110 protein-coding genes, 8 pseudogenes and 4 other annotated features (2 of these 122 only partly in view) are annotated in these 115,343 nt (G+C 34.2%); of the genes and pseudogenes, 31 read left to right on the top strand and 87 right to left on the bottom strand.

Annotated features, from left to right (window positions below; genetic code table 11):
- Positions 1-431: pseudogene (locus LMD38_RS15380) on the top strand (DUF2711 family protein) (it extends 333 nt beyond the left edge of the window).
- Positions 432-502: 71 nt separating this feature from the next.
- Here LMD38_RS15380 and gnd read toward each other — a convergent pair.
- The 4 genes from gnd to LMD38_RS15400 all read right to left on the bottom strand — a co-directional run bounded on the left by gnd (position 503) and on the right by LMD38_RS15400 (position 5,163).
- On the bottom strand, positions 503-1,399 hold the full coding sequence (gene gnd, locus LMD38_RS15385; RefSeq protein WP_000765989.1) for a phosphogluconate dehydrogenase (NAD(+)-dependent, decarboxylating): 897 nt from the start codon (positions 1,397-1,399) through the stop codon (positions 503-505).
- 18 nt (positions 1,400-1,417) lie between these two features.
- Positions 1,418-2,767 (bottom strand): GntP family permease, encoded by a 1,350-nt coding sequence (locus LMD38_RS15390; RefSeq protein ID WP_000260196.1) that lies wholly within the window; start codon positions 2,765-2,767, stop codon positions 1,418-1,420.
- A gap of 14 nt (positions 2,768-2,781) precedes the next feature.
- Positions 2,782-4,320 (bottom strand): gluconokinase, encoded by a 1,539-nt coding sequence (gene gntK / locus LMD38_RS15395; RefSeq protein WP_062821117.1) that lies wholly within the window; start codon positions 4,318-4,320, stop codon positions 2,782-2,784.
- Between the two features lie 405 nt (positions 4,321-4,725).
- On the bottom strand, positions 4,726-5,163 hold the full coding sequence (locus tag LMD38_RS15400; protein ID WP_049112869.1) for an Lrp/AsnC family transcriptional regulator: 438 nt from the start codon (positions 5,161-5,163) through the stop codon (positions 4,726-4,728).
- A gap of 142 nt (positions 5,164-5,305) precedes the next feature.
- Here LMD38_RS15400 and LMD38_RS15405 point away from each other — a divergent pair, with 142 nt between their 5' ends.
- The 4 genes and pseudogenes from LMD38_RS15405 (at position 5,306) to LMD38_RS15420 (ending at position 8,505) form a co-directional block, all read left to right on the top strand.
- Complete coding sequence (locus LMD38_RS15405; RefSeq protein ID WP_000722332.1) at positions 5,306-5,887, top strand: DJ-1/PfpI family protein; 582 nt, start codon at positions 5,306-5,308, stop codon at positions 5,885-5,887.
- Between the two features lie 122 nt (positions 5,888-6,009).
- Positions 6,010-6,251: pseudogene (locus tag LMD38_RS15410) on the top strand (LysE family translocator); the annotation flags it as partial.
- Between the two features lie 335 nt (positions 6,252-6,586).
- The gene (locus LMD38_RS15415; protein WP_062821116.1) at positions 6,587-7,489 is read left to right on the top strand and encodes an ABC transporter permease subunit; all 903 of its coding nucleotides are present in this window, start codon (positions 6,587-6,589) and stop codon (positions 7,487-7,489) included.
- Complete coding sequence (locus LMD38_RS15420; RefSeq protein ID WP_062821115.1) at positions 7,486-8,505, top strand: ABC transporter permease; 1,020 nt, start codon at positions 7,486-7,488, stop codon at positions 8,503-8,505. The genes LMD38_RS15415 and LMD38_RS15420 overlap by 4 nt, the downstream gene beginning before the upstream one ends.
- A gap of 130 nt (positions 8,506-8,635) precedes the next feature.
- On the opposite strand, the gene adhP is transcribed toward LMD38_RS15420, so the two are convergent.
- The 7 genes from adhP to LMD38_RS15455 all read right to left on the bottom strand — a co-directional run bounded on the left by adhP (position 8,636) and on the right by LMD38_RS15455 (position 15,951).
- Positions 8,636-9,679 carry an alcohol dehydrogenase AdhP gene (gene adhP / locus LMD38_RS15425; RefSeq protein WP_000649103.1) on the bottom strand — a complete coding sequence of 348 codons (1,044 nt, stop codon included), beginning with the start codon at positions 9,677-9,679 and terminating at the stop codon, positions 8,636-8,638.
- Between the two features lie 413 nt (positions 9,680-10,092).
- The gene (locus tag LMD38_RS15430; protein ID WP_001119639.1) at positions 10,093-10,947 is read right to left on the bottom strand and encodes a MurR/RpiR family transcriptional regulator; all 855 of its coding nucleotides are present in this window, start codon (positions 10,945-10,947) and stop codon (positions 10,093-10,095) included.
- A 136-nt stretch (positions 10,948-11,083) separates the two neighbouring features.
- Positions 11,084-12,388 carry a serine hydrolase domain-containing protein gene (locus LMD38_RS15435; protein WP_014893780.1) on the bottom strand — a complete coding sequence of 435 codons (1,305 nt, stop codon included), beginning with the start codon at positions 12,386-12,388 and terminating at the stop codon, positions 11,084-11,086.
- 9 nt (positions 12,389-12,397) lie between these two features.
- Complete coding sequence (locus tag LMD38_RS15440) at positions 12,398-13,033, bottom strand: response regulator (RefSeq protein WP_000694641.1); 636 nt, start codon at positions 13,031-13,033, stop codon at positions 12,398-12,400.
- Between the two features lie 14 nt (positions 13,034-13,047).
- On the bottom strand, positions 13,048-14,166 hold the full coding sequence (locus LMD38_RS15445) for a GAF domain-containing sensor histidine kinase (RefSeq protein WP_062821114.1): 1,119 nt from the start codon (positions 14,164-14,166) through the stop codon (positions 13,048-13,050).
- 157 nt (positions 14,167-14,323) lie between these two features.
- Positions 14,324-15,217, bottom strand: coding sequence for a mechanosensitive ion channel family protein (locus LMD38_RS15450; protein ID WP_062821113.1), 894 nt, complete (start codon positions 15,215-15,217; stop codon positions 14,324-14,326).
- A gap of 296 nt (positions 15,218-15,513) precedes the next feature.
- Entirely contained in the window at positions 15,514-15,951 is a 438-nt protein-coding gene (locus LMD38_RS15455) for an Hsp20/alpha crystallin family protein (protein ID WP_001245060.1), read from the bottom strand.
- 226 nt (positions 15,952-16,177) lie between these two features.
- Between LMD38_RS15455 and LMD38_RS15460 the strand changes: the two genes are divergently transcribed.
- A complete protein-coding gene (locus LMD38_RS15460) occupies positions 16,178-16,627 on the top strand; it encodes an NUDIX hydrolase (RefSeq protein WP_000540519.1) in 450 nt (149 codons plus the stop codon).
- Between the two features lie 38 nt (positions 16,628-16,665).
- Here LMD38_RS15460 and LMD38_RS15465 read toward each other — a convergent pair whose 3' ends face one another.
- The 9 genes and pseudogenes from LMD38_RS15465 to asnB all read right to left on the bottom strand — a co-directional run bounded on the left by LMD38_RS15465 (position 16,666) and on the right by asnB (position 24,085).
- Positions 16,666-17,214, bottom strand: coding sequence for a cysteine hydrolase family protein (locus LMD38_RS15465; protein ID WP_061183507.1), 549 nt, complete (start codon positions 17,212-17,214; stop codon positions 16,666-16,668).
- A gap of 420 nt (positions 17,215-17,634) precedes the next feature.
- Positions 17,635-18,123: a putative periplasmic lipoprotein gene (locus tag LMD38_RS15470; protein ID WP_000713485.1), complete on the bottom strand. Its 489-nt coding sequence runs from the start codon at positions 18,121-18,123 to the stop codon at positions 17,635-17,637.
- Positions 18,124-18,392: 269 nt separating this feature from the next.
- Positions 18,393-19,040: a nitroreductase family protein gene (locus LMD38_RS15475; protein WP_061183506.1), complete on the bottom strand. Its 648-nt coding sequence runs from the start codon at positions 19,038-19,040 to the stop codon at positions 18,393-18,395.
- 98 nt (positions 19,041-19,138) lie between these two features.
- The gene (gene dat / locus LMD38_RS15480; protein ID WP_228919798.1) at positions 19,139-20,014 is read right to left on the bottom strand and encodes a D-amino-acid transaminase; all 876 of its coding nucleotides are present in this window, start codon (positions 20,012-20,014) and stop codon (positions 19,139-19,141) included.
- Positions 20,015-20,145: 131 nt separating this feature from the next.
- On the bottom strand, positions 20,146-21,111 hold the full coding sequence (locus tag LMD38_RS15485; protein ID WP_000198716.1) for an ABC transporter substrate-binding protein: 966 nt from the start codon (positions 21,109-21,111) through the stop codon (positions 20,146-20,148).
- A 137-nt stretch (positions 21,112-21,248) separates the two neighbouring features.
- Positions 21,249-21,344 (bottom strand): annotated as a pseudogene (locus LMD38_RS28845) (phosphatase PAP2 family protein); the annotation flags it as partial.
- A gap of 8 nt (positions 21,345-21,352) precedes the next feature.
- Positions 21,353-21,682: a hypothetical protein gene (locus LMD38_RS15490; protein ID WP_000200470.1), complete on the bottom strand. Its 330-nt coding sequence runs from the start codon at positions 21,680-21,682 to the stop codon at positions 21,353-21,355.
- A 48-nt stretch (positions 21,683-21,730) separates the two neighbouring features.
- Complete coding sequence (locus LMD38_RS15495) at positions 21,731-22,090, bottom strand: GNAT family N-acetyltransferase (protein ID WP_000627505.1); 360 nt, start codon at positions 22,088-22,090, stop codon at positions 21,731-21,733.
- 93 nt (positions 22,091-22,183) lie between these two features.
- A complete protein-coding gene (asnB, locus tag LMD38_RS15500) occupies positions 22,184-24,085 on the bottom strand; it encodes an asparagine synthase (glutamine-hydrolyzing) (RefSeq protein ID WP_000333816.1) in 1,902 nt (633 codons plus the stop codon).
- A 217-nt stretch (positions 24,086-24,302) separates the two neighbouring features.
- Between asnB and LMD38_RS15505 the strand changes: the two genes are divergently transcribed.
- Positions 24,303-24,764 (top strand): Hsp20/alpha crystallin family protein, encoded by a 462-nt coding sequence (locus tag LMD38_RS15505; RefSeq protein ID WP_001288082.1) that lies wholly within the window; start codon positions 24,303-24,305, stop codon positions 24,762-24,764.
- 38 nt (positions 24,765-24,802) lie between these two features.
- On the opposite strand, the gene LMD38_RS15510 is transcribed toward LMD38_RS15505, so the two are convergent.
- A complete protein-coding gene (locus LMD38_RS15510; RefSeq protein WP_000833339.1) occupies positions 24,803-25,390 on the bottom strand; it encodes an SCO family protein in 588 nt (195 codons plus the stop codon).
- A 335-nt stretch (positions 25,391-25,725) separates the two neighbouring features.
- On the opposite strand from LMD38_RS15510, the gene LMD38_RS15515 reads away from it, so the two are divergent.
- Positions 25,726-26,700 (top strand): MBL fold metallo-hydrolase, encoded by a 975-nt coding sequence (locus LMD38_RS15515; RefSeq protein ID WP_228919800.1) that lies wholly within the window; start codon positions 25,726-25,728, stop codon positions 26,698-26,700.
- 198 nt (positions 26,701-26,898) lie between these two features.
- Here LMD38_RS15515 and LMD38_RS15520 read toward each other — a convergent pair whose 3' ends face one another.
- The 4 genes from LMD38_RS15520 to LMD38_RS15535 form a co-directional block, all read right to left on the bottom strand.
- Positions 26,899-27,741: a DegV family protein gene (locus LMD38_RS15520; RefSeq protein ID WP_011040282.1), complete on the bottom strand. Its 843-nt coding sequence runs from the start codon at positions 27,739-27,741 to the stop codon at positions 26,899-26,901.
- 152 nt (positions 27,742-27,893) lie between these two features.
- Positions 27,894-28,145 carry a DUF2535 family protein gene (locus LMD38_RS15525; protein ID WP_000629015.1) on the bottom strand — a complete coding sequence of 84 codons (252 nt, stop codon included), beginning with the start codon at positions 28,143-28,145 and terminating at the stop codon, positions 27,894-27,896.
- Between the two features lie 515 nt (positions 28,146-28,660).
- A complete protein-coding gene (gene tatC / locus LMD38_RS15530; RefSeq protein ID WP_062821111.1) occupies positions 28,661-29,383 on the bottom strand; it encodes a twin-arginine translocase subunit TatC in 723 nt (240 codons plus the stop codon).
- Between the two features lie 42 nt (positions 29,384-29,425).
- On the bottom strand, positions 29,426-29,611 hold the full coding sequence (locus tag LMD38_RS15535; protein ID WP_000492443.1) for a twin-arginine translocase TatA/TatE family subunit: 186 nt from the start codon (positions 29,609-29,611) through the stop codon (positions 29,426-29,428).
- A gap of 213 nt (positions 29,612-29,824) precedes the next feature.
- On the opposite strand from LMD38_RS15535, the gene trhA reads away from it, so the two are divergent.
- Positions 29,825-30,484, top strand: coding sequence for a PAQR family membrane homeostasis protein TrhA (gene trhA / locus LMD38_RS15540; RefSeq protein WP_000136895.1), 660 nt, complete (start codon positions 29,825-29,827; stop codon positions 30,482-30,484).
- Between the two features lie 38 nt (positions 30,485-30,522).
- On the opposite strand, the gene LMD38_RS15545 is transcribed toward trhA, so the two are convergent.
- The 6 genes from LMD38_RS15545 to LMD38_RS15570 form a co-directional block, all read right to left on the bottom strand.
- Positions 30,523-31,242 carry a lysophospholipid acyltransferase family protein gene (locus LMD38_RS15545; protein WP_062821110.1) on the bottom strand — a complete coding sequence of 240 codons (720 nt, stop codon included), beginning with the start codon at positions 31,240-31,242 and terminating at the stop codon, positions 30,523-30,525.
- 110 nt (positions 31,243-31,352) lie between these two features.
- Entirely contained in the window at positions 31,353-31,988 is a 636-nt protein-coding gene (locus tag LMD38_RS15550) for an FMN-dependent NADH-azoreductase (protein ID WP_000170016.1), read from the bottom strand.
- Between the two features lie 242 nt (positions 31,989-32,230).
- Positions 32,231-34,216 carry a penicillin-binding protein 3 gene (gene pbpC / locus LMD38_RS15555; protein ID WP_062821109.1) on the bottom strand — a complete coding sequence of 662 codons (1,986 nt, stop codon included), beginning with the start codon at positions 34,214-34,216 and terminating at the stop codon, positions 32,231-32,233.
- A gap of 155 nt (positions 34,217-34,371) precedes the next feature.
- On the bottom strand, positions 34,372-34,860 hold the full coding sequence (locus LMD38_RS15560; RefSeq protein ID WP_014893782.1) for a dihydrofolate reductase: 489 nt from the start codon (positions 34,858-34,860) through the stop codon (positions 34,372-34,374).
- A gap of 19 nt (positions 34,861-34,879) precedes the next feature.
- The gene (locus tag LMD38_RS15565; RefSeq protein ID WP_000679600.1) at positions 34,880-35,836 is read right to left on the bottom strand and encodes a thymidylate synthase; all 957 of its coding nucleotides are present in this window, start codon (positions 35,834-35,836) and stop codon (positions 34,880-34,882) included.
- A gap of 115 nt (positions 35,837-35,951) precedes the next feature.
- The gene (locus LMD38_RS15570; RefSeq protein WP_046646909.1) at positions 35,952-38,534 is read right to left on the bottom strand and encodes an alpha-L-rhamnosidase; all 2,583 of its coding nucleotides are present in this window, start codon (positions 38,532-38,534) and stop codon (positions 35,952-35,954) included.
- 184 nt (positions 38,535-38,718) lie between these two features.
- Here LMD38_RS15570 and LMD38_RS15575 point away from each other — a divergent pair, with 184 nt between their 5' ends.
- Positions 38,719-40,176 carry a serine hydrolase gene (locus tag LMD38_RS15575; protein ID WP_062821108.1) on the top strand — a complete coding sequence of 486 codons (1,458 nt, stop codon included), beginning with the start codon at positions 38,719-38,721 and terminating at the stop codon, positions 40,174-40,176.
- 124 nt (positions 40,177-40,300) lie between these two features.
- Here LMD38_RS15575 and LMD38_RS15580 read toward each other — a convergent pair whose 3' ends face one another.
- From LMD38_RS15580 to LMD38_RS15600, 5 genes are all read right to left on the bottom strand, one after another.
- Entirely contained in the window at positions 40,301-41,236 is a 936-nt protein-coding gene (locus tag LMD38_RS15580) for an aminoglycoside phosphotransferase family protein (protein WP_062821107.1), read from the bottom strand.
- Between the two features lie 85 nt (positions 41,237-41,321).
- Entirely contained in the window at positions 41,322-41,957 is a 636-nt protein-coding gene (locus LMD38_RS15585; RefSeq protein ID WP_029141114.1) for an HAD family hydrolase, read from the bottom strand.
- A gap of 107 nt (positions 41,958-42,064) precedes the next feature.
- Positions 42,065-42,652: a YpjP family protein gene (locus LMD38_RS15590; protein ID WP_001134412.1), complete on the bottom strand. Its 588-nt coding sequence runs from the start codon at positions 42,650-42,652 to the stop codon at positions 42,065-42,067.
- Between the two features lie 284 nt (positions 42,653-42,936).
- Positions 42,937-44,136 (bottom strand): ABC transporter permease, encoded by a 1,200-nt coding sequence (locus LMD38_RS15595; RefSeq protein WP_062821106.1) that lies wholly within the window; start codon positions 44,134-44,136, stop codon positions 42,937-42,939.
- Positions 44,129-44,839: an ABC transporter ATP-binding protein gene (locus LMD38_RS15600; protein WP_062821105.1), complete on the bottom strand. Its 711-nt coding sequence runs from the start codon at positions 44,837-44,839 to the stop codon at positions 44,129-44,131. The genes LMD38_RS15595 and LMD38_RS15600 overlap by 8 nt, the downstream gene beginning before the upstream one ends.
- A 153-nt stretch (positions 44,840-44,992) precedes the next feature.
- Here LMD38_RS15600 and LMD38_RS15605 point away from each other — a divergent pair, with 153 nt between their 5' ends.
- Positions 44,993-45,424, top strand: a complete 432-nt coding sequence (locus LMD38_RS15605; protein WP_062821104.1) for a GNAT family N-acetyltransferase — start codon at positions 44,993-44,995, stop codon at positions 45,422-45,424.
- A gap of 29 nt (positions 45,425-45,453) precedes the next feature.
- On the top strand, positions 45,454-45,981 hold the full coding sequence (locus LMD38_RS15610) for an HAD-IIIA family hydrolase (protein WP_062821103.1): 528 nt from the start codon (positions 45,454-45,456) through the stop codon (positions 45,979-45,981).
- Positions 45,982-46,037: 56 nt separating this feature from the next.
- Here the strand turns inward: LMD38_RS15610 and LMD38_RS15615 are convergent, their stop codons facing one another.
- The 6 genes from LMD38_RS15615 to LMD38_RS15640 all read right to left on the bottom strand — a co-directional run bounded on the left by LMD38_RS15615 (position 46,038) and on the right by LMD38_RS15640 (position 51,450).
- Entirely contained in the window at positions 46,038-46,478 is a 441-nt protein-coding gene (locus tag LMD38_RS15615; RefSeq protein ID WP_016717367.1) for a GNAT family N-acetyltransferase, read from the bottom strand.
- A complete protein-coding gene (locus LMD38_RS15620) occupies positions 46,475-46,948 on the bottom strand; it encodes an SAM-dependent methyltransferase (protein WP_016717366.1) in 474 nt (157 codons plus the stop codon). Before LMD38_RS15620 ends, LMD38_RS15615 begins: the two co-directional genes overlap by 4 nt.
- Positions 46,949-47,035: 87 nt before the next feature.
- Entirely contained in the window at positions 47,036-47,734 is a 699-nt protein-coding gene (locus LMD38_RS15625) for an aspartate/glutamate racemase family protein (RefSeq protein WP_062821102.1), read from the bottom strand.
- Positions 47,735-47,882: 148 nt separating this feature from the next.
- Complete coding sequence (gene eutG, locus LMD38_RS15630; RefSeq protein WP_100634328.1) at positions 47,883-49,085, bottom strand: alcohol dehydrogenase EutG; 1,203 nt, start codon at positions 49,083-49,085, stop codon at positions 47,883-47,885.
- Positions 49,086-49,137: 52 nt separating this feature from the next.
- Positions 49,138-50,577, bottom strand: coding sequence for a GntP family permease (locus tag LMD38_RS15635; protein WP_062821100.1), 1,440 nt, complete (start codon positions 50,575-50,577; stop codon positions 49,138-49,140).
- Positions 50,578-50,784: 207 nt separating this feature from the next.
- Positions 50,785-51,450: an HAD family hydrolase gene (locus LMD38_RS15640; protein WP_061182837.1), complete on the bottom strand. Its 666-nt coding sequence runs from the start codon at positions 51,448-51,450 to the stop codon at positions 50,785-50,787.
- A 195-nt stretch (positions 51,451-51,645) separates the two neighbouring features.
- Between LMD38_RS15640 and LMD38_RS15645 the strand changes: the two genes are divergently transcribed.
- Complete coding sequence (locus tag LMD38_RS15645; RefSeq protein WP_000028910.1) at positions 51,646-52,443, top strand: lipid II flippase Amj family protein; 798 nt, start codon at positions 51,646-51,648, stop codon at positions 52,441-52,443.
- Positions 52,444-52,467: 24 nt separating this feature from the next.
- Entirely contained in the window at positions 52,468-53,043 is a 576-nt protein-coding gene (locus LMD38_RS15650) for a nucleotidyltransferase family protein (RefSeq protein WP_001025801.1), read from the top strand.
- Positions 53,044-53,079: 36 nt separating this feature from the next.
- Here LMD38_RS15650 and LMD38_RS15655 read toward each other — a convergent pair whose 3' ends face one another.
- The 6 genes and pseudogenes from LMD38_RS15655 to LMD38_RS15680 form a co-directional block, all read right to left on the bottom strand.
- Positions 53,080-53,994 carry an alpha/beta fold hydrolase gene (locus LMD38_RS15655; protein WP_080454282.1) on the bottom strand — a complete coding sequence of 305 codons (915 nt, stop codon included), beginning with the start codon at positions 53,992-53,994 and terminating at the stop codon, positions 53,080-53,082.
- A gap of 38 nt (positions 53,995-54,032) precedes the next feature.
- On the bottom strand, positions 54,033-55,373 hold the full coding sequence (locus LMD38_RS15660; RefSeq protein WP_000814526.1) for a sodium-dependent transporter: 1,341 nt from the start codon (positions 55,371-55,373) through the stop codon (positions 54,033-54,035).
- A gap of 116 nt (positions 55,374-55,489) precedes the next feature.
- Positions 55,490-55,738 (bottom strand) — a binding site (T-box leader).
- Positions 55,739-55,852: 114 nt separating this feature from the next.
- Positions 55,853-57,139: an aspartate--tRNA(Asn) ligase gene (gene aspS / locus LMD38_RS15665; RefSeq protein ID WP_062821098.1), complete on the bottom strand. Its 1,287-nt coding sequence runs from the start codon at positions 57,137-57,139 to the stop codon at positions 55,853-55,855.
- A gap of 105 nt (positions 57,140-57,244) precedes the next feature.
- Positions 57,245-57,456 (bottom strand) — a binding site (T-box leader).
- 67 nt (positions 57,457-57,523) lie between these two features.
- A pseudogene (locus tag LMD38_RS15670) lies at positions 57,524-57,805 on the bottom strand (glutamate ligase domain-containing protein); the annotation flags it as partial.
- A 127-nt stretch (positions 57,806-57,932) separates the two neighbouring features.
- Positions 57,933-59,369: an IS4 family transposase gene (locus LMD38_RS15675; RefSeq protein WP_001053964.1), complete on the bottom strand. Its 1,437-nt coding sequence runs from the start codon at positions 59,367-59,369 to the stop codon at positions 57,933-57,935.
- Between the two features lie 46 nt (positions 59,370-59,415).
- Positions 59,416-60,555 (bottom strand): annotated as a pseudogene (locus LMD38_RS15680) (UDP-N-acetylmuramoyl-tripeptide--D-alanyl-D-alanine ligase); the annotation flags it as partial.
- Positions 60,556-60,637: 82 nt separating this feature from the next.
- Between LMD38_RS15680 and LMD38_RS15685 the strand changes: the two are divergent.
- Entirely contained in the window at positions 60,638-61,120 is a 483-nt protein-coding gene (locus LMD38_RS15685) for a hypothetical protein (RefSeq protein WP_062821097.1), read from the top strand.
- A gap of 103 nt (positions 61,121-61,223) precedes the next feature.
- Here LMD38_RS15685 and LMD38_RS15690 read toward each other — a convergent pair whose 3' ends face one another.
- The 11 genes from LMD38_RS15690 to LMD38_RS15740 form a co-directional block, all read right to left on the bottom strand.
- A complete protein-coding gene (locus tag LMD38_RS15690) occupies positions 61,224-62,735 on the bottom strand; it encodes a M36 family metallopeptidase (protein WP_061182833.1) in 1,512 nt (503 codons plus the stop codon).
- Positions 62,736-63,027: 292 nt separating this feature from the next.
- Positions 63,028-66,129, bottom strand: a complete 3,102-nt coding sequence (ileS, locus tag LMD38_RS15695; RefSeq protein WP_016717354.1) for an isoleucine--tRNA ligase — start codon at positions 66,127-66,129, stop codon at positions 63,028-63,030.
- 53 nt (positions 66,130-66,182) lie between these two features.
- Positions 66,183-66,422: a binding site (T-box leader), on the bottom strand.
- 98 nt (positions 66,423-66,520) lie between these two features.
- Positions 66,521-70,723, bottom strand: a complete 4,203-nt coding sequence (locus tag LMD38_RS15700) for a bacteriocin-processing peptidase family protein (RefSeq protein WP_062821096.1) — start codon at positions 70,721-70,723, stop codon at positions 66,521-66,523.
- A gap of 356 nt (positions 70,724-71,079) precedes the next feature.
- Positions 71,080-71,958 (bottom strand): class I SAM-dependent methyltransferase, encoded by an 879-nt coding sequence (locus tag LMD38_RS15705; RefSeq protein WP_062821095.1) that lies wholly within the window; start codon positions 71,956-71,958, stop codon positions 71,080-71,082.
- A 223-nt stretch (positions 71,959-72,181) separates the two neighbouring features.
- Positions 72,182-72,400 (bottom strand): hypothetical protein, encoded by a 219-nt coding sequence (locus tag LMD38_RS15710; protein ID WP_062821094.1) that lies wholly within the window; start codon positions 72,398-72,400, stop codon positions 72,182-72,184.
- A 29-nt stretch (positions 72,401-72,429) separates the two neighbouring features.
- Entirely contained in the window at positions 72,430-72,759 is a 330-nt protein-coding gene (locus tag LMD38_RS15715; protein ID WP_062821093.1) for a DUF2085 domain-containing protein, read from the bottom strand.
- 170 nt (positions 72,760-72,929) lie between these two features.
- Positions 72,930-74,618 (bottom strand): arginine--tRNA ligase, encoded by a 1,689-nt coding sequence (gene argS / locus LMD38_RS15720; RefSeq protein WP_062821092.1) that lies wholly within the window; start codon positions 74,616-74,618, stop codon positions 72,930-72,932.
- 45 nt (positions 74,619-74,663) lie between these two features.
- Positions 74,664-74,878: a binding site (T-box leader), on the bottom strand.
- 40 nt (positions 74,879-74,918) lie between these two features.
- Positions 74,919-75,695: a class I SAM-dependent methyltransferase gene (locus tag LMD38_RS15725; protein WP_227585422.1), complete on the bottom strand. Its 777-nt coding sequence runs from the start codon at positions 75,693-75,695 to the stop codon at positions 74,919-74,921.
- Positions 75,696-75,744: 49 nt separating this feature from the next.
- Positions 75,745-76,179 carry a BrxA/BrxB family bacilliredoxin gene (locus tag LMD38_RS15730; protein ID WP_000063712.1) on the bottom strand — a complete coding sequence of 145 codons (435 nt, stop codon included), beginning with the start codon at positions 76,177-76,179 and terminating at the stop codon, positions 75,745-75,747.
- 83 nt (positions 76,180-76,262) lie between these two features.
- Entirely contained in the window at positions 76,263-76,646 is a 384-nt protein-coding gene (locus tag LMD38_RS15735) for a thiol-disulfide oxidoreductase DCC family protein (RefSeq protein WP_062821418.1), read from the bottom strand.
- Positions 76,647-76,649: 3 nt separating this feature from the next.
- Positions 76,650-77,777 carry a conserved virulence factor C family protein gene (locus LMD38_RS15740; RefSeq protein WP_016717350.1) on the bottom strand — a complete coding sequence of 376 codons (1,128 nt, stop codon included), beginning with the start codon at positions 77,775-77,777 and terminating at the stop codon, positions 76,650-76,652.
- 258 nt (positions 77,778-78,035) lie between these two features.
- Between LMD38_RS15740 and LMD38_RS15745 the strand changes: the two genes are divergently transcribed.
- On the top strand, positions 78,036-79,169 hold the full coding sequence (locus tag LMD38_RS15745) for an FAD-dependent oxidoreductase (protein WP_227585423.1): 1,134 nt from the start codon (positions 78,036-78,038) through the stop codon (positions 79,167-79,169).
- Positions 79,170-79,291: 122 nt separating this feature from the next.
- Positions 79,292-79,882 carry a TetR/AcrR family transcriptional regulator gene (locus tag LMD38_RS15750; RefSeq protein ID WP_062821420.1) on the top strand — a complete coding sequence of 197 codons (591 nt, stop codon included), beginning with the start codon at positions 79,292-79,294 and terminating at the stop codon, positions 79,880-79,882.
- Between the two features lie 28 nt (positions 79,883-79,910).
- On the opposite strand, the gene LMD38_RS15755 is transcribed toward LMD38_RS15750, so the two are convergent.
- The 5 genes from LMD38_RS15755 to LMD38_RS15775 form a co-directional block, all read right to left on the bottom strand.
- Positions 79,911-80,246, bottom strand: a complete 336-nt coding sequence (locus tag LMD38_RS15755; protein WP_000982033.1) for a single-stranded DNA-binding protein — start codon at positions 80,244-80,246, stop codon at positions 79,911-79,913.
- A 159-nt stretch (positions 80,247-80,405) separates the two neighbouring features.
- Positions 80,406-80,660: a DUF4318 domain-containing protein gene (locus tag LMD38_RS15760; protein WP_000975124.1), complete on the bottom strand. Its 255-nt coding sequence runs from the start codon at positions 80,658-80,660 to the stop codon at positions 80,406-80,408.
- A gap of 106 nt (positions 80,661-80,766) precedes the next feature.
- The gene (locus LMD38_RS15765; protein WP_001260642.1) at positions 80,767-81,498 is read right to left on the bottom strand and encodes a Bax inhibitor-1/YccA family protein; all 732 of its coding nucleotides are present in this window, start codon (positions 81,496-81,498) and stop codon (positions 80,767-80,769) included.
- 75 nt (positions 81,499-81,573) lie between these two features.
- Positions 81,574-83,469 carry an ABC-F family ATP-binding cassette domain-containing protein gene (locus LMD38_RS15770; RefSeq protein ID WP_014893791.1) on the bottom strand — a complete coding sequence of 632 codons (1,896 nt, stop codon included), beginning with the start codon at positions 83,467-83,469 and terminating at the stop codon, positions 81,574-81,576.
- A complete protein-coding gene (locus LMD38_RS15775) occupies positions 83,466-84,113 on the bottom strand; it encodes an HD domain-containing protein (RefSeq protein ID WP_000165941.1) in 648 nt (215 codons plus the stop codon). Before LMD38_RS15775 ends, LMD38_RS15770 begins: the two co-directional genes overlap by 4 nt.
- A gap of 109 nt (positions 84,114-84,222) precedes the next feature.
- Here LMD38_RS15775 and LMD38_RS15780 point away from each other — a divergent pair, with 109 nt between their 5' ends.
- Positions 84,223-84,975, top strand: coding sequence for a hypothetical protein (locus LMD38_RS15780; RefSeq protein ID WP_000499662.1), 753 nt, complete (start codon positions 84,223-84,225; stop codon positions 84,973-84,975).
- A 112-nt stretch (positions 84,976-85,087) separates the two neighbouring features.
- Here LMD38_RS15780 and spoVS read toward each other — a convergent pair whose 3' ends face one another.
- Positions 85,088-85,360 carry a stage V sporulation protein SpoVS gene (gene spoVS / locus LMD38_RS15785; RefSeq protein WP_000427805.1) on the bottom strand — a complete coding sequence of 91 codons (273 nt, stop codon included), beginning with the start codon at positions 85,358-85,360 and terminating at the stop codon, positions 85,088-85,090.
- 509 nt (positions 85,361-85,869) lie between these two features.
- Between spoVS and LMD38_RS15790 the strand changes: the two genes are divergently transcribed.
- Positions 85,870-86,391, top strand: a complete 522-nt coding sequence (locus LMD38_RS15790; protein WP_062821422.1) for a hypothetical protein — start codon at positions 85,870-85,872, stop codon at positions 86,389-86,391.
- 169 nt (positions 86,392-86,560) lie between these two features.
- Here LMD38_RS15790 and LMD38_RS15795 read toward each other — a convergent pair whose 3' ends face one another.
- Positions 86,561-88,162: an esterase/lipase family protein gene (locus tag LMD38_RS15795; protein WP_001238713.1), complete on the bottom strand. Its 1,602-nt coding sequence runs from the start codon at positions 88,160-88,162 to the stop codon at positions 86,561-86,563.
- A gap of 548 nt (positions 88,163-88,710) precedes the next feature.
- On the opposite strand from LMD38_RS15795, the gene LMD38_RS15800 reads away from it, so the two are divergent.
- Positions 88,711-89,550: an arylamine N-acetyltransferase family protein gene (locus LMD38_RS15800; protein ID WP_000957152.1), complete on the top strand. Its 840-nt coding sequence runs from the start codon at positions 88,711-88,713 to the stop codon at positions 89,548-89,550.
- Between the two features lie 96 nt (positions 89,551-89,646).
- On the opposite strand, the gene LMD38_RS15805 is transcribed toward LMD38_RS15800, so the two are convergent.
- Both LMD38_RS15805 and exsG read right to left on the bottom strand, forming a co-directional pair.
- The gene (locus LMD38_RS15805) at positions 89,647-89,856 is read right to left on the bottom strand and encodes a hypothetical protein (RefSeq protein ID WP_062821423.1); all 210 of its coding nucleotides are present in this window, start codon (positions 89,854-89,856) and stop codon (positions 89,647-89,649) included.
- A gap of 162 nt (positions 89,857-90,018) precedes the next feature.
- Positions 90,019-90,171: an exosporium protein ExsG gene (exsG, locus tag LMD38_RS15810; RefSeq protein WP_000395674.1), complete on the bottom strand. Its 153-nt coding sequence runs from the start codon at positions 90,169-90,171 to the stop codon at positions 90,019-90,021.
- Between the two features lie 207 nt (positions 90,172-90,378).
- On the opposite strand from exsG, the gene LMD38_RS15815 reads away from it, so the two are divergent.
- A complete protein-coding gene (locus LMD38_RS15815; RefSeq protein ID WP_228919803.1) occupies positions 90,379-91,377 on the top strand; it encodes an excalibur calcium-binding domain-containing protein in 999 nt (332 codons plus the stop codon).
- Between the two features lie 121 nt (positions 91,378-91,498).
- Here the strand turns inward: LMD38_RS15815 and LMD38_RS15820 are convergent, their stop codons facing one another.
- Positions 91,499-92,068, bottom strand: a complete 570-nt coding sequence (locus tag LMD38_RS15820) for a hypothetical protein (RefSeq protein ID WP_062821425.1) — start codon at positions 92,066-92,068, stop codon at positions 91,499-91,501.
- 194 nt (positions 92,069-92,262) lie between these two features.
- Here LMD38_RS15820 and LMD38_RS15825 point away from each other — a divergent pair.
- From LMD38_RS15825 to LMD38_RS15840, 4 genes and pseudogenes are all read left to right on the top strand, one after another.
- Positions 92,263-92,403, top strand: a pseudogene (locus LMD38_RS15825) (DUF542 domain-containing protein); the annotation flags it as partial.
- A 336-nt stretch (positions 92,404-92,739) separates the two neighbouring features.
- Entirely contained in the window at positions 92,740-93,702 is a 963-nt protein-coding gene (locus LMD38_RS15830; protein WP_000553998.1) for an AAA family ATPase, read from the top strand.
- Positions 93,702-94,916 (top strand): DUF58 domain-containing protein, encoded by a 1,215-nt coding sequence (locus LMD38_RS15835; RefSeq protein WP_062821432.1) that lies wholly within the window; start codon positions 93,702-93,704, stop codon positions 94,914-94,916. Before LMD38_RS15830 ends, LMD38_RS15835 begins: the two co-directional genes overlap by 1 nt.
- Positions 94,913-97,141, top strand: a complete 2,229-nt coding sequence (locus tag LMD38_RS15840) for a transglutaminase TgpA family protein (protein WP_062821426.1) — start codon at positions 94,913-94,915, stop codon at positions 97,139-97,141. Before LMD38_RS15835 ends, LMD38_RS15840 begins: the two co-directional genes overlap by 4 nt.
- 83 nt (positions 97,142-97,224) lie before the next feature.
- On the opposite strand, the gene bsaA is transcribed toward LMD38_RS15840, so the two are convergent.
- The gene (gene bsaA, locus LMD38_RS15845) at positions 97,225-97,707 is read right to left on the bottom strand and encodes a glutathione peroxidase (RefSeq protein ID WP_000219435.1); all 483 of its coding nucleotides are present in this window, start codon (positions 97,705-97,707) and stop codon (positions 97,225-97,227) included.
- 225 nt (positions 97,708-97,932) lie between these two features.
- Here bsaA and LMD38_RS15850 point away from each other — a divergent pair, with 225 nt between their 5' ends.
- The 3 genes from LMD38_RS15850 (at position 97,933) to LMD38_RS15860 (ending at position 99,731) form a co-directional block, all read left to right on the top strand.
- On the top strand, positions 97,933-98,142 hold the full coding sequence (locus LMD38_RS15850) for a DUF3925 family protein (protein WP_000844978.1): 210 nt from the start codon (positions 97,933-97,935) through the stop codon (positions 98,140-98,142).
- 97 nt (positions 98,143-98,239) lie between these two features.
- The gene (locus LMD38_RS15855; RefSeq protein ID WP_016717340.1) at positions 98,240-99,211 is read left to right on the top strand and encodes an MBL fold metallo-hydrolase; all 972 of its coding nucleotides are present in this window, start codon (positions 98,240-98,242) and stop codon (positions 99,209-99,211) included.
- A gap of 85 nt (positions 99,212-99,296) precedes the next feature.
- A complete protein-coding gene (locus tag LMD38_RS15860; RefSeq protein ID WP_062821427.1) occupies positions 99,297-99,731 on the top strand; it encodes a hypothetical protein in 435 nt (144 codons plus the stop codon).
- 57 nt (positions 99,732-99,788) lie between these two features.
- Here the strand turns inward: LMD38_RS15860 and LMD38_RS15865 are convergent, their stop codons facing one another.
- On the bottom strand, positions 99,789-100,469 hold the full coding sequence (locus LMD38_RS15865; RefSeq protein ID WP_062821428.1) for a DUF3600 domain-containing protein: 681 nt from the start codon (positions 100,467-100,469) through the stop codon (positions 99,789-99,791).
- Positions 100,466-101,044, bottom strand: a complete 579-nt coding sequence (locus LMD38_RS15870; RefSeq protein ID WP_228919805.1) for a sigma-70 family RNA polymerase sigma factor — start codon at positions 101,042-101,044, stop codon at positions 100,466-100,468. Before LMD38_RS15870 ends, LMD38_RS15865 begins: the two co-directional genes overlap by 4 nt.
- A 205-nt stretch (positions 101,045-101,249) precedes the next feature.
- Here LMD38_RS15870 and LMD38_RS15875 point away from each other — a divergent pair, with 205 nt between their 5' ends.
- Both LMD38_RS15875 and LMD38_RS15880 read left to right on the top strand, forming a co-directional pair.
- Entirely contained in the window at positions 101,250-102,236 is a 987-nt protein-coding gene (locus tag LMD38_RS15875; RefSeq protein WP_062821429.1) for a quinone oxidoreductase family protein, read from the top strand.
- Positions 102,237-102,265: 29 nt separating this feature from the next.
- A complete protein-coding gene (locus LMD38_RS15880; protein WP_016717335.1) occupies positions 102,266-102,904 on the top strand; it encodes a zinc dependent phospholipase C family protein in 639 nt (212 codons plus the stop codon).
- A gap of 44 nt (positions 102,905-102,948) precedes the next feature.
- Here LMD38_RS15880 and LMD38_RS15885 read toward each other — a convergent pair whose 3' ends face one another.
- From LMD38_RS15885 to LMD38_RS15910, 6 genes are all read right to left on the bottom strand, one after another.
- Positions 102,949-103,332, bottom strand: a complete 384-nt coding sequence (locus LMD38_RS15885) for a VOC family protein (RefSeq protein ID WP_016717334.1) — start codon at positions 103,330-103,332, stop codon at positions 102,949-102,951.
- 55 nt (positions 103,333-103,387) lie between these two features.
- Positions 103,388-104,197 (bottom strand): sugar phosphate isomerase/epimerase family protein, encoded by an 810-nt coding sequence (locus LMD38_RS15890; protein WP_016717333.1) that lies wholly within the window; start codon positions 104,195-104,197, stop codon positions 103,388-103,390.
- 212 nt (positions 104,198-104,409) lie between these two features.
- Positions 104,410-105,579, bottom strand: a complete 1,170-nt coding sequence (locus LMD38_RS15895) for a DEAD/DEAH box helicase (protein ID WP_000588613.1) — start codon at positions 105,577-105,579, stop codon at positions 104,410-104,412.
- 19 nt (positions 105,580-105,598) lie between these two features.
- A complete protein-coding gene (locus LMD38_RS15900) occupies positions 105,599-106,126 on the bottom strand; it encodes a hypothetical protein (RefSeq protein WP_000460219.1) in 528 nt (175 codons plus the stop codon).
- A 90-nt stretch (positions 106,127-106,216) separates the two neighbouring features.
- On the bottom strand, positions 106,217-107,905 hold the full coding sequence (locus tag LMD38_RS15905) for a formate--tetrahydrofolate ligase (protein WP_044792612.1): 1,689 nt from the start codon (positions 107,903-107,905) through the stop codon (positions 106,217-106,219).
- A gap of 94 nt (positions 107,906-107,999) precedes the next feature.
- Positions 108,000-108,680 carry a class I SAM-dependent methyltransferase gene (locus LMD38_RS15910; protein ID WP_062821430.1) on the bottom strand — a complete coding sequence of 227 codons (681 nt, stop codon included), beginning with the start codon at positions 108,678-108,680 and terminating at the stop codon, positions 108,000-108,002.
- Positions 108,681-108,885: 205 nt separating this feature from the next.
- Here LMD38_RS15910 and LMD38_RS15915 point away from each other — a divergent pair, with 205 nt between their 5' ends.
- A complete protein-coding gene (locus LMD38_RS15915; protein ID WP_001253199.1) occupies positions 108,886-109,224 on the top strand; it encodes a hypothetical protein in 339 nt (112 codons plus the stop codon).
- Positions 109,225-109,253: 29 nt separating this feature from the next.
- On the opposite strand, the gene LMD38_RS15920 is transcribed toward LMD38_RS15915, so the two are convergent.
- From LMD38_RS15920 to LMD38_RS15960, 9 genes and pseudogenes are all read right to left on the bottom strand, one after another.
- The gene (locus LMD38_RS15920; RefSeq protein ID WP_000798747.1) at positions 109,254-109,466 is read right to left on the bottom strand and encodes a hypothetical protein; all 213 of its coding nucleotides are present in this window, start codon (positions 109,464-109,466) and stop codon (positions 109,254-109,256) included.
- A 69-nt stretch (positions 109,467-109,535) separates the two neighbouring features.
- Complete coding sequence (locus tag LMD38_RS15925; protein ID WP_000761181.1) at positions 109,536-109,856, bottom strand: hypothetical protein; 321 nt, start codon at positions 109,854-109,856, stop codon at positions 109,536-109,538.
- 51 nt (positions 109,857-109,907) lie between these two features.
- Positions 109,908-110,684 (bottom strand): oxalate:formate antiporter, encoded by a 777-nt coding sequence (locus LMD38_RS15930; protein WP_000014090.1) that lies wholly within the window; start codon positions 110,682-110,684, stop codon positions 109,908-109,910.
- Between the two features lie 160 nt (positions 110,685-110,844).
- Complete coding sequence (gene ytfJ, locus LMD38_RS15935) at positions 110,845-111,270, bottom strand: GerW family sporulation protein (RefSeq protein ID WP_000349987.1); 426 nt, start codon at positions 111,268-111,270, stop codon at positions 110,845-110,847.
- Positions 111,271-111,507: 237 nt separating this feature from the next.
- A pseudogene (locus LMD38_RS15940) lies at positions 111,508-111,678 on the bottom strand (hypothetical protein); the annotation flags it as partial.
- 127 nt (positions 111,679-111,805) lie between these two features.
- Positions 111,806-112,918 (bottom strand): RNA-guided endonuclease TnpB family protein, encoded by a 1,113-nt coding sequence (locus tag LMD38_RS15945; protein WP_062821431.1) that lies wholly within the window; start codon positions 112,916-112,918, stop codon positions 111,806-111,808.
- 267 nt (positions 112,919-113,185) lie between these two features.
- A pseudogene (locus LMD38_RS15950) lies at positions 113,186-113,787 on the bottom strand (hypothetical protein).
- 205 nt (positions 113,788-113,992) lie between these two features.
- Complete coding sequence (locus LMD38_RS15955; protein ID WP_064774891.1) at positions 113,993-114,763, bottom strand: hypothetical protein; 771 nt, start codon at positions 114,761-114,763, stop codon at positions 113,993-113,995.
- A 393-nt stretch (positions 114,764-115,156) separates the two neighbouring features.
- On the bottom strand, positions 115,157-115,343 hold the end of the coding sequence (locus LMD38_RS15960; protein ID WP_062821209.1) for a hypothetical protein. The gene runs 602 nt beyond the window's last position; only the last 187 of its 789 coding nucleotides appear in the window; its start codon lies off the right edge, out of view; its stop codon occupies positions 115,157-115,159.

Consider the following 115,343-nt stretch of genomic DNA (forward strand, 5'->3'; position numbering starts at 1 on the left):
TAGCCATGTTAACTTCCAGTAATGTCTTTTCAGAAGAATATAAAAGAGATGACTTAGCTAAAAAGCTACATTCAAACTTTAAACAAGACCTTTATTATCCAACGGAAGATTATACATCTATATTTTTATTACAGAATTTACCAAAACTCCTTGGTTCGAAAGGTGCAAAAAATCTATATTTCTCTGAACCAATCTTTGCTACAAACAAATCATTACAGATACATGATACAACCCCTTTAAATATTTGGAACCTTTTCTGTAGTGAGTTCATTATTACTGATGAAAACATGGATTATGCATTCATGAGTATGTTTGATTCCTTTACAACTTTTTTATTAGCGAAAGACGAAAATATAGAGTACATTGTTCAATCAATACATATTGAAGCCATCATATGTGATAAAAAAACAATGATTGATTGGTATTTATAAATTAGAGATTTCTTACACTATAAAAAAAAGAAACTTGCGCTTATACACAAGTTTCTTTTCAAAATCATTTCCTATTTTTTCACAACTTCATGTCCACCGAACTGATTACGAAGAGCTGAAACTACTTTTCCGTGGAATGTATCATCTTCTTGAGAACGGTAGCGCATAAATAATGACATTGCGATTACTGGTGCTGCAGCTTGCAGTTCAAGTGCAGTTTCAACAGTCCACTTTCCTTCTCCTGAAGAGTTCATTACACCTTTAATGCCATCTAGTTTCGGATCTTCTGCAAATGCTTTTTCAGTTAAGTCCATTAACCAACCACGGATAACTGATCCGTTCGCCCATACTTTTGCAACATCTTCATAATTGAAATCAAAATCACTTTTATCTAACACTTCAAATCCTTCAGCGATTGCTTGCATCATGCCGTACTCAATACCGTTATGAACCATTTTTAAGAAATGACCACTACCAACACGGCCAGCATAAGAATACCCATTCTCTACTGCTAAATCTTTAAATAAAGGTTCTAATTGATCGTAAATTTCTTTTTCTCCACCAACCATTAAGCAAGCACCGTATCTAGCTCCTTCTACACCTCCTGATGTACCGATATCTACGTAATGTAAACCAAAGCTTTTCGCTTCTTCAGCACGGCGTAACGTATCTTTATAGAATGAATTCCCGCCTTCAATAACGATATCGCCTTCCTCTAATAATGGATAAACTTCTTTTAATACTGACTCAACTACTTCCCCTGCAGGTACCATTACCCAAATTGTACGAGGAGCTTCTAGTTCAGCAATCATTTCTTTTAATGAATGGCGAGCAGTGATACCTAATTTATCCGCTTTTTCAACAAGTTCTTTATTTACGTCATATACAACTACTTCATGCTTGTCTTCATATAAATGTTCCGCTAATGGGAACCCCATTTTTCCTAATCCAATTAAACCTAGTTTCATATTAATCAATCTCCCATTCTATACAAATATATTTAATAACGAAATGAGTCCAAGTGCTACTACAGATAGTATAGTCTCCATTGCAGTCCATGTTAATAACGTTTCTTTCACAGTCATTCCGAAATACTCTTTAATCATCCAAAATCCTGAATCATTCACGTGTGATAAAATTAATGATCCTGCACCAGTTGCAAGTGCTAACAATTCAACATTTACACCTGGTGTACTTGCTGCAATCGGTGCAACAATACCAGCTGCTGTCATCATAGAAACAGTTGCCGATCCAGTTGCGATTCGAATTAGTGCCGCAATTCCCCACCCTAATAATATTGGTGAAATATGCGATTCTTTCGCCATATCTGCAATTGTCGTTCCAATTCCAGAATCTAATAATACTTTATTAAATGCGCCGCCTGCACCAATCACTAACAATATGTTTGCAATTGGCCCAAGGCAATCATTTGTAAATTGTAATACTTTATCTTTTGAGAAACCTTTTGCATATCCAAGACTAAAGAAAGAGTAAATGGTTGCAATTAATAAAGCGACAATCGGATCTCCAATAAAGTGTAATACTTGTGCTAGTTGACTCGTTTTATTTAATGCAACTTCCGCTATTGATGCACCAAGCATAAGAAATACTGGAAGTAAAATTGTAAACAATGTATTTCCAAAGCTAGGAAGCTCTTTTTTATTATCTTTTTCAACAAATTGCTCCGCTATATCTAATGGTACTTCCTTATGTATACGAGCACCAATCCATTTTCCATAAAGTGGACCTGAAATAATTGCAGTTGGAAGTCCGACAATTAACGCATATAAAATTGTCTTCCCTACATCTGCTTTAAAAATACCTACCGCTGCCATCGCTGCTGGATGCGGTGGCACTAGTCCGTGTACAACGGATAATCCTGCTACTAGTGGAATACCGATTGTAATAAGTGATACCCCTGTTTCTAATGCAATTGTAAATACCAATGGAATTAGTAGTACAAATCCAACTTGGAAAAATACCGGAATCCCTACTAAAAATGCAACAAACATCATTGCCCAGTGAACACGTTTCTTCCCAAAACGATCAATTAATGTGTTAGCAATTCGTTCAGCACCGCCAGATTCGGCCATCATTTTTCCAAGCATCGTTCCTAATGCTAAAACTATCGCTAAAAACCCTAACGTATTACCAAGCCCTAGTTTAATAGAATCAATAATCCCTGGATCTTTTGGTGAAGTTCCAATCAATGGCATTCCCATTGCTAGCCCTACACCAATTGCTGTTAAAATTAACGCGACAAACGGATGCCATTTTACTACCGTAATAAGTAAAAGTAGTATGACAACTGCCGCTAGTACGATTCCAACTACCATTTCTCCCAATCCCCCTATTGTTTACGTTGGAAAGCAGCTATACAATCAAATTCTTCTTTCAAGCGATTATAAAGTCGTTCATACATATAAAACATTTCTAAATATATAGCCGTATTTTCTTTATTCGGTACATGGTGATGAACAATATCAATCCAATCCTTAACCTCTTCAAGAGAATCAATTTTTCCTACAGCATATAAAGCAACTGCCGCTGCCCCAAGCGCAGATGCTTCATGACTTTCAGGAACAAGCAATTCTTTTCCCATCATATCGGATAACATTTGTCTCCAAAATGCAGATTTCGCAAATCCTCCTGAAACGCGTATTTCAGTAAGTGGCCCTGTACAATCCCTGATTGCGAGTGCAACAGAATATACGCTCATACAAACCCCTTCCATGACTGCACGAATAAAATGTTCTCGTTTATGCTGAAGATTAATTCCGAAGAATGTACCACGAGCATTTGCATTCCAGTAAGGTGCACGTTCTCCAGATAAGAAAGGTAAAAATAGCAATCCACCTGCTCCAGCTGGTACACTTTCCGCATATTTAATTAATAAATCATACGGATCAATGCCAAGTTTTCTTGCAACTTCTTGTTCTGGGCTACCAAATTCATCACGTAACCATCTCAGTAATATGCCACCATTATTCGTTGGTCCGCCAATCACCCAGTGCTCGTCTGTTAATGCATAACAAAACGTTCTTCCTTTTTCATCTGTATTAACATTAGATGAAATTGTTCGAACTGCACCACTTGTTCCAATCGTAATTGCAGCTGATCCAGGCGATATGGCTCCAACGCCTACATTCGCAAGAACACCATCACTTGCACCAATAACAACTGGAGTATCTTCACGAATACCCATCTTTTGTGCTAATTCCGGTTTCATACCCGATAAAATATATGTAGTTGGTACTGGGGTTGATAATTGTTCTGAAGAAATATTTAACATTTCCAGCACATCAACATCCCAATTTAACGTTTCTAAATTGAATAACCCTGTAGCAGAAGCAATGGAATAATCAACTACGTAGCGTGAAAACAATTGGTAAATAACATACTCTTTAATAGAAATAAATTTATAAGCACTTTTATATAATTTTGGTTCCTCTTCTTTCATCCATAGTAATTTAGATAGTGGCGACATTGGATGAATTGGTGTACCTGTACGTCTATAAATTTCATGTCCATTCATATGTTGTAATAATTTTTCCGCTTGTTTCGTACTACGATTATCTGCCCAAATGATAGAGCGCGTTAACGGCACACCCTTTTCATCTACTGCAATTAATGCGTGCATTGCTGTACTAATACCAATTGAAGAAATATCTTCTGGTAACACGTCACCTTTTTCTATGGCAACGCTTACAGTTTTATAAACAGCAGCACATATTACATCGGGATCTTGCTCAGCCCATCCAACGTTCGGTTGAATAATTGGATAATCTACTGCATGTGATGCAACGACTTTTCCTTTTTCTGTGAACACAACCGTTTTTGTACTTGTGGTACCGATATCAATCCCGATTACTCTCCCCCTTGTTTCCATGCGAATCTTCCCTTCGTTTCTAGCAAAATATGATCTAGTAAACCGTTTACATGAATTAGTATATAAAATATTTTTTCTCTAATCAAGTTTTAAAAAGAAAATTTTTTTCATGATAAAATATAATTCCCCTCATGACATTTCACTTACATACTAAATTTAAATTCCCCCCGGCGGTAAAGTTACGTTATATTCGTTACGCAACACACTATTTTTCTTTCATTAACAACACATTCATACATAGTCCTTCCAAACTTTACTTTTTACTCATTTGCATGAAAAAGGTGTTGAAAAACAATATAAGAAAAATGATTAGAGACCCTTATTTTTTATACAAGTCCGAAAAATAAGGGCTATTTTCAAAAAAAACATTAAGAAAGTAATAGTTAATTGATTAGGCATGTATTTTTATTTTTCACTAATAAAGGGAGCGATTACCTTTTTTTCATGAGAAGATAATACAATATTTGTTGATGGCGTACCATATTGCATTGAATCATCAATAAATTGTTCTAAACTTTCTACAGAATCAGTTGCTAATTTGACAATATAGCTAATTTCCCCCGCTACTCTGTAACACTCAATTACATCCGGATGATTATAACAAAAGTTAGATAACGCTTTACAATTCGTTGATTTAAACAGAATAAGTGCCGAAATTGGGCGGTTAATTTTTTTTAGGGAAATATGTGCATGGTAACCTTCAATAATTTGTTGCGCCTCTAGCTTTCTTACTCGCTCAGTTACTGACGGAGAAGATAAGTGAACTACTTCAGCTAAATCCTTCATTGAAATTTTTGCATTTGACTGTAATAACCCTAAGATTTTTTTATCAATTTGATCCATAAAGTACCCAACCTTTTTTTATAAAATATAATAATCTAAATTCTTTACATAATAAAGCCAAACAATTAAATATCCTTATTTAACTTATTCATCAGCTTTTTATATCCATATAAAATAAGGATATTAGGAGGCGATTTACTATATGAAAAAGATTTTATTATTATTAGCTGACGGATTTGAAGCAGTAGAAGCTAGTGTATTTACAGACGTACTAGGTTGGAATAAGTGGGAGGGAGACGGGTCAACCGAGGTCATAACAGTTGGTCTTCGGGATAAATTAACTTGTACTTGGAATTTTACTATCATACCCGAAAAAACGGTTGATAATATTCAATTGGATGAGTTTGATGCACTAGCTATTCCAGGAGGGTTTGAAGAAGCTGGTTTTTATCGGGATGCATACAGTAAAGAATTCTTACATGTTATTCAACATTTTCATGTCAAACAGAAACCTATTGCAAGTATTTGTGTTGCATCATTAGCACTTGGTAAAAGTGGAATTCTTATAGGTAAAAAAGCTACCACATACAGTCATCCAACGAGTAAACGAAAAGAGCAGTTAAAGAATTTCGGTGCAAAAGTACAAAATGATTTAATTGTTCAAGATGGAAATATTATTACATCTTCAAATCCAGGTACAGCTTTTGATGTTGCATTTTTATTACTTGAAAAACTAACATCTAAACAGAACGCTAAACATGTAAAGGATCTTATGGGGTTTTAAGCAATGAACTTCAACAAAGAGATACTTTTGTAACTCGCTAGAAGTAATGTAAAGAATCACCACAATCTTGTTTTTTGTTGAAACAATTGAAAAGAATAGTAATTGAATAAAATAGAAGAACTTTTATGATTGCTCTATCACCGGCTAATATTGTATTTTGGATAGGGGTCTTCGGTCTGGTTCTAGTCTCTTCATTAGATAATGCAAGTACATCTACATTTATCATAATAGCTGTTGGTATCTTTTAGGCTTTGTTCATTTTACTAGAATTTTTCTAAATCCAATCTTAATTAAATGGATATCTAAATCAGCCGCAATAGTACTATTTGGATTTAGTGGTTATTTTGGTTACGAGTTTAGATAAAAGTATAACTCTTATAAACTTAAATATATTGATTACAATGTATATGAAACAATATGCATTTCAAACAAAAACACAACATAATTGTAAATTTGTTATATGACGCAGGTGCCCTCCTAGGTATTCATTGATCCCTAGGAGTTTTTTTAATTCCCCACACATAACCTAAAAGAAGAAACAATCTCACCTAAATTGTTGGGTTTCACCCATAACACAAATTAGATGGAGTTTTCTTGCTGAAAAGGATAAAATCTAATGATATTTTTATTTTTCAGAAAAATAAAACAATATTTCAAACTTTATTGTATAATGTTGTAAAAAGATGTCGGAGGGATTTAATGTTACATAAAATATCTCAATTCACAATTAAGCTTTCATCCATTTTTTTATCACTGTTACTATTATTAAATTTACCTTATTTATTTATCACTCAAAACGGATTTACCTTTCAACCAATTCTTTTTTTTAATCAGATTGTTACTATGTTAAAGGATGTTTTCTCCCCTGAATCATTAGTGGTTATAGGATCAGACCCGAAATTTGGTAGTTTCAAAAAAACACCCTTATTCCCAACCGTTTTAGAACCTTACCTATATTCATTTACTGTATTATTTTTAGCCTTTTTACTTGCGCTCTTTCTATCAGCTAGCATGGCATTTTTTTATTTTTTAGCAAAAGATTATATAAAAAAATGGGTAAATCGAATTGTGTTCATATTAGAAGCTGTCCCTGATATGATGATGATGATTTGTTTGCAAATATTTTTCATATGGTTACTTAAGAAATTCGGGGAATCTCCTGTCACCATTATTTCTTTTAATGAAAATCGAGCTTATTTACTCCCTATTTTATCTTTAGCGGTCTTACCTACATTACAAATGTTTCGGATGATGGTGTTATACATAAAAGAAGAACATGGAAAAGATTATGTAGAAGTTGCCTATGGAAAGGGCCTTTCATCAAGTTATATACTACGCATTCATTTATTCAAAAATATATCTATCCACTTCTTCCACCATTTAAAAACGATTTTTGTTTTCTTACTTTCTAATTTATTCATTTTAGAATTTGTTTTTAATATGGATGGCATTATTCAATTTTTATTTAATAAGGCGTTTATTTCACCTCCCGCTGCATTTATCATACTGGTCATGATTATTTTACCGTTTTATACTATTTTTCAAATAATCTCATTCATGATGAATAGATGGCACAAGCACTTGAAAGGAGTAGCATTATGAAATCTATTTGGAAATCAAAACGCTTTTTAATCGGTTTCACTTATTTATTCATACTTATTTCAGCTAGTTTTATTTATAGTTGGTTCTTTAAAGATAACATCCCAAAACCTCCACAGTTACTTTACAATGACAATAACGAATTACTTGGAAAGGCCCCCTTTCCACCATCGTTAATTCCGCCTTTTGGATCTGATCGTTTTGGTGAGTCTGTTTTCTTACAAATTATAGAAGGAGCAAAATTCACTATTTTATTAGCCATGGCAATTAGCTTCTTTCGAATTTTATGCGGAACATGTATAGGAATCCTCTTAAGTTTATTTGCTCCAAAACTCAAGAGATTTTTCCAGGCATGCTCAGAAGTTTTTTATTATATTCCAACTTTATTTATCGCATTCATACTCATCACACCCGTTAATATTGTAATCACATCAAATGCTGATGGGTTAAATCCAAATATTTCATTTACGTTTTATCAAGTACTCGTACTTATTTTCGTCGCTCTGCCTACACTTTCTTTATATATATCCTCAGAGGTTGATGAATTTATGAAACGAGATTACATTTTAAGTTCACAATTATTGGGTGCTAGCCGTTTTCATATTATGAAAAAACACTTACGAGTCTTATTACTTGACCGCTTATTTGTATTATTTATGGAACATATCGTCCAAACACTCATACTCGTTATCCATTTAGCGTTGCTTAACATTGTAATTGGCGGGATACAAATGCGGGAACTCTATGACGGAGTGCTGAAACCTGTTTCTCTATCTAATGATTGGGCAGGACTTATTGGATTAAATCGTAATGAAATGAATCTTTCATGGTGGATTATTTTTTACACCCTTGCTTCATTCTTTATTACGATTCTATTTATTAAGCTTATGACAATCGGGATTCAAGATGCACTGAAAGCAAGAGATACGCAAGTTGTAGCAATTCAAAGCGTTCCAGATCGTAAAAAATTTGTTAAAAGTAAAGATTCTTTTTCGTTTGTAGATAAAGTGAACCTTTAATCCTTTCCCATTACTCGATATTGATAGTAGTGGAATGCAAAGAAGATGATCCCTGCATTTAACAGGGATCATCTTCTTTTTGTCGCCTAACTTTTTTACATGTCTTTAGCTAGACTCATACTTTTTATATTTAAAGTGAATTGCAATCACAATTATTGTGTTTAAAATCGATTACCATACGTCCTTGAATTCTACCTTGTTCCATTTCTTCGAATACATGTTGTACTTTATCTAGAGAACAAGTTTGAACGACCGGCACTACTTTTCCTTCTGCACCGAACATGAATGCCTCTTCTAAGTCTTTACGAGTACCGACTAAAGAACCAACTACTTCAATTCCATCTAGTACAAGTCGTGGAATGTTTAAATCCATCGTTTCCACTGGTAAACCTACTGCAACGACTTTACCACAAGCACGTACCGCATCTACTGCTGAGTTGAATGCTACTTTAGAAACGGCTGTTACTACAGCTGCATAAGCACCACCAAACTCTTCTTGAACAATCTTATCAGCAGGACCTTGAGAAATTGGATTGATAGTCATATCAGCGCCAACCTCTTTTGCTAAGGCTAATTTATCGTCATTAATATCTACTGCAATTACCTTTGCACCAAATACGTTTTTAGCATATTGAATAGCTAGGTTACCTAATCCACCACAACCATAGATGACGATAGGTTGGCCAGGTTTAATATCCGATACTTTTATAGCTTTATATGTAGTTACACCCGCACATGTAATGGATGATGCTTGAGCAGGATCTAATCCTTCTGGTACTTTCACCGCATAATCTGCTGTAACAATACATTGTTCAGCCATACCACCATCTACTGAATAACCAGCATTCTTCACTTCACGGCAAAATGTTTCTCTACCCGTTACGCAATATTCACAACGCCCACAAGATTGGAACATCCATGCAATACTTACACGGTCCCCCACCTTTAGTGAAGTAACATCATCAGCAATTTTCGTCACAATACCTATACCCTCATGACCAAGAATACGGCCATCTGTGTTTCCAAAATCATGATTTGCAACGTGTAAATCAGTATGACAAACTCCACAATACTCTACATCTACTAGCGCTTCACCTGAGTGTAACGGACGTAATTCCTTTTCAATAATTTCAATGTTTGCTTTACTATTTTTATTAACTACTACTGCTTTCATATGTGATCTCCCCTTTAGTGTTTTAGAATTTTTCATGAGTTCATCTCATAACTTCTGTCTTCACTAGTTTGGCTAATCATTGTGCCAAGTTTAAGTGTTCAATCATCATTACATGTTCATCATAACATGACACTTCAAAAACAAATTGTGAAATTATGAACAATGTTTGAATTGTTGTATAAATCGTTTTTTATTTTTTTAAATGAGAGTCATCACTGGCTATAAGTAAGTCACATATTTCTACAAGAAAATAAATAAACTATTCACTAATAAAAAAGGGGCTGTCTCATAAGTCTCTTTCGAAGTAAGATCACATGAAATTGAAAAGGCAGAAACGTTATAAAATCAACATTTCTGCCTTTCACTTTTTATTCGATTTTGGCTAAAAAGCACCTTTTGGGACAGCCTCTTTTTTATATTCGTTTCATCGAAATTGTTTCACGGATACTTTGTAAATTTTGCAACGTTTCTTCTTGGCGTTGTAACGATAACCCAACGTACAAAGTATCTAATAAACTTAACTGCGCTAATCTTGATGAACTTGCTTCTGTGCGGAATTCCGTTTCACGTGTTGAAGTGTATAATGTAATATCAGCCAGTTGACTTAATGCCGATTTCTGATAGCTCGTAATCGCAATAATTTTAGCTCCTCTTGCTTTCGCTACTTCTAACGCTTCCAGTAACCCTTTATTGCTACCAGAATGAGAAATGCCGATAACAACTGAATTTTTCGAGAGTAAACCTGCTCCCATAATTTGAAAATGCGAATCAGTATGAGCAATACATGAAATACCCGTTCTCATAAATTTATGATATGCATCCATCGCAATAATACCAGAACCACCATTTCCGTAAAACTCGATTCGATTTGCTTCTTGCAAAGCTTTTACAGCTTGCTCTAATGCCGTATCATTTAACAAATGCAATGTATCTTGTAGTCCTGTAATATGTGAATGAAAAACTTTTTTAGCAACAGTTACCATACTGTCTTCTGCTGATACTTCTTCATGAATATTTTGCATCGGTGTATGGACAATTTCACGAGCTAATGTAATCTTTAAATCTTGGAACCCTTGCAAACCAAGGTGTTTACATAAGCGAAATATCGTAGCCTCGGAACTATTCGTAACTTCTGCTAATTCAGTAATAGATTTATGTACAACATCTTGTGGATGTTTTAAAATATGTTCAGCAATACTTCGCAATTTCGGTGATAAACCGTTTAACGAAGCTTGAATCTTTCCAATCCCACTTCTTGTACCAGGCATAGCATATCTTCTCCCTCCATCATAGCTTTATCCCGTAAAAACACAATTGGTATGCGCTAATAATCAGTGGGGAATAGCCCCTCCACTGATTAAAGTTTCACTTTATTGTACCTAATTATTGAAAGAAGAAAAACCTTTATTCAGCTTCACTATATATTTTATTAGCTTTTATGCATTTTTTCGTAACATCTTCAAAAGATAATGATCCTGTTTTTGTATTTATTTTTATTTTTTCATCAACGTATTTCGTTCGAAACATTGCAACTTCCTCTTGAAAAGAACAAAGATACAGCTCAAGTTTATACAATACACCATAACGTTTCGGCACTATAACATAGAGTTTATTTTGTTTTTCTATAACTTGAATTACTTCATTGTTTTCTGTTATATATTTCCCCACACATTTTAATTTATCGAAAAAATTCACCTCATACACCTTTATAGGTCTCGGCATCTGAATCTCTTCCCCATTTATAATCTTAGCTATGTTATTTGCAATCTCTATGACCGGTGTAATATTTATATTACTTAGTACAATAATACAAACATTATCTTTTTCATATCGAATCAAATAATTCACAAAACCATTTATATCACCAAAATGACTAGTAGAAATATATTCTTCTTGTTCAATAGCCCAACCATATCCATAATGATCCGAATATGCAGTAAACATTTTTTGAAGTGAACTTTCTGAAATCACCTCTCTACTACGCAATGCTTTATGCCATTTAAACAAATCTTTAACTGTCGAATACATTCCATATGCCCCTAATGGAAATGACATATCAATATGTTCAGTTTGTTTTATATCTCCAAATATCGTATATCCTGTTGATAAAGATTCTACTATTTCTCTACCCTCATCCTCACATCCGGTATTATGCATTTGAAGTGGTTGACATATATATTTATGTATATATTCTTTATATGATAAACCAGTAATCTTTTCGATTATAATTGTTAATAAAATATAACCAGAATTTGTATAACTATATCTCTCACCTGGTTTAAACTCTAACGGGTACGTCTTTAATACATGCACAATGTCTTCTTTAGATACAGATTTTCTCATTATATCCGACCAATAATTAGGCCAACTTGTAAAATTTGAAATACCCGATGTGTGAGTTAATAGGTGGTGAATTGTAACATCTTCTCCATAAGAGAATCCCTCTATATATTTTGAAATTGAGTCTTCTACCGAGAGCAATCCACGTTCTTCTAATTGTAAAATTGCTGTACTGGTAAACCCTTTCGTTAATGAACCAATTCGAAATTTTGTATCAATAGTATGAGGAATGTTAAATGTGAAATTCGCTGTTCCAAATGCTTCACTTAACAATATTTCATCATTTTTTGCAATTAGTACCGTACCATTAAAATAACTAGCCTCAGACAAACTTGACATGTACCGCTGTAATGTAGTCCTTACTTTCATACACTCCTCCTAAATAACCCCATATTTCACCGCATATAATGCAGCTTGCGTACGATCATCTACTTCTAATTTAGCTAAAACATTTGAAACATGTGTTTTTACAGTTTGTTCTGTAATATGAAGCACTGCTGCAATTTCTTTATTACTTCGCCCTTGCGCAATTTCACGAAGTACTTCTTGTTCTCTTTTCGTTAACATAGAAAAAGGGTTTTCTTTTTCTTTCTTGACTACTGATCGTCCTAATAGTGCTGGTGTTACTTTCGGATGAAAATTCGTATTTCCTTCATGTACTGCAATAATAGAAGCTACAAGTTGCTCAGGTTGTACTTCTTTTAATTGATAACCATCTGCTCCGGCTTCAAGTGCTGGTAAAACATAATCTTGCTCTGAAAAACTGCTTAATATTAGTATCTTTATCGTTTCATCATATTGTTTTATTCGTTTTGTTGCTTCGATGCCATCCATCTTCGGCATTGATAGATCCATTAATACTACATCTGGCCTTTTTGTTTGGACGAATGTTAACGCATCTTCTCCATTTTCTGCTTCCCCAACAATTTCAAATTCTTCTCTCGTTTTCAAAAAGAATACAAGTCCTCTTCGAACGATATGATGATCCTCAACTAGTAGTAATTTAATTTTCAACCTTCTTCTCCCCTTCAAACTGGCAATTGAATTTCAATTTTCGTACCTTTTTTCAGCTCCGTTTTTATTTGAAATGATCCCCTCATTAACTGAATACGTTCCTTCATACTTTTTAAACCGAGTGCTGACTCTCGTACCTGATCTTGTATAAATCCTATTCCGTTATCCTCTATGCAAAAATATAACTCGTTATCTTCTATTTTTAAAAGAACATGTACCTTTTCACACGAAGCATGTTTTTTACAATTATGTATCGCTTCTTGACTAATACGCCATAAAACTTCTTCTATTTCATCACCAATTGAAACCATTCCATCAATTCGAACTTCCACGTGAATTCCTAACAACTTTCCGTAATTTTTAATTGCTTCAGCTAACCCTTTCTCTAATCCTTCCGGTCTTAATTGCCAAATCAAGAGTGTCATCTCTTGTAATGCTTCCTGTGATAATTCTCCAATATAGCTCAACATCTCTTGCAAGTCTCTATCTTGCGTCATATTTAGCGTACCTTTTGCGGTTAACATGATAGAAAATAACAATTGTTTTACTGAATCATGTAAATCACGTGCAAGTCGATTTCGTTCTGCTACAACTACATATTTACGTTCTTTCTCTACTAATTGAATACGTTGTATAGTTGTTCCTATTTGAAATGCAATCGATTCTAATAATGCTAATTCTTCCTCTGAAAAATGTGTTTTTTGAGGAGAGGCGACATTTAATAGACCAAACTTCTCCGATCCAGACCTAAGGGGAATTGTCGCATGGTGCGTAACATTTTCGGTATCTCCCCAATTACATTCAATCGCATCCTCTATTCGCTTACATTCAATAATATTTGTCGCTTTTTCCAATCTTCCATTCACAAAACGCTCTACACACCAACAATCTCCTTCACACATCGGCTTCTTCTCTTGCCACGTAAGAGCTGGCGGTAAGTTTTCATCCACAAGCATACGGTGCTTTCCACTTTCATCAATAAAAAAGATCCAGCCTGTTTGCAAATTCATAACTTGTAACAATGTATGTAACACTTTTTCCAACATGTCTTGTAAGTCTGTTGCTTCATTTAATAATTCAGCAATTGCTTTTAATGCCTCTAAACGATGCATCTCTTTTTCTTCAAAGTTCATTTTCATCACCATCTATCATTATAACATTAAGAAATTTCTAAATTCTACAAATTAAAAAGAACTGAATTTCTTCAGCTCTTTGTTTATATCGATCATTTTATTATTATTTTTCTATCCAATGTTGAAAGCAGCATTTCCGTTACCAAACTATTCTACTTTAGCTGTCCGATACAGATTGTCCGCTATGGGTATGCTGTAAACTTTCAGTAGTAACGACCATATTTGCTGCTGGCATTTGTACTCGATTCTTATGAAATATAGACATTAATTCAAATCTTACTTGTCTAGAAGTTTCAAAATAATCTTCTGGCTTTATTAAACCTGTAATACAAAATTCATATCCAACGTATTTCAGATTCGGATTTAAATCTGTAACACCTACATATTTAAAAGGTTCAACAGCTTCATCCTCTACTTTATAAAGACTTGAGGCCAATTTTTCATTACAGTTCACACAAACTTCCTCTAACAATCCCTTAACTCTTGTCGGATCTTCCTGATAACTTACCGTAATTCGTTCAATTACGCGCATCCAGCCTTTATTAAAATTTTGTATCGTTCTAATCTCTCCGTGTGGTATGGTAAGGAGTTTTCCTGACCATTCACGAATTTGCATAAAACGAATACTAATTTCCTCAATCGTTCCTGAGTTTGTTCCGTTAAAAGTAACAAAATCGCCAACACGAAACTCTTTGTCCGCTAATCTCGCAAAGCCTAATATAACATCTTTCAGCATCTGTTGTGCAGCAAAACCGATAACAACCCCCGCTATCCCTGCGCCTGCAATGATACTTTTTATATCTACAAATTGGCTAATTAAATATATGATTAGACTAATGATAATGATATATCTAAAAATAGATCGAATCACACTTTGAATCGTTTGCTCTACCTCTTCATCAAAAAAGCTTGATTTCCTAAAAAACCAATCAATAATGCGGTTTATGACAAATGAAATAATGATTAGAACGAAAGCAAATAGTAAAAATCTTAAAAGTAAAAACTCTCTTACATAATTAAAAAATTCTTCAGTATACGTTAATAAACTCATCTAACCACTTCCTTACTAATTAAAAAATTCATAATCGTCTCAGTTTGTTCTAGAACAATCTATTATCTACTCTAAAATGCTGCTACCCTTACTATGTATTTTGGCTTTATTACTAATTCACTTTAAACAGTATGTCTAGCTGTTCTTTTCCTTTCCCTTTAAATATACCCTTTTTAATAACCTAAGGGGAGCTAATCGTGAAATTTTTTAAACGTTAAAACTTTATTCTACTCATTACGATTTCAACTAATTTATTCATTAACTAGATAAAAAAAGAGCTGAATTTATCAGCTCTTTTATTCGATATTAATTGTTGTTTTACTGTTTTTTTCTTCTTTCAATTTTGGCAATTCAATTGTCAGTACGCCATCTTTATAATTTGCTTTAACATTTTCTTCCTCAACTTGTTGAAAATTAAAGCGTCGAGTTACAGAACCTATAGAACGTTCTTTACGAATATATATGCCATTCTCATTTTTTTCTTCTACTTCATTATGATTAGTTGCTTGAATCGTTAATACATCTTGTTCAAATTCAACTTGAATGTTTTCTTTTTGAAAACCAGGTAAATCTGCTTTTACTGTATATTTATCAGACTGTTCATGAACATCTACTTTAAAAGTATCCATGTTCATCGGTTTAAAGAAAGCATCTGTCATCCCTTCTAATAAAGAAGGCCCAAAATCAAAAATACCATTTTGACGTTTTGTTATCTCTGGAAATAAATTACGCATATTTTTTCCTCCTTATTATTTATGAATGAAAGATTATCTCTTTCTATCTTTATTATAACACTTGGTCAAAAAAGGTCAAAGATTTTGTTTGACCTTTTTTGATGTATATTTTACCAAATAAAACAAATAGGTTATAGGACATCTCTCCCTCTTATAAAGAGGAAAATATTTACACAACAACGAATAGTATATTTGCTCTTATTTTTTCTTACGGAGGTTACATACAATGGGATATATTGAAGAACTTAGAAAAGTTGTCGGATCAAGACCACTCAATCTAGCAGGAGTTGCTGTAGCTGTTTTCAATAAACAAGGACAAATATTACTTCAACAAAGGCAGAATGGTATTTGGGGTGTCCCTGGTGGATTCGTTGAACTTGGTGAATCAACAGAAGAAGCTGGGAGACGAGAAGTGTTCGAAGAAACAGGGATTGAAATAGGAACCTTACAGTTAATAAGCGTATTTTCTGGAAAAGAATTTTTTGTAAAATTACCAAACGGGGATGAGTTTTATCCTATAACAATCGCATATCTTTGCAAAGACATTAAAGGCGGCTTGCTAAAAGCTGATGGGATCGAATCATTAAGTGTACAATTTTTTGATTTTGATAAGCTACCAGAGAATATTAGCCCATTTATAAAAAAATTAATTGAGCAAAACCTCGTCTCAATTTAAACGTAAAAAGAGACCTTTTTTTAAAGGCCTCTTTTTTTTCACTTCACTTCTGCGTTTAAGCAAGATTTAAAATGTCCAAGTGCAAATTCATGCCCTTGCGCACTAAAAGATGCAACTGCCTTTTCATAAACTACAATTTTAAATCCTTTGTTATAAGCATCTACGGCTGTGTGAAGAACACAAATATCAGTACAAACCCCTACAAGATGCACTTCTTCTATTCCTCTTTCTCGTAACTTCATCTCTAGGTCTGTTCCTGCAAATGCACTATATCGCGTTTTATCCATGTAATATACATTCTCTGCATTTTTATATGTTTCGTACACATCTTGTAATTCACCAAACAAATCTCTTCCATTTGTACCCGTTATGTTATGAGGCGGGAATAATTTTGATTCAGGATGATATACATCATTTTCTTCATGTTTATCGATCGCAAAGACAACATAATCTCCATTTTCAATATATTGCTTCGTTAAATGGACAATTTCCTTCTCAATTTCTTGGCCTGGCTTACCGCAAGTTAAAGCACCTTTCTCTGCTACAAAATCATATGTATAATCAATATTTATAAGAGCTCGTTTCATTACTATCTCTCCTTCTCCTGTTTCACAGTAAACAATAGAAAATTTGTTATTACGACATCGTACGTACTATTCGACATTTCAAATGAAATACCTACATTTTTCTTCTGAAACTTACCTTATTCCGAGTTTATCATATAATAGCTAAACAATGGTAAAACAAATAGACCCTATCGATAAGTCATAAATTTGATAATGGAACGTAACTTGCATCATAAACCAAATTACTGACATCATCATATTAATCAAGAAGATACAAATATACCGGTTCACCTCTTCAACCGCTTTTTCTGTCATAGTAGTAACGAGTGATCTCTTCCTAATTTAATCATATTAGAAAACAAAACAAGTGATTCACTATTACATCCTCTAGTATAAACAAAAAAGTACACTACTTTTTGAGCAATGTACTTTTTATTCTTCTTATGACGCTGGTTTTGTTTCGAATGTTGCTTGATTAAAACTAATAACCTTTCCTTTCGGATCATTGTTTTCATACTGAACTGCCGTAATCGTATGACTACCTGTTTCAAGCGTCTTTTCTTTTAATTGTACTGTTGTCTGTGTTGTACTAGTTACTTGATATTTATCTGCAAACACTCGATCTACAAATACGAATGTTTCTTTATCATTTTGAAAATTAGAGAGCTCTAATTCAACGTGTTGAATTAAAGTATCCTTTTTAATGAATACAGCTGGTATATTACCATTCTCAGAAGTACCGTCTGGTGTAATAACTTTTACTTTTCCTTCTCCGACTGGCACTGCTCCTTCAGGAAATACTACTATATTCTCATTACTTGCGTTTACAACTCTTTCTTCCTGCTTTGATTGCGCACCCTCTTTTTCTTGTGGAGCGCCGCAACCGGCTAATAACAATACAGACAATCCAGTGATTATGAATTTTTTCAAAATTCATCCCCCCTGTCATTTCATTATAATTTATTATACAAAAATAACTTTTAAATTTTAAAACTATTTTCAACACTTTCATGAACAAATAGAATATTGCTCACGATTAATGTATCATACTTTCCTTAATAGAACATTAATTTTTTTTATGAAATAAATTGGGATAAATAGTAATTCCCTCTTATCTATCATTTTAGCCTAACAGATTAATTACATACCTATCCAAAATAAAAAGACATTGTTTATTCAATGTCCTTTTATTTTGAACTTTAAAAAACAAATGTTGTAATCTCATCTACTTCTTTTCTTGGAAGTTTCTTCGGCTTATCTTTCGGAAAACCGAGCGATATAACCATATTTATTTGTTTTTCAGGCTCAATTTGTAAATATTGTCGTAGTTCATCTTGAGCTAACAATACCGGTCCTGTCATTGGGCATGTACCAAGCCCCTTCGCATGTGCAGCCAACATTAAGTTTTGTGCCGCTAAACAACTGCTCTTAATTCCTTCTTCTTCCCAAACTGAAGCTGGAACAAAAGCAATCGGATCAAATATCTTTTCACGAAACTTTGATTCATATGGCGTTGCCAAACATACGATTAATACTGGTGCCTCCGAGAAAGCTGTTGCATATGGTCCAAAAGAACGTGTAAGTAATTTCCCCGCTTTCTCTTCTCCGTTTTTTGCCGCTTTTGCCGCAAGTTTATGTAATGCATCCCATGTCATTTGTTCAATTTCTTTAATTTTCTCTCGGTTCATAATGACCAAGAACTCCCAAGTTTGTGAGTTTGTATCACTCGGTGCATAACGAGCACAATCAATAATATCTTTTATATCACTAGTGGCTACTTCTTGTTCCGTGAACTTTCTAACACTTCGTCTACCGTGAATTACTTCTTTAAAATCTTCATAATTCATACATTAAATCCCCTTTTTACAGCGTTTTCAAATCTTGTCCTATGCTTGAATTATATCATGAAAAAAAGCTGGAGTAATACCAGCTTTTTTCTTCAATATTAGTTCGTAACTTTAAACAAACGAATACTTTCTTCATATGCAACTTGGAGTTTCTTTGTAATCGGTCCTATTTCGCCTTTTCCGAACTGCTCGTCACCAATTTGAACGACTGGGAATATTTCAAGTGGCGTCGCTGTGAAGAAGCATTCATCGGCCTCATACACTTCTTGAAGTGAAAATTCTCTTTCTTCTACTTCAATATGTAACTCTTTCGCTAATGTAATAACGTAGTGACGTGTAATGCCGTGTAGAATGAAATTGTCAGCCGGATGTGTAATCAATTTATTATTTTTCACCATAAAGAAATTTGAATGACACCCTTCCGTTACAATTCCTTCTCGTACTAATATCGCTTCTTGATAGCCTTGTTCGTTTATTTTATTTTTAATCATAATATTAGGTAGCAGATTTAAGGATTTTATATGACAAAACTTCCAGCGTATATCCTCTTCTACAGTAACTTTTATTCCTCGTTCCATAGCCGTGATTGGCCTTGGAAAAGAAACAATGTTTGCAAAATATGTTGGTTGCATATTTGACTCATATACATGATTACGTGCTTGAGCACCTCTTGATATTTGCAAATATACATTACCATCTTCTTGAAATTGATTTTTTTCAATCATTTGATATAACTCTTCCACTAACTCTTCCTTAGTAAACGGTGGAATTAATTTTATTTCTTCCATAGAATGAAAGAATCGTTCTAAATGTAAATCTAATAAATGTGGCTTCCCATCATATAGTCTGAATACCTCGTATATACCATCACCAAATTGAAAGCCTCTCTCCTCTAATGGAATCATCGGCTGTTCTTCCTTCGTATTTACAATTCTTCCGTTAAATAAAACCCAATCTTTATGAGTAGCTTTCATTTATTCCCACTCCTTTATTTCATGATTATTTTAATTGTACAACTTATGCACACTCAAAAGAAGGAATTTTCTGTATTTTAACAAAATAAAAAGTGCATCACCTATTTAAAGTGATGCACTAGATTATTCATTTACTTCAGAAAATATTTTTCAATATCATCTAACATAAGATTTGCAGCTACAATACCACCTGCTGTATTCCAAATCACTTCATCTACTTGGAATACTTTATTATCTTTAGAAGCCTGCAGTTGTTTAAATAGTGGATCTTCTGTCCATTCTTTTGCTAATGTATTTCCTTCATTATTCTTATCCGCGTCTTTATCAGATGTGAAATAGAATAAATAATCCCCGTCCATATTTGGAATTTGCTCTTTTGTAATTCCTTTAATTGCAAATTCATCTTTATCTTGTAATGGTGGTCGTTTAAATCCAATATCATTTAATACAACACCTGAGAATGAATTTTTTTGATAAATACGAACATCACCAGGGACGAAGCGAATAATTGAAACTTTAGAATTAATTTTATCACCTAATTGTCCTTTTATTGCTGCAATACGCTTTTTATAATCATTTAGAGCATTTTGCCCTTCTTTTTCTTTATTTACAGCTTTTGTATAAAGTGTGAAGTTTTCTTTCCAATCACCGCGTAATGTTTCAGCATATACTGTTGGCGCGATTTCTTTTAACTGCTCGTATATTTTTTCGTGACGCATTTTATTTCCGATAATTAAATCCGGCTGAAGCTTCATTACTGCTTCTAAATTAATGTCACGCTCAGTTCCTACTACTTTCGTATTTTTTAACTCTTTCGCTAAATGAGGATACCATTCATCACCAGCTCGTGGTTTCGTCGTTCCAACCGGCGTTACTCCAACAGTTAAAAGTGCCTCAGCACCCTCATTTGTTAAAACAACAACTCTTTTTGGCGTACCATTTACTGTCGTTTCGCCCATTGCATGCTTTATACTATAAGAATCTTTTGCCTTTACTAATGTATCTTTATCTTTCTTCTCTTCTTCTTTACCGCACCCTGCGATTACGACCATTAGTAACATAACGCAAAGTATAAGAATATTTTTAGTGCGTGTCATAAGCCCTCCTAGATGAAATTGATTATCATTTACACTTAAAGATTAATGTATATCTCATACATTGTCAATAGATATATCAGAAAACTTTTTCAATATATATAATTCCGCCCTCATTTTTATTCAAAATATTTTTGTACCTATTTACTACTCAAATTTTTTAAGCGTAACATGTAAAAAAGTAATGGGCATAAGAAAGTAATTGTAATTCCAGTCAATACATAACGTAAATAAAAAAACCGCCTTATGTAAGGCGGTTTCTATCATTTTGCTTTAACCAATTTAATATAAATATATACGATTGATAGTGAATATAACGTATGCAAAATAAAAGAAATAAAAGGGCTATGCCAGTGGTACTATACAGCAAACCGAACTTTAAAAAAACATTTAAAAGAGGTGGAAAGTTCGTTATGTTTTGTAATGTAAGTAGCATACAAAACAAAAGGAAAAACACTGGAGCATATTGTAATTCATACGGCTTTCTCTTCTTATTCATTCTTTTTCGAATAAACATATGGCTTAGCTCCGCTACTAAAAAACACCCTCCAATTAATACAAGACCAGAAGTCATCGTCATACATCCACCTGCCTTATATTTATCCCGCATAACTACTCATCGCTATATTTTCTTCACATATATTCCGTCTTCCACATTAAATCCAAAGCTCTCTATGAAAGATTTCACTGGTTCTGTTAATTCCGTTTGTAATACCTTTATCTCTTTCACATTTCTTTCTTTCATCATCATTTCAAATGTGAAATATGTATTTGTCCCATAACCGTAACTTTGATAGTCAAAGTGAATAATTAACTGAGATAAAATCGCAGTCTCCCCTTGAACACGATAATCTATTACACCAATATATGTATCATCGACTTTCACACAATACTGTACCTGTTTCTCACTTAAACTATGTGAGCGAAACATTTCTTTTACAACGTTTTCATTTTCTACAGTTACTTTTTCAAACGTAATCATATGTTGTCCATCCTTTTACTATTATTGTATCAATAATACGTCCTATTTATGAAAAAAACCTTAAGACCATATACGATCTTAAGGTTTTTCTAATTAAACTAAGCTATACGCACGTTTCGTTTCTTCGTGGAACTTATTCGTATCGTATTTATGCTCAACATAAATTTGATGCCATACCATAAACGCAAGTACAGTCCAAATTTTACGGCTATAATCGCCTTTATCTGCACAATGTGCTTCCAGTAAGTTTAATACATACTGTTTGTCGATTAAATGCTCTGTCTTACTCTCGTTTATAATATTGATAGCCCAATCATGCATTTCGTCTTTTAACCAGTGACGAATTGGTACTGGGAATCCAAGTTTTTTACGATCTAATACGTGATCTGGAACGATTCCGCGTGCTGCTTCACGTAAAATAGCTTTCGTAGTTCCGTTAGCAATCTTAAATTCAGTTGGAATTTTAGATGCAACATCGAATACTTCTTTATCTAAGAACGGTACACGAAGTTCTAATGAGTTTGCCATTGTCATTTTATCAGCTTTTAATAAAATGTCACCGCGTAACCATGTGAACATGTCAATGTACTGCATTTTGCTTACATCATCATAATCTTTAATTTCGTTATACAATGGTTTCGTGATATCCATATAGTTAACACTTTCATTGTAATACTTCATTAATTCAGCTTTCTCTTCTTCACGGAAGATTTTCGCGTTTCCATAGTAACGCTCTTCAATTGGCGTACATCCACGCTCTAGGAAGCTCTTTCCTTTAAAGCCTTCTTTAAGAGCACCACTTAGTGCTTTTAGAACGCTCTTACCTGGGCTAGGAATGTAAGAGAACATTTTCAGTGAGTTTGGCTCACGATAAATGTTATAACCACCAAATAGCTCGTCTGCACCTTCGCCTGAAAGAACAACTGTTACATGCTTACGTGCTTCTTTAGCAACGAAGTACAACGGTACAGCTGCTGGATCTGCTAAAGGATCATCCATATGCCAAATGATTTTTGGGAACTCATCCATAAACTCTTTCGCTGAAATGAATACGTTATGGTTTTTAACGCCTAATTTCTCAGCAGTTTCTTTCGCAACATCAACTTCACTGAAACCACGTTGCTCAAACCCAACAGAGAATGTTAAAAGATTTGGATTCATTTCTCTTGCGATAGAAGCGATGATAGATGAATCGATACCACCAGATAAGAATGAACCTACTGGTACATCACTGCGCATATGCACTTTTACTGAATCATATAACACATCACGAATTGCTTGGATATGCTCCTCTTTCGTTGCACTTGAAGCATTGAAATAAGGTTTCCAGTAGCGATGGATTTCCATCTCTTTACCGATTTCTTTTACGAAATAATGACCAGGTTCGATTTTATTAACATCAATTGTTAATGTTTCTGGCTCTGGACCATATTGGTACGTAAAATAATGTTGTAATGACGTTGGGTTAACGCCTTTATCTTCCATCACATGCATAATACTTTTCTTCTCAGATGCGAAGAATGTAGTATCACCTTGTTGTGCGATGTATAAAGGTTTAATACCGAAGTGGTCACGTGCACCGAAAAGTTTCTTTTCTTCACGATCCCAAATCATAAATGCAAACATACCACGAAGGTAGTCTACACATTTTTCTTTCATATGTGCATACAATGCAATGATAACTTCTGTATCAGATTGCGTTGCAAACGTTGCACCTTTTTCAAGTAACATTTCACGTAATTCTACATAGTTGTAAATTTCACCATTAAAAATAATTACATATCGATCATTTTCATAAGTTAGCGGCTGATGTCCTGCCTCTAAGTCAATGATACTTAAACGGCGGAAGCCAAATTGTACATGCTCATCACGAAAATATCCTTCGTCATCTGGACCACGGTGGAAAATCATCGTGTTCATATTTTCAAATTGATGTTTTTCTGTTTCTGAAAACTCTCTAGGGTTTTCACATAAACATCCTACAAAACCACACATACTTCTTACCCTCTTTCAGTTTTCATTCTGTCTCTATACTACTATATCAACCCTATTTATACTAGCATAATCAACTGAATATGGCGACCAAAAACTATAAAAAAATCACTCCATTTCACATTTTTAACAATTTTTTATGAAAACATGAAAATTAGGCAATCACCTTTCTCCGCTTTTGTCATATGATATTGCAAATTGATTTCTAGGAGGGAATACCATGAGTGAAGAAAAAAAAGACTCTTCTCGCCCACCGGTTCGCAATTATTTAAAGCAAATTGATGATTTCTTCGAGCAAACACCACTTCGCAATGTAATTGCTGATTTAAATCATTTTTTCCAAAAAGGAAATCGTTTATTAACATTCCCTGTAGATTTATACGAAGTTGGCGAAGAACTTGTTGTTACAGCTGAACTACCAGGTATACAAAAAGAACAAATTCAAATTGAAATACAAAATGAATACTTAAAAGTCTCTGTAAAAGAAGAGATACTGGAAGAAGAAGAGCAAACATCCCATAACTATTATCGCCGAGAACGTTCCATTTCAGAAGCATCAAGATTAATTAAGTTGCCGTATTCAATTAATAAAAAAGCAGCGAAGGCTTCATATCAAAATGGCGTGTTAGAAATTCGGGCACCAAAACTTCCACAGCAACATGACATTTTATCCATAGATTAATGTAAAAAAGAAGGGTGCTTTAATCTGCACCCCTCTTTTTATTCTGCTAATCGTTTCATATCACGTATAATGTCTTCATACGGCGTATTGCTAATACCATTATACTTTTTCATTACTTTTCCGTTTTGATCAATTAAATAAAATGATGTTCCATGTATAACTTGACCATTCTCTGGTTTATCTACAAGTGATTGGAAATTATCTTTTGAAAACTTTGTAATATCTTCTAACGAATAACCTGTTAACAGGTTCCAGTTACTTGTATCTTCTGTAAACTTTTGAATGAAAGCTTTCAAGTTTTCTGGCTTATCAAGGTCAGGATCTACGCTAAATGATACAAACTGAACATCTAATTTCTCTTCCTTCGCCATTTTCTGTAATTTTGCCATATTAGCAGTCATTGGCGGACAAACTGTTTGACAGTTTGTGAACATAAAATCTGCAACCCAAACTTTCCCTTTTAAATCTTTTGTACCAAATGGCTTTCCATCTTGATTTGTAAATTGGAAAGTTTCTAAATCCCAATTTAATGGTTTACGAAGCTTTGAACCTGATCCACTACATCCAGCAAGTACAAAGAGACAAAATACAACCATAAGACCAATTATTTTTTGATAACGCTTCATTTATAAACCTCTTTTCTCTATCCTAAATTTAAATAGGCTATGCTTATCATAACAAAAGTTAACACTACGAGAAAATTGTTTACTACATTTGTTCACGAAATCGTACGAATTTACGTATGTTACTTCTTTATTTCAAGCGAATTACTAGACAAAATATATTTTTTCACTATTATTTCTCTAAATAGAAGTTGCAAAACTAATTTTATTGTTACTTTTGTAAATAGATCCCCCTATTTTTTAACAATTCCTTAAACATTCATCCATGTTATACACTGTATTCCTTAACAACATTTCGGTACAATACAATTACAACGATTTTAAATGAGGTGATGTTCATGGCAAAGCGCTATGAAAATATGGATAATGTGAGTACAAAAAAATCAATTCGCTCTTTTATACGCTGGCGTAAAGAACGAAAGCAAAACAAAAAAGATTTTTCTTTCTTAGTAGAACAATCACCCGTTAAACAAAGTGCATTTTTGCAAAGTAATATTGAAAAAACGACTGTCACATGGATTGGGCATTCCACTTTTCTTATCCAAACGAATGGACTTAATATATTAACGGATCCAGTATGGGCCAATAAATTGAAGCTAGTCTCAAGACTTGCTGAACCTGGTCTTTCTATACAAGAACTACCTAAAATTGATATTGTCCTCATTTCACACGGTCATTATGATCATTTAGATTTTTCAACACTTCGCCAACTTAATGATGACGTATTATACTTAGTACCCATTGGGCTAAAAAAATTATTTACTCGTAAAAAATTCAACAATGTAGAAGAGTATAAATGGTGGGGAAGTACGACTATTGATGATGTTTCCTTTCACTTCGTACCTGCTCAGCACTGGACGAGAAGATCATTATTTGATATGAACACATCTCACTGGGGTGGATGGATTATTAAAAATGACAATGTGGAGGAAACCATTTATTTTTGTGGAGACAGTGGCTATTTCCAAGGTTTCAAAGAAATTGGCAAACGCTTTTCAATTGATATTGCCCTTATGCCAATTGGAGCTTATGAACCAGAATGGTTTATGAAAATATCTCACGTTTCACCTGAAGAAGCAGTGCAAGCTTATTTAGATTTAAATGCTACACACTTTATACCAATGCATTACGGAGCTTTTGCACTCGCCGATGAAACACCTCGCGAGGCAATAACAAGGCTTCGAAATAATTGGAATTTACGTATGTTACCGTGGGAACAACTGCATGTACTCTTTTTAGGTCAAACTTTCACTTATAATGGCGAAACACATGCTAAGAAAGTGAATGAAAAAATTAACACGTTACATGTATAACGTAACTACTTATCTTCTATATCCAACATATACTATAGAAAATCATAAAGTGAAACTTTAATTAGTGGGTGTTTTCTATGAATGAATATTTACAGACTCGCTATATCATTAGCGGGAGTGCCTGTATAGCCCTTCTTATTTCTTACTTTCTATTCACATAAAAAAGCTACTTGAAATAAATTTCAAGTAGCTTTTTTATTACTCTGCTAAATACATAAATCCGATTGCACCCGGACCTGTATGAGTACTAATAATAGGCGTTGTAAAGAAAATTTCTGATTTAGCAAATCCACTTACTTTTTCAACAGCCGCTTTTACATTTTCAGCTAAAGGAATTGCTTTCGCATGCGGAATTGCCACAGCTTTTATAACTTTCCCAGCTGTATCTTCCTCAAATAACTTAGCTAACGTTTTTACAATTTGACCTTGGCTACGCACTTTCGTTACAGGGTTATAAACACCATCTTCTAGGCTAGCAATTGGTTTTATATTAAGCAACGAACCGATAAACGCTTTTCCTTTACCGATACGCCCACCCTTCACTAAGTTTTCTAATGTATCTACTACTACATATAAACGAGTATTCTTCCTTACTTCATCTACACGTTTTAAAATTTCTTCTAGTGAGCGTCCTTCATTTGCCATTTTCGCAGCTTCAACTACTTGATATGCTAAAGCATGTGTAATAAATTGCGAATCAACAACTGTTACTTTTGTGTCGGTCATTGATGCAGCACTATTTGCAGTTGCCACAGTACCACTCATTCCACTTGTCATATGAATGGAAAGTACTTCACTTCCATCTTCACCTAACTTGTCATACATTTCTACAAATGTACCCATTGCTGGTTGTGATGTTTTTGGTAGTTCCTCTGATTTAATCATTTCTTCAATAAATTCATCTGGTTGTAGATCAACGCGATCTAAATATGTTTGTCCATTTACAGAGATTGATAATGGTAGAACATGAATGTCATATTTCTCAATTACCTCTTGTGATAAATCTGCCGTTGAATCTGTTACAATTTTAATTTTTTGCATATTATATTCTTCCCTTTCCAATACGCTCTCCTTGTTATTATACTAGTATTCCCATTGCTTTCAACAATTTGAAACGAAATTTCATTAAATTAATTATATTTTTATATCTAAAATGAAAAAGACAGAGCTCTTAACCCTGTCCCCACTCTATATCATGCATTTTTTTCAAGAGTATTTGTTTTATATACATTTAAATAATCATTCCACTTCAAACAATTTTGTAAATATTCACGGAAAGAATACGAAAATCTTGGGTGCTTTTGTTTTTGAATTTTTGCAATAAATAATTGAAGACGAGACTGTATTAGAAACGATAATGGATGCTGCGCTTGTAGGACAGGGATTTCAAATATTTTAATACACTCCCCTGTTGAATGAGTGAAATAAAAACTTTTCGTAATCACAATATCAATCCTCTTTTTCATTGGATTTTTGAACTTCTTCTACTTTACGCTGTAACACGTTGTTTAAAGTGGCGACTCCCATGAATACAAAAGTATCCTTAGACAATCTCTGTAGTCCTTATGGTTAAAAGATTTATACTCTATTCATCTTCACCTAATCCATCCCCCATCCTAAATTCCTAATAAGACAAGGACTCGTTATCCGTATATTGCTTAATATATTCAGTATAAACTTATAAAAGCGCAAAGTTTGTCTAAATTTTGGAGATTCTATAATTTTTTTCTTCTCTATATTGTATACGTTTATAACTAGAGTATAACAAATAAATAAAGTGAAACTTTAATCAGTGGGGGTTTTCTTCAGCCCCCACTGATTATTAGTTGAACCAATCGGACTTTAATGGGCAGCCCGGCCCCCACCTAACTTCTTTGCTTTCGCTAAATTTTGAGGTGGGGGTCTTACTGCCCATTAAAGTGGGATAAAAAAAGTGCCTTTATAACGAGGCACTTTTCGACTAAATTTCTTCTTCTCTTTTCTTTTTTCTCTTATTAACAATCTTTGATAAAGCGATACTAATTTCATAAATACAAATAAGCGGTACCGCAACTAAACTATGTGATAAAAAATCTGGCGGTGATATACACGATGCAATGATAATCAATGCTACGTAAGCATACCTTCTTATTTTTATTAGAAATTCCGCCGTCAATAGTCCAATACTCGTTAAAAACATTACTACTACTGGTAATTCAAAAATTACAGCAAATGGAACTGTTAAATTAAGAACAAAATGAAAATACTTTTCTGTCGTAAACATCGTATTAAACATTTCATTACCTATAGTAGTTAAAAAATGAAATAAAAACGGCATTACAACGAAATATCCAAAGCATAAACCTGCAATAAATAATATAGACAATACCGGTATATACATTAACGTCATCTTTTGTTCATTTGGATGTAAACCCGGTTTTACAAATAACCAAATTTGTATAGCAGCAAAAGGAATTGTACAAACGATAGCAAATACTGTAGCAATCGAGAAAAAAATCCACAATACATCACTTGGACCGAGAACAGTTAATTTCATTGGTAAGTCTTTTACAAGCCAAAAATAAATATCCTTCGTAAAAGTAAACCCAACAATTAAAAATAGTACAAAGGATAACACGGTATATATTACTCGTTTGCGAAGCTCAACTATATGTTCTACTACACTCATTTCCCGATCTTCCATCTCGTTCACCACACTTTATTTATCCATTTCGAAGAAAATTCATTACATTTTTTCTTTCTTTTCCTTCTCTTGAAATGCATCATCAGTCAATTCTTTCGTTGATTTTTTGAATTCTTTTAACGTTTCCCCTAAAGCCTTTCCGATTTCCGGCAATTTTTTCGGCCCAAATAAAATAAGTACAGCTACTAAAATTAAAATTAATCCTGGAAAGCCAATATTTGAAAACATTTCCCCATCCCCTTTATTAGTAGATTCCTTGTCCTACTATTACATAATTTTATTTTGTCAAAAAAGTTTGAAAACGTCAACAAATCCATTGGCTTTTGTCAAAAAAATTCAAAAATATAATCAATTATACAAATTTCATTTTCTATTGCCCTTGTGTATGATATGGTAAGAGAAAAGACATATTATTTTATGATAGTAGAAAGGATTACCATTATGACTGAAAAAATGACACGAATGACACAATTTGTGAAAGAAGAAATTGCAAATGCAATTACACATGGTATCGGTGCCATTTTAAGCATCCCTGCCTTAATCATATTGATTATTCATGCCTCTAAGCATGGTACCGCATCTGCTGTTGTTGCATTTACGGTTTACGGTGTAAGCATGTTCTTACTGTACTTGTTTTCGACATTGTTACATAGCATTCACCATCCAAAAGTAGAAAAATTATTTACTATACTAGATCACTCAGCCATTTATTTATTAATCGCTGGCACATATACTCCTTTTTTACTTATTACGCTTCGTGGACCATTAGGTTGGACGTTACTCGCAATTATATGGACACTAGCAATCGGAGGTATCATCTTCAAAATTTTCTTTGTACGTCGCTTTATTAAGGCATCGACGCTATGTTATATCATAATGGGATGGCTCATAATCGTTGCTATTAAACCACTTTATGAAAATCTAACTGGACATGGTTTTTCACTACTTTTAGCAGGTGGAATTTTATATTCTGTAGGAGCTATATTCTTTCTTTGGGAAAAGTTACCTTTCAACCATGCCATTTGGCATCTTTTCGTATTAGGTGGTAGTGCGATGATGTTCTTCTGCGTACTCTTTTACGTCCTACCTACAGCATCATAAAAAAGGTTTCAGCTTAATGTAAGCTGAAACCTTTTTTATTACTTATGTAATTGTGATGCGATAACATCCTGTGTATACTTCGTTAACTCTTTAATATCCATAGTCGCATACTCTTCAGGTGTAATCGGCTTAGAAATTGTTACTGTTGCACAAGCTCGCTTCATACGATTTCCATTCGCTTCAAACATTTTATATGTCCCATCTAATGTTACAGGTAAGATTGCTACACCAGATTTTACAGCAAGATGAAAACTCCCAGCCTTAAACTCTCCAATTTCGCCACCCTTACTTCTCGTTCCTTCAGGGAAAATTACGATAGAATGTCCATTCTTCAATAGTTCAATTCCATCTTTAATCGCTTGAAGTGATTGGCGACGATCGCTACGATCCATAAATACACAATTCATAAGTTCCATCCAAGTTGGTACAACTGGGAACTTTTTAATCTCCGCTTTTGAAACGAAGCCAATTGGTTTATTTAAATAACCTAGTAAAACAGGGATATCCATATTACTCTGGTGATTACTTACAACTAGTACCGGCTTATCTTTCGGAACATTTTCAAGTCCTTTAACTTCTACTGTTCCCCCAGCTACGCGCACCATTTTCTTACCAAACCAATTTGTCGTTTTGTACACAGCGTTATCTTTTTCTTGTGGCGACATCGTATTTACTTGTCTTTTAAGACGCCACATTCTTGGTGTAATCGCAATTACGATTAAAATTAAATAAAAGATTTTAAAAAACGTTTGAATCATACAGAACCCCCACCTATTATCATTCCGACCTTCATTATACTAGACAAACGAAGGAAAAAGAAGAAAAAAAGTCCAAACAACAAGTGTTTGGACTTTTTAACCATTCTATATTAGAAACGTTTTGCTAATTCACGAGCATTAGCAATTGCTGCTTCTTTAATTTCTTGTGCTTTTTCAGGGTTTGCATTCATACCTTCAACTGCAATATATTCAGTTTCATTTACACCAATAAATCCTAATACTGTTTTTAAGTGATTGCGGCCAAAGTCTACAGCTGCGTATGCTCCTTCAGAATAAACGCCACCTGTTGCTTGAATGTGAAGTGCTTTTTTACCTTCTAATAAGCCAACTGGACCATTTTCAGTATACTTGAATGTTTTACCTGCAATTGCTAAGTTATCTAAGTATGCTTTTACTACTGGTGGATAGCTAAAGTTCCACATTGGAGTTACAAATACATAACGATCTGCATGCATAAATGTTTCTAAGTTTGTGTTCATTGCTGCAACTTTTTGTTGTTGAGCTTCAGTTAAAGCTTCAAATCCTTCACCTGCTGCAAATTTACCCCAAGCAGCGAATACATCTGCATCGATTGCTGGTACTGTAGTATTGAATAAATCAATTGTTACAACTTCATCTTGTGGATGTTCGTTTTTATAAGCTTCGATGAAAGCTTCCCCTACTGCCATTCCGAAAGAACCTTCTGCTGAATTTGGATTTGCTGTAATAAATAGTACTTTTGTCATTGTATTCTCTCCCTTTTCTACATTTTATCTTTAATTTGAGATTTATAATTTGAAAGTAAATAACTTACCTTATGTAAGTATAATACGAAAAGTTTCGTTCGATGTCAATAAAAAATAGCTACTTTTTTTTCGTAAGTTAATGATTTGTTTTGTTTCCTTAAAATTCAGTATACAGATATTAAGGATTCCTTCATAGAAAAAGGCTAGCTCTACAAATTATAGAGCTAACCTTTTATTACATATTATTTTTGAAATACATGTTTTACTTTTTCAGCTGGAATATTACTTCCGCCTCTACCTTTTACATCTTCAATCATCATAGTAATAACCATATCTGGTGAATTTAAATCAAATGCAGCGAACCAGCCTAATTCTTTTCCTTCAGCCTCTTTTGATACTTTTAATTCCGCTGTACCTGTTTTTCCAGCAAGAGTCATGCCATCAATTTTAGCAATTTTCCCAGTACCATCTGGATCATTAATTACTTTCGTCATAGCAGTTTTTAATATATCCTGATTGCCTTTTGAAATTACATTCTCTTTCCAAGCTTTTGGTTGCTTATCTGTTTTAATTATATATGGAGAAGGTATGTTTCCTTCATTAACAATTGGTGCGTACGTTAATGCTAGATGGAGTGGCGTCATTAATACTTGTCCTTGTCCATACCCTGTGTCTGCCATTTGAATATCATTTTTAATACCATCATTTGCGATTTTAGAAGCTGGGAATCCATATTCAATTGGTAATTTCTCATCGAATCCGAATTTTTTCGCTTCACTCATAAATTTATCTTTCCCGATCTTCAAAGCTTCTTGTGCGAAATAAATATTATCCGAGTATTTCATCGCCTTATCAAAATCAATCGGATTTGCATCTTTTACACGTGTTACATAATAATTACCCCAAGAAGAATCTTTTGTCCATTTTAATCCTTCAATTTTTAACTCTTCTTTTGGATCAATTGTTTTCGTTTCAAGACCGATTGCAGCTGTAATCGGCTTAAATACAGATCCTGGAACTGATAATTGTGTAAATCGATTCGTCATCGGTTTTTTCGGATCATTATTTACCGCATCACGTTGCGCTTTTGACGCCCCTCTTGTAAGGGTATTTGGGTTATAAGCTGGCGTGCTCACAAGTGCAAGTGTTTCTCCAGTCTTTGGATTAATTGCTGCACTTGATCCTACCTCATTTTTCATTTCATTATAAATTTCGGTTTGAACTGCACTGTCAATCGTTAAAGTTACATTTTCTCCATCAACAGCATCTGTTTTTGCTAAATTTTTAATTTCTTTTCCTTGTGCATCTTCTACGAAGACACGACCACCTTTTTTACCGCGTAGCTTTTCTTCCAGTACTTGCTCTAAACCAGCTTTACCTACTGGATCATCTGCTTGATAACCTTTCTTTTGTAACGTTTTTAAATCTTCAGCATTCACTTTTCCAATATAGCCAGTAAGATGTGCGGCTTCTTCTCCCAATGGATATGAGCGAACATTTACTGGCTTTGTTGCAACACCAGGTAAATCTATGTACGTATTTTGTGTTGCTCCTTCAGGCAATATTCCAATTGGTACAAGGTAATTTGGTTTTACCCATTTAGCTGCTAGTTTTTGGTCAATTTCTTCGACAGACATATTTAGTAACTTCGCTACCGTTTCTTTCGTTTGCGGAGCTGCATCCCCTAATTTTTCAGGAATCAATCCGATTTCAGAAGCTTTACCATTTACCGCAAGATATTTACCGTTACGGTCATATATTTCTCCGCGCTTCGGCTCTGTCGTTTGCATACGCACTTTACTATCTTTCGTCATACCTGGGAATATAAAATCAGGAGTCCAATCTATTTTCCAAGATTCTTTATCTCCATCCTTTTCTTTCACCATTTTTGCTTCATGGGCAAAATTGATTTTACCACCAACAGTATCCATGCTTACTTTAAAAGGAACAGGACCTTCATCTTTTTTATCTTTTTTTACTTCTCCTGCTTCTACTTTTAAGTCTTTCACTTCAATGCCAGAATAAATTTTTTCATATTTCTCAGTGAATTCTTTCTTTGAAATATCTTTTTTCGCCTTTTCTGACAATTGATCATACATTTCTGCAAATTTTTGTTTATTCCATGCTTTTGCATATGTATCAAATGCTTCTTGTGGTTTTTCTTCTTTACCACACCCGACTAACATGAATGTTAAGCAAAGAAAAAGAATCCCCCATACCTTTCTCAATCGATTCTCCTCCTCTTTCTATCTTAATACTCTTGAAAATTTTAGCATTTTTACATGCTACCATTCATTATAGCACTATCGAATCTCATCTTTAAACCTATATTGATGGATACAAATAAAAAGATTGATGTGAATTTTCACATCAATCTTTTTTACTATTGTTGCTTCTCATATACATGATAATAGTACGTATACGGATTTTTTTCATCCGTTAAACCTTTTTCAACAAAAATTTCTTTCCAATTTGTCATATCCATTTCTGGGAAGAATGTATCTCCTTCAAATGCATGATGGATTTTTGTTATATATAACTTGTCTACGTAAGGTAAAAAGAGATCATAAATTTGCGCTCCGCCAAAAATAAAGATCTCTTCTTCATTTTTGCATAGCTCAAACACTTCTTCTACAGAATGTGCTACTTCACAGCCTTCAACATGATACCCTTCATTACGAGTTACAATAATATTACGTCTTCCAGGCAGCGGTCTACCAATCGCTTCATAGTTTTTTCTTCCCATAATAAGCGAATGACCCATCGTTGTTTTCTTTACATACTGTAATTCACTCGGTAAACGCCAAGGTAAATTATTATCTTTACCAATTACTCTATTCTCGTCCATTGCGACCATAAATGAAACTATCATCTTTTCATCTCCTCTACAATTACACTGCAACCGGTGCTTTAATTGCTGGGTGTGGATCATATCCTTCAATCGTTAAATCTTCCATTTCAAAATCAAACACAGATTTCACATCTGGATTTAATGTAAGTTTTGGGAACGGACGTGGTTCACGCGCCAATTGCTTTTCTACTTGCTCAAAATGATTCGTATAAATGTGGGCATCTCCAATTGTATGAACAAATTCTCCCACTTCAAGTCCGCATTCATGTGCAATTAAATGTGTTAGTAACGAGTAACTTGCAATGTTAAATGGAATTCCAAGGAATATATCACCACTTCTTTGATATAGCTGACAAGAAAGTTTACCGTCTGCTACATAAAACTGAAATAACGTATGACAAGGTGGTAATGCCATACTTGGTACATCTTCAGGATTCCAAGCAGATACAATTAGGCGACGTGAATCTGGCGTTTTTTTAATCATTTCAATTACATCTTTTAATTGATCAAGCGTCTCACCAGCTGTCGTTTTCCAAGCACGCCACTGCTTACCGTATACGTCTCCTAAATAACCATATTTATTTGAGAAGTCATCATCTTCTAAAACGTTCTTTTTAAACAATTCCATTTGCTCATCGTACTGAACTTTAAATTCCTCATCTTGTTGTGAGCGAAGACCGAAATCAGTCATGTCAGGACCCGTATACTCGTCACTTTCTACCCAACTCTTAAATGCCCATTCATTCCAAATGTTGTTATTATGCTGCAATAAATAACGAATATTTGTATCACCTTTCATAAACCAAAGTAGCTCACTTGCTACAAGTCGAAACGGCACTCTCTTTGTTGTTAATAAAGGAAAACCTTTACTTAGATCAAAACGCATTTGATATCCAAATACAGATACAGTGCCTGTCCCTGTACGGTCTTCTTTCTTCGTACCATGCTCCATTACATGGCGGCATAAATTTAAGTATTCATTTTCAGCATGTTTCATATGTAGAAAAACCTTCTTTCAAATCTCTAGTCTATATGGATTTTATCATAAATTTAATGCTAACAGATTGAACAAACTAAATTTATAAAAAAACATTTCTATACTTAACAAAATTCTACTTCTGTATGTTCTTACAAAATCTAAATTCATATGCGCCTGAACCTAATTTCATTTCAGGCATATCACTTGACCTCCAATCATCTTCCACTATTCGTAATGTAGCAGATGTATTTGTTGGCACATCAACGTTTAATACTGCTTGTCCATGTTCTACACGCCAATCAATTTTAATTTCCCCATATGCTGTTTCACGCTTAATACAAACCCAATCTAGATTAGAATTAAAATGAGGCTGAATATAAAAATGTTTATATGCTGGTTTTGTTTCATCCACTTCTAATCCAATAATATATCGGTATATCCATTCAACGATAGAACCATATGCGTAATGATTGTACGAATTCATACTATCATTCCAAAGGGCTCCATCCTCTTTCACACCATCCCAATGTTCCCAAATCGTTGTGGCACCTTGTTTCACTTGGTATAACCATGATGGATAATCTTCATGAAATAGAAGCTTACAAGCAAGGTCATGACGGTTAAACTTGCTTAATATTAAATTTAAATACGGTGTTCCTATAAAACCTGTTGTTAAATGATTTTTATTTTCTTTTAAAAGCTCAATTAAGCGATTAAATACTTTCTCCTTCATATTATCTTTCACTAATTCAAAAAGAAGTACTAATATGTGGGCTGTTTGTGTATTTGAAATTAACCTACCATTCGGTGTAACGAATTCATTTTGAAACGCTTGAACAATATTTCCATGTAGCTCTGCATAAAACTTAGCATCTGTATTTTCACCTAAAATCTCAGCAACCTTTCGTAAAAGCGATGTAGAATACGCATAATAAGCTGTCGCAATAAAATGCTTGTCTGTTCCGCCTTCATATACATCAGGTTTCGTATCTAATGCGAGCCAATCCCCTAAATGATAGCCTGTATCCCATAAATACTCATTTTCACCTTGTGAACGTATGTAATCTATATACTTCTTCATACTGTCATATTGTTCTTTTAAAATGGATACATCTCCGTAATGTAAATAATGAACCCACGGACAAATAATTGCTGCATCGCCCCAACCGCCAGAAGTATCTAAATCAAAGTCCGGTCTTTTCCCAAATGCATCTGGAATAACTAACGGCACTGCTCCGTTAACATTTTGGTCTAATGATAAATCTTGGAGCCACTTTTTAAAGAACAATTGGACATTCATAATTTGTGTAGCCGTCCCAATGAACATTTGTGCATCTCCTGTCCATCCAAGTCGATCGTCTCGCTGCGGACAATCTGTTGGTACATCAAAGAAGTTCCCTCTTTGAGACCACTCCACATTATGATGAAGTTGATTGATTAATGGATTAGACGTTTCAAATGCTGTCGCTTTTTCCATATCTGTATGTAATACACACCCTTCAAAATCTGCTATTTGAGGCGGCTGGGTTAATCCACTTATTTTCACATACCTAAAGCCTTGGTAGGTAAAATGAGGTTCAAACGTTTCCTCTTCCTCTCCTTTTGCTATATACACTATTTTTTGTTTTGCCTTGCGGAGATTTCCATTATAAAAACTACCGTCTTTATTTAATATTTCAGCATGATGCAATTCTATCTTTTGTCCAGTATAAACATGACGGACTTTAAACCGAACCCAACCTACCATATTTTGTCCCATATCAATAAGCCATTCATGATTTGGTAGTTTTGAAATAGCGATTGGTTTTATAATTTTCATTTTACGAATCGCTTCATTTTCCTGTGCAACAATTATTTGTTTGGCATGCTCAATTACTTCAACATCTTCTAGCTCTTGATCACTTTCTTCTAGCCTAGCGTCATAAACTTCTCCTTCATAAATTTCCGAATACAAAATAGGGCTTGGAGTTACTTTCCATGTTTCATCTGTTACAATTTTTTCTTTCGTTCCATCTTTATACGTGATATGTACTTGAGCAATTATCGCTCTCCTTCTCCCGTAATAATTACGTACATGATGCATAGTAATCGGCCCTTTATACCACCCATTTCCTACCATTGCGGAAATATCATTTTGACCAATCTTTAATACATGCGTTATATCATACGTTTGATACAACACTCTCTTATCATAACTTGTCCATCCTGGGGTAAAATAACAATCTCCAATACGCTCTCCATTTATAGAAGCCTCGTATAATCCTAAACTAGTGATATATAAACGTGCTTTTTCAACTAATTTTTTAATAGAAAAGCTTTTATTAAAAGACATTACCTTCGTGCGCTCTTTTTTCGCAGCAATCCAGTTCCCGCTCCAATTATCTTGCCCTTGTAATCCAGTCTCCCAAAATGCTACTTCTGACCAAGCTGACTCTTCTTCATGATTATCCCATGCCTTCACTCGGTAAAAATAGCGTGTTTCCCTACTATATGAAAACGAATTGATTGGTATATATAAACTTTGATCTGTCTCTACCTTCTGCGAATCGAATACTATAGTTTGAAACTCTTTATCCTTCGCAACCTGCAATTGATACGCAAGTTGTTTTACATTTCGGTTACTCGACTCGAGTTGCCAACTAATTTTAACAACTTTCGAATCTATACCTATCGGATTATTTTTATTATCACAGCGCAATTTCTTTATTATTAACACACTTCTTCACCATCTTTTCTAAATATTAATTTAAATTAATTATAATAAAAACAAAATTCTAAATAAATAATAATTTCATTCATCCTTACAAAATTATTAACTTTCCATATTTATAAAGGTTTTTATTTTCTATTACCGAAAGTATAGTGCGGTAGAACAAAAATTATATTTGGAGGTTAGAAGTATGTCTAAAATTGAAACGCCTGTTATGACTTCTTTACAAAAAACGGTTGAAAAAATGATGAAGGATTTAAACGTTCCGGGAGCTGCTGTAGCTATTATAAAAGACGGTGAAGTTATTATTTCAGAAGGATTTGGCTATCGAAATTTAGAGACAAAAGAACCAGTTACACCGCGTACTTTGTTCGCAATTGGTTCCTCAACGAAAGCTTTTGGCACACTTTCATTAAGTTTGTTAGCACAGCAAAAAAGGTTTAATTGGGATACTCCTGTCCAGTCTTATATACCTAACTTCTCTTTATCTGAACTACTTGCTAGTTCACAAGTTACAGGACGAGATTTAGCTTCTCATCGTACCGGGGTAAGTCGTCATGATGCCCTTTGGTACAGCTCTTCCTTATCTCGAAAAGATCTCGTTGAAAAAATAAAACATTTACCACTTGATGCACCGTTCCGCACATCATTTCTATATAACAACTTAATGTATGCGACAATTAGCTATATTGTAGAAAACATAACGAATCAAACGTGGGAGCAATACACTACAGAACATATTTTAGAACCTTTAAATATGAGACATACAAACTTCTCTGTTACCGATTCACAAACGACAGATGAATACGCTTTACCTTACATTGAAAATGACGGTGAAATAAAAGAAGTTCCATTCCGCAACATTGATACCGTTGGCGCTGCTGGTTGTATCAATTCTACAATTAAAGATATGGCAAATTGGGTACTTCTTCACTTAAATGAAGGAAAATTTGGAGATCATGAATTAATCTCCTCTGAATTATTACAACAAATGTATACACCACACAATTCCATTCCAGACCAACCGGTTTTATCACTCCCTGAATCTCCATTAAATAGTTACGGTCTTGGTTGGTTTATTAGCGCTTATCGTGGTAAAAAAGTGATTCATCATGGCGGTAATATCGATGGATTTTCAGCGCTTGTTTCATTCATACCAACAGAAAACATAGGCCTTGTCATTTTAACGAATGCTGGAGGAACATTACTTCCTACTTATCTCGCTAATCAAATTTATGACGAACTACTTGAATTAGAATCCATTGATTGGCATAAACGTGCTGTAGAAGATACTGAAAAAATGAAGGAAATGATGAAAGAAGCAACTGAATCCCTCCCAGAACAAATGAAAGGGACTACACCTTCGCACAAGTTAGAGGATTATACTGGTACTTTTGAACACCCTGCATACGGAACATTACAAGTATACAAACGAGATGATTCGTTATTTGTACAATTTATGGAGTTGGACATTCAATTAACGCATCATCATTACGACATCTTTTCTGCAAAAGTTGATTTATTCCAAATGAAAATGAGTTTATTATTCGCTTATGAAATGAATGTGAGTGGTGAATTTCCATCGCTTCAGTTACATGTGCCAGCTACACTTAGTACTCAGCCACTTGCATTTAAGAAAACAAAATAAATATTTTAATAGAGGGACGATAACTCTTCCCTCTATTCCCCTTTTCTCTATGCAAAAAGGATGCAACTACTTCAAAACGAAGAATGGTAAAAAATAAAAGGCAGATGTGATTCACACCTGCCTTTTATTTTTTTATATCAATTTTTTCTGGTTGAAACCAAATTGGCTTTAATAGCTCAAAGTCTTTATGATCCTCTAAAACTACAGTAAGACGCTCTAGCGTATCATCTAACATATGTGGTGCTGCTCGTAATGTCCAGACAACTGAAGAGAAAACTGTCATGCCAACGTACACTGCATATAATTTCCAGAACTCCTCTGGTATTCGACAATTAAAGTATCCTTCTATTTGTCCGATTGAATACGGAATACTAATGTCTCTTGCAAATAGTGCTATTTTTACAAAATCATGAAGTGGGTCGCCCCAATCATAACCATTAAAATCAACAACACCTACATATTTCCCATCCCGTACAATTATATTTTCTAAATGAAAATCATCGTGTTGAAATTGATTGGGGCGATTTTGTAAATACATTTCATTTTCATCAATAAACTTAATGATTTTATCATCATTTTTTATTTTTATTCCGCATGTTTTGTATGCCTCTACATATTTTTGATGTTTTTTCATGGCTCTTTCATACCATGGAAGTGTATCATTAGGAGCTTCATATGTATGCATTTTTGCTAAATCTTTTCCTGCCTCTATGCCAATTTCATATTGTTTTTTTGGTGTATACGTAGGCAATAGCTTCTTCGCATCTTCCCCTTCTAAATATGAAAAAATACTATAGCATACACCTTCTTCTTCCAATATACCTATTTCAATCGGCCTTTGTGCCTGTACGTTACGTTTTGCCATTTCATTTAAAATTTGAAACTCTATTTTCCTTCTTTCATACTCTTGTATATCGCCAATCCGTAACAAATATTTTTCATTATCAATTGTCGTAACTATATATTTTTTATCCGGTGAAAAACCTTTAGAAATTTCTACAATATTCGCTGCATCTTTTACTATTTGTATATTGTTTTGCCATGTTGTAATTGTTTTCATGTATATTCCCCCTTACATTTCTACATTTGGTGTATACGCTACCCAAAATTACATATGATGAATGCCTGCTCGAAGTTTATTCCTATTAAGAATACGCTCCTTGTACTACTTGCACAATTTCCATCGGTGTATTGACCATATAATCTGGTGCATCTTTTTTCACTGTTTCAATGACATCATATCCCCAAGATACCCATATTACGTTCACCCCAGCCTTTTTACACGCTGCTACGTCTCGCTGTTCGTCACCGACGTATAACATATCTTGCTCAGTTATTTTTTTCGATTTTAAAAATCTTTTTATCATTTTATCTTTACCGAACAAATTTTTAGAACAATATACTTCTTGTATATTTTCTATATTATTATTGTGTAAAAATGCCCGAATATGCTCTTCTGAGTTGGATGATATGACTGCAATTCCGTAGCCTTTTTTATGTAACTCATCTAATACATCCTTCATCCCATGGAACAAAATAAGATCTTTTATGGCAGGTTGATACAATTTATAAAACTCCAGTGCTAATATCGGTAGTTTATACAATGGTACATCGAGTTGTTTACATCTCTCTGGCATCGTTAATTTACGTAAATACTCAATTTCTTCTTCCTTTACCGTTTTATATCCGTGCTTTTTAGCAATTTGATTATAGATTGGTACAAATATATTTTGTGAATCTACTAATGTGCCATCAAAGTCAAAAACAATATATTTTTGCATTCCCATACTCCCTTTTCTTCTTTTTGCTAAACCTATTTTATTCAACACCGCCGTTGTCTTACCCTTCTATACACATAAAAAAAGAACAAGATTTTCTCTTGTTCTTTTTAAGAAAGCCACTTTGGTGGTACATTCGTATTCCAATAAATATTCCCTAACTCATGGTGTCCAGAGTACCCATCATCAAAACGGTGATAGTGGAAATTAAAATAGTAACCATCTTGCGGTGGATGATCTCTCCTTACATGAAATCGCAATAAGTCATTTCCTGATTTCGTGTCATAAACGTGAAAGATTTTTTCATTATTCCCACCAGCTGGTTTTTGGGAAATCGCTAATGATTGTAGTGAATCTTCTGGTACATCATTGGCAAGCTCAGCAATTGCCTCTTCAATTTTCGGTAATATTACATCTTTAAATTCATCTTCAATTACTGGACCAATTTTAGTTCCAAACTTTTGCATCGACTGCTTCTCTGCTTCTTGCATTGCATACGTAATAAAAGTATCGGTGGTTAACCTGTCATTCGTTTCTTCATATGTATAGGACGTACTCTCCAAATTTTGTTGCCCAGCTGTGCTCGTAGGCTTGTCCGCAGCTTTGGCATTATCAAGCAATATGGAAGGAGGCGTCACTAAACCAAATGTAAATACGGTAATTAATGCGACTAAGGTTTTTCTAAACCAATTTGGCATGTATGTTTCCTCCCCTTTCACTCATTATATTTTATATAACGGTTGTTTTCTCTATTATACAAAATGATTGTAATTTTTGCACTTTACAATTTTGTTAACGTTCACATATTTTTCACTTGAATATGAAATTGTAAGATTTCATACAATAAAATACAACAACAATGAGGAGGAGATCCGATGACTTTAGATGTCATGTATTCCGCCGCAAGCATACTCGTTTTAGTATATTTTATTTATCAATGTGTTACGGATTAGAAAAAAGAGCCATTTTTCGGCTCTTTTTTCTATGGTAAGAATACTATCCAACCAATTAATACTATAAAAATAATCCCGGCAATTACAGCTGGCAATAAATAAAAATGAGAAAGTATAACTATTCCATACAAAAGTATTACTGGAAACAATAAATAGCGATCTGTCTTCCATCTTAACAAGAGTAATTTGCCTTCATCACAATATAAATGAAGAAACATTTTGTTCGTAAACTCATTCCAATAGTCGCGCGCATAACGGGAAATTGCAAATAAAGCAAATGCAAGAATAATAGCGGCAATCCACTTCGGACTCATAATAATACTAACAGTACTTATACATACAATTTGAATATAAAATATTCGCGCACTACTTGTACGGAAAAATTCTTTTAAAAAGGATTCAACAATACGAGAATCCTTTTTCTTCCCTAAAAACTTTTTAGAACATGGAAACATCCACGCCTTTTTATTCGAACTACTCGGTTTAGCTGTATGACCACCAACTTGTATAATCCGACTCGTCCAGCGCATACTTTCTTCTTTTTCTCTCTCAACTTCTTTAAAAAAGCAATTTTTATAATTTAATTTTTCTTTTATCAATATGATAATTAGAAACACTGTTAGACCGATACTTAGTATAGAATACAATGGATTTTTATAAATAAGAAACAAACTCAATCCAAAAAAGGATAGACTTATAGAAAATATTACATTTTTTATAATCCATAGTAGCCATCGTTTCCCCACACGTACATGAATAAATCTCGTTAATAACGCCAACAAAAATCGAAATACAGTAAAGAATAGCCAAAATAATACGACTTGTACCTTCGTCACTCCAATACTTTTCATCAACACCGGTAACATCGCAACAACAACTACTACATTCGTTATTGCTATTCGAATAAACGTATATGTCATGCCATACTGGATTAACTTTTTCATGTGAACAGGATACGAAATTAAAAATAAACTATCCGCTTGCTCAAAAAATGAGCGAACTCCTCTTGCATATGTAATCACATAAAATGCGAGTAGGCCTAATCCGAAATAAACCGTCTCTCCTATCGCTAGTTCTTCCATCCATAGTGAACGATAATAAATTCCCATAAATATAAGTGCCGGAATAATAATATATAGCGCAACCGTCCAATCAGTTATAGAACGTATGGACTTCCATTTGCGCCCCAGTTCATGGCGTAATCTTTTATAAAATTGTTTTTTAATCATGCTGTTCACGCCTTACGATTACATCAAAACAATCTAATAATGAACTTCCTGGCATTTCTGCTAACGTTTGAATTGCCTCTAAATGGCCATCTGCGACTAATGTACCTTGAGAGATGAGTAAAAATCTTTCGCAAATTCTTTCAGCTGTATCTAATACGTGCGTACAAAGTAAAATTCCTGCCCCGCGTTCTTTTTCTTTATATAAATAACTTAAAAACTCTTTCGTAGCTACCGGATCTAAACCGATAAAAGGTTCGTCAATGATATAAAAATCTGGTTCAGTTAAAAATGCTAATATAAGCATCGATTTTTGTTTCATCCCTTTTGAAAACTTTGATAAATACTCATGTTTATGCTTATCCATTCGAAACAGATGTAATAACTCTTCCGCTTTCCGTTCCCAGCTTCCGGCTTCGTTCTCGCGAGCAGCCATTAATAATTCAATATGTTCCCAAAGCGTCAAATAATCATAATATGTCGGGTGTTCTGGCACATATGCATACGGATTTTTCTTCTCGCCAAATGATATTTCACCATCCACATTTACAAGTAACCCGAGCATCGTTTTAATCGTTGTACTTTTCCCGGCACCATTTGCGCCAATAAGAGCAACTAATTCGCCTTGCTCAATCGAAAAGGCAATATCATGAATTGTTTTTTCACCTATTTCATATCCAGCAGAACGGATATTTACTTCTAACATATACTCCCCTTCTTTCCATTTCCAATACAAACTAGGAAAAGAATAACATATAACTATCTATATATCATTATAAAATATTTATTTTCATAGCAGGAAAAAATATTTTTTAACAGAATAATAAATGTTTGATTACATTTTATTGGAGTGGATAATATGTCTTTTCAAATTCGTGAAGCGACGATAGACGATATAGATGCGCTTTGCTCTTTGACGAAAGAATTAAAAGGTTCCTCTATTTCCTATGAAGATATGAACAACCGATTGCAATTCGTACAAATGAGTCCTTTTGATTTTTTATATGTTTATGAGGAAGAAGAAACTATATTTGGATTACTTGGGTTTCGTATACGTGAAAATTTAGAAGATGTAACTCGTTATGGGGAAATTTCAATTATTAGCGTTGATTCTACAATACGACGAAAAGGCATTGGGCACATATTAATGGATTATGCAGAGAAATTAGCAAAGATACATAATTGTATCGGCACATGGCTAGTTAGTGGAACAAAAAGAGTAGAGGCTCATCCTTTTTACAAAAAATTAGGATATGAAGTAAATGGATATCGATTTGTGAAACATTTTTAAACTACTTATAAATGGAAAGGACTAAAACTATGACAAACATCGAAGCTATTTTTATTGATCGTGACGGTACAATTGGTGGTGACACTACAATTCATTATCCTGGATCTTTTACATTATTTCCTTTTACAAAAGCAGCTCTGCAAAAACTAAAAGCTCAAAATATAAAAATTTTCTCTTTCACAAATCAGCCAGGTATCGCAGATGGGATAGCGACTGTTGCTGATTTTGCACAAGAATTAAAAGGATTCGGCTTTGATGATATATACGTATGTCCTCACAAACACGGTGATGGTTGTGAATGCCGTAAACCAAGTACAGGTATGCTGCTGCAAGCAGCAGAAAAACATGGGCTTGATTTAACACAATGTGCTGTAATTGGTGATCGCTGGACTGATATCGTTGCGGGAGCAAAAGTGAATGCGACAACAATTTTAGTACGAACAGGCGCTGGATACGACGCTTTACATACGTACCGAGACAAGTGGGCACATATTGAACCAAACTACATTGCAGAAAACTTTGAAGATGCGACAAATTGGGTTTTAAATCAACTATAATGCAAATGAAAAGAGACGCCTTCAAAATGAATGCGCCTCTTTTCATCTAATATTTTTTAAAACGTCAATTCATAATGGAAATAACGATTATCTCTCAAATAACCATTTTCAGCGTATAATCGCTGGGCTGATAAATTATCAATCTCCGTTTGTAATTTTACACCTTTTGCACCATTTTCTAAGGCGAATCCTTTCGCAGCTTCTAATAATTTTTTCCCTGTTCCTGCCCCGCGCTTAGCAGCTTGTACAAATAAATCATTTAAAATCCATAATTCTTTCATCGAAATAGAAGAAAATGATGGATATAATTGTGTGAATCCAATATATTCCCCATCTTCAACTGCCACGAAAATAACTGATTCTTTTTTCTCGATTCGATTTCGTAAAAATACTTTTGCTCCTTCTAGATCGGAATCTTGTCTATAAAACATACGATAGTTATTAAAAACTGATGCTAGTCCATCTAAATCTGCAATTGTTGCCTCATATATTCTCATTTTACTCCATTCCCCTTCCAATACTGTTTCATTATATCCGTTGCCCATTTAGGCTGTACAATTTCTTCTTTCGGCATAAACTCTTTCATTATTGGCTTTATATCCAATACAGGGGTGCCATCAATAGCATCTAACCCCTCAACAATAATGGATTTACCTTCTCTTTTGATTACCTTTACAATGGTTGCTCCTATACGATTCGGACGATTTTTCCCACGCTGTGCAAAAATACCTACTTTAGGATAATCATGATTATTTCTAGGATATCTAGCAAAATATTGAATTTGTTCATCAGTTACTTTATGAAAATAAAAAACAACTTCAATATGAGAAAAATCTTCAATCCCTTGTATACTTTCTTCTGTATACATTTCAGTTAAAGTAATATAGGATTTTACTTCTCCCCACTCATCGTCTTTTATTTCCTTTCTTTCATTATGTACAAATGCGATTGGTCGAACTGAAAACATACGCATTCCCCCTTACATGTAACCACTTACATTATAAAATATTTTCTGAATGTTTTCCACATATACAAATTAGATTACATAATATAATTATGATCTATCTTCTACAGCGAAATTAACTGCTTCAACTGCATGTATATAAGTCGTATCGAATATTGGAACTGATACGTCTTCCTGCTTTATTAATAATCCTATTTCTGTACAACCTAAAATGATACCCTGTGCGCCTTTTTGCACTAAATCTTCTATAACTGTTTTATAATACTCTCTGGATTGAGATACGATTTTTCCTAAACATAATTCTGTATATATGACTTCGTTTATTTTTTCTCTATTTTTTTCTAATGGTACTATGACTTTTATATCATTCTCTTTAATACGTGATTTATAGAAATCTTGCTCCATTGTATATTTTGTTCCAAGTAAACCAACAGTTTGAATACCTTTTCTTTTCATTTCTTTCGCAGTTGCATCTGCGATATGTAAAACTGGAATATGAATATTCTCCTTTATTTTCTCAATTACTTTATGCATTGTATTTGTGCAAATAATAATAAAGTCTGCGCCTCCCATTTGTAATGAATATGCTGCATTCCCTAGAATTTCTCCTGCACTATCCCAATCACCGCTAGACTGGAATCCTTCAATCTCTTCAAAGTCTACACTATTAATTAAACATTTAGCTGAATGTAACCCACCTAATCTACTTTTTATTTCTTCATTTATGATTCGATAATATTCAGCAGTTGATTCCCAACTCATACCACCAATAAGACCTATCGTTTTCATTAAACCCACACCCACCTTACACTATTTATTCAAGATAATTACGATATTTTATTATGTATATTATACATAATAAAACAAGACTTTACGTTAAAAATATAAAGTCTTGTTTTAACTATTTCCAAGGAAATTTTATAAGAATATCCTGAAATTAACCACCTAATGTTTTTATAGAATCTTCATATCGATAATGAAAACATTCTCGATACAACTGTTTAATTTCATCATATGATGGCACACGTGGGTTATTTGCTGGACTTCCACTTTCAATTGCATCAGATGCCATTTTAGAAATAGCTTTTTCAAATTCAACTTCACCAATTCCGTATTCTTTTAAATTTGGAATACGAAGATCAAAGCAAAGTTTTTTTATTTCCCTGAGCGTGTAATCGGCTACTTCTTCATCACAATAGGAATACATATCTTTATTTAAACAGCGTCCAATTTCTGCTAGTCTTTTTACTGCACTCACTTTTGTATACTCTAAAACTGTAGGTAATAGTATTGCATTTGATATACCATGTGGTACATGAAATAACGCTCCTACTGGTCTTGACATTCCATGAACTAATGTAACAGATGCGTTTGAAAATGCAATTCCAGCTTGTAAGGAAGCAATCATCATCGCTTCTCTTGCCTCCATATTCTCTCCATCTTCATATGCAATACGTAAATATTTCATAATACTTTCAATAGCGGAAAGAGCGAGTACATCTGTAAGTGATTGTGAAACTTTAGAAATATATGCTTCGACTGCATGACATAATGCATCTATCCCTGTTGCTGCTGTAATATGAGGTGGTACAGAACGTGTTAAAATCGGATCAATAATCGCTACTTGCGGGGTAAAACTCGGATGTTTCATCATCATTTTTACATCTGTTCGTTTATTCGTAATTACTGCTACACTTGTTACTTCTGACCCAGTACCCGAAGTTGTTGGAATTGCAATGAGCGGTAGCGGATCATTGTCTATTTCCATATCCTTTTGGACATAATCTTCTACTTCTCCGCCATTTGTATATAACACCGCAACTGCTTTTGCTGCATCAATACAACTTCCACCACCAAGACCGATAATAAAATCACACTTTTCCTCTTTACAAATAGTTAACGCCTCTAACACATGTATATTTGTAGGCTCAGCATTTACTTTATTATATGTAATAACGGTAATACCTTTTGTATTTAATTGTTGTATACAACTCTCAACATATCCTAAATTCTCCATAATTGTATCAGTTACTATAAAAGCTCTTTTTCCAAACTTCTTGGATTGTTCCCCCAGTTTTTCAAGCGAATTTCTTCCATATAATACAGACTTCGGCATACGAAATTCAGCAACTTCTTGCAAGTACTCCACCTCTTCTTTCCCTAATTAATATTTTCGTCTATAAAATATCTATTTAATAAATTCCTGTTAAAGTATAGAACGCGATAACTAAAAATACAGCAAGCGTTTTCAAAACTGTAATAGCAAATATATCTTTATAAGATTGTTTATGTGTTAACCCAGTTACTGTAAGAATAGTAATGATAGCTCCGTTATGTGGTAATGTATCCATTCCTCCTGATGCCATTGATACGATACGATGCATTACTTCTAACGGAATATCGAATTGATTAGCTGCTGCAATAAACTTATCACCCATTGCACTTAAAACGATTCCCATTCCTCCTGATGCAGAACCTGTAATGCCAGCTAAAATATTCGTCGTGACTGCTCCGTTCACTAGCGGATTGGTAAACGTGGCAGAAATGCCATCTCTCATAATCGCAAAACCTGGAAGTGCTGCGATAACACCACCGAATCCAAACTCAGCTCCTGTATTCATTGTTGCAAGTAGCGCTCCACCAATACTTGTATTCAATCCAGCTTGGAATCCTGTTACTACTCGTTTCCAATATAATAATAACGTTGTTACTATACCTATAATAAGTGCTAATTCTACTGACCAGATTCCAACTACTGCACTTAATTCTACTTTTCCAAATGCTTTCATACCAATTGCAGAAAAATCAAAACCATTCGGATACCACTTCGGTATCATAATAGTAAAAACTTTATTCATTACACCTACTAAAATAAGTGGTATAAAAGCAATTACTTGCTGCGCTTTTGTAATTTCAATATTTTTAACCAGCTGCATATCTTTTTGTTCTGCTTGTAAAGAAGCTGCCATTTCCGTATTCCCATCGTTAAAACCAAAATATCCTTCTCCTGCTGCCTTTGCCTTCTTACGTCTACTCTCTAAATATAGTAAACCTAATGTAAGAACAAAAATTGCTCCTACAATTCCAAGTATCGGTGCAGCATAAATGTCCGTTTTGAAAAAAGTTGTAGGTATTACGTTTTGAATTTGTGGTGATCCAGGTAGCGCATCCATCGTAAACGTGACTGCTCCAAGAACAATCGTTCCAGGGATTAAACGTTTTGGAATATTCGCTTGTCGAAACAGCTTTGCTGCGAATGGATATACAGCAAACACTACTACATACACACTAACACCGCTATACGTTAAAATAGCCCCCATTAATACAATTGCTAATATTGTACGTTTTTCACCAACCAACTCTATAATTGTCTTTGCAATTGAGTCCGCAATTCCTGACATTTCTACTACTTTCCCAAATATTGCTCCAAGTAAAAATACAGGAAAATATAGTTTAATAAAACCTACCATTTTCTCCATAAAAATATTCGAAAAGAACGGTAATACAAAACTAGGCTCTGTCAAAAATACCGCAAATAAAGCAAAAATCGGTGCAAATAAAATAACAGAAAAGCCTCTATAAGCTACAAACATAAGTAAACTAAGTGCTAATAATATAATAACTAGCTCCAATTATACCCCTCCTTTAACAGAAAATTCAAACTTTTATCGATAAACTTCTACTACTAATCTTTTGATTCTGACATCCCTCCTCTTATTCATACAAATTTTTCATGCTAAAAATGTCTAATTATACATATTCGATTACATATAAAAAATCCCTTTAAACAAAAACGATTTCATCATCATACGTTATAAAGGGATTATTAGTCTCTATATTTACTTCTTTATCAAACTATTTTCTAAACAAAAATGATGTAGTTCTTTTACATCATTTACGATATGAGTCGCACCAACTTCAGTCAACTCTGTTTCACTACCATAACCGTATAAAACACCAATTGAAGCAATCTCATTATAATTCGCACCGATTATATCGTGCTTTCTATCTCCAATCATAACAATTTCTTCTTTATTAAGTTCTTCATTTGTTTGTAAAATATGAGCAATGATTTCTTCTTTCTTTATTCTTGTACCATCTAAATTACTTCCAATGATACCTTCGAAATAATTTGTTAGTTGAAAATGCTCTAGTACTTGTTCAGCAAATATAGTAGGCTTTGAAGTTGCTATAAATAAACGATTGCCTGTATCTTTTAATTGTTTTAAAAGATTTGGAATACCCTCGTAAACATTATTCTCCAACAATCCACGTTGCTTTAAATATTCTCTGAAATAAAAAACAGCTCGTTCAACTTCTCCTTCATTCATATTATATCTCTCTACAAATGATTGCTGGATGGGTGGACCAATAAATGAATCTAACTCGCTTATATGTAATTCTTCAATGCCAACCTTTTTTAATGCATACAATACTGAATTGACAATCCCTTCTTTCGGATCCGTCAATGTTCCATCTAAATCAAATAAATATGTTGTGTACACGTTTCAATCCCCCGCTCATTTTACTTTATAAGTAACCTATAACAGCTTTTCCTATTACCTCTTTTATTATAATACTATCATTATCTTTTTTCTGAAAAATTACTTTTCCTATGTCACATACTTTCAGTTACAAAAAAAGATACATATGGTAAAGTGAAAAAGTTACAATTATTTTAATAGAAACTGGTGAAACAAATGTCAATTACGTTAATTTTTATAATGGCTTTCACAATTATTATCCATGCGGTTGAAACTAGCTCTTATAGTATTCGATTAGCTGGTGTACGTTTAAAAAAGATTGCCGTTGCCTTATCCGTCGTAGGAATGGTACTGCTTATTTCTAGAACATCTAACTTACTACAAGCCTTTTTAATCGGTGGTATTGTCGATGAAGCAAAACTAGATTCTTCTATTGATTTAGAGCATATTATACGTCTCGTTCTATTATCTGCTTCTATCGGTACATTACTTGCAATTATACTGTATCCAACTTTGACAAAACTATTTGGATACGTCATTCAAAATTTTGAAACAGATGGTTCATTCATTCGAATGATGAAGACGAATAACATTCAAAAGTTAAAGTACACAAAAAAATATGTACGGTTTCCAAAGTTAGAAATGATTCATAGACTACGCATTGGTGGTATTCCAAAACGTATTATGCTTATTAATATGTTTGCTACTGCTATTTATACAGCAGGTGTTCTTTCTGCCCTTTACGCTTCTTTTCTAAATCCAGATTATGCAACAAACGCAAGTACAGCTTCTGGTCTTGTAAATGGTTTTGCTACAATTTTATTAACCGTACTACTCGATCCACGCATCGCTCTTTTAACAGAACGTGCTTTACAATCAGAGAATGGTGCTGAGTCTATGAGTAAAATGTACGGTTGGCTAATGATTTCTAGACTTTTCGGTACATTATTAGCACAACTACTATTTGTACCAGGTGCTTACTGGATTTTATGGATTATTGAACTAATACATTAATTTACTAGAAAGGTGAATATATCAATGAATATCCAAACAGAGCAACATATCATTCGCTTAATAGAAAACGACGAATGGATGATGAACGTATTACAATTAGCAAAATCACTTGAGCTACCTGATTGGTGGATTTGCGCCGGGTTTGTTCGTTCTAAAATTTGGGATACTTTACATAACTACGAAATAAGAACAACTACACCAGACGTTGATGTCATTTATTTTGACCCTTTTCGTAAAGATGAGATATACGAACAATTATTAGAAAAGAAACTAATAAATTTGGATGCCTCTATACCTTGGTCAGTAAAAAATCAAGCTCGTATGCATGTAGTGAATAATATGCTACCGTACTCTTCTTCTGTTGATGCTATTTCTAAATTTCCTGAAACAGCAACGGCTTTAGGGGTTACATTAGACGAAAAAAACAATGTTATATTAACAGCTCCGTGCGGTATTGAAGATGTCCTTTCCTTACAAGTGAGACCAACAGCTCATTTTCTTGAATCAAAAGAACGATTACATATATACAAAAACAGAGTTATAAAAAAGAATTGGCAAAGTAAGTGGCCTAGCATTACAATCACATATCCAGAAATTTAGAAAGGATGCTTCTTATTTAGAGAAGCACCCTTTTCTTCATTTCAAAAAATGTATGACTGTTTCTGCAAATCTATCTGCTTCCTCATAATGAGATGAATGACCGCTCTCTTCAAATACGATATACTTGCCGTTTCGGGCATCTTTATTAAATATTTCAATTTGTTTTTCACACGTTACTACATCATGTTTTCCTACAATTAATAGCATTGGATTTTGTACATCTTTTATTTTTCGTAATAATGAAGTATGAAATGCTCCTTCTAATTTTAATCTATCAAAATGAATCTTGGAGCGATTTGAAAATTCTTCCCACTCTTCATCACTATATAAACTCTCGTCTGTCACATCTTCCTTATAATTGTAAAGTTCCATTCTTTTTTCTTCTAATTCATCACTTATTCTTATATAAGCTTCTAACAACTCTTTTGAACAAGCATCGCTAGATGAATAAGCAAAGCACTCTTTTGCTACTTCTTCTTTTCCATACTTTTTTAATAAATGCCCTGCCTTTTGTAACAAAGCCCTACTTGTTAATGCGAAATCGAAAGTTGGTCCTTCAAATATTATTTTCTCTATTGAACTTGGATATATCGATGCATATAACAATGCTAAATATCCACCGAAAGAATGTCCAATTACAGACCACTTCTCAATTTGTAATACTTTTTTTAATTCCTCACAGTCTTCAATCAAATCATTTAATCCAAAAGCTTCGTCTTCAGTAATTTTTTCTGAGCGACAAACACCTCTTTGATCTATCATAATTACATATAAAGAATCTTTTAAACGTTCCGCTTGATGAAATGAAAAATCATAGCAACTTTCCCCCGGTCCACCATGCAAGTATAGAACTGGCTTATTTTTAGGATTTCCATGTGTTTCAACGTATAGCTTTTTCCCTCTAATATGCATGTATTCCCCTGTTTCTATCAAATTCGCCTTTATGATCATCACCTTCTTTTTTTTACTGAATATTATAACATCTACTGTTAAATAATCCCTATTACATTTAAAAAGACGATAATGATTGCGAGTGGTGCTACAAATCGAAGTAAAAACGCCCAACAAGTAAATACTTTCTTTCCATAATTACCACCTACAAAAAACTCTGCTTCTAATACCTTGTTTTCCATTTTAAATGAAACGAAAATACTAATAAATAGTGCACCAAGTGGCATTAATATATTACTAGATAAGAAGTCTACTGCATCAAAAATATTCTTTCCGAAAATCGTAATATCACTCCATATTCCAAATGATAACGCTGATGGTATACCTACTAAGAAAATGCCGAAACCGATCATCCATGATAATTTCGTTCTCTTTTCTTGTTCCCCATTTGCTAATGCTGAAACAACTGTCTCTAGTAAAGAAAATGCCGATGTTAATGTCGCAAATGTAAATAGTGCAAGGAATACTGTTAAGAAAAACCCACCAAATGGAATTTGACTAAATACAGATGGTAATACGATAAATAGTAATCCAGGCCCTTCTGTTGGTTCCATTCCTAATGAAAATACAGCTGGAAAAATAGCAAGACCCGCAAATAATGAAACAAATAAATTCAACCCAACGATTGTTATTGCTGATTTTGGTAAACTTTCTTTTTTATTTAAATAGGAACTATATGTGACCATTATTGAAATCCCGATACTAATCGCAAAGAATGATTGACCCATTGCGAACAAAATACTTTCTGAAGTAATCTTTGAAAAATCTGGTTGTAAGAAAAACTTCACACCTTTCATTGCATTATCAAGTGTTAATGAACGAATAATAAGAGCGACAAATAAAACGAACAACGCTGGCAACATATATTTACTTGCCTTTTCAATTCCGTTTTGTACACCTTTTGATACGACCCAAATCGTAATAAACATAAAAGCGAAATGTCCCATAATTGCCCAAGCCGGATTTCCAATTGTTTCAGTAAATAATGCACCGTAATTTTGTCCTGGAGTAATAAGTTGTCCCGTTACTCCTCTGAATAAATAAATGAATACCCATCCACCTACAACACTATAAAACGAAAGTAATATAAAACACGTTCCAACACCAAGGCGTCCAATCCAGTGCCATCCTGTATTTGGTGCAATACTTTTAAATGCGCCAACTGCTTGTTTCTGCGTACTGCGTCCAATCATAAATTCAGCTATAAGTAGTGGTAATCCAATTAATACAGTAAATAATATAAAGATTAAAAAGAATGCTCCTCCCCCGCTCTTCCCAGCGATATAAGGAAACTTCCATATTGCGCCAAGTCCAATTGCCGATCCGGCTGCAGCCATTATAAACCCTAATTTCGAAGTCCATTGCTCCGTCTGTTTCATCTCATTTTCCTCCTAATAAAATCATTTTATATAAATAATTAAATTTTATAGACCAATCCGAATAAACCCTCCATTTCTATTTCCATAAAATAAAAAAATGGCTCAACGTCTCTATATAAAGAGACGCTAAGCCATTTACTTAACGCGGTACCACCCTTATTGATTCCATTATGAATCCACCTTAGTAGTAATCGTTTGATTACAAACCTAATATCGAAGGTTAACCGTTAAGATTTACTAAGAATGTGATTCCGTTCCACCTTACTGCTCCTAGGCGAGTTCAGGATGTCATTTGACTATGTCACACCAACCCATAGCTCTCTGTACAAATATACGACCTTACTACTCCTATTCAACACATTTAAATATTTAGAATATATTTTCTTTTGAAATTAATATGAAGTATATCGGTTATATTTGTAGCTGTCAAGGGACATATTAAATTTTAATGAGAAAATGCGGAATTCCTTCCCCTATTATTAAGGGATAAGCCTTGTACAGTCCCTTGGAAAAGCACTCGTTTCTCTCACATTCGATAATTCTAAAAATTTATATACAACTCTCTCTAATCCAATTCCAAAACCACCGTGCGGGGGACAACCGTATCGGAATGTATTTAAATACGATTGAAATTTATCTGGATGTAATCCTTTTTCTTTAAAAGAAGTTAGTAACATTTCATAATTATGAATTCGCTGTGCCCCTGATGTTATTTCTAATCCTTTATATAGTAAGTCGAACGAATCAGTAATAGATGGATTCTCGTTATTCGGCAACGTATACATCGGTCTCGCTTCTTTCGGATAATGTGTAATGAAAACAAATTCACTCTCATATGTTTCCTTCACATATTTCCCTAGTAACTTCTCACCTTCTGTATCTAAATCCCCAATTGGCGATTCTTTCCGATACTTACTTTTCAAAATTTCTTGTGCTTGTAACAATTTAATTTTCGGTATTTCTGTAATAACAGGTACTTCTATTTGTAATAGTTGTAGTTCTTTCTCACAGTTTTTTGCTACTTGTTGAAACATATATCTTAAAACATCCGTTTCTAATTGCATCACTTCATGAAAATCATTTATAAAGCCAATCTCTACGTCTAACGATATATATTCATTTAAATGACGGGAAGAATTGTGATGTTCCGCTCTATATACAGGTGCAATTTCAAAAACACGTTCTAATCCTCCCGCTACCATCATTTGCTTATAAAACTGTGGTGATTGAGCTAAATACGCTTCTTTTTGGAAGTATGGCAGCTTAAAAACATTTGCTCCTCCTTCTGCCCCCTGCGAAACAATTTTTGGAGTAAATATACGTGTGAAATCGTTCTCTATAAGGAATTCACTAAAGCTCTGGACGAGCGTAGATTTCACTTTAAATATAGCCGCGGTTCGCTCATGTCTTAATGATAATACCCGTTCATTCAGTAGTTGATCTAAGCCGACTTGTAACTTCTTTTTATTTATTTCAAATGGAAGTGGTTCTGCGCCATTTAATATTTTCACTTCGTGAGCAAGCACTTCAATCCCTAATTCTGTTTTCGAAGTCTCTACTATTTGGCCTACGACTTGAACAACACTTTCCACATCTACTTTAAATCCAGCTAGCTTGTTTTCTAATACGCATTGCATAACCCCTGATCGATCCCTTATTAATAAAAAACTAACATTACCTAGATGACGAATCTTTTTTACCCATCCTTGAAGTAATACAACTTTTCCGCTTTGCTTTGTACATTCTTTTGTGAGTGAACGCTTCATTACATTTCCCTCCAGTAAATTTATATTTATTTACGTTATTGTTATCATCGTCATCATCCACGGTCACTCACCTCCTTTCAAAGAATACAAAAATCCGCCCCTATAAATAGGGACGGATTTTTCCGCGGTACCACCCAAATTGTCATAATGACCATCTTAGTCCTGATAACGGTAGGTACCGTTTGCTTTTACTAATTATCACGTTCAAAGCAACACTCACAGGTGTCTTTCCATCATGCGGTATCACAATCTTCTCAGCAACCGATTGCTCTCTGTAGACCTTTGCATCATGTACTTTTCCTGATCATCACTTTTTATATTTACAGAGTATTCTATCTCTTCGGTTTATAAATTGCAAGTAATTTTTAAATATATTTAAATTTTTCACATCCAGTTTTGTACAATCTCCTCTAAAGCCATTCCACGTGAACCTTTCAATAAAACAACATCCTTTTTCGTTATAACTTTCAATATTTCCTCTGCTATCTCGTCTTTATTATCAAATGACTGTACTTTTCCTGTATGATAGTTCTTTCTTGCTTCTTCCGCTACGATTTCAGATAACGCTCCATACGTAAATACATATTGGATGCTCTCTTCATTTAACATTTTACCAATTTCTCTATGATATGTTTTAGCTTCCTTCCCTAACTCTAACATATCCCCATGCCCATCAACTTAAGAACGAAAACAAAATGAACTTTCGTTCAAACAAACTAAAAAACACGTAATGTACTTTTGGTATTGAAAAGTACACACACCAAATAAACTCTAACGAGTTTCATTTTAAAAATTATGCAGCTTTCTTTTGTTTTCCAAACCCATTATACTCATAGACAACACCCATAATATCAAAGATAGTTTTCTTCTCATATCGATGAGATTTCCGTCCATTCTTCTGTAGGAGGTCGAACAAACGGATTAAAATCTTTGTTAGATTTTGGGTGTTTCTCTGTATCGCTTGATATAACAGCGATACATGATCTTGAATCATCCCAATGGCTTTATATTCACTTAATTCTCTTTTGTTCTTTTGCAAAAGAAGTTTACGCATCTTAAACATCGTAGAAGAACAGATAAAGATGGCAATAAGTCTTCCATACACATGACATTCTAATCGCTCTTTTTTGATAGTTTGCCAATGATGAATTTGAAATAAGGATTTCCACGTTTTAAAAATAATTTCTATTTGCCAGCGAAGGGAGTAAAAGTCATGTATTTGTTCCATCGGAACAACTCCTTCAGGCGTATTTGAGACATATATGTTGATACCCGTTAATCGTTTACTCTTTTCTGAAAATGTAATACCCTTTTTACTTTCAGTGTAACTTTGTTTTTTTCTACGTTCCTGTATCTGTTTGTCTGTTAAACGATAGATAATTACACGTGTGAATAGTTTTTGATTCTTTCCAATGTAAGCTTCTTTTATTTCGTATGTTTGACCGGGTTTTAAATTGTTCATAATATGTTCTAAATCAACTTGGATATACTGTGATTGCTTTTTTACGGTTCCGTTTCGAAAGTATTCTGGAAACGGATTTTTTACATACACGGTATGGTTTAATTTTAATCTGGATATATAATAAGCACCTCGTTGATCCATTTGATCTAAGTCTTCTAATGAAAAATAACCTAAATCACGGATACATAAATCGCTTGGACGTAATGTGTCTAAGCATTCTGTTCCAAAGGTCTTATCATTATTTTTTCCTGGACCTATCTGAAAGTTTAGAAACTGTCCGCTATGTAAGTCATATTCTAATTGAATCTTGATACCCGCTGTTTGTGCACAACCACCTGATCCAGGATATACATGGGCTAAATGTTTTGGTACTTGGAAAATCGTCGCATCTAAAATACGAATTCGTTGAAAATACGTGAGCGCCGCGCTTGAAATGGCCGATGTTTCACAGATTTTACTTTTCCATAATGCCGAAAAAATATATTTCAAAAATTCAACCGCTTTTTTATCAAAGCGTTTATTGAGTCCTTCTGGACTCATAAGAGTGCCTGTGGCCGCATGTAATTGACTGCATAGTCGAACAAGCGAGTCACTCGCTGTACGTTGACTTACCCAAATACATATGGTAGCTAATTCATTTCCAGAAAACTTTCGTTTTCTTTTTACAAAACCCAATTCTTTTGCGAGTTCTTCCAAAAGAGAAGGGGTTAAATGACGATACAGTTCTTCAGAAAATAGTTGTAATTCATCTTGAATCGAAAGATTCATAAAAAATGTCACCCTTTCTAGCTAGCTTTTTAGAAAGAATAACGTTTTTTGTCACTTGGGGGTAGTGAAAATTCTTAAGTTGATGGGCATGTAACATATCCCCAATTACGATTATTTTTTTCTCATAGGCATTTAATTTCTGTAACGTTTCAATTGCAGCCTTCATTGAGGAGGGACTTGCATTCCATGCATCGTTAATAATTGTAAAACCTGTTTTAGCAGTTAAAAACTGAAAGCGCATTTGTGTAATATTTATTTGCTGCAATGCTTCTTGTATTTTTTCTATAGGGACTTTGTAAAATTGCCCTACAGCAATTCCGACAATCGCATTTAAAATATTATGTTTTCCATGTAAGGGAACATCGTACTGTATTTTTGTATTATTTAATTTAAAATGAACACCATATTCATCTAATTGTACGTTCGTTGGAAACAAATCATTTGTATACTTTCCACCAAATGACTTACTTTCTATACCTAGCATATTAATATTTTGAGAAAGTAATGGCTCGTCGCCATTATATAGGAACAGTCCATCGTCATTTAATCCGTCTATAATTTCAAATTTAGCCTTTGCAATCTCTTCTCTTGATCCAAGCGTCTCTAGATGTGACTGTCCAATCATTGTAATAATCGCTACATCTGGCTGTGCTATTCGTGATAAATTTCGAATTTGTCCTTTTTCACTCATTCCCATTTCAAGTATTAAAAACTCTGTATCTCGTTTCATCTCTAAAATTGTTAACGGCAAACCGATTTGACTATTAAAATTACCTTTTGTTTTATGCACTCGATAAGTTGAACTTAAAATACTTCCTATTATATCTTTTACCGTAGTCTTGCCATTACTACCTGTAATTCCTATTACTTTTACATTTAGCTCTCTTCGATAAAATTGTGCCAATTGTTGCAAAGCAAACAAAGTGTCATCTACAAATATAATTGGAATCCCTTTTGGCGGAGTACCGTAAGACTTTTTCCATAAGGAAGCGACAGCTCCATTATCCATTGCTTCTTTCACATACTCATGCCCATCTTTCACCCTAATGATTGGAACAAATAAATTTCCTTCTTTCATGTTTTTGGAATCTATGCAGACACCATGCATCTCGATAAGATGAAACGATTCTTGTAATCCTTCACCATTTACTACTTTTTCAAGTTTTTTCAAATTCATTTGAATCAAAGTATCACCTTTTTTCCATTTAATTACATATTTACCGTTTTATTTACGCATATTAATAAAAATTTTATAGCGAGGTGTTTATATGAAAAAAGCGATTAGTTTCTTTCTTCTTTTGTTATGCCTAATTGTAGTGAATGAAACGTACGCCTATTCACCAAAATCTTTACCTATCTCTCAAAACTCTGATCAATGGCAAGTGAATATTGCTGAACCGAAAAAAGTAAACAAAAAAAAGCTTCAAGCTAAAAAAGATGAATTCCAAACTTATCAATTTTCAGTAAAAAATGTTGGAAACAGTGAAGTATATAACGTACAAGTCGAAGTATTCCGCAACGAACCAAAAACAAAAACGAAATATGAACTCTTTTCTCTAAAGGAAAGTCGTTTAGCAAGTGGAAAAACTGGATTTGAACATGCTAATTTTCCAGTTTCTACAAAAGCGGATGAAGTTGATGTAATTATTACTTGGCAAGAACACCCTTTCCGCTCCATGAGAAATGGTCAAAAAGTAGAGTCTAGAAAATTTAAAGAGCATTTTGTTTTTAAAGACGAAAAAAACAAATGAAATGCGAATAAATTCACATTATCATTCATATAGCTTACTTTACTAGTACCAGTTCTTAAGCAAATTAAAAAGTCGTGGCTTATACATGCCACGACTTTTTATATTAATTCGTACTAATTCCTCTCGCTGCCCAAATACGATCGATATCCGCAGCATGTTGTCCGCCATATAAAAGAGCATCCGCTTGCTTAATCGCTTTTGCTCCATCACTGAATTTAGAGTTTGGTGTTAACGACCAGTGCGATTGTAAAATAATTTTCGTTGCTACATCACGACCAAATGCTTGCGCCATTTCATATTGGCCTTGTGCCCAAATTTCTCCATCATCATGTACTTCATTCGTAATATCTTTCGGATACACTTTATTATTATCTAATCGGCGTAAGCACGTTGGATCTGAACTAGAATAAGCAGTCGCATCCCATTCTCCAACACATGCTTTTCCGTACCCTGTAGTTGATACTGCATCTTCATACGTAGCACCTAAGAAGTCTCCAAATCCTTCTCCCATCGCTCCGCCTTCTGCCGAACTACCAAAACCAGGAACTTGATTATCTTGAATCGAATGTCCATATTCATGTGCGATAATACCCGCATCTTCTGCATCATCTACTCCGCCAGTACCAAATGTTAAAGCTTTCGTTGTCGGAGAATAAAATGAGTTGTCCGCCGTCGTTCCATTTACATTCACTTTAATAGAGCGATTATTAATATTTTTAAAACCTAAACTTTGAATGTAACGTTGCAAAGTATCGATATGATAATAGGACATGACATCTTCAAAGCTATCATTTGCGCGTGTATAGTTAAATTGTAAATTTGTAGATTTCGTTTTGGCTTTTGAAGAAATCGTAACATACTCTCCAATTAAAAATCCTGTCCCATCTAAGCCTTTTAAAGTGACCGTTTTTAATTGATTCGTTAACGCTGGAGAATCCGCATCATTGTTATCCTTTAATCCTGCTAAACTCCCGCTTGATACGACAGGATTAGGTAAAAATACTTTTCCTGATCCTTCTGCTTTTCGGTTTATATCAACCTTTTTAATTAACTTTCCGTTTTCAGCATCAATAAATGTTTCCCATGCACCAAACGGGTTATTAGAATGGACTACAACTTTATATACGGGACGAGCAATTCCTTCTTCCACAATATATCCGAATTCTTTCTCTGTAGGAGCCCATAAGTTTTGTTCACTTGCTTCTCCAACATACGCCATTGATTTTTGTATTGCATCTTTTTCACTAATTTTTGTCGTAGCTTCCTTCACACCTTTAACAGATTGATAATCAGAAATAGCAAGTACTCCTTTTCCCTCACCGTTAAGAGTAACTGTAATTTGTTTTGAAAATACAGGCGCACCATTCACAACTTGTTGGAACCTAACATATGAAGCTACTGACGTTTCTGTTGTAGAAATATATTGTAAGTCTGAAAGGTCTGCTTTTAATCCATACTGCGCAGCATTTTCTTTTAAATATTCTGTTGCTTTTTTCTGCGGCGAATAAGCTTCTAGCTTTACTTGCTGTTGTTTTTCCAATGCCGAAACTGTAGTAATCGTCCCCATTACTAACGGCACAGTCATTGCCATTGCCACCATTTTTTTATTAAACATAGAACCACTCCCCCTAATAAAGTAGCTCAACCTTATCCCATTACCACTAGGCAATCATTCCCCATAAAATGGGGGGAATAAAAATTGAATCTACGAGTAATTCTCTATGAACAATTCTATTACCTTTCCATTCAGGGGGCGTGAAATTTTCTCAATATTTATGTGTAAAGCGAAAACAATACTTTAGAAAGAAATTTTCTTGAGGTCCTATCGAATCGATTATGAAAAAATTAGCCGGATAAATATCTATCATACAAAAAAGGAAGTTGGAATGATTCCAACTTCCTTTTCTTTACTTAGTCGCGCTTAATTTAATACGAACTTTCGTCTCACCTAAAGATAGTTCATCATCTTCATTCGTTAAGTGACCAAATGTAAATTGTTTAACGAGTAAGTTTTCTTCCAACAACTCTTTATGATTCGTTAACGTTTGCTGTAGTTCTTCCTCTGTATCAAGAATTACATCTACTCGTAAATTAACAGGTAAATTCAACTGCTTACGATATTCTTGAACGGCGCGAATGAATTCACGTGCTACCCCTTCTTGTAGCAATTCTTCCGTTACATTCGTATCTAACATTACTGTATATTGTCCGTTAGTTGTATTAGAGAATCCAGGTTTCGCAACTTTCTCTACTACTACATCTTCAGTCGTTACAACTATTTCTTCTCCTGATGCTACTTCGTAAACCGCTCTTTCTGTAGAAACAAAGTTTTGTACCTCGTCTTGTGGTAATTGTTTTAGCCAACCATTTACTGCATTCACATTTTTACCAAACTTCGGCCCAGCCGTTTTAAAGTTCAACTTTAATTGATAAGACGTGTATTTCGTTTCATCGAGTTCAACATGGAACGCTTTTACATTTAACTCATCCATGACGATATCACGATAAGATTCCCAATCCATATCATTTTCATTATGCTCAAGTAATACAAGTTCCGCTAACGGCTGTTTTACTTTTAAAGAATGTTGATTACGGTTACTTCTTCCAAGTTCAACAACTTGTAAAACTGCATCCATCTCCGCTTCTAATTTCGGTTGAAGTAGTGATTCATTTACAATTGGATAATCCTCTAAATGAACGCTACTTCCAGTTAAATTTAAATGAATATCTTCAGCGACAAACGGTGTAAATGGTGCAATTAATTTACTAATTGTCACAAGTACTTCATGAAGTGTCTCATACGCAGCTGCTTTTTCAGCATTCATACCAGACTCCCAGAAACGATTACGCGATCGCCTTACGTACCAATTACTTACTTCATCTACAAGCGTCGCGATTTCACGAGCTGCATTCGTAAATTGATAATCATCAAGTGCAGTTCTCACTTTTTTCGTTGTACTATGCAATCTTGATAATACCCATTCATCCAATTTCGTTCGCTTTACGTCATATGTTTCATCTGGATTATACTCATCTAAATTTGCATATAAAACGTAGAAGCTATACACATTGACTAATGTATCTACAAACTTAGATTTCGCTTCCAATACTGTTCTTTCAGAAAAACGCTTCGCATTCCACGGAGCACTGTCAACGAGAAGTGCCCATCTTAAAGCATCTGCACCAAACTGATTTACTAAATCAACTGGATCTAGTGCATTCCCTTTACTTTTAGACATTTTCTGTCCTTCTTCATCTAATACATGCCCTAGTGATAGCACTCGTTTATACGGTACTTTTCCAGTATATAGTGCCGATACTGCTAATAAACTATAAAACCAGCCGCGTGTTTGATCAATGCCTTCTGCAATTACATCTGCTGGAAACTGATCTTCAAATAACTCTTTATTTTCAAACGGATAATGATATTGCGCAAATGGCATCGAACCACTATCAAACCAAACATCAATTACTTCTGGTGTACGATTCATTTTACTTCCGCATTTTTCGCAGCAAACTTGCACTTCATCTACATATGGCTTATGCAATTCTAAGTCTTCAGGTGTCTCTTTCGTACTATGCTTTCTTAAATCAGCAATGCTTTTCGGTGCGAATTGATGATCGCAACTTTCACATTCCCATACGTTTAATGGTGTTCCCCAATATCTATTTCGGCTAATATTCCAGTCCACCATGTTTTCTAAAAACTTACCAAATCGTCCATGTTTCATATGGTCTGGATACCAAGTAACAGTATCGTTATTTTGTAAAAATGTATCTTTAATTGCAGTCGTTCGAATTAACCAACTCTCTCCTGCATAATAAAGAAGTGGTGAATCACAGCGCCAGCAATGCGGGTAGCTATGTTCATACTTTTCTTTATGGTATAGTAAGCCCTCCTTCGCTAAATAACGAACGATATCTACGTCACTATCTTTAACAAATTTACCTTTCAAAAATGGTACTGCCTCTGTATACTCACCTTTCTCATCTACAACATGCAAGAATGACAATCCTTCACTTTGAACGACTCTATAATCGTCTTCCCCGTATGCCGGTGCGATATGAACGAGTCCTGTACCACTATCTGCCGTGACAAAATCGGCTGCGATAACGTGGTAACCATTTGTAACTTCCTTCATTGGAAATGGTGGCATATAAGATGTATTTACTAATTCTTCGCCTTTATGGACAGATAATACTTCATAGTCTTCTTTTAATACATCTTGTACACGTTCTTTCGCAACAATGTATACATGACCTTCTTGTTTCGCTTTCACGTATTCCATATTTGGATGTACAGCGAGCGCAACATTGGCTGGAAGTGTCCAAGGTGTTGTCGTCCAGCCTAGGAAATATTCATTTTCACTATCTTTCACTTTAAATTTAACTGTTGCACTTAAATCTTTTACTGTTTTATACCCTTGTGCAACTTCATGTGAACTTAGTGAAGTTTGACAGCTTGGGCAGTATGGTGAAACTCTATGTCCTTTATACAATAAACCTTTTTCATGAATCGTCCCTAAAATATGCCATACACTTTCGATATATGGATTCTCTAACGTAACGTATGGATCATCCATATCTACCCAGTAACCGATGCTTTCAGTGAATTCACGCCACTGCTTCTCATATGTGAATACACTCTCTTTACACTTTTTAATAAATGGTTCAATTCCATACTCTTCGATTTCATGTTTACCAGAAATACCAAGTTGTTTCTCAACACCTAATTCTACAGGTAAACCGTGTGTATCCCATCCCGCTTTTCTTAACACTTTATAACCAGACATCGTTTTATATCTTGCTACTACATCTTTAATTGTTCGTCCAAGCGCATGACCTACATGCGGTAATCCATTCGCCGTTGGTGGTCCTTCATAAAAAACAAACGATTGTGCGCCTTCTCGATTCTGAATTGATTGCTCGAAAATACTTTGCTCGTTCCACTGCTTACGAATACGTGTTTCTCTCCCTACAGCTGACTCTTTTACATCTACTTTCTTCATCTACAATCACTCCTTTTTATGTTTTAAAGCACACAAAAAAACCGTCCCTATGAAGTAGGGACGGGTTTAACCGCGTTACCACCCTAATTCTATTAGCTCTTCGCTAATAGCACTTAGCAACGTACTATCATACGTGTTCTTTGTAACGGTAGACATCCGTCCGGGCTTACTTACTTTCAGCCTCGGCTCCTCGGAGATGATTTTCAAATAACGTCTGCACACCGGCTTTCAGCAACATACCGGCTCTCTGTGGAACAGTACACTATTTTACTCTTTCTCGTCTTCAGATTTGTATACTTTGTTAAAAGCTATTTTATGCCATTGGATAATAAATTGTCAACTAATTCAAAATATATTTTCATTTATACCCTTTTTCGTGATTGTTATACAATTACTTTTCAAATTCTCGCAATGCTGCTAAATTTTCATCATCCTCGATAAGTTCAGCGAAAAATCCCGACTCATCCTCACGAAGTACAATTTCAAGCTCTTCCTTCGCCTCTTCATTTCTGTTTAACTGCGCTAAATAACAAGCACGATCGTATCTTGCTAACAAATCACTCGCATCCATTGTTAATACTTCATTTGTTATTTTTTCTGCCTTTATCGTTTGGCCGGCACCATGATAAGAAGATGCTAAAGAAAGAAGAATTGCTGTTTCATTCGGATGATGTATAGAAGCATTTTCTAATACGTGAATTGCCTCTTCAAACCGTTCTTGACTTTGATATATTTCTCCTAAAGCAAGAAACGCTCTACTTACAAACGGTGTTTGCTCCGTTAATTGTAAAGTAATCTTCTCTGCTTTTCTTTCTTCTCCCATTTTAAAGAATACTTGTGCTTGTAAAAGAAGCGTATCATAATCATCTGGTAACTCTCGAACCATTTGCTTCGTTAATTCTGCAGCATCCCGTAACCTATCTTCTTCCTCACACTCTATGAAAAGATTTACAAGTTGCTTGGCTACATCGTAATCCCATTTACTTTCTAATGATGTTTGCAATACATCTATCGCCTCTTTATACATCACCACATTCTCGTAAAATAGTGCAAATCGCTGCGCTGCCATACTATTTTTTTGATTTAACTTTAATGAGATTTCATATAAATCAATGATTGTAGTAATAATCGAAATTTCTTTCGCACGGTTTTTCATGCGATAAAAAGCTCTTGTAATTATGGATTTCTTCGGCTGTTCATTTTGTTGACGTTCAATCCATCTTTCTGTAACCGCAGATGCAGCATACATAAACGCCATACTTCTGTCTGCCTTTTTTACTTTTAATATATGAAGAAAATCTCGTATGTTAGACCATTTCTTATGTTGTTCTATCGCTTTTACATATACATCAAATATACGTTCATTATTCACATCTTTTTGTATCACTTTCATCGCAATTTCAATTGCCTTTGCATTTCTATTTTTCACTAATACTTTTGCATAATGATATAAAACTTCTGTATGCTCGCCATCTAATCGTAGTGCCTCTTCAATCTGTGCTTGTTCTTTATCTATTTCATCCATCGCTCCATACACATATGCAATCGCATCTAATCGCCATATTTCAGGTACTTCGTCCGCTAATTGTTCTAGTTCAGCCAGCAATTCTTCCTGAAGATTCATTTCTACTGAAAGCTGTGCCAAATATTCCATATTAATATGCAACGGCTCTTCTTTCATCGCCTGAACCATATGACTTTGTTCTTTAGAACGATTTTCTTCTTTTTCGTATATTTCTGCAAGCTGTAAATGTAAACCAATGAAATTCCCATCAAGCTCTAAACATCTTTCATACGCTTGTTTTGCTTCCGTTAATTGTCCTAATGCCATAAGTGTTTCACCAATTCGGTAATACGGTAATGCCGTTTCTTTTTGTTCTATCGCCTTATTATATCTTTTCATCGCCTGGCCGTACTGTCCAATCGACTCATATAAAATACCTGTATAACAGCCATATTCACTTACGTCATTTCTTTCTTTTTGTAACGTTCTTAAGAATGCTATTCCTCGTTGTACAAATACCGTTCCTTTCATTCGATTCACATATTCATCTAACGCACTTGCTACATTATATTCGCTCTGCTTTATACCACTCTCTAACTTAGATAATGCTACTTTAAATCCTTCTTCACTTCCACCAAGTTCAACTTCAGCATCCCATAAAACCATTCCAGCGTTCATAAGGAAATCTTGGCTCTTTTCAATTTGTTTTTCGATACTGAGAATATATTCTTTTGCTTCCTTATATTGTTCTCTTGCCATATAAACTTGCGTAAGTCCGAAGTGAGAATATACATCATCATGATTTTCTTCCAAAGCACGAGTATACAATGTTTCCGCTTCTTCCAGACTATCCTTTTGAAAATGGTAGTCACCGAGTTTTACGTATAGAGGTGCCTTATCATCACAATTCTCAATACCTTTTAATAAAACTTCTTTCGTACTTTCTTCATCCTTCAAATCAGATTCGTATATTTCTGCAAGTTTCGTATAAATGTATGGTGCATTACTATCCAAATGAATTGCTATTTTAAGCCCTTTTATCGCTAAATATAATTTCCCTAAATGATGCGCACATCTCGCTCGCTCATACCATACATGTGCTTCATTTTTATATTCTTTTAACAAATCATTAAAGATTTCATACGCTTCTTCATATCTTTCTAAATCTATTAATATTAACCCGTGATTCGTTAAAGTAAATCGTTCAGGGCTACGTTCCAAGGCGACTTGAGAAAACTGCAACGCCTTTTCAGATTGATCGATATACATATATGATAAAGCGAGAAAACTCCAAGCAATCGGCTGATCCGCGTCTAATTGTAACGAGGAACGAAAACTTGAAATCGCTTCTAAATAACTTTCCTGCTCAAAAGCATACCTTCCGTTTATGAAATGATATAAGGCACGATTATTTTTCTTCTCAACACTCGCAAGCATGTGTCCAGCTTTTTCTAACTCTTCAAGGCGAATAAAGCACTGTGCACCATGTAATTTAACAAAATCTGAGTTAGGAAATTTCTCCATTAACTTTTCTATACAATATAAAATAAATTCTTTATCTACTTCAACATCTAAATGCTTAACCGTATATAACCACGTATTCGGATTATCACTCGTCCCTTTTAAAAACTGTACTAAGTCATGAATCCCCTCTTTATCTTGTTCATCCAAATGATCTGTTAAAGAAAAAATAGATTTAAAATAATGATGTTCTTCTTCATTTAAAAATGATAGTAGTTCCTTTTTTTCTTTCGGAACAAACGTAATCGCTAAGCAGCCTGTATAACGATATTTTTCTTGCAACTTACTATATTCCACAATAACTGGTTCGATAAAATTCGGATCTTGAACATAAAAAGCTTGTAACATATCATCGTATCCAGCTAGCACTTGCACATGTGACGCATGCTCAATATCTATACTTAATAAAACGGGAATCCCCTGATCTAACAGTCTCTTATAATTTTCTACATTCCCTTTAAAATAACGATATTCATAACCTAATTCTTCTAAATAAGAAACAGTATCTGAAAACTTCGATCCCGTCATATCAAAAATAAACTCTGCTATCTCATCTTGTGTACGTTTGTCTCCCCATAACTGCAACATCATTTCTAAACTTGTCGGTACACAATAATTATCCTTTTGTACAATTGGAACGATTGGTAAGTGAACCTTTTTGCCATCTGGATTTTTTTCTAAATTATGATATAAAGACTCTTTTAAACTTTTTTCTTCTTTTAATAACTGTTGTAAATCTACAATTCTATTCATTTTGTAAAGCGCTTCTGCACGTAAATGTACAAAGTAAGTTTTATACGCATGATAAGGAAGCTGCTTATTTATGTTATCAATTACCACTAACATTTCTTCATACTTCCCTAAATCTAATAAATATTTCACCTTTTCAAAATGAAAATATGGTACTTGCGGGAACTTTACGATCGCATCATCAATTAGCTGTAATGCACGTTTTTGTTCTCCCTTATTCGCATATAACTGTGATAATAAATAGGTAGATAACTCTTCACAATCTTTATGCTGCATACCAGCTATAAATTGTTCTTCTGCTTTCTCCCATTCACCTGTATGCATATACACGTAGCCCCATTTATCAAATACTGCACGTGCACTGTACTCCTCTGCCTTTTGCATATAAAAAAGAGCTTCTTCATTTCGTTTCATTTCCAACAAACATCGTACTAATGTAAAATATGTTTTCGCTAAAAGATCAACGTCTATCTCTTCTTTGTTTACCTCTTCTAATGAGTCTTTTAACAACTGTTCTACTTCAAGTATTTTCCGCTCATCAATTAACTCATCACAATATAAAGAGAGCGTTCTCATATTTGGGAATTTTTTATAGGCATAGCGAATGAGGAATGAACTGTATTGGTGCATAAGCCCTTCATCAGTAAGACGTATTAATATATCAAACTCCTTATGTGAAGGAATATTAGCAAGCCACTTTTTCACATAAGATAAAGTATTCGTTTCTTTTATATATGAAATTTCATTATTTATTCCCTGTAATCCATCTATAAATCTCTTGTCTTTCAAACAAGCATCTAACTGCTCAAAATCTAGCATGTATTCACCTCAAATTTATATTTAAACTGCTACTTGCTTAGATTTTACACATCATATTGTAGGTATTCAACTAAAATCTCCTATAATGGATAGTATTATTTAATATTATTCGAATTTATAACAAAATATAGTAAAATTGATTGTTTTTCTCTGTATTTTGTTTGATTAACTGGAATAACGTAACATATGGATCTTATTTTTATATAGTTGAAATCAGTACATGAAATTATATCGGCGATTATTTAAATATATCAGCGATTCTTTCGTTTTATCGGCGATTTTCAAATTATATCAGCGATTATATGTCGAATATCGACTTACCGACATTAAGCGACATTTTTCATCGTATTGCTCTTTTAACATTCTATTTCACCAAATGTAATTTTCATATTCGGAGCATATACTAAAGAAGAATGAAGATGAAATGCCTTAAAAAATCGGAGCTCAGCTTCATATTGAGCTAGCGCATCATCATATGTTAATCCTCTAGCCATTAAACGTTCTACAAATTGTTGCTTATCACCGGGATTACCAGCAATCCCTTCTTCTTTTAATGATTGATACAAATCGTTTTTATCATTATGATGCATATTAGAATCTAAAAAGTTCACTTTATCACTTACTCTACATTGAATATTTTTTACGCCTAGTTCACTTAAAAACATCGGTATTTTCATACCAATATTTCCATCTTTTCCGCTTCTCTGCATGTCACTTTCAAATAAATTCTGCAAAGCTCCTAGCCTAATAATTTCCGATTGATTCTCTCCATTTAAAAAGTATGAAGACATATTTGATATCCAATGTGGTTCAAAACAGATTATTTTTCCGCCCTTTTTAATTGAATGTATCATTTTTTCTAGCATCGTTTTTGGTGAACTCATATGTAACAAAAAGGCATGACAGATTGCTATATCGTATTTATCGTTTAATTCTATTTCTGTAGCATCCCCCTCCATAAATTCTGACTCATATGGAAGTAAACGAAATAACGCTCTCGCTTCAGCTAATAAAGTTTCTCCACTATCAATGCCGGTATACTTTGATCCTTTTGGAAGTAATGGCATTAATACTAAGCCTAAATAACCATATCCACAACCGTAATCAACGATATGTACAGGCTTAGTAATCTTCCAAACTGTATTTACTAAAAAGCTTACATAATCGTCGTTGTAATATAAATCTCTCGTGTTTTTTAAATATATTAGTTTGCTGTTCCAATCATACTCTTCCAAAACCTACGCCTCCTTTTATATACAAAACTATAGTTCTCCATTTGATAAACGGATTCCTATGTTTCTAAAAATTTTAGCGCTGTTGAGTTCTAATTAAAACGTTATATTGCACATGCTCTTTACCCTCCGCTTATTCAACAAATTAATCTTGAAAAAATAAAAAGGATTACATACCTGAAACGATATAAAATCCTTTTATAATAATATCGAAATAAACAGAAAATTAGTTAGTACAATCACAATCCGAGCAATCAGTACAATCTATTACGTCACAATCTAAATTCCTCTTTTTTTTGCTTCTTTTTAAATAAAAATATAGTAGTACCATAAATAATATGCAAATAACAAAAGCTATTGTTGCTTCTATATATTTTTCATAAATGATAAAACCAATTCCACTTCCACCTGATATAAAAATTAGAATTATGTAAATCCAGAACATGTAAGTATTTACCTCCGTTAATATGTGGTTTAAGATATAATCCATATAATACTAGATGCAATAAATAGTCCCATACCATTTCCGCTTAATAAGCCGGTAGTTACTCTTAACAAATTTGTGCTGCTTCGCCATTTCCACTTTTGGCTGAATCCATCGATTAATAATGGAATTTGAGCAAAAAAGGATAGCAATAATGAGAGACTAAACGAAGGTGTTATTAAAAAGTAAATTGGAAACATACAGAAACCAATCAGCATACCTGTGCATCGTGCACATAAAGGTATGTATTTTTGTAGTTTAAGAAAACTCCTTTCCGGTATTCTATGACAAGGAATATGCAAAATAAAACCTCGAATCAATACAGATCATCCTCTCTACAAATATTTTAATTGATTTCACAACATAATTATAGAGTTGTTACATTTCGTAACATTTAACTTCTTATAGTTTCAAGGCTTAGTCGGCAAAATAAAAAAAGACAAATTAGGTTAATGATCTCCTAATTTGTCTTTTTTACTATAGCTTTATTTTACATCTCCTCAGGTGCCTCCACCCCAAGTAAACGTAATCCTTCTTTTAATACAACCGTCACAGCATATACTAATGCAAGTCTGCTATCTTTCTCTTCACTCTCTTCCAATATACGCACATTTCCATAATATTTATTGAACGATTGTGCTACATCTAAGACATATTTTGAAATGATTGATGGCTCATTTTTGTTGAAAGCTATTTCAATTACTTGTGGGAATTTATTTAGTAATTTTACGACACTCCAGCTATGATCGTCTTTTAAAGCAAACGTACACGTTTCAAATTCTACACTTTCTTTTCTTAAAATAGAGCAAGCACGTGCATGTGTGTACTGTACATACGGTCCTGTTTCTCCTTCAAATTTTAGCATATTTTCTAATGAAAATTCGATATTGTGCATACGCTCATTTTTTAAATCGTGGAAGATAACTGCGCCAACACCGACTTGCTTCGCTACTTCTTCTTTTTGTTTTAAGTTTGGATTTTTCTCTTCAATATTTTGTTTTGCAAGGTCTATTGCTTCCTCAAGTACTTCTTCGAGTAAAATAATTCTTCCTTTACGTGTCGACATTTTCTTACCATCTTTTAAAATGAACCCAAACGGTACATGTTCCATGCCGTCAACCCAAGTGTAGCCCAGCTTTTTTAATACAGTGAAAAATTGATTGAAGTGTAAACTTTGTTCTGGGCCAACTACATATAGCGCTTTATCAAATGCATATGTGTTTTGACGGTATAACGCTGCCGTTAAGTCACGTGTTGCGTAAATCGTTGCACCGTCGGATTTTCTAATTAAGCAAGGCGGCATTCCCTCTTCTTCTAAATTAACGACTAACGCGCCTTCTGACTCTTCAAGCAAATCATGTTCTTCTAAAATCTCAATAAAATCTTCCATCAAATTATTATAAAAAGCTTCCCCTTGAAAATTAGTAAATTCAACACCGAGAAGTTCATAAATACGAGAAAATTCTTTTAAAGATTCGTGACGGAACCAATTCCAAAGCTCAACCGCTTCTTCATCACCTTCTTCTAACTTCTTAAACCAAGCGCGTCCTTCTTCTTCTAATTCTTCATCATCTTTTACCTCTTCATGGAATTGCACATATAACTTAAATAGTTCACGTATTGGATCCTCTTTCACTACTGCTTCATTTCCCCATTTTTTATAAGCGGTAATTAACTTTCCAAACTGTGTTCCCCAATCCCCAATATAATTAATCCCTACAACTTCATAGCCACATTTTTCAGCGATATGTTTCAGTGAATTTCCAATCATTGTAGAACGTAAATGCCCCATTGAAAAAGGTTTCGCAATATTAGGAGACGAATAATCGATAACTACAGTCTTTTCACATCCAAAATGATTTTGACCGTACTCTTCTTTCTCCGCTAAAATCGTTTTTAATACTTCATCACTTACCGTTTCACGATTAAAAAAGACATTTACGTAAGGACCAACAGCCTCTACTTTCGCAAAAAACGGATCACTTAATTTCTCTGCAACTTCCTTTGCGATAATAGCTGGTGATTTTTTATATTGCTTCGCAAGTGAAAAACATGGAAATGCAGCATCTCCGAATTCATCTTGTTTCGGTGTTTCAATTAAATCTAAAATTTGCTTTTGCGTTAATTCATTCGTAAAAATATTAGATAAACTTTCTGCAAACTGCTTTTTATAATCCATGATACAACCTCCTTCATTTATAAAATACAAAAAACTCGTCTCTAAAAAAGAGACGAGTTTGAACCCGTGGTACCACCCTTGTTGTTCATTACGAACCACTTTCCCGTTTATAACGAGGACAGGGGGCCTCGGCTTACTCTACTATTCGTTCAAGAAGCATCTCCGAAGTGCGCTTCATCTTTTTCTTCCGCACTAGGCTCACACCATCCCTAGCTCGCTTTCCTTCTAAAAAAGACTACTCTCTTCATCACAGACAGTATATTTAATTAATTATTGCTTATTATACATCTTTTCAAACAATTAGCAAGGGTCAATTACACCAAAGTGAAACTTAGCACTTTTTCTTTTGTATACGTGAAAATTATGTTTTTCAAATCTAGAACTACGGAAATGGTCTTTCAGAACGACACGCTTTCTAGCCACACGCTTCGCTTCCGCAATTGTTTCATCATTAATATCATGATACAAAGCGAAGTGTTTTAATCCTTTTATTCCATCTGATTCTATAACAGTTTCTTCAAACATCGGATCAAGATATACGACATCATAACTATTATCTTCACATTGTTTTAAAAATGCGTAATGCTCAGTTTGCTTTACATCAATTCGTTGCATTGCTTTATCAATTTCAGAAACGGATGAAGACCATGTTTTCAAACCATTTTCCATAATATAAGCCATATACTCATTGCCTTCAAGTCCGGTTACTTTTCCGCTTTCACCAACAATATAACTCGCTACAATACTATCTGATGCCATACCGAGCGTACAATCTAACACTGTCATTCCGCTTTCTAATTTAGCAGCTTGTACGAACGGATCGTGTTCTCCGCGCATTAATCTCTTCACACGAAACATCGCTGAGTTTGGATGAAAGAAAAACGACTCCTCTGTTCCTTTTGGATAAATGGCTAATCGATTTTTGCCTACGACAAGTACATCTTGTTCATACTGCTCATGCAGTTTATGTACTGGTATATCATTACGTTTAACGAATGAACGATTTAATTCTGCGGCTACCTGCTTTGCATAATCTATCATTTCTTTATTCGTTCTTCCTGCTGTTGTTACTATCATTGTTTCACCTCTATATAAAGAAAAGAGGGAGATTTACTCTCCCCCTTCTTTAGCAATTCTTTTCGAAAGCTTGCTCTAAGTTCGTAATAATTTCGTCCATAGTTGCACCTTCAATTTCATGACGGTGAATGAAGTGAACAACTTCTTTTCCTTTTAATAATGCCATAGATGGTGAAGATGGAGGAATTTCTCCGAAGTATTCACGCATTTTTGCAGTAGCATCTTTATCTTGACCTGCGAATACAGTTACAAGATGATCAGGTTGTTTTTCAGCACGAACAACTGCTTGACCTGCTGATGGACGTGCTAAACCAGCTGCACAACCACAAACAGAGTTTACAACTACTAAAGTTGTACCTGTTGTGTTTTCCATAAATTCTGTTACAGCTTCTTCTGTAGTTAACTCTTCAAACCCAGAACGCACTAATTCTTGACGCATTGGGATTACCATTTGGCGCATGTATTCTTCATAAGCATTTGACATCTTGCAATCTCTCCTTCAACTTTCATTCCAAATTCATCATATCACGCTCTATTAATAGGTGCAAAAGAAAGATAACGATGATTTCATTTTTTTGTAGGGATTTCACAAACCCCACCGCGGCAATGTCCAACTGGGACAAGTTTTCTATTGTTAGCGATATAATCATATACTTTACTTCCAAATCCAAGTACGATAGATAGCTTTATAAAAGGCACCGCAAACCAATAAGATGGAATGGACTTTGCTAATACATGTATGCTATGAATGCCGTCATACCACTTATTATTTTTAAAAATATACAATCTTTGTTCCATCTTACTTTGTAGTTCTTGAGAAAGTTCATACTTCTCAACTACATCTTCATCTCGAAATGAAACAAATTTCACCTTACCCTTTTTATCTAATTTCTTCGTACGTTCTGCAACCGCCGTACACATCGGACACCAACTATCATAGAAAACAATCATACATTATTCCCCTTTACGAGACTCCGTCATTTGTTTCCATACAGAACCTTTTGCTTCTTCTCCGCCTTCAATACGCTCTAACGCTAGACGTGCTTGCATTGCTACTTCAAACTCTGGATCATCTTGCGCTGCTTTTAATGCTGGAATTGCACTTTCATCTCCAAGTTCAAATAAGAACATCGCTGCACGCCAGCGTACTAATTTACTTGGATCTTTCAGAGATTTAATCATAACGAACATCGCCGCCGGATCACCTACATCTGATAAACAATCTCCTGCAGTACGACGAACACTTACAGAGCGATCTAATAAGGCTTTATATAATAACGGTAATACTTCATCACCTTTTACCATACCTAAATATGCTGTTGCTAAACGGCGAATCGAAACTTTTTCATCATCTAACGCCATCTTCAACACTGGAATATCTTCTTCAGTAGGATCCATTTGTTCTAAAGCTGCAAAACGGTTTTTCCAGTCAGCATCTTTCATCATCTCTTCTGTTACTTTATATGGCTCACGCTTTTGAATCGTTACTTCAACAGCACCTGCCTGATTTAATAATTCTTTAACCGTTTCATTTACACGTTCTTCCGGATAAGCAGCAACAATCTCTTCTACTACTTCTTTCCCAATTTCTTCAAAATCACCGTAACGTGTACTTTGTTCCACCCATTTACGTTCTTTTACAACGTTTGGTGCAGACATTTGAACTTTCATAATTGATTCTTTAAAACGGTCAGGTAAACCAACACGTTCTTCCGTCGTTCCATCTGTTAACTTTACTTGCATTGGGATAGTAAAGAACATTTGAACAAATACTTTCACTTCTCCAAAATGAGCAAGTTGTTGTTCTTCACTTTCTTCTACTACTTCTTCGCCAAAAACAGCACGAACTTGCTGTAATAAAACTTTCCAGTCATACTTTGCATTTCGCTCCACTGCTAAAAAGTCGGCTACATGATATACACCTTTAATGCCTTCAATTTTCAAAATTTCTTGCACTTGCATTGGCGCTTGTTCTTTATTTTCATTTGTATAATTATTACGTGCTCCTGATGGTAATACTTCATTCAAAATAACTTTCATTGTATTTGGACTTGGCGTCGGTTCAATTGCTTTAATCTTCACGTAAAAAACTCTCCTTTATTGCATGTTCTTAGCTGTATTGTAACATGTTATCACTCTATACTCCTACTCGGATGCTTAATTTTACTATTTACTTTTCTACATTGCTGGAAAGTTTCATTCATTCTATTTTCACCTAATCATTCCATAACTATAGTTAAAAGTATAATTGACAATTACATAAAAAGGGATTAACCTTAACTCATAAAATGACCACGGTCATTTTATGAACGAAGTCATTCAAAGGTGGAGTGATAACAAATGAACAATGTCATAATTATTGGTGGCGGTATTGCTGGACTTTGCGCAGCAATTTCCTTACAAAAAATAGGAATAGAAGTAAAAGTATATGATAAAAACAATGAGCCTACTGTTGCTGGTACGGGTATTATCATTGCTCCGAATGCAATGCAAGCACTTGAGCCATACGGAATTTCTGAGAAAATCAAAAAATTCGGCAACGAAAGTGACGGTTTTAACCTTGTATCCGAAAAAGGAACTGTTTTCAATAAATTGATTATCCCAGCTTGTTATCCAAAAATGTACTCTATTCATAGAAAAGATTTACATCAATTGCTACTTTCTGAACTACAAGAAGATACTGTCGAATGGAGAAAAGAATGTGTAAAAATAGAACGAAATGAGGAAGACGCCTTAAAAATAGTATTTCAAGATGGTAGTGAAGCATTTGGCAATATACTGATTGCTGCCGATGGTATTCATTCTGTCGTTCGAAAACAAGTAACACAAAGGGATAATTATCGTTATGCAGGATATACGTGTTGGCGTGGCATAACTCCTACTAATAATCTTTCTTTAACAAATGATTTTATTGAAACTTGGGGAACGAACGGTAGATTTGGTATCGTCCCTCTTCCCAACAACGAAGTATACTGGTATGCGCTCATAAACGCGAAAGCTAGAGATCCAAAATACAAAGCTTACACAACAGCAGATTTATATAATCATTTCAAATCTTACCACAATCCCATACCATCTATTTTGCATAATGCATCGGACGTTCATATGATTCATCGTGATATTGTAGACATTATGCCAATGAATCAGTTTTTTGAAAAACGCATCGTTTTTATTGGGGATGCTGCCCATGCACTTACTCCGAATTTAGGCCAAGGTGCTTGCCAAGCAATTGAAGATGCGATTATTTTGGCTGAATGCATCAAAAATAATGCCCATTATCGTCAAGCATTTATAGAATACGAACAAAAAAGACGGGATAGAATTGAAAAAATCTCAAACACTGCGTGGACAGTTGGAAAAATGGCGCAAATAGAAAGTAAACCTTTAACTATAGTAAGAAATGAAGTAATGAAACGTATTCCAAAATGGATTTCTGAAAGGCAAGCACATGAACTATATAACTTTCATTTATAATAATAACAAGAAACAGCATTCTCTATCCTTCTTTCAATTACATTAAACTTAATCATGAAGTAAGATTTTATTTGAGATTATCTATTAAACAGATATAATTGTTTGTGTTAGGAGTAGATTATATGCTGAGAGAAACGAGAAAAAAAGAATTAAAAGAACTTATATTCCTAAAAGCAGTACAACTCTTCCAAGAACGCGGGTACGAAAATGTAACGGTTCAAGATATTACTACTGCATGCGGGATTGCAAAAGGAACTTTCTTCAATTACTTTCCGAAAAAAGAAAACATATTATTATTTTTAGGTGATTCTCAAATTGAACTATGGAATGAAAGTTTAAAAACATATGCAAATGTAGAACACCCAAAAGAAAGAATTAAACTTGTTCTAGGAGACTTACTAGATCGTTTTACTGGACATGGTGATTTAATGAAGCATGCCGTCTTTGAGATTATAAAGTCTAATTACTTAGTAGAAAATGAAGTAAAAAGTATACAGCAGCTACAAGAAGGTTTGTCTTCAATTATTACAGAGGCGAAAGAGACAGGAAAATTAAACAGTCAATGGGATATACATATTATCACTTCTACTATTATGAGTACTTATTTTTATACATTAATGTCCCATTCACTATTACATGCTAATGAAATAAACGTGAAAAATACACTCAACCAACAATTAGATGTTGTTTGGGAAGGGATCAATCAAAAGTGATAGAGGGCTATATTACTAAGCCCTCTTCTTACGATGCGCCCTCCCTCCTTCTTTCCAAAAATGTAATGCTCTCAATCACAACTTCCGTTATATATATTCTCTTTCCTTGATTATCCTCGTAATTCCTCGTATGAATACGTCCAGTAATTCCAACAAGTGAACCTTTCGTACAATATTCAGTTACATTCTCAGCTGACCTTCTCCATACGACGCAATTAATAAAATCTACTTGCTGCTCACCTAAGCTATTTCGAAAACCTCTATTCACCGCAACACATACTCGTGCATACGCGACGCCTTGCTTTGTGTAGTATAATTCTGGCTCCTTTGTCAATCTACCGATTAATACAACTCGATTCATCATAAGTTATACCACCTCTCATATTTTTCTTCATTGTAAAGAAAAATATATGAAGGGTAAAAAGCTTAAAATAATATACTTTATAATAAAAAATATATTTTTATACCTTATAAAAACTAAAAAGAAACCTTACATACTTTAAACATGTAAGATTTCAAAAAATTATACCTCACTGCATGAAATGTAATATCCTCCGCGGGCCATCTTTACTTCCGCACGATATAATACTTCTTCTAAGTAGAAAGTTATCGGTTTTACTTTACTCTCAAATTTCAGTTGTTCATTACATTCAGCTGCATAACTTTCAATAGCTGAAGTAATAACTTCTCCCGATGGATACGTTAAAGCATCATCTAGTTCTATGAAAAAACTTTTAGAAAATAGTTTTTTCATAATCCCTTTCTTCTCTTTCATCATATTCCATCCCCTTCAATTTAAGGTTACCAACATCCATATTATACCACATCATCAATATATCTTTGAAAATAAAAAAATCCTGCATTTTTCACGCAGGATTTTTTTATTAGTCATTTTTCGTAAAGTAAGAAACGAAACGAAGAATTTCTAAGTATAACCATACTAATGTAAGCATTAGTCCCATTGCAGTGTACCACTCCATATATTTCGGAGCTTGACTACGTACACCATTTTCGATTAAATCGAAATCTAGTAATAAGTTTAATGCAGCAACTACGATAACAACTGCACTAATAATAATACCGATCGTACCACCTTGGTGAATGTACGGAACAGTTACACCAAACATGTTTAGTAGAAATACGACTAAATACATAACCATAATTCCAAGTGTTGCTGCCATCACGCCTGTACGGAATTTATCCGTTACTTTTACTACGCGTGTTGCATATAACACTAACATCGCAAATAGAATTGAGATTGTTAGTAATACAGCATTTAAAACGATAGAATCGCCAAACTTCATTGTATAAACAGCTGAAATACTACCTAATACAACCCCTTCTACCGCCGCATAGATTGGTGCACCAAAAGGTGAAATACGCGGGAAGAACATAGACGCAAATGCGATGATTGCCGCAACGATTAAAGCGCCAATTAATACTGGCATCTTCATCGTACCCTCTATCATCTGTATGTATGAATAGACAGACGTTGCAAGTAGCAAGATAAGCATAATAAACGTTTTGCCTACTGTTCCGCCAATAGTCATCGCAGAAGCACTTGCTCCTTCTTTACGGAATGCCTCTTTTTTCAACATTGGATTAGATGTTCTCATTTTTTCCCTCCTAAAATAGGTTCTACCAATAGTGTAAAGTTTTTCTCTTTACTTTTCAATATATGCAGCTTGTTTTTATTTTAATCCTTCAACAATGTCGGATAGTTCACTCCATCTTTCCATCGTTTTTTCTAACTCTTCTTCTGTTTTTTGCTGTGCTTCAGACAATTCTTGCGCTTTCGTAAAATCAGAACCAACATTCGCAAGCTCTTCTCCAATTGATTCTAGCTTTTCTTCAAGTTCCGCAATTGTATCTTCAATTGTTTCCCATTCGCGCTGCTCGTTATATGAAAGTTTACGCTTACGTTGTTGTTTCGGTGCTTCTTCTACTACTTTTTTCTCTTTCTGTACTTCCGCTTTCTCAATAAGTTCTCTCGTTTTTTCCATTTCTAAGTAATCCGTATAACTACCTAGAAATTCGCGCACTTCTCCTTCTCCCGTAAAGATGAACAATTCATCTACTACTTTATCTAAGAAGTAACGGTCATGCGATACAGTTAAAACGACACCTGGGAAATCTTCTAAATAATCTTCCAACACCGTTAATGTTTGTGTATCTAGATCATTCGTAGGCTCATCTAGTAATAGTACGTTCGGTTCTCCCATTAATATACGTAATAAGTATAAACGTCTTCTTTCACCGCCAGATAATTTGCCAAGAGGTGTACCATGTGAATGTGGCGGGAATAAGAAACGTTCTAACATTTGAGACGCACCAATTACTTTTCCATCTGTCGTATGAATAACTTCCGCAATTTCTTTAATGTATTCAATCATACGTTGATTTAAATTCATTTCTTCATTTTCTTGCGTATAGTAAGCAATTTTTACTGTTTGTCCAACTTCAATTTCACCACTATCAGGAGATATTTTACCTGCAAGCATATTTAATAGTGAAGATTTCCCGCTTCCATTCGCTCCAATAATTCCGATACGATCGCCTGGTTTCACGATATGATTGAAGTTGTTTAATACTGTTTTATCGCCAAATTTTTTCGTTACATCTTTTAACTCAAGTACTTTTTTCCCAAGGCGACTACCGCTAAGCGCAATATCAACTGACTGTTTTGCAGCTGGACCTTCTTGACCTTTTAACTCTTCAAATCGTTGAATACGTGCCTTTTGCTTTGTCGAACGAGCTTTTGCACCACGGCGAATCCACGCTAGTTCACGGCGATATAAGTTTTGACGTTTTGATTCTTGCGCAAGTTCTTGTTCTTCACGAAGTGCTTTCGCTTCTAAAAACGTACTGTAATTTCCTTCATAACTATACAATTTTCCATTATCTAATTCGAAAATACGATTCGTCACACGATCTAAGAAATAACGATCATGGGTTACAAGTAATACCGCACCTGTGTACCTTGCTAAATATTCCTCTAACCACTCAACTGTCTCATGGTCAAGATGGTTCGTAGGCTCATCTAAAATTAATAGATCCGGTGTTTCAATAAAACACTGCGCCATCGCAATACGTTTTTTCTGTCCACCAGATAAATTTCCAACAATTGCTGTGAAATCAGTAATTCCTAATTTCGTTAATAACGATTTTGCATTCGCATTTGCTTCCCACGCACTCATCGCATCCATACGTTGTTGCACTGCAAATAATTGTTCCTGTACCTTTTCATTACTTGGATCTTTTTCGATATGTAATAGCGCCTTTTCATAATCACGAAGAAGACGAATTAAAGGTGTATCACCATGGAAGACTTGCTCTAATACTGTTAATTGTTCATCAAACTCTGGTTGCTGTGATAAATAACTAATTGTATATCCACGTGAATGAGTCATATCACCTGTATCAGGAATTTCTGCCCCTGCAATAATTTTTAATAAAGTTGATTTACCAGTACCGTTTACACCGATAATTCCGGCACGTTGTCCTTCTGCAATACTAAATGATAATCCATCAAATAACGGTTTTTCTCCATATGATTTTGATAAGTTTTCCACAGTTAACATTTTCATATTTGTGCATTCCACTCTTTCATAAATTGTTCAATAAACTGTTCCATATAACGATGACGAACTTCCGCCTCTTGTTTTGCTGCATTCGTATTCATTAAGCCTTTTAGTTTTAAAAGTTTTTCATAAAAATGATTTAAAGATGGGTCATTATTTTTTCTATATTCATCTTTCGTCATCACTTCACGAGGAGGAATAGTTGGATCATACATTAATCTCCCTTTCGCCCCGCCATACGCAAATGTGCGAGCTATTCCAATTGCACCAAGAGCGTCTAAGCGATCTGCATCTTGAACAATCTTCCCTTCAATTGACTCCACTTTACCGCCATGACCACCTTTATAAGACATATTGGCGATAATATGAAGAACATGCTTACTTTCCTCTTCTTCAACATGTAACTCTTCTAACCAATCAGAAACTTTTTTCATTCCTGCTTCTTCACTTTCATTTAACTTCTCATCTGCCACATCGTGAAGTAATGCTGCCATTTCAATTATAAAACGATTTCCTCCTTCTTGCTCGGATAAAGAAATCGCCAGTTTATGTACGCGCTCAATATGATACCAATCATGCCCACTCGCATCTTTTTCTAAAATATGTTTTACAAAAGTAATTGTTTTTTCTATCTTTTCTTGTTTTGTCATTTTATCTTCACCCAGTTACTTATTGTAACACGCCCGCATTTTTTCATCACATATTTTCTTGTCCGCCCATACACTAGGTGGTAGGCATCATCATGAAGGAGGAATAAATATGTTCTATAATAATCAACCGCCTTACCCACAACAACCATTTTACCCTCAGGCGCAGGAACAAGAACAAAGATATACAGAACAATATGAAGAACAAGAGCAACAATATGAACAAAATCCATATGCAGCGCCACAAACTCAAGAACAACAATTTCAGCAAAATCCATATGACACACGTCCAAGTTACGAATATCCTCAAAATCCATATGCAGTACCACAAACTCAAGAGCAACAATTTCAACAAAATCCCTATGTAGCACCGCAAACTCAAGAACAACAATTTCAACAAAATCCATATGTAGCAACACAAACTCAAGAACAACAGTTTCAACAAAACCCATACCCAACTCAGCCACAACAACCTCAATATCAACAACAAATGTATCAACCAAACTACGACGCACGTGTCTCACCACCTAAACCACCAACAGTAGATATTACACAACCACAAATTTTACCACCTGGACCAACATTAGATATTACACAGCCACAAATCTTACCACCTGGACCAATTACAGAACCAACGCAACAACAAATTCAACAAGTTGTCGGTACACAGTTCTTACCTTTAAAGAAACCTGTACTAGATTTCGTAAAACCTTGGGTAGATTACGGTTTAAATGAAGCAAAACATACATCACATAAACACGCTTTAACAGAAGTTGCTGCCATTATGTTTTTAGTTGGGAAAGGATTCAATCCGACGATTGCACATTATATTGTGGAATCTTGGGAGAAGAATGAGCAGTTTTAGAGGTTTTTATTCTCACAAAACTATAAAAGTGTCACAAATGCCTGGTTTATAGCATTTGTGACACTTTTTTGTTTGTTATGTTAAATGTCATTTCAATAGTGAATTACTGCAGTTACCTTTTCTTCCTAGGACCTATAATTAATTTAATCGCCGTTCTTTCTTGTTCATTAATCGTAACCTCTTGAAATGCTGGAACGAAGGCTAAATCGATACCACTTGGAGCAACAAATCCTCTTGCGATTGCTATTGCTTTAATCGCTTGATTTAAAGAACCAGCCCCAATCGCTTGAATTTCTACATTGCCACTTGTTCTTAGTACACCTGCTATTGCACCTGCAACTGAATTTGGGCTTGATTTTGAAGATACCTTTAATATATTTTCCATGTAAGTTGCTCCTTCTATAATTTAATCGTTCTTTCGTTACGGTTTAAAATATTTCAACGTATCTTTTACTATTATTCACACCAAAAGCAAACAATGCTACATATGTACATTCATTCGATACTTTTCGTCTTCTTCCTGCCCATCTACATAAATAAAAAGCGATAACTAAAGACTCTAATATACCAACATTCAAATCATAGAAATTCACTACTCGATAACATTAGTGCAACTGAAGATAATAATGTTTCCTTTTCAAGTGAAATTAATATAATAATCATTTCTCCTATACTTCAATCTATTAAGAACCTCGGCTCATTTTTCTAGCAATTCATTAACCTCCTTCAAAAATTTCACAAATAATATCCTAATACTATATTTCATTATTTGAGCACGTTATCTTCCAAATCTATTATCTTTTCTTCTATATAGTACAAGCATACAAACAAATTTCCTCCCATTTACATAAACTACTATGTGTCTTAAATCTATGAATAATAGGAGGTAATAGATTGAATCCTCACTTTCATTCTTCAAAATCGTTTAAAAGATGTTCCTGCCCCTGTCCCCCCAGCTCACATAAACCATCCGGTCCAGCTTATGGGACTTTTTGGCAAACTGAATTTATAACTGTTTCTTTTGGCGATCCTTTTCCATTTAATCACTTCGGCCCTATAGCAGGAGGAGTTTCCTTACTAAATCCTACTACTATACAATTTAGTCAAGCTGGTGATTATAGAGTTTCTTTCATTTCAAGTATTAATACTACTGTAAATCCTGTTTTTCCACATATTCCAGTCATGACCATATTTCTAAATGACAATCCACTTGCTAATAGTCAAGGTGACTTTGCTTTTCAAATGAATACTTCATCAAATAACGAATGCCTTCAACTAGCAGGCGAAACAATCATTACAGTTACCGCTAATTCGACTCTTCAACTGAAAAATAATAGTGGTTTTAATCGTCAAAGTATTGCAACTTGTGATAATGGTATCAATTCAGTTGAATTAACAGTTATGAAACTAAGTTAATAATCTTCTTCACATTTAGATGCTATTTCAGCATCTTTTTTATTAACTAATGTTCTTTTGATTTCTATCTTTTTCCTCACAAAACATACCTTTCTGTTAATCTAATAAACATGAAAAAAGTACCGAACTCTTCTACTACAAAAGTTCGGTACTTTTTTCTCATTCTTTCTTACTTCTCCACATAAACCGACTTAACAATTGTACGATTATAAGGCAGTCCTTCTTTATTCATCCCTTTTATATCCATCGTAACGTTATATACTCCTGGTTGCTTTATGTCCTTCAAAGCACCAGTAAATGTATTGTTATTAACATTTTGCAATTCATTAAATTCAGAGACTAGTTTCCCTTCTTCATTCACAACTCTTACTGTTATGGAAAGATCCCCTTTCATTTCAGGTGCTACAGGTGATTTTTTCAGTTTATACTCAGGTTTATTTACTTTAACTTTGGTAGGCATTTGAAGAACAAATGGTGCGTCATTCTTGTAATCGCTTATAACTAGATATGCATCTTTCGACTGCTTCGCCATCATTTTAACTTTCCATTCTCCTACATCCATTTTATCAAATTTAAATGTTCTAATTGTTGCACCACCAAAGAAAGATTCTTCTTCACCAGTAGTTATAACGCTATCCTTATTTGTATACATTTTTCCTTTTGGTGATATCATTTGTACTTCTACATTAGACGAAGCAGTTAATATAGAAACGATTCCTTCTGACTTTTTATCAACTGTAACAGTTTGCTCTATCCACTGATTTTGTGGCAATTCTCCGCCTAAAATGTTTTGGTTTGAAGTTGTATTTAATTGTTCTATGTTTTCATTTGAACTAGTGCTGGATGCTACTAAAGCTGGTACGGCTACATTTGATGTACGTAAATATGGTTCAATTCGTGAGAACACAGCAGATCCTTTTCGTATATTATCATGATCAAATCTGGAATCTGTAAATAAATGAGTTCCATACGGCAACTTAGCACTCCACTCATTTACTAGTCCATCATTTGAACCGTATGATGACAAATATAATCCGCCCATGGATAACGCCGAGAATACAGGGCCCCAACTAGTTCCCGTAACTGTATAATAACGGTTTAATTTAGCTGCTGGATTATTATCAATCGTTGAACGAAATTTTGCCATTTCACCCATTTGTAATGAGTACGTACCATCATCTTTTTGACCTAATATAGAGGCAAGCCATCCCGCCCACCAACTATATGATAAATCAGCTAAGTTTGATCCATGATGTGGTGTCGCAAGCGTGATAACATTTCCGACAAATCGATTTGCACCATATCCTACTAATGCAGCCTGTGTATCGATACCGCCTTTACTATGTGCTACAATATTAACTTTTTTACCGAAATGATTATATATTTCTTCTAATTTTTGTGCTAACAATTTTCCGTTGTCCCACTGACTAGCTGATCCTTTTCCAGCAGCATCATATAATTGTATAAATACTGTTTGATAGCCTGCTTTCAAAGCATAGTCATACATATCATTTATATCGTGATACACTGTCTTTCCATACCAACTATCAGCATTCCCATTCCTTCCTTGTACAAAAAGAATTGGAGGTTTATTCTCATCATAATTTGCAGGTTTTTGCCCTAAAAACCAATCTCCAGGTGTAAAGACTTCTTGATTTGGAAAGCCTGTTTTAAGCTCTTTTACAACTTCTGCTTGCACATTTGTGCTAATCATTGGAACCATGATAAAAAATACAATTAGTAAGGCAACACATCTTCTCATCAATCGCATGTTACTCCCCCCACTTTTTTTGAAAGAAGGTGCTCTTTGTAATTTTTTATCTTCTTTCTTAATACTAGATAATCTTTTTACTTAAACAAAATCTTGTCCCTATTCTCAAGAGATTACTAGTACCCCTTCTTCCTTAACACACGTTATTCTCTTTGTTTCTATCTCTTCCTTTTGAGAGAACACTATAAAAAAGTTTCTCAATAATTGTTAACCGTACTAAATCCAAATATCTCTTAATCATCATTGTCTATATAAAGTATACAAATCTTGAAAAAACTTTAGAAAAATAACACTTTATTACTACCTAGTTATAAAAAAAGAGGAATGAAGATATGTACTTTTATTTAATTTAATACAAAACAAACGAATAGAAGCTTATGCTGTAAGACTTTCCTACGCCGAAAGATTAAACTGAAATTTCTAAATAGATAATAAGGTTTTCAGAAACATATATTATGATAATTTTCGCAGACTTGAATTAAACTTTTAGAAGTACTAACCTAGCGGTGAGCAGAAGAAAATTCTGTAAAAAGAAAGGAGAATGCTTTATGTTGACCAATTTACAAAAGGAGTTTTTTAAACGACTAAAAATTCCTGTAAAAGAAGTAACATTTGATGATTTAAATGAAATCCTCTTAAAGATGGGCTTGATTCTTCCCTATGAAAATCTCGATATTATGGCTGGTACGATTAAAGATATCTCAAAAAAGAACTTAGTAGAAAAATTACTTATTCAAAAACGAGGCGGTCTTTGTTATGAATTAAACTCCTTATTGTATTACTTTTTAATGGATTGTGGGTTTCAAGTATATAAAGTAGCTGGTACTGTTTATGATCTTTACGATAATAAATGGAAACCCGATGATGGTCATGTCATTATCATATTAAATCATAATAATAAAGATTATGTTATAGACGCGGGTTTTGCATCTCATCTACCTTTACATCCAGTCCCCTTTACCGGAGAAGTCATCTCTTCTCAAACGGGAGAATATCGAATTCGCAAACAAACGACCCGAAAAGGTACACACATTTTAGAAATGAGAAAAGGAGCTAACGGGGAATCTACAAATTTCTTGCAATCTGAACCTTCAGATGAATGGAAAATAGGCTATGCCTTTACTTTAGATTCAATAGATGAGAAAAAGGTGAATAACATTCAAAAAGTGATTGTGGAACATAAAGAATCTCCTTTTAATAAAGGGGCTATTACTTGTAAATTAACTGATTATGGGCACGTATCATTAACAAATAAAAATTATACAGAAACCTTTAAAGGCATCAAAAATAAACGACCAATAGAATCAAAAGATTATGCTCGCATTCTTCATGAATCTTTCGGAATAACACAAGAAAAATATGTAGGAAAAACACTAGAAAGAGGCTAGTTGACTAGAATTATTGCATAATAAAGCAGATTCCATATTTAGAATCTGCTTTATTTTATATTTTGTTATAAAGGAATTTATTTTTGCTGGTACCCTTTAATTTTCAATGATATACTCATCATCATATTTATCATATTGGAGGCCTGATCCTATTCTTGATTCCGTAACTTGATCTCTTAAAAACGGTGCAGCTTCCATTTTGCTAGTTGCAATTTCAATTCCATATTTTTTCGTTAAATGGGCCAATTCTATTAAAAACCACTCTCTTCGTAATGTGACTGGAATATCAAATGTTCTTCTTTTCATATATAATAGCACCTCTTTAATTTTCATAACTTAAAAAACATTATAGTATATGCATGTCCATTCTAAATGTGCTATTACTAAAATAACATTTTAGTTTACATAAAATAATTATGTATCAGTAGAAAGAGGCTTGTCCTCCTCTTTCTACTGTAGAGATTTAAATTAAGAACATCTTGGTACACCTAAAGCTAAGAATAAACCTGCTACTCCCGCAGTAATCGGTACTTTTAACGTAATTACATCGTCTACCTTCGTTACTAAAAAGTAAGCATTACCTTCTTGTAATATACAATTCACTAACAATTGAAATTCCATTCAAATCCCCTCCTTTCAATCGATATATTATACTTTATGAATTTTATTTAAAAAGGTAATAGGAAATATATCTATTTTCCTTATATACGAAATAAATGTTTATAAGTCTATTAAAAATACTAATTTTCTAAATTTATATAAATCGTGTACTATCCAATGAATTCCTATATAATCAATAGTGAAAATCTTACAAATGGAGGTATAAAAATGACGATTTTGAGTAATATTGGTGCAGCTTTATTTTTTATTGCTTTTATTCTTTTCATTCTATGTATCATCTCGTTTTTCAAGAAAAATGGAAAAGCAAAACAATATGGTCGTCCTGCCGTTATTCTTTTTATGATTTCAATTCTCTTAACAGGAATAGGCACTACAAAATCTGAACACCCAGTCATCGATTTTTTTACTACTTTAAGTTTAATTTTATTTATTTTTTTCCTTGTTCTAGCAATCTTATCCGTAATTAAAAAGACAGGTGTAGCAAAAAAACAATTTATTATCACTGCTATTTTATTTGTCATTTTTGGTGCGTTATCAAGCATTTCAAACCCTACTTCTGAAAAAACAGCAGCAACTAGTAAAAAAGTTACTTCTAACAATGCAGAAGAAAAAGAGAGCGAGAAGAAAAAAGAACTAGAAAAGAAAGAAGCGGACGAAAAAACTCAAAAACAAGAAGATGAGAAACGTCAAGCTGAAGAACAAACTCGTAAGCAAGAGGATGAAAAACGTCAAGCCGAGGAACAAGCTCGTAAGCAAGAAGATGAAAAACGTCTCGCTGATGAGCAAGCTCGTAAACAACAAGAAGAGCAAAAACGCCAAGCTGATGAGCAAGCTCGTAAACAACAAGAAGAGCAAAAACGCCAAGCTGATGAGCAAGCTCGTAAACAACAAGAAGAGCAAAAACGCCAAGCTGATGAACAAGCTCGCAAACAACAAGAAGAGCAAAAACGCCAAGCTGATGAACAAGCTCGCAAACAACAAGAAGAGCAAAAACGCCAAGCTGATGAACAAGCTCGTAAACAACAAGAGGAACAGAAAAAAGCACAGCAAACTCAAACACAACCTGCTTCAGGAAATACTAGTAGTGCATATTACAAAAATTGTGCTGCAGTTAGAGCTGCTGGGAAAGCTCCCCTATATAAAGGACAACCAGGTTATGCCTCACATCTTGATCGTGATGGCGATGGAGTTGCATGTGAAAAATAGTAGTAAAAAAGAAGCTTCTAGTAAGCTTCTTTTTTACTACTACGTATAGTTATTATTCTTCCATTCTTGTAAGCCATATATCAATTCAAATTAGCATCTTATTTTTTTAATGCTTGTAATATTAATCATTAACTGGAGCAATACTCCAATTTATTATTTCAAGATTTTTCACCTCTATTTTTCCTTTGACAAGAACATGTGGAATTAAGTGAAACATCCCAAATCTTCTACCCTTTTCATATTCCTCCCTGTAATATTCTTTGGTGCAGGTATTTAATTGCTTTAATTCTCTATATTCATTAAAGTTGATGATTTCTATTTCGCATTCTTTTAATTCTCTATTTGGTCCACCCCAATTATGCTTTGAGTACTTGTATATTCCCATACACTGACCCTTCAATGCGCTAATAGGAACTTTATAAAACAGTTTATTTGTATGAAGGTTTATTCCTATTTCCAGTAATACTTTATAAATCTCATAAGGATGCAATGGTAAAAAATGCACAACATCATTCCATAAACATTCTAGTTTTGGTATTTTACGTGTTAATAATTTCTCCCTGTGAGGATGATCTTTATATTTTTGTATATACTCACCGTATAAATTTGGATATACACTTTTCAATTCATTTAATGGGATTAAATATTCTCCTTTTAGTTCTTCTGGTACCATATGATAAACATATTGCATAAAAACCTCCTATAAAAGATATACTTCCTATCCCAAAATTCTTCGCCATCTTTTCTATAATGTCCTCTGTTGAAGAATAATCCTATTATTCTCAAATCAGACACATAATAAGTGATTTCAATCACCACGTTGTTTTTTCATTTATCGCTATTCTTAATTTAGATATTACATTTAAACTTTATGGAGGCATTCATATGGAACATATATTTACTGAAACTTCTATTGTTGGTGAGATTGTTACACAATTTCCGAAGGCTAGTGATCTTTTTAAATCATATAAAATAGATTTTTGTTGTGGCGGTAATAAGCCACTTATTGATGCAATTCATGAAAGAAAATAATATTTTATTTCCGCGTGCCATTACAAAGGCATAAATAAAAGCATGACATGAGTAGCAATGCTCATGTCATGCTTTTATTCACGCTTCATCATCCTCTCAATCCAAATAACTACATTTCCTATTCGCTTCTCTTTTCACATTAAACTACAAATCATTATTTACCATATTGCCCTAAGTTACGGAAACAATTATACTAGATGTAATCAGAATAAATAATCTGAATATTCTTAGAATTAAAGATGAAATCTTTACTGCCCTCAATTAGATGGATACATTCTATTTTCCGCTAAATAGATTAGAAAACGATAATAACACATTAGGAGGATTACGATGCACCAGCTTGATTCATTACATCCCATTATAGAAAAAATAATTAACAATATTGAAAAGTTAATGGTCGGAAAGCGAAAAGAAACACTATTAGCTTTAACAGCTCTCTTAGCTGAAGGTCATGTACTATTAGAAGATGTTCCTGGCGTTGGGAAAACGATGTTAGTACGTGCTCTTTCTAAATCTATTGATGCTGATTACAAACGTATTCAATTTACACCTGATTTACTTCCATCAGATGTAACAGGTGTTTCTATTTACAATCCGAAAGAGCTCCAATTTGAGTTCAAGCCTGGACCAATCATGGGGAATTTTATACTTGCTGATGAAATTAATCGTACATCTCCCAAAACACAATCCGCCTTACTTGAAAGTATGGAAGAAGGCAATATTACAATTGATGGTATGACAAGACCGTTACCCAAGCCATTCTTTGTAATGGCTACACAAAATCCTGTTGAATATGAGGGAACATATCCTTTACCAGAAGCACAGCTCGATCGTTTCTTGTTGAAACTAAAAATGGGATATCCTACACAAGAAGAAGAATTTGAAATTTTAAACCGGATGGAAAAAACACCCCCCCTCTCCCATTTACAAGCTATTACTACAATAGAAGAATTACTTTATTTACAGCAAAGCGTACGGGAAATAAGCGTGGACAAAGCGATTAAGCATTACATTGTAAAGCTTGTTAGTCAAACTCGGTCTTATAGTTCTATACAACTAGGTGCAAGTCCGCGTGGCTCGATTGCTTTAATGAAAGCTTCACAAGCTTATGCATTTATCCATGGCAGAAATTATGTTATTCCAGACGATGTTAAATTTTTAGCTCCTTACGTGTTGGCTCACAGACTCATTTTAAAAATGGAAGCAAAATTTGAAGGAATAACAGGAGAACAAGTTATCGCAAAAATCGTTGCACGAACTACCGTGCCTACCCAAAGGAAGATGAACCTTTGATGAAAAGGATTCTACGAGTACTCTATCATTTTATTAAGTTATCATTCATTCCGTTATGCCTAGTCTTAACATTTTTATACGCTATGCTTCAAGGAGGATTTGTAAGTTGGTTTTTGTTTTACAGTACAATTCCTATTGGCCTTTATTCACTATTACTCCCCTTCTATGCTTTGCGGAACGCTGAAGTAATACGAATAACAAATCAAGACGAATATGCAGCAGGAGAACCTTTTTTAAGCACCATTACAATAAAAAGAAGATTTCCTTTTCCATTACTTTACTTAATTATAGAAGATGAATTACCATCACAATTTACAAAGTGTAAACAAACGAAAATGAATAAAGTAATACTTTTTCCAGGATTGAAGCGAAATATTTCGTTTCAATATGCAATCGACACAATCCCTAGAGGAGAGCATACTTTTTCAAGCGTACGTGTCAAAACTGGCGATTTATTCGGTATGATGGAGAAAGAAGTAATTTTTTCAGTTCCAGATACATTTTTAGTCTACCCTCAGTATGTAGATATAACATATCGACAAATGGAAAATCATTTCGAACAAGGAGCACTTTCAGCAAATATAAATTTAGTAAAAGACTCTACCATTTCTGTCGGTGTGAGAGACTATAAACCTGGTGACCGCTTTTCATGGATTGATTGGAAAGCAACTGCACGAACAAACAACATTATGACAAAAGAGTTTGAACAACAGCGCAGCCATAATATTATGATATTCATGGATAGAACCCCATCCCCTCTATTCGAATCAGTCGTCACATTTACTGCCTCTATTGTCAGATCTGTTTTGAAGCAAAATTCACCGGCGTCATTCGTATCTGTCGGAAAAGAACGAACCTTTTTCCCTTTAGACAATGGAGATAGTCAGTTACATCAAATCTTTTGTCATTTAGCGAAAGTACAAGCGGACAGTGTATTCCCGCTCTCCCGAAGTGTAGAAATGGAATTAAGAAAAGTTTATGAGCCCGTAACGATTATACTCGTGACAAGTGATCTTTCTCCCGATATTCAAAAGGCAGCTGACTATGCTGCTATAAAAAATAGAAAATTAATGGTGTTTGTCGTAAAAGAAAAAGCAAATCAACTATCACATCGAGAACTTAGTATTCTAGAAACTCTACAAAAACGAAAAATATTTGTAAATGTGGTTTATGGAAACCAGTATACAAACGTGTTTTTTGAGGTGAGCAAATGATAACATTACAGACAAAAAAACAATGGGATATGACTAGATTTTTCATGCATGCATGCGCATTTCTACTTTTACTAGAATGGCTAAGGCCCCTCACCGGTATTACAAACGTAGGTAGATTAGATATTTTTGTAATATTTATAGGGATTTGCTTCACTCTCTCTTTTTTTCAAACAAAGTGGCAGATTCCAATAAAAGTCTTCACGATTTTATTCACCATTCATTTCTTATACTATAAAAATGCTTTTTTAAATCCATCTTGGTTAACAAAATTTTTTAATGATATTTCTCAAAATTCCTCTCTGTTATTTCAAGGGAATTTGCTAGATATTTCTCCAGTTTTTCCAACACTTTTATTTTTTTTATCATTTTGGTTTTTGAGTGCTTTCATCTCTTTTTGGATGATTCATAAAAAACGTGGGTTGTTATTTCTTATATTGACTATTATTTATATCACCGTTTTTCATAACTTACATGTATACAATGCAAACTACGCTATTATTCGTACTGTTGTCATCGGCTTTTTTATGCTTAGTCTTCTTCGCATAGAACGAATAAAAGAGAGTGAACACTTACAAAATTATGCTAGAGAAATCTCAAAATTACTTAGACCTCTTACAATATTTATTGTATTGTCAGCAACCATCGCATACTTCGCTCCAAAATTTGGTCCTCAATGGCCCAACCCAATGGATTTTTTAAAATTCAACACATCCGAAGCAAGTAAACAGCAAGAAGTTTCTAAAATTGGGTATGGTTTAGATGACTCACGATTAGGTGGTCCTTTTAAAGCAGATCCTACAATTGTTTTTACAGCCGCAACGCAAAACAAACAATATTGGAGAGTAGAAACGAAAGATTTTTATACCGGAAAAGGATGGGAAGTTTCTGAAAATCAAAAGAAGATTTCTTTTAAAAATAAAAATGACGTGGTGAGTTGGTACGAACAAAATACAAAAACGGAGACAACTAAGGCAACAATCACCATGCAAAAAAGTTATCCTCACCTTACCTATCCAGCAGGGTTAATATCAGTTGAGGCTTCTTCTGATATATCATACAGCGTTGACCCATTTTCTGAAAAAATCTATACGATGGACGGAAACTCTTCCACTACTTTACATTCATATAAAGTAACGTATGAGGTCCCGGAGTTTTCCATAGAAAACTTAAAAGCTGTAAAAACGAATGAAGGTCAGGAAACAAATCCTTATTTCATAACAAAGTACACGCAACTTCCAGAAGCATTACCGCAGCGAGTAAAAGACTTAGCTAGTAGTCTAACAAAGGATAAAGACACCCGATACGATAAAGTATTAGCTATTGAAAACTATTTCACCGACCATTCTTTTGTATATGAAACAACGAATGTCTCATTCCCTGCCAAAAACCAAGATTATGTAGATCAATTTCTTTTCGATACAAAAAGTGGCTACTGTAATAATTTTTCGACATCTATGATCGTGTTACTTCGTTCTGCTGGAATTCCCGCTCGCTGGGTAAAAGGTTATACAGAAGGAACTCTTGATAATACGCTGGTGGGTGCTGAAGGTGAGGATGTTTATAAAATCGCGAACGATAACGCACACTCTTGGGTCGAAGTATATTTCCCTGGATACGGATGGATTCCATTCGAACCGACAAAAGGATTTACGAATCCCTATAATTTTATAAATAATACTCCTGCTCCTACTTTACAAAATAGCGAAGAAACTAATTCTCAAAACGCGCAAATGCACGAAAGAAACAATGAAGCAAAGCTTAAAAGTTTAATAGAAGATACTGAAGAAACTCCTACTAAAAAAATTACAAATGCTAAAAATAAATTTTCTTGGTGGTACGTATTCCTTTCTACGATACCAATTAGTATCATCGGCTACACTATCTTCGCTACTAGAATGAAATGGATTACATTTTTTATCATTCTTTTCTATAAATATCGAAAAGATGATGCTGTTTATACAAAAGCTTACGATTCTCTCCTAAAACAATTTGCACGAATTGGTATACGACGAGACGAGAGTCAAACATTCCGAGAATATGCTCTCCATGTTGATACACTTTACAACTCGACGGATATGCAACAACTTACTTTCAATTATGAGAGTGCTATATATCCAAAAGGACAAGCCGCAGCAGAATGGAAAAAATCCGTACACTTATGGGAAGTACTTATGAAAAAAGCAACTTCTCCGCCTAAATCAAATGACTTCCATTCAACCATTTAATCTTGGTAATGTGAATGTAAAGAAAACGCCTCAAAGAACAAAGTAGTTCTTTGAGGCATTTTTTAATTAAGTGAAACTCCTAGTTATTCCCCAAGTACCTTCTCAATCTCAACCTCTAAATCAACCGGCTTCGTTTGCGGCGCAAAACGCCCTACTACTTTTCCGTCTTTTCCAATTAGAAATTTTGTAAAGTTCCATTTTACTGCTTTCATACCGAGTAAACCTGGTGCTTGTTCTGTCATGTATGTATACAGCGGATGAGCTTTATCACCTTTCACATCAATTTTTGCAAACATCGGGAAATTCACACCATAGTTTAACTCACAAAAACTAGTAATATCTGCTTCTGTACCTGGTTCTTGTCCTCCGAATTGGTTACAAGGGAAACCGAGTATTTCTAGCCCTTGTTCTTTATATTTATCATATACTTCTTGTAATCCTTTATACTGTGGTGTAAACCCGCATTTACTAGCTACATTTACAATAAGAAGCGCTTTTCCTTCGTAATCTTTTAACGATTTTTCTTCCCCTGTTATCGTTTTAGCTGAAAAATCATAAACTGTCATTATCCTTGCCCCTCTCTTCACTATCATTCTATGTTTATACTATACTACATTCGTGAATATACAGCTCTTATTACGTATTTTCTTCCCACGATTGTAAACGCTTTATTTTTGTTCGAAAATTCGACACAAATTACTAGACTTTTATGATGGAAAGTTTTACAATTAAATTGTGAACAAAATGTGACAGTTTATATTCTATTATTATAGAAAAGGATGGTGTTCAATATGAAAACTGCACAACATGAAACGATTTCAAATCGCGAGTTTTATTTCGTACTATATATGATGTTATTGTATGTGATTGGCTGGGTAATCGATGTAAATGGTTTATTCTTAAGCTCCTACTTTAATTTAGCGGGAGAGATTATGCTTCCATTAGTTGGCGGCATTGTTGGACTATTCGTTATGTCTATTAATAAACAACAAAGACAATAAGAACATTACAAAAAGGCAGAAGACGAAACTTTCGTTTTCTGCCTTTTTGTATTTTTAGCGTATAATAGTTACATATCGTATATAAGGAGTGGTAAAGATGAAAAAAGTAGAACAATTATCTTCTCACCTATATCTGATTGATGATTTTGATTTACAACATAATGAACGAACTGGTACGTACGTTTTATTAGGTGATGATATTACTTTAATTGAAACTTGTGCAGCCCCTTCTCTTCCGTATATTTTAGACGGCTTACAACAATTACATATTGATTTAAACGAAGTTAAAAACATTATCGTTACACATGTTCATTTAGATCACGCCGGTGCTGCTGGTTTAATGATGGAAAAATGCCCAAATGCTACTTTATACGTGCATTCTCGCGGTGCTCGTCATATGATTGATCCAACAAAACTCATTTTAGGTGCAAAAGCTGTGTACAAAGAAGATTTCGATAAACTTTTTGATCCAATTCTTCCAATTGAAGAAGAACGTGTTCATATTGTACAACATGGTGATACGTTACAAATTGCAGAAGACCGCATCCTTACATTTTATGATACACCGGGACATGCAAAGCACCATATTAGCATTCACGATTCATTAACAAACGGCATTTTTACTGGCGATACAATTGGAATTTATTATAGAGAACTTGCAGACCTTGGTGTAGAACTATATTTACCATCAACGTCCCCTTCACAATTCCAACCAGATGCGATGATTGCTTCTAAAAATCATATTCAAAGTATGAATGTAGATACTATTTATTTCGGCCATTACGGCGCATCATCCAATGTTACAGAAGTATATAAGCAACTAGAACATTGGTTACCTATTTTCGTTCATACTGGTAAAGAGGTCTTTGAAAAATATAATGATTTCGATGAGGCTACTAAAGCTTTGCAAACTGTATTAATGGATAAGGTCTCTTCTCACCTTACAAAGTTAAACGTTCCATCAGATCATTCCGTTTATAACATTTTACATCTAGATATAGAAATTAGTGCGATGGGCATTATAGATTATTTCACGAAGCAAGAGAAAGCAAACGCCACTATTAAATAACTGTAAAAGAAGAGATATACAACAGTAGTTATTGTATATCTCTTCTTTTTTTGAATATATTTTGAGTAAAGGATGGTGGAATATAATGCAAAAAGTGATGCTATACCTCTGCTTTACATTATTTATCGTCTTATTATTATTTGTCGGAGTGAAAATTCAATTTTATTTAGATACAGACGCACAAGTAAACTTTAACGTTTATCCAAGATTATTCTACTTTACACTCTTCCCTCTTATAGTCGGCATTTTATTACGATTCCTTCAATCCATTAATCGTGAAACAAGTAAACAAAACTGGCGCTTTCAACCGGATAAATTTATCGCCATTACTGTGCCTACACTATTCATTTCCTTTTCTCCAGCTCTACTCTTTTCACCAGTTGGTGCATACCTACCTTATATAACTAATATTATTCTTATCAATACAACTTTTGTTACGATAATTAGTTTAATAGCTGGCTATTCCCTTTTAGATTGTTTTATACAAAAAGATACTGTAAATATGAAAAAATATAATTGAGCACTCTTTTTTTGTTTTAATAAAAAAGCTCAAAGCTAAAGCATTGAGCTTTTTTACTTATCTCACCTTTTCATCTACATACTCCATAAACTGCTCCGCTTTCATAAATCTTTCTTTATATGCCTCAGGTACTTCTTCTACTTTTATTGCACCAGTTGATTTTGTTTTCACTCGTACTATTTCATGTGTCATTAAAGCTTCCATATAGCGATCAAACTCTTCTTGCGTTAATACTTCTTTACTAGATTTATAACCATTTAATTTATCAAAGTATGGTTGAAGGCCCATACTTACCGTTTTCATTTCTTCTCTTTTTTCTGGTGATAATGCATCATAATCAATATTACCGTTCGCATCTCCGTACGCAAGCTTTGCATTTGTTAATTTCTTTAGTTCTTTTGTAAACACTTCATATTCTTTTGTCCCCATTTCATCTTTCGCTTCTGATAGCTTTGCACTAAAACGCATGTACGCCTCTAATGTCATCGTTCCAGCATGTTTTTTTAAGTTTTCAAAAGACCCGTATATACCATCTGCCATAATAGATTGATACGCAAAACCAGTTGTCGGGATTAAAAAGGCCGCTGCAAGAACTCCTGCGATAAGGCGTTTTTTCACCTTACTTCCACCACGATTCATTTTTATTTGAACGATTACTTTTTCTTTTAACTCCGGCGGTGCAACAATCCCCTTTGCTTCTTCTTGTATAGATTCTCGAACCTTACAATCTAAACTCATTTCACATTCCCTACCTCTCCTAAAAAGATTTCTTCTACTTGCTCTTTTTGACGTAGTTTCTTTAATGCCGCATGAATTCTAGATTTCACAGTATCAATTGGAATATGTAATATTTGTGCTACTTCTTCTTGAGAGTAATCGTGTAAGTATCTTAAAATAATAACTTGTTTCAATTTATACGGTAATTTATGAATAAGTTCGATTAGTTTTTGGTTTGATATTTTACTTACAACATCGTTAGAAAAATCAATTTGTACCGGTTTTCTCTGCTCTTCTGCTTTTTTTATAATTCGTAGTCGCATCCACCTCTTTCTTCTATAAGAGTGAATTTGTTTAATTACAAGTCCAATTAGCCAAGGACGAAATGGCTTCTCGCTATCATACTTACGAAGCGATTCATATAGTTGTATGTATATTTCTTGAACGACATCATCTACATCCGCTTTATCATCTATTAAAAAATGTGCTGTCTTATATACTTCGTGAATCGTTACATCATACAATTCGCTATACGCTTCTTTATTGCCTGATAAAGTTAATTGGATCAAATCTGTATACACTGTTTCTTCCTTCATATACCACCCCTCCTTTGTCTTACACTTTATATTGGCAAGTAATCTATATTTCGTTCGATTTTTTCAAAAGTTTTTATATAAATTAATATAATGATTCAATACGTTCATAAGCTTCACTTATAACCTTGCATAACTATTATATAATTTTCCAATTTCTGATAAAGATTTAAAATGATTTATATAGTCAAATTTAGGGGGATAAATAATGAAAGCTATCATTGTAACATCGTTCGGTGGTCCTGAAGTGATGAAATATACAGATGTGGATATGCCGGTTATTTCAGAAAATCAAGTTTTAATTCGCGTTGTTGCTACAAGTGTAAATTTCGCTGACATTAAATCACGTTATGGCAAAAAAGGAAATAAAGCACTACCTTTTATTCCAGGGATAGATGTCGCTGGTATAGTAGAACGTGTCGGCTCTCATGTAAAAAATATAAACCCTGGACAACGTGTCATTGCTTTTCCTCAAAATGGATCTTATGCAGAATACGTTGTTTCAAATGAAAATCTTACTTTCGTATTACCTGATGAAGTCGACTTTCAAACTGCAGCTGCTTGTCCGATTGTATCTTTTACAGGTTATAATTTACTCGCAAATGTTGCAAGGCTTCAACAAGGCGAATCAGTACTCATTCATGCGGCTGCTGGTGGAATCGGTACTACAGCTATTCAACTTGCAAAACTATTAGGGGCTGGAACAGTTATCGGTACTGTCGGAAGTGAAGCAAAAAAAGAAATTCCTTTATATGCTGGAGCTGATTATGTAATTTGTCATCAGAATGAAGATTTTGTAGAGAAAGTCAATGAGCTGACAAACGGTGAAGGGGTTGATGTAATTTTAGATTCTATTTCTGGAACTGTTTCGGAAAGAAGTTTAAAATGTCTTGCTTATTACGGTCGCCTCGTTCATTTCGGTAATGCTAGTGGTGAAATTGGCAATTTCCAAACGAAAGATTTACATGCAAGTTGCCGTTCTATACTCGGTTTTAGCTTTGGAACTACACGAAAAAAACGTCCTGAACTACTCCAAGCAACTGCAAATGAAGTATTCCGTTATTTGCGTGACGGACGTTTGCAAATAACAGCTACGAAATCTTTTCCACTCCAAGATGCAGGGAAAGCACATGAATGGGTCGAAAGTAGAAAAAGTACAGGGAAAGTAATACTAACTGTTCAGTCATCTTCCTAAAATGAATACTTGAAACCGAGGTGTCATTCATGGGATCACGAATTATGCATGCTATTATCGCTAACGGTATTGCCGAAAAACTATGTATTCAAGATAAAACTTCTTTCATACTTGGAGGTGTAGCTCCTGATGCAGTTCATTCAACAGAAGAAAAAGGAACTTCACATTTTTACGCTGGCACAACGAAAAATTATACGAGAAGGATAGCTTTCAATTCTTTTTTTCAAAAATATAAAGCTCAAATGGATTCCCCTTTTCTCTTAGGCTATTACACTCACCTCATTGCCGATGATAATTGGCTAAGTGGATTTTTTCTACCTTGGCTAAAAAATAGAATAGAAAATGACGAGACGATCGCACCCCTGTACTATAACGATTTTAAATTGTTAAATGCAAAGTTGCTTCATCATTACGATAAAGAACAACAGCTCTTCTCGCTTCTCAATCAAGATGCTCACATTGTCGATATTGAAGAGGTTTCTAAAGAAAATGTTTTGGCTTTTCGAAAGTATCTTTTTGAAGATATGTTGTATCCAGAGCAACATTTGCATGAAGACTTACAGGTATTTACGTTTAATCAAATGGTCGGTTATATGGAAACTGCTATTGAAAAAGGTGCATTTTATATTAATCAACTCTCCAATGAAAAATTCATTTCAAAGATTTAATCCCCCTCAATATGTTTGAGGGGGCTTTTCACATAGCAATATTATTATCGGTTCTTTTCCATAACCGCAAAATAATTCCCTTCACTATCAGCAAAGTTAAATACTTTACCAGAAGGCATAGTTACCATTTCACCAACAGTAACATTTTTATTTTTTAAATCTATATATAATTGATCCAGACTTTCTGAGAAGAACATTAGTGACGGTGTACCAAGATTTAATTCTGGGCTCATCTTAGAAATCACTTCTTTATTATGTAATATAATGCTTGTTTCTGCCCCACTTTTCGGAGCGATTTCAATCCATCTCATTCCTTGTTTGTTATCTTCCTCTGCAACTACATGAAACCCTACCTTTTCCGTCCAAAAATTGACTGCCTCATCTTGATTGTTTACATACAGCATAATTTGTCCGACCTTATGAATCATTTCATTTCCCCCTAATGTTTTTTATATTCTAAGTAGGTTTCTACATGTACTATCATTATTCCTTTTGAGTTGGTATGTACTTCTTTGCAAAATTTATCGACTGACTCATCCCATCTAGTTCGTCAAAATAATCATTTCTTTCGATCATGTTATATCCATTGAATCCAATTTCATCTAATACTTTGAAGAATATATCGAAATCCACTTCACCATTTCCTACTGCTACTTCTATATACTTACTTAAACTATCACTATTCACTTCTTTACAATCTTTAATATGAGTTTGTACTATATAATCTTTTAGCAGTAATAAACTTTCTATCGAGTTTTCATTTATATCACTAATTAAATTTGCTGGATCAAAGTTAACCGCTAATCCTTTTGAATTTATATTTTCTAAAAACCGCTTTAACACTATCGCTTTTTCAGATCCCGTCTCAATAGCAAAGAATCCTCCAAATCTGAATGCTAATTCCCCTATTTCATTACAAACACGTATCATTTTATCATAGTACTCACTATTTTCATCATCTGGGATTTTCCCAATATGGGCTGTTACTATGTTAGCTCCTAACCTTAAACCTTTATCAGTAATATATTTAAAACTCTCTATTGCACATTCAGCTTCAGTTCCTATTATTCCATTTTCTCCGAAGCTAATTGCTAATGACGGGACTTGAATCTCATTAAAAGCTAAGTTTTCTTTTAAGGTGTTCCATTGTACCTTTGAAATGTTAACTAAGTTGAAAGTCGGATTCATAGCATATAATTGAATATATTCTAACCCCCATTCTCTCGCCTTCTTTATTCCTTCGTTTACTTCAATATGTTTCGTATTTAAAAACATCCCTAATTTCCTATCCATATGTGTACCTTCTTTTTATTATTTCGCATCAGTTTAATATTCGACTTTTTTTATATTATTTCCTCGTATAAACCAAATAAATAAACTACCTTTTTTCGATACCCCCAGTAGAAGCATATATAGGCACATTAAAAACACTAATACAATTCCCATTATCACTTGATTACAAACAAAAAAGACGTAACTACAAATAGTTACGCCTTCCTCATCATTTATCTAGGCTTTTTCTTCCCAGTAAACGCTGGTTTCTTTTTCTTTGGTGCTTTCGGTTTCGTTTCTACAAATGATCCTTTGAACATTTCTTGCTTCGTAAATACGATACCTAGTTTTTTCGCAAATTGTAGTAATTTACGCTCTTCTTGCGGTGTTACAAGAGATACAACAGTTCCTTCTTTACCCATACGTCCAGTACGTCCTGAGCGGTGAATGTATTGGTCTACTGTGTCTGGTAATTCTAAGTGAATTACATGTGTTAAGTCGTCAATATCGATACCGCGTGCTGCAATATCAGTAGCAAGTAGAATTTCTAATTTCCCGCCGCGGAATGCACGCATCGTTGCTTCACGTTCTTGCTTACTTGCTTCTGCATGAAGAGCCGCTGCTTTCATTTTACGGAATTTCAATTTCTCAGTAATTTCATCTAAACGGAATGGATCGTTTAAGAAAGCAACTGCTTTTACATCGCCCATATGCATAATTCTTCTTACGTAATCATTTTTTTCGCGTCGCTCACAAATAATATACGTATGCTCAACTAAGCTTTTTGATTCTGCACGTGTTACACGTACTAATTGTGGTTCAACTGCTAAATCACGTGCCGCATCTTCTGCAGCTTTTGTCATTGTAGCCGAGAAGAATACTAATTGACGATCGCGCATCGTAGATTTAATTACATCTTGCACTGCGCCCATCATTTTTTGCTTTACAATTTGATCAAACTCATCAAATACAATTGTTTTTACTTCATGCATTTTTAGCTTTTTCATACGAATTAATTCTAAAATACGTCCTGGTGAACCGACAATTACTCTTGGGTGTTTCTTTAATTTTTCAACTTGGCGCTTAATATCTGCACCACCAATTAAAGATGCACCTGAAATTTCAGTTCCTGCTGTAAACTTTTGAACCTCTTCATGAATTTGCATGACAAGTTCACGTGTTGGCGCTAAAACAACAACTTGTGGCTGTTTTACTTCAGGATTAATTTTATGTAAAAGGGGTAATAAGTACGCTAATGTTTTTCCTGTTCCAGTTGGAGATTCAGCTATAACGTCTTGTCCTTCTAAAATAGTTGGAATCGCTTGTTTTTGAATTTCAGTTAACTCTTTAAAACCAGCCTTCTCCCAAGCTTGTTGTAAAAATGGTTGCATATCTTTTATCATTTGTTTTTCTCCTTTATCTCTATTTTTGAAGAAAATGCTGTATTGTTCGCACCGTTTCTATCATGTGTGAAATAACAGCTATTAAATCATCAACATGGTCTTCTGTAATCGCTTTTTGAAATAGAACCTCTACCTTATTATGATATGAAATCGCTTGCTTATTATATTCGTATGAAACTTTCTGCATAATCATTCTTTCTTTTCCCCATATAGAACGCATTAATGTTTCAATTTCTTCGCATTTTACTTCTGGTTGTTCTAACGGGAATGAAAATGCTAGCTTCATCTCACAACCAGGTGTAAACTGAGGCACTTCTAGTATTTCACCAGACAAGTTCTTTGCATCCACAGATAATGAAAATGTTGCTTCTACTAACGGTTCAAACGGTTCTGTTAATTGAAATGAGATATGATATATACGACTTAATGAAGCAAGATCCATCATATCTTTTCGATCTGTTACAAGAATATCTCCATGTAGATCAAAATCATACACAGCACCTTCTACGATTACTTTTAAATTATCAAAAGCAGTTGGATCAAACATAATTTCCTCCAAAAAACAGGCGCCTTTCGATGGAAAGGCGCCACTTGATGTATATATAGTTTACAGATAAACGAGATGAATTACAACCTTTTAGAATAAACCTACTGCTTTTCCATCTTCATTTACATCCATTTGAAGTGCTGCTGGTTGTTTTGGAAGACCTGGCATTGTTAACATTGTACCTGTTAACGCAACGATAAAGCCTGCACCGATAGATGGTTTTAACTCACGAATTGTAACGATAAAGTCAGATGGACGACCTAATTTTGTTGCATCGTCAGAAAGAGAGTATTGTGTTTTCGCCATACAAACTGGTAGGTTACTCCAACCTTCTCCTTCATATTGAGCTAATTGCTTACGTGCTTTTGGAGCAAATTCAATATCTTTTGCACCGTACACTTTTTGAGCAATTGTACGGATTTTTTCTTCTAATGGTAATTCTAACTCATAAAGTGGTGCATAGTTGTTTTCGCCTTTTTCGATTTCTTTTAACACTTTTTCAGCAAGATCAACTCCACCTTGGCCACCTTTCTCCCAAACTTCTGTTAAGGATACTGCATAGCCACGCTCATTACACCATTCTTGTAAGTATGCAACTTCTGCATCTGTATCTGTAATGAATTTATTAATTGCAATTACGAAAGGCACACCGAAGCTTTGAATTGTTTCAACGTGCTTCTGTAAGTTTTCCATACCTTTTGCTAATGCATCTACATTTTCTTCTTTTAATTGATCTTTTGCTACGCCGCCATGCATTTTAAGCGCACGAATCGTCGCAACAATAACAACTGCTTCTGGTTTAATACCAGCTGCACGAGCTTTAATATCTAAAAACTTCTCTGCACCTAAATCAGCACCAAATCCAGCTTCTGTAATAACATAATCACCTAATTTTGCTGCCATTGTTGTAGCGATAACACTGTTACAACCGTGAGCGATATTCGCAAATGGTCCGCCGTGAATGATAGCTGGTGTATTTTCTAACGTTTGTACTAAGTTTGGTTTTAATGCGTCTTTTAATAATAATGTTAACGCACCTTCTACACCTAAATCTTTAACCGTTACAGGTTGATTTGCAAAATTATAAGCAACTACGATACGCGATAGACGTGCTTTTAAATCTTGAATATCTGTTGCAAGGCAGAATACGGCCATAATTTCAGATGCCACTGTAATATCGAAACCGTCTTCACGTGGTACACCTTGAACTGGTCCACCAAGACCAATTACTACGTTACGTAGGGCACGATCATTTAAGTCAACACAGCGTTTCCAAACGATTTTACGCGTATCAATTCCAAGTGTGTTTCCTTGTTGGATATGATTATCAATAAACGCCGCTAACGCGTTATTGGCAGTTGTGATCGCATGAATATCTCCAGTAAAGTGAAGGTTAATGTCTTCCATAGGTACAACTTGTGAAAAACCACCACCTGCTGCCCCGCCTTTTAGTCCCATCGTTGGTCCAAGGGATGGTTCGCGAAGTGCAATTACTGTTTTCTTACCAATTTTATTAAAAGCTTGACCTAAACCAACTGTTACTGTTGATTTACCTTCTCCAGCTGGAGTTGGGTTAATTGCTGTTACTAAAACAACTTTACCGTCTTTCTCATTCTGTAAGCGCTTAAAAATATCAAGAGATAGCTTACCTTTATAATGCCCGTATGGCTCTAATTCATCTTCTAAAATATTTAATTCAGCTGCAATTTCTTGAATCTTCTTCATGCTCGCTTCTTGTGCGATTTCAATGTCGGATTTAACTGTTGTAGTAGTTGTCATATACCCTAGTCCCCCTTTAATTGGTTCTGATGATATTGTATCAGTTTTTTGTATTTTCTGCACTTATTTACCTCCTAAAAATTCTTTCATTTCTTTATACGTTTTTTAACATAAATACCCATAAGAATGTTAACGATTGTTGTAACTCTGTAGGGAGTTGATCCAACATCTTCTCATTTACTCCGCGCTTATATACCCCAATACCATCTACAACTTCAAAACCTTGTTCTTTCGCTAACTGTTCAAATTCCCAAGGCATCATCGTATTACAAACAACGTCTTTGCCGTACAAACGAGGATAACTGTTCTCTCTTGGCTTTGCTGTCGGTCCTAAAATTGCAATACATGCATATCCATCCCTTTTTAGAACACGCTTTATCTCATTTAATGCTCGTAATGGCTCCTCGGTCCATTCTAAAGAATTAATTGCCATAATTGCTTCGAATTGTTCATTTTCAAATGGTAAGGAAGAAAGATCTCCTTTTATAAAGGATAAATCCGGGCCCTCTCCACGCTCCTTCCCTTTTTGAATCATAACTTCTGATAAATCCACTCCAACTGCTTTATAGCCCGCGCGACTTAATTTATATGTACCGTATCCATCACCACAACCAACGTCAAGCACCTTGGCTTCTTTCTTCACGTATTGTTCAAAAAATGGAATAATCGTACTCCTACTCCCACTATCCCACATCTCCTGACTATTTTGGTTCCAAAATTCTGCACTACTATCCCATTTTTTCTCTGCTGACTCATGCCAATTAAATTTCGTCATACATTCCCCTACCTTCACGCTTTATCACTCATTTCATTCTACATCATTTTCCAAAATTCCTGTTTTATCTTCATTAGGAAATGTACATGCTAATGAAGGAATCTTTATTCTCCAATTTTTGCTTTACTTGGGTTTAACTCATACTCATGTTCTTCTCTTGATGAAAGATACTATAAGTACACCCAATTGAAAGAGAGGGATGTACATGCGAAGAAAGAGGAATCATCATTTTAAAAGTGGTGAAAAAAACGAAGAGTATGCAGCTGAAATATCACCAGCTGGCATTCCAATTAGACATAAGCGTAAAGAAATTGCAAATGAAATAGAAGGTACAAATACCGGTGCAATGATAGGCTATGTCGCTTTATTTCTTTCGCTTTTCTCCATTGCATTTTATCCAGTTACACTCGGTTCTCTTGCGATTTTAGTCGGCTTATTAGCTGTCAATTTTGGAGCAAGAACACTTGGATATACCGCAATTGGTTTTGGTAGTTTTTCTGTTTTATTTACTTTACTTTATCCGCTTGCTTTGTCAGCTTTTTAAAAAAACACACCAAGTTATACTTGGTGTGTTCATTCGTGATACAACATAATATGACCGCATCCACAACAATGTTTCGCTGTAATTTCTTGAAACACTGGATAATTTTCTTCATCCCGATGCTCAATAAACACCTTTTCAAAACGGTACATATTTGGCGCATACGCCCAATCTTGTTTTGTACGTGCGTATAATGTAGAAGAGAAAAACTCCTCACCGCCACAAACAATACATGTGTTCTTCATCAATACCCCTCCTATGCTTGTCTTACTTCATCTATATGAACATAAGCATAAGAAAAAGACCTTCTATTACTAGAAAGTCTTCTCTGAAACAAAAAGAAATGTACCAAACATTCCTACTCCGCTATATTCTTTCGTAACACCAGCTTCTGTTTTAAATGTTTGCTTTACAGTCATAAAGAATACACCATTTCGTGCATCTGTACTTTCAAATTTTAGTTTTTCTTTTTTACCATCTACATTTTGTGTGCATTCAAAACTACTCTCATCACATTTCAATGCATACTTATCTTCTAGATACAATTTAAAATCTGATTCTTTCGGACAAGTGATAAGTAAAATTGCCACAAGAATAATACTTACAATACCCACAATTGTATAATACTTCTTCATTTGTACTCCTTTCAAAAGACAAGAAAACTTGACTGCATGCGCCAAGTTTTCTTAGTCTACAACCCATTGCCACTCTTGTTCTTTCTTATCAAAAATAAGCCAACCAGTCTCTGTTGCTTCTTCTTTCAATTCATCGATATTATCTAGTACCTCATCCGTACTTTCATACGAACCCACTACATATACCGGAATTTCGAGACCCCTTCTTGACTCAATTTTCCCTGCCAGATCAATATAAAGACCATCTTCCATTAATGGAATAAGCCCCATAATCACTTCTTTAGAAATTGCTGGGAAAATTTTTGATTTTTGGAAGAAAGAAAAACGTTTCTTACCGAAAGCACCGAGTTTATAAGGAATAACTTTACTTAACATTCCTACAAAATCAGCAATTCTACGATAATACACTTTGTTGTACCATCCGTCATCATGTGAAAAATAAACAAATCTATTTTTCAATAGCGGAAAGAACGTTCTTGCAAGTGGTTCTTTTTTGTGAGCCAAATATAAAAGCTCTGCAATTTCTTTTGGCTCTAGTTCATCTAAATCGCTTGCATCATCAAAATCTACCCAACAAAATTCATCAAATTCATCAATCTCTGCTTGAATTAACTTATGTATATTTTCTTCCTCAACATATTCAAATAAAGTATGATAATGAAAATCTGTCCATTCAAAGTTATGCTTCAAAAGCAACACTTGATGAAGCGGTGAAGGGATGTTACTTGCAAACTCTTTAAACGTAATTCCTGATGTAATAAAACAATGACCCCGACGATTACCATTAATATATATCATATTCTTTACTTGGTCAGATCCTCCAGACAAAGCACCTAGCCACCTTCGTTTTATATGTTTCAATTCTATAGCATATTTTAACATGAAAAATTTTAGAAACATAGAAAAAACTTCAAAAACTATTTACAATTTCATGTGTTTTATTACATAGTGATTACAAGAAAAAACACCTGCTCGTAAGCAGGCGTTTTTAAAGGATTTCATCTGGGTTTTGAGGATGATGATTTCCCTCTTTCTTTTCATCTTTTTGGAACATCGATTGAATTTTATCAATTGTTTGTGGAGCTAATTCAATCATTTTCTCTGCTAAATGTGTCGCATTTTGTAAATGAAGAATATTTACTCCATCTTTATTCACCACAAGAAATGCTACTGGTGTAATAGAAACACCACCCGCGCTACCGCCACCAAATGCAGGGTTACCGTTCGCTCTTTGTCCATCATTCGTTTGGAAATCAGAACCTCCTGCTCCAAACCCGAACGCTACTTTAGAAACAGTTAACACTACACCACCGTCAGCCGTTTGAACAGGCTCTCCAACAATCGTATTTACATCGACCATTTCTTTTAAATTTTCCATTGCCGCTTTCATTAATCCTTGAATTGGATGATCCACCGTTCATAACCTCCTTTGTCATATCTTTCCTAGTTTTTCCGAAAGTTTGTGAACTAAACATAAAATTTTATATTGCTTTCAAAAAACTTAAGTTGTAATATTTAGAAAAATAAAAAAAGAGGTCGACCTACTAATCACTTTAATCACCTTACATAATTAAATTTTCTTTTAGAAGTTAAAATACTCTCCTATAAATTATTACTTTTTTACCACCAAAACTTACAATACGCACTTTCTTTATGCCTTACGTTTCGATATACCTTTTTTATTTTTCCTTTGATATCTTGGAGTTTCTCTTTTATGTTGCTCCCACGTTTTATTAAATGACTGAAATTTAAACTTGCAATATGCTAATAGCTGAAATCCTGCTGCTGCGATGGCTATCGTATACAGTGAACTACCCCCCACTTAGTATCTCTTATGAGCATACCCCTAAGTGGGAGCTTCTCGGTTCATCGCTACTTTTGATAGCTAACGAATTTGTCCTAGGACAGCCGAGCTAACTCCCTTGTTCCAAAGGTTATTTTGTTACTATTTATGCCAACGCTAGTAAGCGTATGGCTTCTTTTTTGATATTGATAGCTGCGTTATAATCACGGCCGATTGTGAGTCCACACGAACACGCATACATGCGTTCACATAATGGCATTTCTTTTTTATTTCTACAACGACTACACATCTTTGTAGAAGGAAACCATTTATCTATTTTTACAAGCTGTTTTCCTTGTTCTTGCAGCTTATATTCTAAAAATGTCGTGAACATCCTCCAACCGTTGTCCGCTACACTTTTACCAAAGCGAAGTGCTCGTGACATTCCTTTCATATGTAAGTCTTCAATTGCTACAACGTCAAAATTCGTAGCTAATTCTTTAGACTTGTGATGAAGAAAATTTTTACGTTGATTGGCGACCTTTTCATGCAACTTCGCTACACGAATACGTTGTTTATTCCAGCGCACTGAACCTTTCACACGCCTTGCTAATACTCGTTGTGCCTTCGCTAATTTGTCTAATATCTGATGATAAAAGCGAGGATAATTGGCTTTCTCATCTTCGCTACTCACGTACAATTCAGCCATTGCGAAGTCTAATCCAACTACACGTTCTACTTCTTTTGGAGTGATTTCTTTTTCATATTCGGTCAAAATAGACACGTAATACTTACCAGTTGGTGTCATCGAAATCGTACATGATTTGATGATATGATTTGGCGGGATCTCTCTATGTTGCTTCAGTTTCACCATTTTCAATTTTGGTAATTTGATATAACCATGAAATAACATAATATTTCCGTTTACTCGATTCGTTGTATAGGATTTTCTACTCTTTTTATTTTTGAATGTAGGAAACCCACTTTGACCACTAAAAAAATTCTTATACGCAGTTTGCAAGTTTAATTGAGCGTTGGCCAATGCCAATGAATCAATTTCTTTCAACCATTCATACTCCACTTTATATTTCGCAGGAGTAGGGAATTTTTGTTTCTTCAGCTCTTCCTTGTTCGCTTTGTGTTTTTCATATATTTCTTTCCGTTCAGCCAGCATTTTATTATACACAAAACGTACACATCCGAACGTTTTACATATGAGATGTGCTTGTTCTTCTGTTGGATACAGACGAAATTTATACGCCTTATTCTGCTTTGGCATATCCATTCACCTCATTTTCCGCTTTATTTCCCATAAGCTATGACGGTGATCACACAACCTGAACACTACAAGATTATTATCTACTTTCATTGTTATACCAAACTTTACCTCTTATAAGACTGATTATATCAGGGGCGAAATAAATAGGAAACTCAAATGTTTGGCTACGCCAAACCAACATTCATCCCCCACCTACCGCTAGACTATCGTCTTTCACACGCCTCTGGGAGGATACTTCTTTCGGATAATACGTTAAAAGGGGCCCTACTACATACCTAAAGTATCCCACCCATAATCGTTATGAAAATATATCAAAATAAAACTAGTTGCTGCGTAAAATGTAGCCCCTTCATCATCTTTCCCTTTGTTTTACTAAAGAAAGAAGCATACCTTTCATCCATACTAAACGCACCTTCACTCGCTTGTTTAAACGTATCAAGCGTTGTCACAATATGAACAACAACTGCTCCTAAAAATAACAATCCTGCATACAGTAATGTTATCTGATCAATTGAATTATTAGCCATTTTAGTACCAATCAAAACTACGAGTAAGATTATTGCCATTTGAAATGCATTTAATAATACAACAAGTGTTTGTAGCTTTTGAAATTTAAATTGAGCTTTTGGAAATAAATATAGAATGAAAAAAATTACTTGCAGAGCATATAACAACACTTCCAGCTTAACAATTCCTATATTAAGGAGGACCATACAGTAATCCCAATCACCTGATACAATAATAGAAAAAACAGCTATTGAACTATAAAGTATTCCTCCAAACATAAATCCTGTAGCACCCTCAGGACTTAAACGATCATTACATGTCATCCTAAACTTATCTAAATCTTCTTCTTTTATATTCCACATCCTGGCCCTTCACCTTCTATACGTTTCAATTATTTTTCGCGCACTAAAATTCTATTAATATATTATTTATCCCGCTTTAATGGGCAGTAAGACCCCCACCTCAAAATGCAGCGAAAGCAAAGAAGTTAGGTGGGGGATCAACTGCCCATAAAAGTCCGATTGGTTCAACTAATAATCAGTGGGGGATGAAGAAACCCCCCACTGATTAAAGTTTCACTTTATTTTTCGTTTTGAATTTTTTATTTCGCTTTCGAATTCTCCCACGCATTCTCTCATTCTCTTCCCACGTCATATGAAATGACTTAAATTTGAATCTACAGTACGCCAATAGTTGGAATTCTGCCGCTCCGATTGCAACCGCATACATTAATACAGTTCCTACTCCATACATAACAAAAAAATCAATTGAATAATCATTTTGAAAATACATCAAAATAAGTAGTATGAATATATATATTATAGCTCCCTTTATCATAGCTCCTTTTGTCTTACTAAAAAACGAGGTGGATCTTTCATCACTACTAAATGCACCTTCACTTGCTTGTTTAAATGTATCTAGTGTTGCTACAATATGGATAATAACTGCTCCTACAACTAGTAGCCCGGTATACATCCTACCAATTGAATTGTCAGCCATTTCAGAAACAATTGAAACTACAAATAATATCGTTCCAAATTGAAACGCATATAGTAATACGATTAGCGTTTGTAACTTTTGAAATTTAAAACATGCTTTCGGAAATAGATATATAATTAAAAATATAATTTGAATACTAAATAACACAATTTCAGTTTTAACAATTGTTCTATCAAAAAAATTGTTGTAGTAATTCAAATCCCCTACAAAAATAATAAACATAAATATTGAAATATAAAATATTGTTCCAAGCATAAAACCCGTAGCACCTTCAGGACTTAAACGGCCTTGACATGTTATTCGAAATTTATCTAAATCTTCTTCTTTTATTTTCCACACCCTGACATTTCACCTTCTATACAGTTTAAATAATTTTCATCCACTAAAATTCTATTCCATTCTTAATATTTTTAAGTACATAGATTTTTGTACAACTAAATTCAGATAATCTTTTAGGTATATCCCACTTAATAAACTTGCTACTTCTGACAGAACTATCATCATCTTAGCTTTCATCTTTAACTTCATACTGACACCCCGTTAGTTACTCTAGGGATTTTTAGGTTCGTTATGTTCCCTTTTGGAAAGTAATACACTTCACCTGTACTTATTGGTATTTATTTACTCATACAGATTATATTGAGGATACTTTAATTTTTAATAGCATCGATTTATATCCAACCCTTAATTGCTTATATATTCTATTTGAATTTTCAGAACCCGAAATTTATTTTATTTCTTTGGCTTGTTTTTTTCCTTCTCTTCATAAAGCTTTAGTCTTTTCTGACGTTCCTTTTCGTGCTCCTCCCACGAAATATAAAATGATGGAAATTTAAATCTACAATAGGCTAATAATTGGAACTCTGCTGCACCTATGGCTACTGCGTACATTATTAAAGTTCCTCCCGCATACAATCCA

The organism is Bacillus pacificus (assembly GCF_020861345.1).
Lineage (GTDB): Bacteria > Bacillota > Bacilli > Bacillales > Bacillaceae_G > Bacillus_A > Bacillus_A pacificus.

Bases quoted from the DNA above. Each gene is read 5' to 3' on its own strand.
- LMD38_RS15905 (WP_044792612.1), bottom strand. From the start codon at position 107,905: ATGACAACTACTACAACAGTTAAATCCGACATTGAAATCGCACAAGAA.
- LMD38_RS15900 (WP_000460219.1), bottom strand. From the start codon at position 106,126: ATGTTTGATCCAACTGCTTTTGATAATTTAAAAGTAATCGTAGAAGGT.
- LMD38_RS15735 (WP_062821418.1), bottom strand. From the start codon at position 76,646: ATGATTGTTTTCTATGATAGTTGGTGTCCGATGTGTACGGCGGTTGCA.
- LMD38_RS15920 (WP_000798747.1), bottom strand. From the start codon at position 109,466: ATGAAGAACACATGTATTGTTTGTGGCGGTGAGGAGTTTTTCTCTTCT.
- LMD38_RS15800 (WP_000957152.1), top strand. From the start codon at position 88,711: ATGTTGACCAATTTACAAAAGGAGTTTTTTAAACGACTAAAAATTCCT.
- LMD38_RS15745 (WP_227585423.1), top strand. From the start codon at position 78,036: ATGAACAATGTCATAATTATTGGTGGCGGTATTGCTGGACTTTGCGCA.
- LMD38_RS15645 (WP_000028910.1), top strand. From the start codon at position 51,646: ATGTCAATTACGTTAATTTTTATAATGGCTTTCACAATTATTATCCAT.
- LMD38_RS15460 (WP_000540519.1), top strand. From the start codon at position 16,178: ATGGGATATATTGAAGAACTTAGAAAAGTTGTCGGATCAAGACCACTC.
- LMD38_RS15390 (WP_000260196.1), bottom strand. From the start codon at position 2,767: ATGGTAGTTGGAATCGTACTAGCGGCAGTTGTCATACTACTTTTACTT.
- LMD38_RS15650 (WP_001025801.1), top strand. From the start codon at position 52,468: ATGAATATCCAAACAGAGCAACATATCATTCGCTTAATAGAAAACGAC.
- LMD38_RS15495 (WP_000627505.1), bottom strand. From the start codon at position 22,090: ATGATTACGTTTGAAAAAGTAACTGTAGAAAATGAAAACGTTGTAAAA.
- LMD38_RS15660 (WP_000814526.1), bottom strand. From the start codon at position 55,373: ATGAAACAGACGGAGCAATGGACTTCGAAATTAGGGTTTATAATGGCT.
- LMD38_RS15590 (WP_001134412.1), bottom strand. From the start codon at position 42,652: ATGCCAAATTGGTTTAGAAAAACCTTAGTCGCATTAATTACCGTATTT.
- LMD38_RS15595 (WP_062821106.1), bottom strand. From the start codon at position 44,136: ATGATTAAAAAACAATTTTATAAAAGATTACGCCATGAACTGGGGCGC.
- LMD38_RS15840 (WP_062821426.1), top strand. From the start codon at position 94,913: ATGATAACATTACAGACAAAAAAACAATGGGATATGACTAGATTTTTC.
- LMD38_RS15875 (WP_062821429.1), top strand. From the start codon at position 101,250: ATGAAAGCTATCATTGTAACATCGTTCGGTGGTCCTGAAGTGATGAAA.
- LMD38_RS15600 (WP_062821105.1), bottom strand. From the start codon at position 44,839: ATGTTAGAAGTAAATATCCGTTCTGCTGGATATGAAATAGGTGAAAAA.
- LMD38_RS15510 (WP_000833339.1), bottom strand. From the start codon at position 25,390: ATGAAGCGTTATCAAAAAATAATTGGTCTTATGGTTGTATTTTGTCTC.
- LMD38_RS15815 (WP_228919803.1), top strand. From the start codon at position 90,379: ATGACGATTTTGAGTAATATTGGTGCAGCTTTATTTTTTATTGCTTTT.
- LMD38_RS15585 (WP_029141114.1), bottom strand. From the start codon at position 41,957: ATGCAAAAATATATTGTTTTTGACTTTGATGGCACATTAGTAGATTCA.
- LMD38_RS15835 (WP_062821432.1), top strand. From the start codon at position 93,702: ATGAAAAGGATTCTACGAGTACTCTATCATTTTATTAAGTTATCATTC.
- LMD38_RS15820 (WP_062821425.1), bottom strand. From the start codon at position 92,068: ATGCAATATGTTTATCATATGGTACCAGAAGAACTAAAAGGAGAATAT.
- tatC (WP_062821111.1), bottom strand. From the start codon at position 29,383: ATGGAAGATCGGGAAATGAGTGTAGTAGAACATATAGTTGAGCTTCGC.
- LMD38_RS15890 (WP_016717333.1), bottom strand. From the start codon at position 104,197: ATGGATAGGAAATTAGGGATGTTTTTAAATACGAAACATATTGAAGTA.
- LMD38_RS15620 (WP_016717366.1), bottom strand. From the start codon at position 46,948: ATGTTTTCAGTTCGACCAATCGCATTTGTACATAATGAAAGAAAGGAA.
- LMD38_RS15860 (WP_062821427.1), top strand. From the start codon at position 99,297: ATGCAAAAAGTGATGCTATACCTCTGCTTTACATTATTTATCGTCTTA.
- LMD38_RS15675 (WP_001053964.1), bottom strand. From the start codon at position 59,369: ATGAATCTTTCGATTCAAGATGAATTACAACTATTTTCTGAAGAACTG.
- trhA (WP_000136895.1), top strand. From the start codon at position 29,825: ATGACTGAAAAAATGACACGAATGACACAATTTGTGAAAGAAGAAATT.
- gntK (WP_062821117.1), bottom strand. From the start codon at position 4,320: ATGGAAACAAGGGGGAGAGTAATCGGGATTGATATCGGTACCACAAGT.
- LMD38_RS15855 (WP_016717340.1), top strand. From the start codon at position 98,240: ATGAAAAAAGTAGAACAATTATCTTCTCACCTATATCTGATTGATGAT.
- LMD38_RS15400 (WP_049112869.1), bottom strand. From the start codon at position 5,163: ATGGATCAAATTGATAAAAAAATCTTAGGGTTATTACAGTCAAATGCA.
- LMD38_RS15765 (WP_001260642.1), bottom strand. From the start codon at position 81,498: ATGAGAACATCTAATCCAATGTTGAAAAAAGAGGCATTCCGTAAAGAA.
- LMD38_RS15850 (WP_000844978.1), top strand. From the start codon at position 97,933: ATGAAAACTGCACAACATGAAACGATTTCAAATCGCGAGTTTTATTTC.
- LMD38_RS15625 (WP_062821102.1), bottom strand. From the start codon at position 47,734: ATGAAAACGATAGGTCTTATTGGTGGTATGAGTTGGGAATCAACTGCT.
- LMD38_RS15435 (WP_014893780.1), bottom strand. From the start codon at position 12,388: ATGAAAGTAAGGACTACATTACAGCGGTACATGTCAAGTTTGTCTGAG.
- LMD38_RS15910 (WP_062821430.1), bottom strand. From the start codon at position 108,680: ATGACGAAATTTAATTGGCATGAGTCAGCAGAGAAAAAATGGGATAGT.
- LMD38_RS15490 (WP_000200470.1), bottom strand. From the start codon at position 21,682: ATGACTTCTGGTCTTGTATTAATTGGAGGGTGTTTTTTAGTAGCGGAG.
- ileS (WP_016717354.1), bottom strand. From the start codon at position 66,129: ATGAAGAAAGTAGATGTAAAAGAGTCAGCTGTAGGGAGAGAAACACGT.
- LMD38_RS15880 (WP_016717335.1), top strand. From the start codon at position 102,266: ATGGGATCACGAATTATGCATGCTATTATCGCTAACGGTATTGCCGAA.
- LMD38_RS15895 (WP_000588613.1), bottom strand. From the start codon at position 105,579: ATGATAAAAGATATGCAACCATTTTTACAACAAGCTTGGGAGAAGGCT.
- LMD38_RS15830 (WP_000553998.1), top strand. From the start codon at position 92,740: ATGCACCAGCTTGATTCATTACATCCCATTATAGAAAAAATAATTAAC.
- LMD38_RS15445 (WP_062821114.1), bottom strand. From the start codon at position 14,166: ATGAACTTTGAAGAAAAAGAGATGCATCGTTTAGAGGCATTAAAAGCA.
- LMD38_RS15915 (WP_001253199.1), top strand. From the start codon at position 108,886: ATGCGAAGAAAGAGGAATCATCATTTTAAAAGTGGTGAAAAAAACGAA.
- LMD38_RS15520 (WP_011040282.1), bottom strand. From the start codon at position 27,741: ATGCAAAAAATTAAAATTGTAACAGATTCAACGGCAGATTTATCACAA.
- LMD38_RS15415 (WP_062821116.1), top strand. From the start codon at position 6,587: ATGTTACATAAAATATCTCAATTCACAATTAAGCTTTCATCCATTTTT.
- adhP (WP_000649103.1), bottom strand. From the start codon at position 9,679: ATGAAAGCAGTAGTAGTTAATAAAAATAGTAAAGCAAACATTGAAATT.
- LMD38_RS15730 (WP_000063712.1), bottom strand. From the start codon at position 76,179: ATGTCAAATGCTTATGAAGAATACATGCGCCAAATGGTAATCCCAATG.
- LMD38_RS15505 (WP_001288082.1), top strand. From the start codon at position 24,303: ATGAGTGAAGAAAAAAAAGACTCTTCTCGCCCACCGGTTCGCAATTAT.
- LMD38_RS15545 (WP_062821110.1), bottom strand. From the start codon at position 31,242: ATGATTCAAACGTTTTTTAAAATCTTTTATTTAATTTTAATCGTAATT.
- LMD38_RS15485 (WP_000198716.1), bottom strand. From the start codon at position 21,111: ATGACACGCACTAAAAATATTCTTATACTTTGCGTTATGTTACTAATG.
- aspS (WP_062821098.1), bottom strand. From the start codon at position 57,139: ATGAAGCGTTCACTCACAAAAGAATGTACAAAGCAAAGCGGAAAAGTT.
- LMD38_RS15405 (WP_000722332.1), top strand. From the start codon at position 5,306: ATGAAAAAGATTTTATTATTATTAGCTGACGGATTTGAAGCAGTAGAA.
- LMD38_RS15795 (WP_001238713.1), bottom strand. From the start codon at position 88,162: ATGCGATTGATGAGAAGATGTGTTGCCTTACTAATTGTATTTTTTATC.
- LMD38_RS15475 (WP_061183506.1), bottom strand. From the start codon at position 19,040: ATGAATTATGAAGATTTTAAAGAAGTAATTCACGGTAGACGAAGTGTT.
- LMD38_RS15685 (WP_062821097.1), top strand. From the start codon at position 60,638: ATGAAAAAAGCGATTAGTTTCTTTCTTCTTTTGTTATGCCTAATTGTA.
- gnd (WP_000765989.1), bottom strand. From the start codon at position 1,399: ATGAAACTAGGTTTAATTGGATTAGGAAAAATGGGGTTCCCATTAGCG.
- LMD38_RS15430 (WP_001119639.1), bottom strand. From the start codon at position 10,947: ATGCCTGGTACAAGAAGTGGGATTGGAAAGATTCAAGCTTCGTTAAAC.
- LMD38_RS15725 (WP_227585422.1), bottom strand. From the start codon at position 75,695: ATGATAGTAACAACAGCAGGAAGAACGAATAAAGAAATGATAGATTAT.
- LMD38_RS15690 (WP_061182833.1), bottom strand. From the start codon at position 62,735: ATGTTTAATAAAAAAATGGTGGCAATGGCAATGACTGTGCCGTTAGTA.
- argS (WP_062821092.1), bottom strand. From the start codon at position 74,618: ATGGATTATAAAAAGCAGTTTGCAGAAAGTTTATCTAATATTTTTACG.
- LMD38_RS15580 (WP_062821107.1), bottom strand. From the start codon at position 41,236: ATGAAAACAATTACAACATGGCAAAACAATATACAAATAGTAAAAGAT.
- LMD38_RS15775 (WP_000165941.1), bottom strand. From the start codon at position 84,113: ATGACAAAACAAGAAAAGATAGAAAAAACAATTACTTTTGTAAAACAT.
- LMD38_RS15575 (WP_062821108.1), top strand. From the start codon at position 38,719: ATGTCTAAAATTGAAACGCCTGTTATGACTTCTTTACAAAAAACGGTT.
- LMD38_RS15560 (WP_014893782.1), bottom strand. From the start codon at position 34,860: ATGATAGTTTCATTTATGGTCGCAATGGACGAGAATAGAGTAATTGGT.
- LMD38_RS15700 (WP_062821096.1), bottom strand. From the start codon at position 70,723: ATGCTAGATTTTGAGCAGTTAGATGCTTGTTTGAAAGACAAGAGATTT.
- LMD38_RS15805 (WP_062821423.1), bottom strand. From the start codon at position 89,856: ATGAAAAGAAGAACATTTGATATTCCAGTCACATTACGAAGAGAGTGG.
- LMD38_RS15870 (WP_228919805.1), bottom strand. From the start codon at position 101,044: ATGAAGGAAGAAACAGTGTATACAGATTTGATCCAATTAACTTTATCA.
- LMD38_RS15925 (WP_000761181.1), bottom strand. From the start codon at position 109,856: ATGAAGAAGTATTATACAATTGTGGGTATTGTAAGTATTATTCTTGTG.
- bsaA (WP_000219435.1), bottom strand. From the start codon at position 97,707: ATGACAGTTTATGATTTTTCAGCTAAAACGATAACAGGGGAAGAAAAA.
- LMD38_RS15515 (WP_228919800.1), top strand. From the start codon at position 25,726: ATGGCAAAGCGCTATGAAAATATGGATAATGTGAGTACAAAAAAATCA.
- LMD38_RS15760 (WP_000975124.1), bottom strand. From the start codon at position 80,660: ATGATGAAAGAGAAGAAAGGGATTATGAAAAAACTATTTTCTAAAAGT.
- asnB (WP_000333816.1), bottom strand. From the start codon at position 24,085: ATGTGTGGTTTTGTAGGATGTTTATGTGAAAACCCTAGAGAGTTTTCA.
- LMD38_RS15710 (WP_062821094.1), bottom strand. From the start codon at position 72,400: ATGTTCTGGATTTACATAATTCTAATTTTTATATCAGGTGGAAGTGGA.
- LMD38_RS15865 (WP_062821428.1), bottom strand. From the start codon at position 100,469: ATGAGTTTAGATTGTAAGGTTCGAGAATCTATACAAGAAGAAGCAAAG.
- exsG (WP_000395674.1), bottom strand. From the start codon at position 90,171: ATGGAATTTCAATTGTTAGTGAATTGTATATTACAAGAAGGTAATGCT.
- LMD38_RS15550 (WP_000170016.1), bottom strand. From the start codon at position 31,988: ATGACAAAAGTACTATTTATTACAGCAAATCCAAATTCAGCAGAAGGT.
- LMD38_RS15455 (WP_001245060.1), bottom strand. From the start codon at position 15,951: ATGCGTAATTTATTTCCAGAGATAACAAAACGTCAAAATGGTATTTTT.
- LMD38_RS15885 (WP_016717334.1), bottom strand. From the start codon at position 103,332: ATGATTCATAAGGTCGGACAAATTATGCTGTATGTAAACAATCAAGAT.
- LMD38_RS15770 (WP_014893791.1), bottom strand. From the start codon at position 83,469: ATGAAAATGTTAACTGTGGAAAACTTATCAAAATCATATGGAGAAAAA.
- LMD38_RS15755 (WP_000982033.1), bottom strand. From the start codon at position 80,246: ATGATGAATCGAGTTGTATTAATCGGTAGATTGACAAAGGAGCCAGAA.
- LMD38_RS15780 (WP_000499662.1), top strand. From the start codon at position 84,223: ATGTTCTATAATAATCAACCGCCTTACCCACAACAACCATTTTACCCT.
- LMD38_RS15610 (WP_062821103.1), top strand. From the start codon at position 45,454: ATGACAAACATCGAAGCTATTTTTATTGATCGTGACGGTACAATTGGT.
- LMD38_RS15465 (WP_061183507.1), bottom strand. From the start codon at position 17,214: ATGAAACGAGCTCTTATAAATATTGATTATACATATGATTTTGTAGCA.
- dat (WP_228919798.1), bottom strand. From the start codon at position 20,014: ATGAAAGCTACTCATAAAGATTGGGTTTTATTTAACGGAAGAATTGTA.
- LMD38_RS15535 (WP_000492443.1), bottom strand. From the start codon at position 29,611: ATGTTTTCAAATATTGGCTTTCCAGGATTAATTTTAATTTTAGTAGCT.
- LMD38_RS15750 (WP_062821420.1), top strand. From the start codon at position 79,292: ATGCTGAGAGAAACGAGAAAAAAAGAATTAAAAGAACTTATATTCCTA.
- LMD38_RS15565 (WP_000679600.1), bottom strand. From the start codon at position 35,836: ATGAAACATGCTGAAAATGAATACTTAAATTTATGCCGCCATGTAATG.
- LMD38_RS15420 (WP_062821115.1), top strand. From the start codon at position 7,486: ATGAAATCTATTTGGAAATCAAAACGCTTTTTAATCGGTTTCACTTAT.
- LMD38_RS15605 (WP_062821104.1), top strand. From the start codon at position 44,993: ATGTCTTTTCAAATTCGTGAAGCGACGATAGACGATATAGATGCGCTT.
- LMD38_RS15945 (WP_062821431.1), bottom strand. From the start codon at position 112,918: ATGCCAAAGCAGAATAAGGCGTATAAATTTCGTCTGTATCCAACAGAA.
- LMD38_RS15655 (WP_080454282.1), bottom strand. From the start codon at position 53,994: ATGATCATAAAGGCGAATTTGATAGAAACAGGGGAATACATGCATATT.
- spoVS (WP_000427805.1), bottom strand. From the start codon at position 85,360: ATGGAAAATATATTAAAGGTATCTTCAAAATCAAGCCCAAATTCAGTT.
- LMD38_RS15450 (WP_062821113.1), bottom strand. From the start codon at position 15,217: ATGAGTTTATTAACGTATACTGAAGAATTTTTTAATTATGTAAGAGAG.
- LMD38_RS15615 (WP_016717367.1), bottom strand. From the start codon at position 46,478: ATGAGAATATATGAGGCAACAATTGCAGATTTAGATGGACTAGCATCA.